Annotated in this window: 107 protein-coding genes and 1 pseudogene (1 of these 108 only partly in view); 50 read left to right on the forward strand and 58 right to left on the reverse strand. The window is 74.4% G+C overall.

Going from position 1 to position 110,580, the window contains the following annotated elements; all coding sequences use genetic code 11:
• Window positions 1-141, forward strand: a pseudogene (locus BMY40_RS27540) (trypsin-like serine protease); the annotation flags it as partial.
• 90 nt (window positions 142-231) lie between these two features.
• On the opposite strand, the gene BMY40_RS15745 reads toward BMY40_RS27540, so the two are convergent.
• Window positions 232-540: a 4a-hydroxytetrahydrobiopterin dehydratase gene (locus BMY40_RS15745; protein WP_093659973.1), complete on the reverse strand. Its 309-nt coding sequence runs from the start codon at window positions 538-540 to the stop codon at window positions 232-234.
• A 52-nt stretch (window positions 541-592) separates the two neighbouring features.
• Between BMY40_RS15745 and BMY40_RS15750 the strand changes: the two genes are divergently transcribed.
• Entirely contained in the window at window positions 593-1,438 is an 846-nt protein-coding gene (locus BMY40_RS15750) for a helix-turn-helix domain-containing protein (RefSeq protein WP_093659975.1), read from the forward strand.
• Between the two features lie 69 nt (window positions 1,439-1,507).
• Here BMY40_RS15750 and BMY40_RS15755 read toward each other — a convergent pair whose 3' ends face one another.
• Both BMY40_RS15755 and BMY40_RS15760 read right to left on the reverse strand, forming a co-directional pair.
• Entirely contained in the window at window positions 1,508-1,951 is a 444-nt protein-coding gene (locus BMY40_RS15755; RefSeq protein WP_093659977.1) for a hypothetical protein, read from the reverse strand.
• 252 nt (window positions 1,952-2,203) lie between these two features.
• On the reverse strand, window positions 2,204-4,282 hold the full coding sequence (locus BMY40_RS15760; RefSeq protein WP_245770138.1) for a phage holin family protein: 2,079 nt from the start codon (window positions 4,280-4,282) through the stop codon (window positions 2,204-2,206).
• Window positions 4,283-4,531: 249 nt separating this feature from the next.
• Between BMY40_RS15760 and BMY40_RS15765 the strand changes: the two genes are divergently transcribed.
• Entirely contained in the window at window positions 4,532-5,308 is a 777-nt protein-coding gene (locus BMY40_RS15765; protein ID WP_093660316.1) for an MBL fold metallo-hydrolase, read from the forward strand.
• Complete coding sequence (locus tag BMY40_RS15770; RefSeq protein WP_093659979.1) at window positions 5,308-5,940, forward strand: DedA family protein; 633 nt, start codon at window positions 5,308-5,310, stop codon at window positions 5,938-5,940. The genes BMY40_RS15765 and BMY40_RS15770 overlap by 1 nt, the downstream gene beginning before the upstream one ends.
• 37 nt (window positions 5,941-5,977) lie before the next feature.
• On the opposite strand, the gene BMY40_RS15775 is transcribed toward BMY40_RS15770, so the two are convergent.
• From BMY40_RS15775 to BMY40_RS15785, 3 genes are all read right to left on the reverse strand, one after another.
• Window positions 5,978-7,033, reverse strand: coding sequence for an MBL fold metallo-hydrolase (locus BMY40_RS15775; protein ID WP_093659981.1), 1,056 nt, complete (start codon window positions 7,031-7,033; stop codon window positions 5,978-5,980).
• A complete protein-coding gene (locus BMY40_RS15780; RefSeq protein ID WP_245770125.1) occupies window positions 7,030-8,442 on the reverse strand; it encodes a PLP-dependent aminotransferase family protein in 1,413 nt (470 codons plus the stop codon). Before BMY40_RS15780 ends, BMY40_RS15775 begins: the two co-directional genes overlap by 4 nt.
• Window positions 8,443-8,549: 107 nt before the next feature.
• Window positions 8,550-9,305: a GAF and ANTAR domain-containing protein gene (locus tag BMY40_RS15785; protein WP_245770126.1), complete on the reverse strand. Its 756-nt coding sequence runs from the start codon at window positions 9,303-9,305 to the stop codon at window positions 8,550-8,552.
• A 255-nt stretch (window positions 9,306-9,560) separates the two neighbouring features.
• On the opposite strand from BMY40_RS15785, the gene BMY40_RS15790 reads away from it, so the two are divergent.
• Window positions 9,561-10,721 (forward strand): PAS domain-containing protein, encoded by a 1,161-nt coding sequence (locus BMY40_RS15790; protein WP_093659985.1) that lies wholly within the window; start codon window positions 9,561-9,563, stop codon window positions 10,719-10,721.
• A gap of 132 nt (window positions 10,722-10,853) precedes the next feature.
• Here BMY40_RS15790 and BMY40_RS15795 read toward each other — a convergent pair whose 3' ends face one another.
• The gene (locus BMY40_RS15795) at window positions 10,854-11,723 is read right to left on the reverse strand and encodes a SigB/SigF/SigG family RNA polymerase sigma factor (RefSeq protein WP_093659987.1); all 870 of its coding nucleotides are present in this window, start codon (window positions 11,721-11,723) and stop codon (window positions 10,854-10,856) included.
• Window positions 11,724-11,960: 237 nt separating this feature from the next.
• Here BMY40_RS15795 and BMY40_RS15800 point away from each other — a divergent pair, with 237 nt between their 5' ends.
• Window positions 11,961-12,932 (forward strand): TIGR03557 family F420-dependent LLM class oxidoreductase, encoded by a 972-nt coding sequence (locus tag BMY40_RS15800; RefSeq protein ID WP_093659989.1) that lies wholly within the window; start codon window positions 11,961-11,963, stop codon window positions 12,930-12,932.
• Between the two features lie 151 nt (window positions 12,933-13,083).
• Here the strand turns inward: BMY40_RS15800 and BMY40_RS15805 are convergent, their stop codons facing one another.
• The 3 genes from BMY40_RS15805 to BMY40_RS15815 all read right to left on the reverse strand — a co-directional run bounded on the left by BMY40_RS15805 (window position 13,084) and on the right by BMY40_RS15815 (window position 14,496).
• Complete coding sequence (locus BMY40_RS15805) at window positions 13,084-13,602, reverse strand: ribonuclease FAU-1 family protein (RefSeq protein ID WP_093659991.1); 519 nt, start codon at window positions 13,600-13,602, stop codon at window positions 13,084-13,086.
• Window positions 13,603-13,677: 75 nt separating this feature from the next.
• Window positions 13,678-13,929 (reverse strand): hypothetical protein, encoded by a 252-nt coding sequence (locus tag BMY40_RS15810; RefSeq protein ID WP_093659993.1) that lies wholly within the window; start codon window positions 13,927-13,929, stop codon window positions 13,678-13,680.
• Window positions 13,930-14,232: 303 nt separating this feature from the next.
• Window positions 14,233-14,496 carry a DUF6158 family protein gene (locus BMY40_RS15815; RefSeq protein ID WP_093659995.1) on the reverse strand — a complete coding sequence of 88 codons (264 nt, stop codon included), beginning with the start codon at window positions 14,494-14,496 and terminating at the stop codon, window positions 14,233-14,235.
• A 216-nt stretch (window positions 14,497-14,712) separates the two neighbouring features.
• Here BMY40_RS15815 and BMY40_RS15820 point away from each other — a divergent pair, with 216 nt between their 5' ends.
• The 3 genes from BMY40_RS15820 to BMY40_RS15830 all read left to right on the forward strand — a co-directional run bounded on the left by BMY40_RS15820 (window position 14,713) and on the right by BMY40_RS15830 (window position 17,257).
• Window positions 14,713-15,912 carry a baeRF2 domain-containing protein gene (locus BMY40_RS15820; protein WP_093659997.1) on the forward strand — a complete coding sequence of 400 codons (1,200 nt, stop codon included), beginning with the start codon at window positions 14,713-14,715 and terminating at the stop codon, window positions 15,910-15,912.
• 92 nt (window positions 15,913-16,004) lie between these two features.
• Window positions 16,005-16,814, forward strand: coding sequence for a methyltransferase domain-containing protein (locus BMY40_RS15825; protein ID WP_093659999.1), 810 nt, complete (start codon window positions 16,005-16,007; stop codon window positions 16,812-16,814).
• Between the two features lie 98 nt (window positions 16,815-16,912).
• The gene (locus BMY40_RS15830; protein ID WP_093660001.1) at window positions 16,913-17,257 is read left to right on the forward strand and encodes a VOC family protein; all 345 of its coding nucleotides are present in this window, start codon (window positions 16,913-16,915) and stop codon (window positions 17,255-17,257) included.
• A gap of 135 nt (window positions 17,258-17,392) precedes the next feature.
• On the opposite strand, the gene BMY40_RS15835 is transcribed toward BMY40_RS15830, so the two are convergent.
• The 6 genes from BMY40_RS15835 to BMY40_RS15860 form a co-directional block, all read right to left on the reverse strand.
• The gene (locus BMY40_RS15835; protein ID WP_093660003.1) at window positions 17,393-18,316 is read right to left on the reverse strand and encodes an NADP-dependent oxidoreductase; all 924 of its coding nucleotides are present in this window, start codon (window positions 18,314-18,316) and stop codon (window positions 17,393-17,395) included.
• Between the two features lie 82 nt (window positions 18,317-18,398).
• Window positions 18,399-18,629 carry a DUF1049 domain-containing protein gene (locus BMY40_RS15840; RefSeq protein WP_093660005.1) on the reverse strand — a complete coding sequence of 77 codons (231 nt, stop codon included), beginning with the start codon at window positions 18,627-18,629 and terminating at the stop codon, window positions 18,399-18,401.
• Window positions 18,630-18,676: 47 nt separating this feature from the next.
• Window positions 18,677-19,321: a 4'-phosphopantetheinyl transferase family protein gene (locus tag BMY40_RS15845; RefSeq protein WP_245770127.1), complete on the reverse strand. Its 645-nt coding sequence runs from the start codon at window positions 19,319-19,321 to the stop codon at window positions 18,677-18,679.
• Between the two features lie 28 nt (window positions 19,322-19,349).
• Window positions 19,350-20,057, reverse strand: coding sequence for a class I SAM-dependent methyltransferase (locus tag BMY40_RS15850; protein ID WP_093660007.1), 708 nt, complete (start codon window positions 20,055-20,057; stop codon window positions 19,350-19,352).
• Between the two features lie 43 nt (window positions 20,058-20,100).
• Window positions 20,101-20,661, reverse strand: a complete 561-nt coding sequence (locus BMY40_RS15855) for a DUF6624 domain-containing protein (RefSeq protein ID WP_425443119.1) — start codon at window positions 20,659-20,661, stop codon at window positions 20,101-20,103.
• Between the two features lie 177 nt (window positions 20,662-20,838).
• Window positions 20,839-21,597: an SDR family NAD(P)-dependent oxidoreductase gene (locus BMY40_RS15860; RefSeq protein ID WP_093660009.1), complete on the reverse strand. Its 759-nt coding sequence runs from the start codon at window positions 21,595-21,597 to the stop codon at window positions 20,839-20,841.
• 134 nt (window positions 21,598-21,731) lie between these two features.
• Here BMY40_RS15860 and BMY40_RS15865 point away from each other — a divergent pair, with 134 nt between their 5' ends.
• Window positions 21,732-22,676 (forward strand): aminoglycoside phosphotransferase family protein, encoded by a 945-nt coding sequence (locus BMY40_RS15865; RefSeq protein WP_093660324.1) that lies wholly within the window; start codon window positions 21,732-21,734, stop codon window positions 22,674-22,676.
• A 50-nt stretch (window positions 22,677-22,726) separates the two neighbouring features.
• Here the strand turns inward: BMY40_RS15865 and BMY40_RS15870 are convergent, their stop codons facing one another.
• The 6 genes from BMY40_RS15870 to BMY40_RS15895 form a co-directional block, all read right to left on the reverse strand.
• Window positions 22,727-23,683, reverse strand: coding sequence for a S66 peptidase family protein (locus BMY40_RS15870; RefSeq protein WP_093660011.1), 957 nt, complete (start codon window positions 23,681-23,683; stop codon window positions 22,727-22,729).
• Window positions 23,680-25,704 (reverse strand): prolyl oligopeptidase family serine peptidase, encoded by a 2,025-nt coding sequence (locus tag BMY40_RS15875; RefSeq protein WP_093660013.1) that lies wholly within the window; start codon window positions 25,702-25,704, stop codon window positions 23,680-23,682. Before BMY40_RS15875 ends, BMY40_RS15870 begins: the two co-directional genes overlap by 4 nt.
• Before the next feature lie 97 nt (window positions 25,705-25,801).
• Complete coding sequence (locus BMY40_RS15880) at window positions 25,802-27,130, reverse strand: M20/M25/M40 family metallo-hydrolase (protein ID WP_093660015.1); 1,329 nt, start codon at window positions 27,128-27,130, stop codon at window positions 25,802-25,804.
• Window positions 27,123-27,959 (reverse strand): M55 family metallopeptidase, encoded by an 837-nt coding sequence (locus BMY40_RS15885; RefSeq protein WP_093660017.1) that lies wholly within the window; start codon window positions 27,957-27,959, stop codon window positions 27,123-27,125. The genes BMY40_RS15880 and BMY40_RS15885 overlap by 8 nt, the downstream gene beginning before the upstream one ends.
• 85 nt (window positions 27,960-28,044) lie before the next feature.
• Window positions 28,045-28,809 carry a class I SAM-dependent methyltransferase gene (locus BMY40_RS15890; RefSeq protein WP_245770128.1) on the reverse strand — a complete coding sequence of 255 codons (765 nt, stop codon included), beginning with the start codon at window positions 28,807-28,809 and terminating at the stop codon, window positions 28,045-28,047.
• A gap of 170 nt (window positions 28,810-28,979) precedes the next feature.
• Entirely contained in the window at window positions 28,980-29,444 is a 465-nt protein-coding gene (locus BMY40_RS15895; protein WP_093660019.1) for an SRPBCC family protein, read from the reverse strand.
• Window positions 29,445-29,638: 194 nt separating this feature from the next.
• On the opposite strand from BMY40_RS15895, the gene BMY40_RS15900 reads away from it, so the two are divergent.
• On the forward strand, window positions 29,639-30,673 hold the full coding sequence (locus tag BMY40_RS15900; protein WP_093660021.1) for an Rv2578c family radical SAM protein: 1,035 nt from the start codon (window positions 29,639-29,641) through the stop codon (window positions 30,671-30,673).
• On the opposite strand, the gene BMY40_RS28660 is transcribed toward BMY40_RS15900, so the two are convergent.
• A complete protein-coding gene (locus tag BMY40_RS28660) occupies window positions 30,660-30,884 on the reverse strand; it encodes an N-acetyltransferase (RefSeq protein ID WP_245770129.1) in 225 nt (74 codons plus the stop codon). The two genes, BMY40_RS15900 and BMY40_RS28660, sit on opposite strands and share 14 nt — an antisense overlap.
• A 513-nt stretch (window positions 30,885-31,397) precedes the next feature.
• On the opposite strand from BMY40_RS28660, the gene BMY40_RS15910 reads away from it, so the two are divergent.
• The gene (locus tag BMY40_RS15910; RefSeq protein ID WP_093660023.1) at window positions 31,398-31,637 is read left to right on the forward strand and encodes a hypothetical protein; all 240 of its coding nucleotides are present in this window, start codon (window positions 31,398-31,400) and stop codon (window positions 31,635-31,637) included.
• 415 nt (window positions 31,638-32,052) lie between these two features.
• Here the strand turns inward: BMY40_RS15910 and BMY40_RS15915 are convergent, their stop codons facing one another.
• Window positions 32,053-32,610 (reverse strand): HEAT repeat domain-containing protein, encoded by a 558-nt coding sequence (locus BMY40_RS15915; protein ID WP_245770140.1) that lies wholly within the window; start codon window positions 32,608-32,610, stop codon window positions 32,053-32,055.
• 351 nt (window positions 32,611-32,961) lie between these two features.
• Between BMY40_RS15915 and BMY40_RS15920 the strand changes: the two genes are divergently transcribed.
• The 9 genes from BMY40_RS15920 (at window position 32,962) to pssA (ending at window position 43,905) form a co-directional block, all read left to right on the forward strand.
• Window positions 32,962-34,746 (forward strand): 3-hydroxyacyl-CoA dehydrogenase family protein, encoded by a 1,785-nt coding sequence (locus tag BMY40_RS15920; RefSeq protein WP_093660027.1) that lies wholly within the window; start codon window positions 32,962-32,964, stop codon window positions 34,744-34,746.
• Between the two features lie 107 nt (window positions 34,747-34,853).
• Window positions 34,854-35,663, forward strand: a complete 810-nt coding sequence (locus BMY40_RS15925; protein WP_218158303.1) for a TetR family transcriptional regulator — start codon at window positions 34,854-34,856, stop codon at window positions 35,661-35,663.
• 372 nt (window positions 35,664-36,035) lie between these two features.
• On the forward strand, window positions 36,036-37,373 hold the full coding sequence (ccrA, locus tag BMY40_RS15930) for a crotonyl-CoA carboxylase/reductase (RefSeq protein WP_093660031.1): 1,338 nt from the start codon (window positions 36,036-36,038) through the stop codon (window positions 37,371-37,373).
• Between the two features lie 11 nt (window positions 37,374-37,384).
• The gene (locus BMY40_RS15935; RefSeq protein WP_093660033.1) at window positions 37,385-39,397 is read left to right on the forward strand and encodes a protein meaA; all 2,013 of its coding nucleotides are present in this window, start codon (window positions 37,385-37,387) and stop codon (window positions 39,395-39,397) included.
• Window positions 39,394-40,359, forward strand: coding sequence for an HpcH/HpaI aldolase/citrate lyase family protein (locus tag BMY40_RS15940; RefSeq protein WP_093660035.1), 966 nt, complete (start codon window positions 39,394-39,396; stop codon window positions 40,357-40,359). The genes BMY40_RS15935 and BMY40_RS15940 overlap by 4 nt, the downstream gene beginning before the upstream one ends.
• 133 nt (window positions 40,360-40,492) lie before the next feature.
• Window positions 40,493-41,026 carry a MaoC family dehydratase gene (locus tag BMY40_RS15945; protein ID WP_093660037.1) on the forward strand — a complete coding sequence of 178 codons (534 nt, stop codon included), beginning with the start codon at window positions 40,493-40,495 and terminating at the stop codon, window positions 41,024-41,026.
• A gap of 1 nt (window position 41,027) precedes the next feature.
• Window positions 41,028-42,233: an acyl-CoA dehydrogenase family protein gene (locus BMY40_RS15950; RefSeq protein ID WP_093660039.1), complete on the forward strand. Its 1,206-nt coding sequence runs from the start codon at window positions 41,028-41,030 to the stop codon at window positions 42,231-42,233.
• A 180-nt stretch (window positions 42,234-42,413) separates the two neighbouring features.
• Entirely contained in the window at window positions 42,414-43,061 is a 648-nt protein-coding gene (locus BMY40_RS15955; RefSeq protein ID WP_093660041.1) for a phosphatidylserine decarboxylase, read from the forward strand.
• Window positions 43,048-43,905 (forward strand): CDP-diacylglycerol--serine O-phosphatidyltransferase, encoded by an 858-nt coding sequence (gene pssA, locus BMY40_RS15960; RefSeq protein ID WP_177214024.1) that lies wholly within the window; start codon window positions 43,048-43,050, stop codon window positions 43,903-43,905. Before BMY40_RS15955 ends, pssA begins: the two co-directional genes overlap by 14 nt.
• 389 nt (window positions 43,906-44,294) lie before the next feature.
• On the opposite strand, the gene BMY40_RS15965 is transcribed toward pssA, so the two are convergent.
• From BMY40_RS15965 to BMY40_RS15990, 6 genes are all read right to left on the reverse strand, one after another.
• The gene (locus BMY40_RS15965; RefSeq protein ID WP_093660045.1) at window positions 44,295-45,584 is read right to left on the reverse strand and encodes an ABC transporter substrate-binding protein; all 1,290 of its coding nucleotides are present in this window, start codon (window positions 45,582-45,584) and stop codon (window positions 44,295-44,297) included.
• A complete protein-coding gene (locus BMY40_RS15970) occupies window positions 45,581-46,633 on the reverse strand; it encodes a branched-chain amino acid ABC transporter permease (protein ID WP_093660328.1) in 1,053 nt (350 codons plus the stop codon). The genes BMY40_RS15965 and BMY40_RS15970 overlap by 4 nt, the downstream gene beginning before the upstream one ends.
• Before the next feature lie 121 nt (window positions 46,634-46,754).
• The gene (locus BMY40_RS15975) at window positions 46,755-47,645 is read right to left on the reverse strand and encodes a branched-chain amino acid ABC transporter permease (RefSeq protein ID WP_093660047.1); all 891 of its coding nucleotides are present in this window, start codon (window positions 47,643-47,645) and stop codon (window positions 46,755-46,757) included.
• Window positions 47,642-48,400: an ABC transporter ATP-binding protein gene (locus BMY40_RS15980; RefSeq protein ID WP_342745076.1), complete on the reverse strand. Its 759-nt coding sequence runs from the start codon at window positions 48,398-48,400 to the stop codon at window positions 47,642-47,644. Before BMY40_RS15980 ends, BMY40_RS15975 begins: the two co-directional genes overlap by 4 nt.
• A gap of 80 nt (window positions 48,401-48,480) precedes the next feature.
• Window positions 48,481-49,317, reverse strand: coding sequence for an ABC transporter ATP-binding protein (locus BMY40_RS15985; protein WP_093660049.1), 837 nt, complete (start codon window positions 49,315-49,317; stop codon window positions 48,481-48,483).
• A gap of 274 nt (window positions 49,318-49,591) precedes the next feature.
• Window positions 49,592-50,740 (reverse strand): glycerate kinase, encoded by a 1,149-nt coding sequence (locus BMY40_RS15990; protein WP_245770130.1) that lies wholly within the window; start codon window positions 50,738-50,740, stop codon window positions 49,592-49,594.
• Window positions 50,741-50,891: 151 nt separating this feature from the next.
• On the opposite strand from BMY40_RS15990, the gene BMY40_RS15995 reads away from it, so the two are divergent.
• Window positions 50,892-52,607, forward strand: a complete 1,716-nt coding sequence (locus BMY40_RS15995) for a BCCT family transporter (RefSeq protein WP_093660053.1) — start codon at window positions 50,892-50,894, stop codon at window positions 52,605-52,607.
• Window positions 52,608-52,782: 175 nt separating this feature from the next.
• Here BMY40_RS15995 and BMY40_RS16000 read toward each other — a convergent pair whose 3' ends face one another.
• The 4 genes from BMY40_RS16000 to BMY40_RS16015 form a co-directional block, all read right to left on the reverse strand.
• Window positions 52,783-52,986: a type II toxin-antitoxin system VapB family antitoxin gene (locus BMY40_RS16000; RefSeq protein ID WP_093660055.1), complete on the reverse strand. Its 204-nt coding sequence runs from the start codon at window positions 52,984-52,986 to the stop codon at window positions 52,783-52,785.
• Window positions 52,987-53,049: 63 nt separating this feature from the next.
• Complete coding sequence (locus BMY40_RS16005; RefSeq protein ID WP_177214036.1) at window positions 53,050-54,465, reverse strand: phytoene desaturase family protein; 1,416 nt, start codon at window positions 54,463-54,465, stop codon at window positions 53,050-53,052.
• Window positions 54,466-54,510: 45 nt separating this feature from the next.
• The gene (locus tag BMY40_RS16010) at window positions 54,511-55,320 is read right to left on the reverse strand and encodes an inositol monophosphatase family protein (protein WP_093660059.1); all 810 of its coding nucleotides are present in this window, start codon (window positions 55,318-55,320) and stop codon (window positions 54,511-54,513) included.
• Between the two features lie 122 nt (window positions 55,321-55,442).
• The gene (locus BMY40_RS16015) at window positions 55,443-57,257 is read right to left on the reverse strand and encodes a gamma-glutamyltransferase family protein (RefSeq protein WP_093660061.1); all 1,815 of its coding nucleotides are present in this window, start codon (window positions 57,255-57,257) and stop codon (window positions 55,443-55,445) included.
• Between the two features lie 137 nt (window positions 57,258-57,394).
• On the opposite strand from BMY40_RS16015, the gene BMY40_RS16020 reads away from it, so the two are divergent.
• Window positions 57,395-58,192, forward strand: a complete 798-nt coding sequence (locus tag BMY40_RS16020) for an SIR2 family NAD-dependent protein deacylase (protein ID WP_093660063.1) — start codon at window positions 57,395-57,397, stop codon at window positions 58,190-58,192.
• A 57-nt stretch (window positions 58,193-58,249) separates the two neighbouring features.
• Here BMY40_RS16020 and BMY40_RS16025 read toward each other — a convergent pair whose 3' ends face one another.
• On the reverse strand, window positions 58,250-59,650 hold the full coding sequence (locus BMY40_RS16025; protein ID WP_245770131.1) for a hypothetical protein: 1,401 nt from the start codon (window positions 59,648-59,650) through the stop codon (window positions 58,250-58,252).
• A 133-nt stretch (window positions 59,651-59,783) separates the two neighbouring features.
• On the opposite strand from BMY40_RS16025, the gene BMY40_RS16030 reads away from it, so the two are divergent.
• Window positions 59,784-60,560 carry a hypothetical protein gene (locus BMY40_RS16030; RefSeq protein ID WP_093660067.1) on the forward strand — a complete coding sequence of 259 codons (777 nt, stop codon included), beginning with the start codon at window positions 59,784-59,786 and terminating at the stop codon, window positions 60,558-60,560.
• Between the two features lie 179 nt (window positions 60,561-60,739).
• Window positions 60,740-61,495 carry a GntR family transcriptional regulator gene (locus tag BMY40_RS16035; protein ID WP_093660069.1) on the forward strand — a complete coding sequence of 252 codons (756 nt, stop codon included), beginning with the start codon at window positions 60,740-60,742 and terminating at the stop codon, window positions 61,493-61,495.
• Between the two features lie 85 nt (window positions 61,496-61,580).
• Here BMY40_RS16035 and BMY40_RS16040 read toward each other — a convergent pair whose 3' ends face one another.
• The 5 genes from BMY40_RS16040 to BMY40_RS16060 form a co-directional block, all read right to left on the reverse strand.
• Complete coding sequence (locus tag BMY40_RS16040; RefSeq protein WP_093660071.1) at window positions 61,581-62,024, reverse strand: DUF6278 family protein; 444 nt, start codon at window positions 62,022-62,024, stop codon at window positions 61,581-61,583.
• Between the two features lie 56 nt (window positions 62,025-62,080).
• A complete protein-coding gene (locus tag BMY40_RS16045) occupies window positions 62,081-62,869 on the reverse strand; it encodes an exodeoxyribonuclease III (protein ID WP_093660073.1) in 789 nt (262 codons plus the stop codon).
• 85 nt (window positions 62,870-62,954) lie between these two features.
• The gene (locus BMY40_RS16050) at window positions 62,955-63,620 is read right to left on the reverse strand and encodes an MBL fold metallo-hydrolase (protein WP_093660075.1); all 666 of its coding nucleotides are present in this window, start codon (window positions 63,618-63,620) and stop codon (window positions 62,955-62,957) included.
• 93 nt (window positions 63,621-63,713) lie between these two features.
• Window positions 63,714-65,033 (reverse strand): bifunctional 3-oxoadipate enol-lactonase/4-carboxymuconolactone decarboxylase PcaDC, encoded by a 1,320-nt coding sequence (gene pcaDC / locus BMY40_RS16055; RefSeq protein ID WP_093660077.1) that lies wholly within the window; start codon window positions 65,031-65,033, stop codon window positions 63,714-63,716.
• Between the two features lie 135 nt (window positions 65,034-65,168).
• Complete coding sequence (locus tag BMY40_RS16060) at window positions 65,169-66,134, reverse strand: glycoside hydrolase family 6 protein (RefSeq protein ID WP_093660079.1); 966 nt, start codon at window positions 66,132-66,134, stop codon at window positions 65,169-65,171.
• A 417-nt stretch (window positions 66,135-66,551) separates the two neighbouring features.
• On the opposite strand from BMY40_RS16060, the gene BMY40_RS16065 reads away from it, so the two are divergent.
• Together BMY40_RS16065 and BMY40_RS16070 are read left to right on the forward strand one after the other, a co-directional pair.
• The gene (locus tag BMY40_RS16065; protein ID WP_093660081.1) at window positions 66,552-67,565 is read left to right on the forward strand and encodes a LacI family DNA-binding transcriptional regulator; all 1,014 of its coding nucleotides are present in this window, start codon (window positions 66,552-66,554) and stop codon (window positions 67,563-67,565) included.
• A 267-nt stretch (window positions 67,566-67,832) separates the two neighbouring features.
• Window positions 67,833-69,158, forward strand: coding sequence for a CE1 family esterase (locus BMY40_RS16070; protein ID WP_093660083.1), 1,326 nt, complete (start codon window positions 67,833-67,835; stop codon window positions 69,156-69,158).
• 108 nt (window positions 69,159-69,266) lie between these two features.
• Here BMY40_RS16070 and BMY40_RS16075 read toward each other — a convergent pair whose 3' ends face one another.
• The 7 genes from BMY40_RS16075 to BMY40_RS16105 all read right to left on the reverse strand — a co-directional run bounded on the left by BMY40_RS16075 (window position 69,267) and on the right by BMY40_RS16105 (window position 75,811).
• Window positions 69,267-69,812, reverse strand: coding sequence for a hypothetical protein (locus tag BMY40_RS16075; protein ID WP_245770132.1), 546 nt, complete (start codon window positions 69,810-69,812; stop codon window positions 69,267-69,269).
• Window positions 69,813-69,820: 8 nt separating this feature from the next.
• Window positions 69,821-71,002, reverse strand: coding sequence for an ROK family glucokinase (locus BMY40_RS16080; RefSeq protein ID WP_093660087.1), 1,182 nt, complete (start codon window positions 71,000-71,002; stop codon window positions 69,821-69,823).
• 16 nt (window positions 71,003-71,018) lie between these two features.
• On the reverse strand, window positions 71,019-71,885 hold the full coding sequence (locus tag BMY40_RS16085) for an ATP-binding cassette domain-containing protein (protein ID WP_093660089.1): 867 nt from the start codon (window positions 71,883-71,885) through the stop codon (window positions 71,019-71,021).
• Window positions 71,852-72,892 carry an ABC transporter permease gene (locus BMY40_RS16090; RefSeq protein WP_093660091.1) on the reverse strand — a complete coding sequence of 347 codons (1,041 nt, stop codon included), beginning with the start codon at window positions 72,890-72,892 and terminating at the stop codon, window positions 71,852-71,854. The genes BMY40_RS16085 and BMY40_RS16090 overlap by 34 nt, the downstream gene beginning before the upstream one ends.
• A complete protein-coding gene (locus BMY40_RS16095) occupies window positions 72,889-73,929 on the reverse strand; it encodes a sugar ABC transporter substrate-binding protein (protein ID WP_483883292.1) in 1,041 nt (346 codons plus the stop codon). Before BMY40_RS16095 ends, BMY40_RS16090 begins: the two co-directional genes overlap by 4 nt.
• A 246-nt stretch (window positions 73,930-74,175) precedes the next feature.
• Entirely contained in the window at window positions 74,176-75,378 is a 1,203-nt protein-coding gene (locus tag BMY40_RS16100; RefSeq protein ID WP_093660093.1) for a cytochrome P450 family protein, read from the reverse strand.
• Between the two features lie 118 nt (window positions 75,379-75,496).
• The gene (locus BMY40_RS16105) at window positions 75,497-75,811 is read right to left on the reverse strand and encodes a DUF5955 family protein (protein WP_093660095.1); all 315 of its coding nucleotides are present in this window, start codon (window positions 75,809-75,811) and stop codon (window positions 75,497-75,499) included.
• 403 nt (window positions 75,812-76,214) lie between these two features.
• Between BMY40_RS16105 and aceB the strand changes: the two genes are divergently transcribed.
• Window positions 76,215-77,852 (forward strand): malate synthase A, encoded by a 1,638-nt coding sequence (gene aceB / locus BMY40_RS16110; RefSeq protein ID WP_093660097.1) that lies wholly within the window; start codon window positions 76,215-76,217, stop codon window positions 77,850-77,852.
• 224 nt (window positions 77,853-78,076) lie between these two features.
• Window positions 78,077-78,817, forward strand: coding sequence for a hypothetical protein (locus BMY40_RS16115; protein ID WP_093660099.1), 741 nt, complete (start codon window positions 78,077-78,079; stop codon window positions 78,815-78,817).
• Window positions 78,818-78,859: 42 nt separating this feature from the next.
• On the opposite strand, the gene BMY40_RS16120 is transcribed toward BMY40_RS16115, so the two are convergent.
• Window positions 78,860-79,288 carry a VOC family protein gene (locus BMY40_RS16120; RefSeq protein WP_093660101.1) on the reverse strand — a complete coding sequence of 143 codons (429 nt, stop codon included), beginning with the start codon at window positions 79,286-79,288 and terminating at the stop codon, window positions 78,860-78,862.
• Between the two features lie 277 nt (window positions 79,289-79,565).
• Between BMY40_RS16120 and BMY40_RS16125 the strand changes: the two genes are divergently transcribed.
• On the forward strand, window positions 79,566-80,039 hold the full coding sequence (locus BMY40_RS16125) for a nuclear transport factor 2 family protein (protein ID WP_245770133.1): 474 nt from the start codon (window positions 79,566-79,568) through the stop codon (window positions 80,037-80,039).
• Between the two features lie 68 nt (window positions 80,040-80,107).
• Here the strand turns inward: BMY40_RS16125 and BMY40_RS16130 are convergent, their stop codons facing one another.
• Window positions 80,108-81,577, reverse strand: coding sequence for an NCS2 family permease (locus BMY40_RS16130; RefSeq protein WP_093660102.1), 1,470 nt, complete (start codon window positions 81,575-81,577; stop codon window positions 80,108-80,110).
• Window positions 81,578-81,942: 365 nt separating this feature from the next.
• Between BMY40_RS16130 and BMY40_RS16135 the strand changes: the two genes are divergently transcribed.
• The 5 genes from BMY40_RS16135 (at window position 81,943) to BMY40_RS16155 (ending at window position 87,293) form a co-directional block, all read left to right on the forward strand.
• Window positions 81,943-83,694, forward strand: coding sequence for a PucR family transcriptional regulator ligand-binding domain-containing protein (locus BMY40_RS16135; RefSeq protein ID WP_093660104.1), 1,752 nt, complete (start codon window positions 81,943-81,945; stop codon window positions 83,692-83,694).
• Window positions 83,695-83,778: 84 nt separating this feature from the next.
• Window positions 83,779-83,976 carry a DUF3099 domain-containing protein gene (locus BMY40_RS16140; protein ID WP_093660106.1) on the forward strand — a complete coding sequence of 66 codons (198 nt, stop codon included), beginning with the start codon at window positions 83,779-83,781 and terminating at the stop codon, window positions 83,974-83,976.
• A gap of 168 nt (window positions 83,977-84,144) precedes the next feature.
• Window positions 84,145-84,993, forward strand: coding sequence for a hypothetical protein (locus BMY40_RS16145; RefSeq protein WP_093660336.1), 849 nt, complete (start codon window positions 84,145-84,147; stop codon window positions 84,991-84,993).
• 101 nt (window positions 84,994-85,094) lie between these two features.
• Entirely contained in the window at window positions 85,095-85,952 is an 858-nt protein-coding gene (locus BMY40_RS16150; RefSeq protein ID WP_093660338.1) for a (2Fe-2S)-binding protein, read from the forward strand.
• Between the two features lie 306 nt (window positions 85,953-86,258).
• Entirely contained in the window at window positions 86,259-87,293 is a 1,035-nt protein-coding gene (locus tag BMY40_RS16155; RefSeq protein WP_093660108.1) for a DUF2637 domain-containing protein, read from the forward strand.
• 136 nt (window positions 87,294-87,429) lie between these two features.
• Here the strand turns inward: BMY40_RS16155 and BMY40_RS16160 are convergent, their stop codons facing one another.
• The gene (locus BMY40_RS16160; protein ID WP_093660110.1) at window positions 87,430-87,912 is read right to left on the reverse strand and encodes a methylated-DNA--[protein]-cysteine S-methyltransferase; all 483 of its coding nucleotides are present in this window, start codon (window positions 87,910-87,912) and stop codon (window positions 87,430-87,432) included.
• Window positions 87,909-89,408, reverse strand: a complete 1,500-nt coding sequence (locus BMY40_RS16165) for an AlkA N-terminal domain-containing protein (RefSeq protein ID WP_093660112.1) — start codon at window positions 89,406-89,408, stop codon at window positions 87,909-87,911. The genes BMY40_RS16160 and BMY40_RS16165 overlap by 4 nt, the downstream gene beginning before the upstream one ends.
• Window positions 89,409-89,548: 140 nt before the next feature.
• Between BMY40_RS16165 and BMY40_RS16170 the strand changes: the two genes are divergently transcribed.
• Both BMY40_RS16170 and BMY40_RS16175 read left to right on the forward strand, forming a co-directional pair.
• On the forward strand, window positions 89,549-90,130 hold the full coding sequence (locus BMY40_RS16170; protein ID WP_093660114.1) for a winged helix-turn-helix domain-containing protein: 582 nt from the start codon (window positions 89,549-89,551) through the stop codon (window positions 90,128-90,130).
• 42 nt (window positions 90,131-90,172) lie between these two features.
• A complete protein-coding gene (locus BMY40_RS16175) occupies window positions 90,173-90,391 on the forward strand; it encodes a hypothetical protein (protein WP_093660116.1) in 219 nt (72 codons plus the stop codon).
• A 255-nt stretch (window positions 90,392-90,646) separates the two neighbouring features.
• Here BMY40_RS16175 and BMY40_RS16180 read toward each other — a convergent pair whose 3' ends face one another.
• Complete coding sequence (locus BMY40_RS16180; protein ID WP_093660118.1) at window positions 90,647-91,237, reverse strand: hypothetical protein; 591 nt, start codon at window positions 91,235-91,237, stop codon at window positions 90,647-90,649.
• A gap of 69 nt (window positions 91,238-91,306) precedes the next feature.
• On the reverse strand, window positions 91,307-92,407 hold the full coding sequence (gene rsgA, locus BMY40_RS16185; RefSeq protein WP_093660120.1) for a ribosome small subunit-dependent GTPase A: 1,101 nt from the start codon (window positions 92,405-92,407) through the stop codon (window positions 91,307-91,309).
• A 452-nt stretch (window positions 92,408-92,859) separates the two neighbouring features.
• On the opposite strand from rsgA, the gene BMY40_RS16190 reads away from it, so the two are divergent.
• Window positions 92,860-93,261, forward strand: a complete 402-nt coding sequence (locus BMY40_RS16190) for an SPW repeat protein (RefSeq protein WP_245770134.1) — start codon at window positions 92,860-92,862, stop codon at window positions 93,259-93,261.
• 63 nt (window positions 93,262-93,324) lie between these two features.
• On the opposite strand, the gene BMY40_RS16195 is transcribed toward BMY40_RS16190, so the two are convergent.
• From BMY40_RS16195 to BMY40_RS16215, 5 genes are all read right to left on the reverse strand, one after another.
• Entirely contained in the window at window positions 93,325-94,458 is a 1,134-nt protein-coding gene (locus tag BMY40_RS16195; RefSeq protein ID WP_177214028.1) for a YihY/virulence factor BrkB family protein, read from the reverse strand.
• Between the two features lie 121 nt (window positions 94,459-94,579).
• Window positions 94,580-95,389: a pyruvate formate-lyase-activating protein gene (gene pflA, locus BMY40_RS16200; protein WP_093660123.1), complete on the reverse strand. Its 810-nt coding sequence runs from the start codon at window positions 95,387-95,389 to the stop codon at window positions 94,580-94,582.
• Complete coding sequence (gene pflB, locus BMY40_RS16205; protein WP_093660125.1) at window positions 95,389-97,665, reverse strand: formate C-acetyltransferase; 2,277 nt, start codon at window positions 97,663-97,665, stop codon at window positions 95,389-95,391. Before pflB ends, pflA begins: the two co-directional genes overlap by 1 nt.
• A 49-nt stretch (window positions 97,666-97,714) precedes the next feature.
• Complete coding sequence (gene adhE / locus BMY40_RS16210) at window positions 97,715-100,408, reverse strand: bifunctional acetaldehyde-CoA/alcohol dehydrogenase (RefSeq protein ID WP_093660127.1); 2,694 nt, start codon at window positions 100,406-100,408, stop codon at window positions 97,715-97,717.
• A 152-nt stretch (window positions 100,409-100,560) separates the two neighbouring features.
• Window positions 100,561-101,625: a carbohydrate kinase family protein gene (locus BMY40_RS16215; protein ID WP_093660342.1), complete on the reverse strand. Its 1,065-nt coding sequence runs from the start codon at window positions 101,623-101,625 to the stop codon at window positions 100,561-100,563.
• An 89-nt stretch (window positions 101,626-101,714) separates the two neighbouring features.
• On the opposite strand from BMY40_RS16215, the gene BMY40_RS16220 reads away from it, so the two are divergent.
• The 12 genes from BMY40_RS16220 to BMY40_RS16270 all read left to right on the forward strand — a co-directional run.
• Complete coding sequence (locus BMY40_RS16220; protein WP_093660129.1) at window positions 101,715-102,293, forward strand: GNAT family N-acetyltransferase; 579 nt, start codon at window positions 101,715-101,717, stop codon at window positions 102,291-102,293.
• A gap of 130 nt (window positions 102,294-102,423) precedes the next feature.
• On the forward strand, window positions 102,424-102,507 hold the full coding sequence (locus BMY40_RS29065; protein WP_309471194.1) for a putative leader peptide: 84 nt from the start codon (window positions 102,424-102,426) through the stop codon (window positions 102,505-102,507).
• Window positions 102,508-102,663: 156 nt separating this feature from the next.
• Window positions 102,664-104,361: a nitrite/sulfite reductase gene (locus tag BMY40_RS16225; RefSeq protein WP_093660131.1), complete on the forward strand. Its 1,698-nt coding sequence runs from the start codon at window positions 102,664-102,666 to the stop codon at window positions 104,359-104,361.
• 175 nt (window positions 104,362-104,536) lie between these two features.
• Window positions 104,537-104,722, forward strand: a complete 186-nt coding sequence (locus BMY40_RS16230) for a hypothetical protein (protein ID WP_093660134.1) — start codon at window positions 104,537-104,539, stop codon at window positions 104,720-104,722.
• On the forward strand, window positions 104,719-105,441 hold the full coding sequence (locus BMY40_RS16235) for a phosphoadenylyl-sulfate reductase (RefSeq protein WP_093660136.1): 723 nt from the start codon (window positions 104,719-104,721) through the stop codon (window positions 105,439-105,441). The genes BMY40_RS16230 and BMY40_RS16235 overlap by 4 nt, the downstream gene beginning before the upstream one ends.
• Window positions 105,442-105,488: 47 nt before the next feature.
• Complete coding sequence (gene cysC / locus BMY40_RS16240) at window positions 105,489-106,076, forward strand: adenylyl-sulfate kinase (RefSeq protein WP_093660138.1); 588 nt, start codon at window positions 105,489-105,491, stop codon at window positions 106,074-106,076.
• A complete protein-coding gene (cysD, locus tag BMY40_RS16245; protein WP_281250786.1) occupies window positions 106,073-107,077 on the forward strand; it encodes a sulfate adenylyltransferase subunit CysD in 1,005 nt (334 codons plus the stop codon). Before cysC ends, cysD begins: the two co-directional genes overlap by 4 nt.
• Before the next feature lie 3 nt (window positions 107,078-107,080).
• Complete coding sequence (locus tag BMY40_RS16250; RefSeq protein WP_093660140.1) at window positions 107,081-108,478, forward strand: sulfate adenylyltransferase subunit 1; 1,398 nt, start codon at window positions 107,081-107,083, stop codon at window positions 108,476-108,478.
• The gene (locus BMY40_RS16255; protein WP_093660142.1) at window positions 108,466-108,594 is read left to right on the forward strand and encodes a hypothetical protein; all 129 of its coding nucleotides are present in this window, start codon (window positions 108,466-108,468) and stop codon (window positions 108,592-108,594) included. Before BMY40_RS16250 ends, BMY40_RS16255 begins: the two co-directional genes overlap by 13 nt.
• Before the next feature lie 167 nt (window positions 108,595-108,761).
• Complete coding sequence (locus BMY40_RS16260) at window positions 108,762-109,580, forward strand: ABC transporter ATP-binding protein (protein WP_093660144.1); 819 nt, start codon at window positions 108,762-108,764, stop codon at window positions 109,578-109,580.
• The gene (locus BMY40_RS16265; protein ID WP_093660146.1) at window positions 109,567-110,541 is read left to right on the forward strand and encodes an ABC transporter permease; all 975 of its coding nucleotides are present in this window, start codon (window positions 109,567-109,569) and stop codon (window positions 110,539-110,541) included. Before BMY40_RS16260 ends, BMY40_RS16265 begins: the two co-directional genes overlap by 14 nt.
• An 8-nt stretch (window positions 110,542-110,549) precedes the next feature.
• Window positions 110,550-110,580, forward strand: partial view of a sirohydrochlorin chelatase gene (locus tag BMY40_RS16270; protein WP_093660148.1) — the 5' end (the start) only. 764 nt of this gene lie beyond the right edge of the window; only the first 31 of its 795 coding nucleotides appear in the window; it begins with the start codon at window positions 110,550-110,552; its stop codon lies beyond the right edge, outside the window.

Consider the following 110,580-nt stretch of genomic DNA (forward strand, 5'->3'; position numbering starts at 1 on the left):
CCCGGCGACTCCGGCGGCTCCTACATCTCCGGCAACCAGGCCCAGGGCGTCACCTCCGGCGGCTCCGGCAACTGCCGCACCGGCGGCACCACCTACCACCAGCCGGTCAACGAGATCCTGTCGGCCTACGGCCTCACCCTCAAGCGGTAACCCTCCGCCGCGAACGAACAGGCGGAGCCGCCGCCCGGCCGACCGGGCGGCGGCTCCCGCCGTACACGTACGGGCCGCGGGCTACGGGCGCGCGCCGTGCGACGGGGCGATCTCCTCGATCCGCCGCGCCAGGCGCACGTCCAGCTCCGTCACCCTCCCGCCCACACTGTGGGTGTTCACCGACACCCCCACCGCGTCATAGCCCAGCAGCAGATCCGCGTGGTGGTTCATCTCCTCCTGGATCTGCGCGACATGGAGCACCATCGCCGCGGCCGGGAAGTGCCCGGCGAAGGAGTACGTCCTCCTCAGCCGGTCCTCCTCGAACTCCCAGCCGGGCAGCTCCGCCAGCGCGGCGTCGATCTCCTGCGAGGTCAGCGGTCGGGGCGCCATGGCACGAATATCTCACTTCCCGTGGACGACCCTCCCAGCCTAGGGTCGCGGCATGGGATCCACTGCGGCCGACACGAGCACGGGGACGAACAGATCGGCGAACGGGGTGGGGCCCCTGCTGCGGCACTGGCGGGAGCGCGCCGGGCTCAGCCAGCTCGAACTGGCCCTGCGCGCCGACTCATCCGCCAGGCACATCAGCTTCGTCGAGACCGGACGCACCCGGCCCAGCCCCGAGATGGTGCTCCGGCTGGCCGAGCACCTCGGCGTCCCCGTGCGCGAGCGCAACGCGCTGCTGCTGGCCGCCGGACACGCCCCGCACTACCCCGAGACCCCCGTGGACGACCCCTCGCTGGCCGCCCTGCGCGAAGGCCTGGAGCGGATGCTGACGGCGTACGAGCCCTTCCCCGCCCTGGTGGTCGACGGCCGGTACGAGGTGGTGGCCGCCAACCGCGGTGTCGCCGCCCTGCTGGAGGGCGTGGCCGGACACCTCCTGCGCCCCCCGCTGAACGCCATGCGCCTGACCCTCCACCCCGAAGGCCTGGCCCCTCGCATCCGTAACCTCCCCCAGTGGCGCGGGCATCTGCTGGAGCAGATGCGGCGGCAGCTCGCACCGCTGCGGTCGGCGCCGCTGCGCGAGCTGTACGAGGAGGTCGCCGCCTATCCGCTGCCCGGGACGGGCACCGGGGGCACCGAAGGGCGCGGCGCCGAGGGCCCCTGCGCCCCGGGCCCCTTCGCCCTGCCGCTGGTGATCGGGCACCGGGGGCACGTCCTGTCGTTCTTCTCCACCATCACCACCTTCAACACGCCCATGGACGTGACCGTCTCCGAGCTGGCGATGGAGACCTTCGTCCCGGCCGACCCGGAGACGGCGGCCCTGCTGCCGGAGCTGCTCGGCTAGCCGTCCGGTCCGGGGGCCCGCAGGTCCGGTCGGGGCGGGTCGGCGCCGACCCGCCCCGACCGGTGCCGGTCATGACCGGCCGGGGCCGCGGAGCACCGCGCGGAGCGCCAGGTGCTGGGCCACCGCCAGGGCGGCGACCACCGCGGCCTGCAGCGGGATCCACACCCACCCCGCGGCGGACGGCTCCAGCACGCCGAGCACGAGGACGGCGGCGCCGGCCAGCGCCCACAGCAGGTTCCCCTCCACCACCACCCGCACCCAGGGCGCGGGCGGAACGGGGCGGCTCGCCAGGAGGCCGACCCCCGCGCCGTACAGCAGCAGGAATGCGCCGGTGCCCAGCAGCAGGCCGTCGTCCACTCCCAGCAGCCGTCCGAGGAGACCGGACAGAGCCAGGTAGGCGACGGCGTTGGTGGCGGTGACCGCCGCGTCCAGGGCGAGGAGCCGGCGCAGCAGGGGCAGCGCGGAGCGGGCGGGGCGGGTGGTGCCGAAGGTCTCGGGCGAGGTGGCGGACATGGCGGATCGACCTCCGTCGTCTCGGGGGGGGCGGTGCGGAACGCTCCGGCCGTACGCACGGGCCGGAGGCCGGGTTCCGGCCGGAGTGCGCCGGCCGGAACCCGGTGCCCCCACCCTGCCGCCGGCCCGCCCGGGTAATCGCGGATGCGGCTCCGCCTGGCCGGCCCTCCTCCCGCCGTGGCGCATTGGAAGTCGCTTGGCACATTTTTTCTCGGAAACGGCGGACTCGGCCGGACGACCGGGCCTGACGGGTCAGCGCAGGTGCGCGCGGGCCGGGACGAAGGGTGTGGTCACCGCCTGGGCGGCCTCCGCCTCGCGCAGCCAGCCGCGCAGCACCCGGTGGATCTGCTCGGCGCCGACCGGTTCGCCGTCCGCGTCCGGCGGGGACAGCAGGCGCGGGTAGAGCAGGAACGCCCGGGACTGCTCGCCTCCCAGGCCGCCGTGGGAACCGATCTGCTCCTCGAAGGCGTGGACGGCGCCGGTGGCCCGGTCGAGGGCCGAGTTGACCATGATGTCGGCGGCGTGCGGGAAGCGCGCGGTGCGCCGTACGAGTGCGGCGGCCCGCGGCCCGTAGGGCTCCAGGGGGTCGGCCCGGACGATCTCGCCGGTGTCCAGGCGGTGTTCGCTGTCGCCGGGGCCGAGCACCACCGGCCCGTGGCGCTCGGTGTCCACCAGCAGGAAGCCGATGCCGGGGTGGTTGGCGAGGGTGCGCAGCAGGGCGGGGTGGCGGCGGTCGATCTCCTCGCGGGTGGCCCTCCCGGGGATGCTCGGGAAGGAGATCAGCCCGAGGTTGCCCGAGCCGAGCACCACCGGGTCGGAGGTGGGGGCGGGCCAGTGCGGCTCGGCGCCGTGCCCGTCCTCGGGCCGGTGCAGGGCGGCGCGTGCGGCGGCGCGGGCCTCGGCGCCGCTGGCCGAGCGCCTGGCCCGCCGGGAGACCGGCAGCCCGCAGCCGGCGCGGACCAGGTCCTCCAGGGTCAGCCCGTAGTGGGAGGCGAAGGTCTCCCCCGGGCTCTGCCCGTGGTCGGACAGGAGCACCAGGCGGTAGGGCCGGGGGGCCTGGGCGGCGACCTTGGCGATCAGGCCGACGGACCGGTCCAGCCGCCGCAGCACCTGGTGGGTGTCGCGGCCGCGCGGCCCGGAGTGGTGGGCCACCTCGTCGTAGGCGACGAGGTCGGCGTAGACGGCGGTGCGCCCGTTGAGGATGTCGCCGAGGACGGAGGCGACCACCACGTCCCGCTGGACGACGGTGGCGAAGGCCCGGATGAACGGGTAGAGCCCGCCGCGCGGCACCCGCGGGCTGTCCCCGCGCAGCCTGGCGCGGGTGGACTGGGCGATCTCGCGGACCACCTCGGCGACGAAGGAGGCGGCCGTGCGGGTGGCGTTGGCCGGGTCGGAGAAGTACGCGAAGTACCCGGCGCGCGACCGGTTGTGCCGGCCGCGCCGGGCGGAGACGGAGAGCACCAGGGCGGCCTGGGCGGCTCCGCCGCTGAAGAGGTTGCCGCGGCTGGCGCCGTCGTGGGCGAGCAGTCCGGGCTCGCCGCTGTGTTCGGCGGCGCGGCGCTGGAGCCGGGCGGCGCTGGAGGGCCGGTTGCTGGTCACCACCTCGCCGGTCTCCTTCTCGTACCAGCGGAAGGCGGGCACGTCCTCGTTGGAGCCGTGCAGGATGCCGAGCTGGCTGGCGCCGGTCTGGCTGGACCAGTCGGTGTGCCAGGGGACGAGGCGGTGGGTGTCGCGGAGCATGGCGGCGATGCCCGGCATCAGCGGTTCGCCGCCGGCCGGGGCGGTGGTCGCGTCGCGCAGTACGTCATAGCCGATCCCGTCGAGCTGCAGGAAGACGGTGCCGGGGGTGGCCGGTATCAGCCTGCGTCCCGAGCGGCGCCAGCGGCGGTCGGCGAGCCGGGCCAGGCGCCGCCGGTAGGCCCGGTCGTCGCGGACGGCCAGGAAGGTGTTGGCCGCCGAGGAGGCGGCGGACATCGCGGCGGCGACGACCACGGCGGTCTGCGGGTCGGTCTCGCCCCGGTAGTCGGGCAGGAGGGCGAGCGCCAGCAGCAGCAGCGAGCCGTTGAGGAAGAACACCAGCAGGCCCAGCACCAGTGCGGGCACCAGCAGCAGGGCTCTGACCAGCAGGGGCCACACCAGGGCGCTGAGCAGGCCGAAGGCGCCGGCTCCGAGGGCGGCGGTGACCCCGATGCTGGTGGCGCTGTCGCCGTCGGCGGACTGGAGCCGGAAGTCGGGGAGCACGCCGGCCAGCACCAGCATGGTGAGGGTGCTCACCGCCCACACCACCAGGACGCGCAGCACCGCGCCGCCCGCCCTGCGCCAGGCCGCCATCCGCACGCCGTCCGCCTTTCCTCCTCCGGGGCCCGGGGCCGGCCCCCGCCGTCCGCCTTCTCCGCGCCGGGCACGTCCATGCGTCCGCGCGCCGGAAACCGCCGCACCCGGCCCGGCACGTCCCACTTTTCCACAGTGGCTCCCCCGGCCGGGGGCGTGCCCGGTCTCTGGCGGAGGCTCCCGGAAGCACGGGGGCGGGATGAGAGGATCGGTACGGGGGAAGGGGCGAGCGGACGGAAGGAGGGGCCGGTGCCTGCGGAGATCACCTGGTGGGGCCATGCCACGGCGACGGTGCGCGACTGCGGGGTGACGGTGCTCACCGACCCGGTGTTCGTCCGGCGGCTGGCCCATCTGCGCAGGCGGCGCGGGCAGCCGCCGCCGGAGTCGGCGGCGCGGGTGGATCTGGTGGTGGTCTCCCACCTGCACGCCGACCATCTGCACCTGCCCTCCCTCGCACGCCTGGCGCCCGGCACCCGTGTGGTGGTGCCGCGCGGCGCGCTCGCCTCGGTGGCGGGGTTGCGGCGGCTGGCGGGGCGGCTGCGGATCGAGGAGGTGGACGTGGGCGAGCGTGTGCGGGCCGGAGACGTGACCGTCCGCGCGGTGCCCGCGGAGCACGACGGGCGGCGGCTGCCCTACGGGCCGCACCTGGCGCCCGCCCTGGGCTATGTGGTCGAGGGGGAGTCCAGGACGTACTTCGCCGGGGACACCGGGCTGTTCGACTCCATGGCGGAGGAGGTCGGCGCGGTCGACGCGGCGCTGCTGCCGGTGGGCGGCTGGGGGCCGAAGCTGGGCGACGGGCACATGAACGCGCGCCGGGCCGCCGAGGCGCTGGCCCGGCTGGGTGCGCCGCTGGCGGTGCCGGTGCACTACGGGACGTACTGGCCGATCGGTCTGGACGCGGTCCGGCCGCACGAGTTCCACTCCCCCGGCGACGAGTTCGCGCGGCTGGCGGCGCGCTCGGCCCCCGCCGCGGCGGTGCACCCGCTGGGGCACGGCGAGAGCGTACGGCTGGAGGCGGCGGGGTGATGGAGGCGCTGCTCGGCGCGGTGCGGGAGATACCGGCGCAGGTGGCGCCCGGCGCGGTGGGCTACCCGTCGCTGTTCCTGCTGGTGGCGTTCGGCGCGCTGGTGCCGGTGGTGCCGACGGGGGCGCTGGTCAGCGCGGCGTCGGCGGTGGCGTTCCACCGCAGTCCTCCGGCCCTTCCGCTGCTGCTGGTGTTCGCCGTCGCGGCGCTGGCCGCGTTCCTGGGCGATCTGCTGCTGTACTGGCTCGGGCAGCGCGGCGGCCGTTCCAGGAGCGGGTCGCGCTGGCTGGAGCGGATGCGCGAGCGGGCCGAGCCGGACCGGCTGGAGACCGCGCGGCGGAAGCTGGACGAGCACGGCGTGACGGTGCTGGTCGTCTCCCGGCTGGTGCCGGCCGGGCGGATCCCGGTGATGGTGGCCTGCCTGCTGTCGCGGGTGCCGGTGCGGCGGTTCGTGCGCGGTGCCGCACCGGCCTGCCTGGTGTGGACGGCGACCTACCAGATGATCGGGATCCTGGGCGGTTCGCTGTTCCCCGAGCCGTGGCAGGGCGTGGCCGCGGCGGTCGGCCTGACGCTGATGGTCGGCGCGGTGCCCTCGGCGTGGCGGCGGCTGCGCCCGGTGCAGGTACCGCGGTAGGGCACGGGGGCCGGTGCGGGGGCCGGGGCCGGTCCGGTCAGTCCAGGATCCTGGAGGCCCCGACCGGCATGTCCCACAGGTCCTCGCGCGGGCGGCCCGCCGCGGCCCACGCGGCCCGTACCCGGCTCAGCGGCTCCAGCGGGGGCTCGGCCGAGAGCAGGAAGGTGGCCCAGTGCATGGGGGCCATACGGCGGGCACCGAGGTCCAGGCAGGCCTGTACGGCCTCCTCCGGGTCGGTGTGCACCGCGCGGAGCATCCGGCGCGGCGCGTAGGCGCCGATCGGCAGCAGGGCGAGGTCGATGCCGGGGTAGCGGTGGCCGATCTCGCCGAACCAGTGGCCGTACCCGGTGTCGCCGGCGAAGTGGATCCGCTGCCCGTGGCGGTCGGTGAGCACCCAGCCGCCCCACAGCGAGCGGCAGGTGTCGGTGAGGGTGCGCCGGGACCAGTGGTGGGCGGGGACGAAGTCGAAGCGGACGGTTCCGCCGCCCGGCGAGGGCAGTTCGGCCGCCTCCCACCAGTCCAGTTCGGTGACGCAGGTGAAGCGGCGCCTGCGGCACCAGGCGCCGAGCCCGGCGGGTACGAACAGCGGGGTGTCGCGCGGCAGGCGCCTGAGGGTGGGGGCGTCGAGGTGGTCGTAGTGGTTGTGGGAGATCACCACGGCGTCGACGCGCGGCAGGTCCTCCCAGGGGACTCCGACCGGGGTGACCCGCGCCGGGGTGCCCAGGATCCGGCGGGACCAGACGGGGTCGGTCAGTACGGTGAGGCCGCCGATGCGCACCACCCAGCTGGCGTGCCCGGCCCAGGTGACGGCGGCGGTGTCGGCGTCGACGGGCGGCAGGGGGGCCGGTTCGCAGGGCAGCAGGGGGATCTCGTTCAGCGTCGCGGGATCGGGGCGCGTGCTGCCCTCCCTGGCTATGCGGGACAGGGAGCGCAGGCCGGGCAGGGGTTCGGTGAGCCGGTCGGCGAAGGTGCCCGGCCAGGTGCGCCGCTCGCCCAGGGGGCGGGGCGCGGGCAGGACGGGGGGCCGCCGGGGGGAGCCGGCGGCGGGGGCGTCGAGGACGGCCTGGGCGGGCTTCTCCGTCTGTTCGGTCATGCGGGGCTCCCATCTGCGTCCGGGGACTTCACGGGGTGAGGAGCCGCCGGACCGCCGGCCGTCAGCTCCCGCAGGGCCGTCTCCAGCGACGCCCGCGCCCCCGCGGAGCCGTCGGCCGTCGTGCCGTCCGCCGACGCGTCGGTGGACGGCACGACGGTGGACGGCACGTCGGCGGACGGCACGTCGGTGGACAGCCGCACCCGCAGGGCGCGCGGGTCGTCGCCGAAGCGGTGGCCGCCCAGGGCGTACGGCCCCAGCCGCCGCACCAGTTCCGCCTCCAGCCGGAGGGCGTCCTCGATGCCGCGGGCGGCCAGCGCGGGGCGCAGCGCCTCGAAGTCGGGGTAGAGGTGGCGTCCGGCGTGCGGCGGCCGGCAGACCGCGCCGGCGGCGGTCAGGACCCGGTGGAGCGCGGCGGCGCGTGCGGCGTGGGCGCGGTTGCCGGCGGCGCGGTGCTCGCGCAGCGGCTCCGCCTCGCCCAGCGCCTCGGCGGCGGCGGTGGTGTCGCGGCCGCGGGGGCGTGCGCGCAGGGCGGTCAGGACGGCGCGGGTGCGCTCGCACAGCTCCCGCCCGCGCCCGGTGGCAGGCAGCCGGGCGACGCCCATGGCGGTGCCCGGCCGGAAGGCGTACTCCGGGTCGGCGCCGAGGTCGACGAGGACCACGACGCAGTCGTGGTCCCCGCCCTCGTCGGTGGCGCCGGGCGAGCGGCCGTACGCGCCCCGCACCCCGTGGGGGGCGTCGGCGCGGGCGCGGAGGGTGTGGGCGGCGTGGACGGTGTGGGCGTGGGTGCCGGCGCCGGTGTGACGGGCAGGCCGGTGCAGGATCTCGGCGGGGCTGACGATCACCGTGTCGTGGGGGTCGTGGGAGGTGTCGCGCCAGCTCTCGTCGCTGATGATCAGCAGGTCCTCCTGGACGGCCGCCTCGCACACCTCGTGCAGCAGCTCGGGCGGTGCGGCCGTCCCGGTCAGCCCGTCGGCCACGGACAGCAGCAGCGCCCGCGGGTCGCCGCCGGCCGCGCGGGCCCGGCCCACGGTCTCCAGCAGCGCGAAGGGGTCGGGCACCCCGCCGCACTCGGCCGGTACGGGTACGGGGTGCAGCGGCCGGCCCAGCAGCCGGGCCTGGTCGGCGTGCCAGGCCGGGCCCGGCCGGGGCAGCACCACTCCACCGCCGTCCTCCCTCCCTACGGTCTCGGGCTCGGGCCCGGCCGCGGCGAGCAGCGCCAGCAGGAGCAGGGGCGCGGTGGGGGCCACCACGACCTGTCCGGGCTCGGTGGGCAGGCCGCGCCGCCCCCAGTACCCGCAGGCCGCCTCGGCCACGGCGCCGTACGCGGCGGGGCCGTCCCCGGTGTCCCGGGCGCCGCGCGGGTCCGGTGCGGGCACGGCCGCCGGGCCGTCGGGTCGGGTCTGCTGCATCCGTGCCTCCGCCGTGTCCGGGGACGGCCCGCCGGCCGCCCCTGCCTGGTTCCGCTCCTGATTCCGCTCCCGGCCGTCGCTGCGCTCCGGCCCCGCCGCCGGGCGGGTCAGGGCCGCCGGGACCGCTCCCGGAATCGCCGGAGTTCCTGCTCCAGGCCGTGGCCCCGGGTGCGCACCAGGGCACCGGCCAGGTCGGAGAGCTTGCGGTTGGTGTGCTGCGAGATCCCGCGCAGCAGGGCGAACGCCTCCTCCGCGTCGCAGCCGAGCACGTACATCACGATTCCGCACGCCTGGTCGACGACGGGTCTGCTGCGCAGCGCGCCCCTGAGCTGTTCCGTCTCCACCAGCGCCGCACGGTGGCGGCGGTCGCGGGCCAGCCCGGTGGCGGCCAGGTCGCCCAGGAGTGCCGCCGGGCAGCGGACGGTCTCCTCCAGCGGGCGGGGCCGGAAGCCGTGGACGGTGACGGTGAGGGTGAGTCCGTCCCGGCGGTACGGCAGGGCGGCGCCGGAGCGCAGCCCCATCTCCAGCGCCCGGGCGCGGTAGCCGGGCCAGCGGTCGTCCAGCAGCAGGTCGTCGGAGCCGGCGGGGCGTCCGGTGCGCAGGGCCTGCGGCACGGGGCCGTCGCCGTCCTCCCACTGGACGGCGATGAGCGCGGACAGGTCCGGATGGGTGACGGCGGTGGTGCCCTCGGCCGGGTCGGAGCCGGTGTGGGCGGTGGCGGTGGCGCCGCAGCAGCCGGGGGTGGAGTGGACGACCTGCTCTGCCAGCCGGGCGAGGCTCCGGGCGGGCGAGGCGGCGTCGAGCTCCGGCTCCGGCCGGGTCGGAGCGGACTCGAACGGCATCGCATCGCATCGGTCCGGCATGGCGCTGTCCGGTCCTTTCCCTGTTCTCCGGCCGGTTCCGGCCGGTCCTCGAACGTCCGGTTCCGAGAGATCGGCTGCCCCGCACGACGACCGGGAAACGGCCGGCGCGACCGGCCGCCCCGGGCGGGCACGGGCCGCCCGGGATCACTCCCGCGCACCCTCTCCCACCACCATCATCCCAACAAAGAGTGATGAGTAATACTTTTTCCGTGCGACCGGCGAGACCTCCGGCTGCCCGCGGGTTACGTTGAGTACATGGCGCAGGCGGAGGAGTTCGGAACCGAGCTGGCGGACTTCCGCCGACGGGTGGAGGAACTGCGGTCGGCGCGTGCCCTGCCGGAGACCGACCGGCAGCCCGCCCTGGAGGCCGCCCTCCTGGAACTCCGGTACGCGGCCGAGGTGCTGTGGCCGCGCTGCGAGGAGCTGGCCGCCGAACGGGACCGCGGCGGCCGGGAGGAGCACCACGAACACCGGCTGCTGCGCACCCTCTTCCAGCGGCTGCCGGTGGCGGTGGCCCTGCTGGACCGGGACGCGGTGGTGCGGCGGTGCAACCCCGCCGCCGGGCAGCTGCTGGGAGTGCGTGCCGGGTACGCCACCGGGCGGGCGCTGACCGCTTCCCTGGCCCACGACTCCCGGGCGGCCTTCCGCTCCCAGGTGGCCGCCGTCGCCCGCGGCGAGGGCGACCGCGGCCTGACCGTCCGCCTGCCGGGCCATCAGCAGCGGGCCCGGCAGGGCGGCGGCACGCTGCGGGCCACCCTGACGGCGCTGCACCCCTCGCACGAGCCGGGCACGATCGTCCTCGCCGTCCTCCAGCCCGCCGGGCCCGGCGCCCAGGCGGGCGCGGGCCCCGCCGGGCCGCTCCCGGCCGCGGAGAGCCGGACGCCCCGCCCCGACCTGTCCGAGGCCGCCCGCGGCGCCGAACTGATGGACCTGCTGGACGAGACGACGACGGCGCTGCTCGCGGCGGACTCCCCCAAGGAGGTGCCGCAGCGGGTGGCGGAGGTGCTCTACGGCCGGTTCGCCGACTGGGTGGTCGTCGACGCCGCCGTACCCGGCGGCGCGCTGCGCCGGGCCGCCGTCCTGGCCCCGGCCGGACGGCTGCGCGACGCGGTCGCCGAGCAGGATCCGTCCTCCTGGCCGCCGGTGGTGGAGGCGGTGCGGCACGGCGGTACGTCGCTGCGGGTGCGTCCGGAGGATCCCGGGCTCCTGGGCCGGGACGCCGCCGGGACCCCCGTCCTGATACGGGCCGAGGTCGGCTCGCTGCTGTGCGTGCCGCTGTCCGACGGCGCGCAGGGCCCGGTGCTCGGCGCGCTGACGCTGCTGCGCACCGGTGGCCGCCGGACCTTCGGGCTGGCGGAGACCGGCGCCGTGGAGCGGATCGCACGGCACATCGCCCTGGCGCTGCGCGGTCTGTGAGGCGCTCCGCGAGCCGGCCACCGGACGCCGGGCGCGCCGGGCGCGCGTCCGCCGTACCCGCGCGGCTTGCGCGGGTACGGCGGACGCCGGAGGTGCGGAGGAGGGTTCTGCACCGGTCCGGCCGGCGGCGCGTCAGGCGGCCCGGGAGCCCGCGTAGGCGCGCTCGCGTTCGCGCTCCCTCTCCGGGGCGGCCTGCTCCCGCTCCAGATCCGCCTCGACCTCGGCGTGCAGGCGGTTGCAGGTGCGGCTGATCAGCCGGGAGACGTGCATCTGGGAGATGCCGAGCTGCTCGGCGATCCGGCTCTGGGTCATGTCGCAGAAGAAGCGCAGGTAGAGGATCTTGCGCTCGCGCTCGGGCAGGTTGCGCAGCCGGGGCTTGAGCGACTCGCGGTAGACGACGAGGTCGAAGCCGGGCTCGGCGCTGCCCAGGGTGTCCACCAGCGCGTAGCCGTCGTCGGCGCCGGGCAGCTCCGCGTCCAGGGAGAGGGTGCTGTAGCTCTCCAGGGCCTCGGAGCCGATGCGCACCTCCTCCTCCGTCAGGCCGCTGTGTTCCGCTATCTCCCTGACGCCGGGGGTGCGGCCGTCGAGGGAGTGGCTGAGCTGGCGGCTGGAGGCTCGTACGCGGTTGCGCAGCTCCTGCACCCGGCGAGGCACGTGCAGGCCCCACATGTGGTCGCGGAAGTGCCGCTTGATCTCGCCGACGATGGTCGGCACCGCGAAGCTCTCGAACGCGCTGCCGCGCGCCGGATCGTAGCGGGTGACCGCCTTCACCAGGCCGAGGGCGGCCACCTGCTCCAGGTCCTCCAGGGACTCGCCGCGGTTGCGGAAGTGCCGGGCGAGGCGCTCGGCCATCGGCATCCAGGCCCGCACGACCCGCTGCCGCAGCTCCTCTCGCTCCGGGCCGTCCGGAAGCTCGGCGATGCGCTGGAACTCGGCGGTGGTGTCAGGGGCGTCGTCGTGCGGGTGCCGCGCGTGCTTTGCTCGTGCTCGTACGGGGGTCATGTGCGGTCTCTCCCGAACTGTGGACTGTGGCTCTGTGGGGATTACCGCGGGACCGGGCACAGGGGGGACCGGGGCTGAAGCACCCGGGGCGGGGAATGTCACCGCTCCCGCGGATGTGCCTGCGGTCCGAAGCACGAGGGTTCGGATGCCCGGGGCCCACCCCTTCAAACGATGTTTTTCACACCGGCACCCGGTTACCCGGTGCCCGCACCGGCGCACCTGTGGAGGACCTCTTCGATGACCGAGTACGGCTACTTCCTGGCCTGCGAGGACCACGGACCGAACGAACTGGTGGAGCAGGCCCGAATGGCCGAGCAGGCGGGTTTCACCTCGCTGTGGATCTCCGACCACTACCACCCCTGGAACGGCGTCCAGGGGCACAGTCCGTTCGTGTGGTCCGTCATCGGCGCGATCTCCCGGGCCACCTCGCTGCCCGTCCAGACGGCGGTCACCTGCCCGACCGTGCGCCTCCACCCGGCGGTGGTCGCCCAGGCCGCCGCCACCAGCGCGGTGATGCTGGACGGCCGCTTCCGGCTGGGCGTGGGCACCGGCGAGGCGCTCAACGAGCACATCCTGGGCGACCGCTGGCCCCAGGCGTCGGTGCGGATGGAGATGCTGGAGGAGGCCATCGGCGTCATCCGGCGCCTGCTGACCGGCGAGGAGGTCAGCCACCACGGCAAGCACTACACCGTGGAGAACGCCCGGCTGTACGACGTGCCCGGCGAGCCGGTGCCGATCGACGTCTCCGGCTTCGGCCCGGCCGCCATCGAACTGGCCGGGCGGGTGGGCGACGGGTTCATCACCACCATGCCCGACGTGGAGGGCCTGGAGCGCTTCCGCCGCAGCGGCGGGGGCCGCGGCTCCGGGCAGGGCCCGGCCTTCGCGGGGACGAAGGTCTGCTACGGCACCGACCGCGACGAGGCCGTGCGCACCGTCCACCACCGCTGGCCCAACATGTTCCTGCCCGGCGAGCTGGGGCAGGTCCTGCCCACCCCCGCCCACTTCGAGCAGGCCTCGCAACTGGTGACCGAGGAGGTGGTGGCCGGCTCCGGACTGCCGTGCGGGGACGACCCCGACGAGCACGTACGCGCCCTGCGGGAGTTCGCCGACTCCGGGTTCGACGTGGTGCACGTCAACCAGATCGGCCCCGATCTGCGGGGCTTCTTCGACTTCTACCGGACCGACGTCCTGCCGCGGCTGAAGGACTGACCGGCCGCGGGCGGGGCCGGCCGCGACCACGGGGCGGGCCCATGGACGGGGGCGCGGAGAGGGTGCGGCTCTCCGCGCCCCCTTCGCCTGCCCGGGCCCGGACCGGGCCCCGGACGGAAGGCCGCTCCGGAAGCCCCTCCGAAGACCGGGGTCAGCCCAGCAGGGCGTCGAAACCGCCCTCGCGGACGAGCCGTTCGAGCTCGTCCAGCGCGCGGCGGGCCCTGCCGGCCGTCTCCGGGTCGCTCTCGGGCAGCCCGCTCTCGGCGAACTCGTCCTCGTCCAGGCGCAGCACGGCGGACCGGTCGGACGACACCCACAGGTCCAGCTCCAGGTCCCATGTGGTCAGCGTGGCCTCCGCGACGGCGGCGGGGCGGGTGACGTCGCAGTACCAGCCCTTGAGGGCGCCGTCCGGGCCGCGCACCTCCTTCACCGAGAACCAGCGGTCGCGCCAGTAGTGCTCGGTGAACACGTCGCCGCTCTCGAAGCGCACGAAGCCGAAGTCCCGCACCGGCGGGCCCGCCCAGGGCGCCCGCACGACGGCGTGGACGCCGTCGTCGCGCTCCACGGTCGCCGGGTAACGGACTTGCCGGCCCCGGGACTTGAGCAGGACGACGGTCACCGTGCCGCCCGGCGGCAGGGGGGGTCCGGGGTGGGGGCGCGGATCGCTCATGGGCCCACCCTCCCCGACGCGCGAACGGGGCGCACCCGGTTTTCGGGTGCGCCCCTCGTGTGGTTGCGCGGCGGGCTACCGCCCTTCGCCGGCCGCTCCCCCGCCGTCCGTCCCGTGCGCCTCCTCGTCCGCTTCCGGGCGGCTGCGGGGCCTGGTGCCGCCGACGGGCCCGGCGGGCGGGACCTTGGGCGGGGTCGCGGGCTGGTCCGGGGTCTCGCCGGGGATCAGGTCCGCGGCCGAGACGCGCTCCTCGCGCCCGCTGCCGCCGCGCGTACCGCGCTCGTCGCGCTCGTCTCGCTTGCCGTGCTCGTGCGCTTCGTCGCTCATGCGTTCCGCGTACCCGGGGGCGGCGGGCCCTAACAGCCTCGTCGGCGGCCACGGGTACCGCCCGGAAGAGGGCGGTACCCGGGTTCGGGAGCGGCTCCGGGCACGGTCCCTGACCTCCGTGCCCGGAGCCTTCTCACTCCCCCACAGGGCCGCTCGCTCGGCCGCGGTCCGGGTGCCCCCGCCCCCGGTGGGCAAACACCCGCTCACCCGGCCGTCACGGGGTCGCCACCATGCCGCCACCGCTCCACCGCCGTGCCGCCGCGCCACCACCGCCGCACCGGCCCGCTCCCGCCGGGGCGTTCCTCACTCGGTGCGCGCCCGGGCGCCCTCCCTCGTCCGGCCCGCCGAGACGGCCCGGTCGGGGTGGCGCCGCAGGTACTCGCCCTCCAGCTCGGCGGTGCGCCGGGTGTGCGCGGCGAGCGCGTCCGACGAGCCGTGCAGCAGGGTGTCGTGGCGGGTCCGGTGCAGGGACTCCAGTTCCTCGATCAGCGCGGTCTCGGACAGCTTCTCCGGGTCGACTCCCATGCCCATCGTTCGATCGCCTCCTTGGTCGGCGCTCTCCGTCATCGTCCTGTGTCTTTTGCACCGGTTCGGGTACCCGAAAACCGGCGATTCCAAGGAGGGAGCCAGTGACTCCGCTCCCCCGCCCGGAGGGGGAGCCTCCGACCCGAAGGCTGCGGTCCGGTCCGAACCGGTCCCTTGCGGGAGAAAAGGAAGTCACCACAAGCCAGGGAAGCGATTCCCCCACCGGCCGGAGCCGGTGGTCCCCTCGTTAGGAGACTGATGGAACTCGGATTCCTGAGCCCGATCTTCGACCGTCCCGGCCCCTGGGCCTCGGTCTACTTCGACACCTCGTGGACGACCGAGGACGCGGCCGCCCGCCACGAACTCGCCGCCCGCGAGGTCCACGATCTGCTCAAGAGCCAGGGGGCGGACGAGCGCACCCGCAAGGCGGTGTACGACGCCCTCCTGGCGCTGCCGCGCAGTTCGGCCTCGCCGGGGCGGGCGCTGTTCGCCACCGCGGGCGAGGTGGTGCTCGACCCGGCGCTGGCCCGGGCGCCCAGCGGCGGCCCGCACGCCACCTGGGGCCCGCTGCCGCACACCACGCCGCTGCTGGAGCTGATGGACACCGCCCCCACCTGCCTGCTGGCCCGCATCGACCGCACCGGTGCGGACCTGGAGCTGCTGGGTTCGTTCGGCAGGCGCGAGGCCGGCCAGATCCAGGGGGAGGACTGGCCGCTGCACCGCACCCCGAACGCCGACTGGTCCGAGCGGCGGTTCCAGAACTCGGTGGAGAACACCTGGGAGCACAACGCCGCCCTCATCGCCGAGAGTCTGAGGACGCGCCAGGCCGAGACGGGTGCGGAGGTGCTGGTCCTGGCCGGCGACACCCGCGAGTGCCACGCCGTGCACGACCGGCTGGCTCCGGAGTTCCGGGGTACGGCCGTCATCGCCGAGCACGGGGTGCGCGCCCCGGGCCGCAACGCGGCGGCCGGCGAGGAGAAGCTGGAGAAGGAGGTGGAGGCGGCCCGCGCCTCGTACGCGCACCGCCGCATCGCCGAGGCCATGGAGCGGTTCCAGGCCGGGCGGGTGCCGACCGACGACGGGAGGGTGGGCGCCGCCGAGGGGGTGCCCGCGCTGGTGGACGCCGCCCGCGAGCACCGCATCTCCGCCCTGCTGGTCCGCCCCGACGGGCCCGATCTGCACCGCGAGGTGTGGGTGGGCGACGAGCCCGACCAGGTGGCGGTGCGCCGCACCGACATGCAGTACCTGGGCGAGACCCGTCCCGTCAGCGCCCGCGCGGACGACGCGCTGCTGCGGTCGGCGGTGGCGACCGGCGCCGAGGTGATCTCCGTGGGGCCGCTCGCGGAGGAGCCCGGCACCCCCGAGGGGCTGCCGGTGGGCGGGCTCGGCGCGCTGCTGCGCTGGCCCTACGGCGGGCCTCCGGCGGAGGGCTCGACCGGCGGCTCGGCCCCGTCGTAGAGCACCGGGCGGCGGGCCCGCCCACACCGCCCCGGTTCCACATTCCGGAACGGTTCTGCTCGCATGGCAAGACGACGCGGTACGGTGCGCGCATGCCGAGACCGAACGTCGTGTACACCCACGGCCACCACGAGTCCGTCCTGCGCTCCCACCGGTGGCGCACCGCCGCCAACTCCGCCGCCTACCTCCTGCCCGCCCTGGCCCCGGGCCTGTCGGTGCTGGACGTGGGCTGCGGCCCGGGCACCGTCACCGCGGATCTGGCCGCCCTGGTCGCGCCCGGGGAGGTGGTGGGCGTGGACCGGGCCGAGGACGTACTGGCCGAGGCCCGGTCCACCGCCGCCGCCCGCGGCCTGGGAAACGTCCGCTTCGCGCGGGCGGACGTCCTCGCCCTGGACTTCCCCGACGACTCCTTCGACGTCGTCCACGCCCACCAGGTGCTCCAGCACGTCGGCGACCCGGTGGCGGCGCTGCGCGAGATGCGCCGGGTGTGCCGCCCGGGCGGAGTGGTCGCAGCCCGCGACGCCGACTACGCGTCGATGGCCTGGTACCCCCTGGTGCCCGGTCTGGACGACTGGCTCGGCCTGTACCGCCGGGTCGCCCGGGCGGGCGGCGGCGAGCCGGACGCGGGCCGCCGGCTGCTCTCCTGGGCCCGCGAGGCCGGCTTCACGGACGTCACCGCGGGCGCGGACGTCTGGTGCTTCGCCGCGGAGGCGGACCGCGCCTGGTGGAGCGGTCTGTGGGCGGAGCGCACCACCGGCTCCGCCTACGCCCGCCTCGCCGTCGAGGGCGGGCACACGGACCGGGCGGGGCTGGAGCGGATCGCCGCCGCCTGGCACGAGTGGGGCGGGCATCCCGGCGGATGGTTCTCGGTGCCGCACGGGGAGATCCTGTGCCGGGCCTGAGGCGGTCCTGACACGGACCCGGCGCGGCCCTGCGCCGGGACGGGATGCCCGGCGGGGCGCGCCTGACTCCGTACGCGCCCCCAACTAGGCTCCCCCGCATGGAGATTCTGGGTACTGCGCTGCGCGTGTGTGTCGACGACCTGGACGCGGCGGCGGGCGTGTACGAGCGGCTCACCGGTGCCGAGGCCATGCGGTTCGCGCAGGGCCCCGTCTCGGCGGCCGCGGTCGGCCCCTTCCTGCTGATGAGCGGCCCGCCCGGGCCGATGGAGGTCCTCAGCAAGGTCACCGCCACGCTGGCGGTGCGGGACGTGGAGGAGGCGGCGGCCGACCTCCGGGCCGTCGGCGCCGAGATCATCGCCGGCCCGCAGTCCACGCCCATCGGCCGGAACCTGGTGGCCCGCCACCCCGACGGCTCGGTCTTCGAGTACGTCGACCGCCGGTAGGCGGGCGGAGGGAAGAGCCCGCCGGTAGGCGGGCGGAGGGAAGAGCCCGCCGGTAGGCGGGCCGAGAGAGGCAGCCCGCCGGGGGCGGACGTGAGGGTGAGCCCGCCCCCGGCGGGCTCACCCCGGGAGGCCGCGTCAGGAGACGTCGATGACGACCTTCCCCCTGGTCCGCCCGGACTGGCTGAGCCGCCACGCCTCGGCGGTCTCGGCCAGCGGCACCGCACGGTCGACGCCGACCGTCAGCTTCCCGGCGTCGGCCAGGTCCGCCAGGGCGGCGAGGTCGGCCGGATCGGGCCTTACGAACAGGTAGTGGCCGCCCTTGGCCATCACCTCGGCGTCGACGATCGACAGCACCCGCGTGGAGTCCTTGAGCACCTGCTGCGACACGTCGATCGACTCGCCGCCGACGAAGTCGAAGGCCGCGTCCACACCGCCGGGCGCCAGCTCGCGCACCCGGTCGGCCAGCCCCTCGCCGTAGACGACCGGCTCGGCTCCCAGCTCCCGCAGGAAGTCGTGGTTGCGCTCGCTTGCCGTGCCGATGACCCGCGCACCCCACGCGGCCGCGATCTGCACCGCCAGCGAGCCGACGCCGCCGGCCGCGGCGTGGATCAGCACGGTGTCGCCCTCGCCCACGCCCAGCCGCTTCAGCGACTGGTACGCGGTGAGCCCGGCCAGCGGCAGCCCCGCCGCCTGCTGCCAGCTCAGCGCGGCGGGCTTGCGGGCCAGGGTGCGCACGGGCGCGGCGACCAGCTCGGCGTAGGTGCCGTTCTGCGCCCAGTCCTTGCGGACGTACCCGATCACCTCGTCGCCGGGGGCGAACTCCTTCGCGTCCGGGCCGGTCCGCTCCACCACGCCCGCCACGTCCCAGCCGGGCACCAGCGGGAAGTGGGCGTCGAGGACCGGGTCGAGGTAGCCCGCCCCGACCTTCCAGTCCACCGGGTTCACCCCGGCCGCCTTCACCCGTACCAGGATCGCGTCGGGCCCCACCTTGGGCTCGGGCAGGTCGGTGAGGGTCAGGTCGTCGGGTCCGCCGTACTCGTTCAAAACGATTGCCTTCATACCCCGCACAACTTCCCCGCCCGAGAAGATCATTCCCCCCGTCCGCCCGGCAGGCGCGCGAACGGCGGCACCGCGCCGTCCGCTATCTGCGCCGGACCAGGTACATCCCGGACAGCAGCCCGATCACACCGGGGATCAGCAGCGCCACCCACAGCGGCATGGTCACGATCGGGACCAGCAGCCTGACCTCGGTCCGCGCGGTGTTCTGGAAGACGAAGACCAGGGTGGCGGCCAGCAGCAGCAGTACCAGCACCTTGCCCGGGGTCAGAAAGCCGCGCGCGCCCCCGTCGCCCGTTCTCCTGTGTGTGCTCATGCCACCACCATGGGCGCGGTGGCCGCGGCCCGCCCGGCGGGCCGTCCCTACGGAGTGCTCTCCTCCCCCGTACGGGGGAGGGCGAGCGCCACGGCCGCCGCGTAGCCCTCGGGCGCGGCCACGTCCGTGAGCTCCCAGCCGGGGATCCCGGCAGGGGTCGCGAGGCTGCCGACGTAGGTGGTGCCCGGGTCCTCGCCCAGGCCGGCGCCGGTGCCCTTGAGGTACGCCTCCTTCCTCGTCCAGCAGCGGGCGAAGGCGGCCGGGCGGCCGGCCGGCGCCAGTCTGCCGATCTCGGCGCGCTCGCGCGGGTGGAGGGCGGAGACGGTCTCCGCGACGACAGCGGCCGTGGGGTACGCCTCCACGTCGGCGCCTACGGGAGCGCCGTCCAGGACGATCAGCACCACGTCGCCGGCGTGCGACAGCGAGAAGTGCACCGGGTTGCCGGGCACGGCCGGGCGGCCGTGCGGCCCGCCGCACAGCGGGCACGGCTCGCGGGTGAGGGGGACGGCGGCGGGGTCGGTGCCCAGGACCGCGGCCAGTTCCAGACGCAGGGCCGTGTGGGCGACCCGGTAGCGGTCACGGTCGGCCTCCCGGACGAACGCCGCGCAGCGGGCACGCTCCTCCTCGGACAGCACCGCCCCGTCGCGTACGCCGGCCGCGTGCTCGGACACGCGCAGTACGTGCAGCTTCAACCCGCCTCCTTGGGTGTCGCGCCGCCCGTCAGGGACGTCTGACGCAGGTGTAGGCGCCGAAGAGGCGCCTTTCGTACTCCGCCTCCACTATCTCGAACCCGGCGGCTTCCAGCATCGGTTCCAGCAGCCAGCGGAAGGTGCTGTACTCGGTGCGCAGGTGCTCGGCGTAGTCCCGGCGGGTGTAGCCGAGCGCGGGATCGCCGGCCGCGCCCGCCATCCACTCCTCCAGCACCTGCCCGGCCTCACCCGGCCGGAAGTCGAAGACGAGGTCGCGCAGGCGGAGCACACCGCCGGGCCGCAGTGCGCGGGCGATGCGGTCCAGCGCCAGTGCCTTGAAGAAGTCGGGCAGTTGGTGGAGGGCGTGCCGGGTGTGCACGGCGTCGGCGGGCGGCCCGGTGTGCTCGTAGGTGAGGAAGCCGGCCCGGACGCACTCCAGGTTCGCCGCCGCCTCCCGCCCGGCCCGCGCCCGCAGGTGGTCCAGCATCGCGGGCGAGACGTCCACGGCCACCACCCGGGTGAACTCACGGGCCGCGGCCAGCGCGAACCGCCCGGTCCCGGCGCCCAGATCGACCACGGTGGCGTCCCTCCCCACACCGTGGCGGCGCAGCGCGTCGATGTCCGGCGCCGGGTCGGGGTGCCCCTGCTTGCGGTCGAATCCGGCCACGAAGGCGGGGTCCAGATGCTCGGGACCGGCATGGGCGAGTTCGTCGATCATCCAGGGCTCGGTGGCGGTCATGGTCCGATCGTGGCATGCGGCGCGTACGGTCCGCCCCGGGTTTTCAGCGCGGCCCGCCGGGCGCGTGGCGGGCGGTGTGCTCGGCGAAGGGCGCGATGCCCACCTCGGCGCGCAGGGCGTCCACCCGGGCGGGGTCGGGGTCGGCGCACGGCCAGGGGACGGGGGCGCCGTCGCGCACGCCCGCGATCTGGGTGCCGTAGATCTGCGGGCGGCCCTCGTTGACCAGGACGCGGTCGCGGAGGAAGGCGAGGTGGCGCGGGCTCGCCCCGCCGTCGGCCACGGCCCGCTCCAGCAGGCTCAGCGCGCGGCGCTGGAGGCCGAGTTGGCGGTCGGCGTGCTGGGCGACGAGCCAGGCGCCGGTGGCGGCCTCCTCGCCGGCGCCCGCCGCGGTCGGCCAGCCGTACTCGTCCAGGATCCGCTCCAGGCGGTCGCCGTGCTCGGCGGTCAGTCTGCGCCAGGCGAGCTGCTCGGCGAAGTCGTCGCTGAGCCCCAGGTGCGCCGAGCCCGTCTGCTCCCGCTTCATCGCGCGCAGTTCGGCCGCCACGTCCTCCGGGATGCCGCCGGGCGCCGCCGCCCTGTCCCCCACGTTCCCCATGTCCCCCATGTCCTCGCTCTCCTTCCGCCGGGCCGGGCAGGTCGGCCCCGCCGGTGCCAACGGTAGGCGCGGCGGACGGCGGGAGGATCGTCCCGGAGAACGGTGACAGAGGGGGGCCCGAACGGCGAGAACGGACACACGCCCCCGGCCCCCATCTGTCCCGGCCCCTGCCGTCCGCCGCCCGGTTCAGGCGGTGAGGCCGCCGTCCACGGCGATGGAGGCACCGGTGATGTACCGGCCCTGGGCGCCGGCCAGATGCGCCACCGTCGCCGCGATCTCCTCGGGCCGCCCGTAGCGGCCCAGTGCCGTCAGCCCGCTCTGGTACTCCGCGCCCGGCCCGTCGGCGGGGTTCATCCCGGTGTCGATCGGGCCCGGGTGAACGAGGTTGGCCGTGATGCCGCGCGGGCCGAGTTCACGGGCCAGCGCCTTGGTCAGGCCGGTCAGCGCGGCCTTGCCGGTGGCGTAGAGAGAGGCGCCGGGGAAGGCGACGCGCTCTGCCACGCAGCTTCCGATGGTGATCATCCGCCCGCCCTCCCCCATGTGGGCGAGGGCGGCCTGGCAGGCCAGGAAGGGGGCTCGGACGTTGACGTACAGCGTCCGGTCGACGTCCTCGGCCGCGATCTCGCCGATCGGCCCGAGGACGCCGATCCCGGCGTTGTTCACCAGGATGTCGAGCCGCCCGAACTCCGCCGCGGCCGCGTCGACGGCGGCGCGTACGGCCGCCGGGTCGGCGCTGTCGGCGCGCACCACCAGGGCGCGGCGGCCGAGTCCCTTGATCTTCTCGGCCACCTGCAGCGCGCTCTCCTCGGAGTCCCGGTGGGTCAGCGCCACGTCGGCGCCGTCCCGGGCGAGCCGGAGCGCCACGGCCTCGCCGATGCCGCGGCTGCCGCCTGTCACCAGCGCCGCCCTGCCGTACAGATCGTTCATGTCTGCTGTGCCGGTCATGCCGGCCGTCTCCGTCGTTTTCGTGGACATGGATCGATCCTGGCGCGGCGCGGCCCGGGGGTCCGGCGGCATTCGGACGTCGCGTTCGGCGGCGGGGCGGCGGTGGGGACGGCGGCCCGCCTATGCTCGCCCCCATGACGCCCGCCGACCCGGTGCCGCCCGGCCTGCCCGTGGTGAGGACCGTCTCCGGTTACCCGGGCGGGCCCGAGTGGCTGGGTCGACTGCCCGACCTGATCGGGGAGTTGGCCGAGCGGTGGGAGCTGGTGCCCGGCGAGCCGTTCGCCGGGGGCAGCGTCTCGTGGGTGGCGCCGGTGCGGCGCGCGGACGGCTCCGACGCGGTGCTCAAGGTGAGCTGGCCGCACCGGGAGGCGGCCGGGGAGGGCGAGGCCCTGCGGCTGTGGGACGGTCGGGGCGCGGTGCGGCTGTACGAGCACGACGCCGGGCGGTACGCGCTGCTGCTGGAGCGCTGCGCACCGGGCACCGAACTGGGCCGGGCCGCGGAACTGCCCGCCGAGGAGCGGCTGCTGGCCGGGGCGGAGGTGCTGCGCGAGCTGTGGAGCACGCCCGTTCCGCCGGACGCGGGGCTGGAGACGGTGGCGGAGGTGACCGCCGGGTGGGCGGACCTGGCCGAGGGGCGGATGGCGCGGCTGCGGCCCGCCGGCTTCGATCCGGCCCTGGTGGCGCTGGGGGTGCGGCTGCTGCGCGAGCTGCCGGGGACGGCCGCCCGCGAGGCGGTGGTGCACGGCGACCTCAACCCCGGCAACGTCCTGTCCGCCGGACGGCGGCCCTGGCTGGCCGTCGACGCCAAGCCGATGACCGGCGATCCGCTGTACGACCCCTGGCCGCTGGTCGAGCAGATCGGCTACGCCTTCGGGCAGCCCGTCCCGCGTGACGTGGTCGCCGCGCGGTGCTCGCTGGTGGCCGGCGCGCTCGGCGAGGACGCGGGACGGCTGACGGCGTGGGCGGCGGCGCGACGCGTGGAGTCGGCGCTGTGGGCCGTGGCCGAGGGCGGCGACCTGGAGGCGGGCAAGGCGATGATGGCCCAGGTGCGCACCCTGGCGGATCTGGCGGGGCTTTGAGCCGCGGGACCCGGTGGGAGAGCGGGGCGCCGCTCGGACAGGGGCGCCGCTCAGACCAGAGCGGGCCCCTGGAGGGTGAGCGTGCGCGTGTCGGCGTCCAGGGTGGCACGGACCCCGAGCGGCAGGGTCAGGGTCGCCGGGCCGTGTCCGAAACCCAGCTCCTCCACCACCGGCACCCCCAGCGGGGCGAGCCGGTCCAGCAGCACCTCGCGGACCCTCTCGTACGGGCCGCAGTCGTGCCAGGAGCCGAGCACCACGCCCGCCACGCCGTCCAGTTCGCCGGAGCGCAGCAGATGGGTGAGGTGGCCGTCGAGGCGGTACGGCGGCTCGCCGACGTCCTCCAGCAGCAGGATGCCGCCGTCCGGGCGGGCGCGGTCCCGCCCCGGCACGCCGGTCTGGCCGGCCAGCAGCGACAGGCAGCCGCCGTAGGTGGTGCCGGACGCCCGGCCGGGCACCAGTGTGCGGGCGGCCGGGGAGGTGATCCGCGTGACCGTCTCCGGGGCGAAGAGGGTGGCGCGCAGATGCTCCTGGGTGGGGCCGTCCTTGAGGAAGGAGACGGTGGCGGGCATCGGGCCGTGCAGGGTGGCCAGGCCCAGCCGGGTCGCGAACGCCTCGTGCAGCACGGTCAGGTCGCTGTAGCCGACGAAGGGCTTGGGGCCGGCCGCGCGCATCGCGTCCCAGTCGGCCAGGTCCACCATCCGCTGGACGCCGTAGCCGCCGCGGGCGGCGAGGACGGCCGCGACGGACGGGTCGCACCAGGCCTCGGTCAGGTCGCGGGCGCGGTCGGCGTCGGTGCCGGCCAGGTGGTCCAGGCGCGGGTGGACGTCCAGGACGTGCGGCATGACCCGCGGGTCCAGGTCCCAGCCGCGCAGTACGTCCACCCCGGCGTCCAGCCGCTCGCGCTCCACCGGTCCGCTGGGCGCCACGATCGCCACCCGGTCGCCGGGGCGCAGCCGCCTGGGCCGGGTGAGGGCGGGGCGCGGTGGTGAGGGGGAGGGAGATGTCACGTGGTGAGCTCCAGCCTGGGGACGTCCGGTCGGTCGAAGCCGAAGACCTGCGCGTACAGGGAGAGTTCGGCCTCCACGGCCCGGGTGATGGTCTCCGCCCTGCGGAAGCCGTGGCTCTCGCCCTCGAAGGCGAGGTAGGCGTGCGGCACTCCGCGCCCGGCGACCTCGGCCAGGAAGCGGTCGCACTGGGCGGGCGGGCAGATCACGTCGTCCAGGCCCTGGAGCAGCAGGAAGGGGGCGGTGACGCGGTCGGCGTGGTGGACGGGCGAGCGGTCGCGGTAGCGCTCGGGGTGCTCCTCGGCGCGGCCGACGAGGGCGACCAGGTACTGCGACTCGAAGTCGTGCGTCTCGCCGGTCGCCCAGCCGGCCAGGTCGAGGATGGGGTAGCTGATGGTCCCGCAGGCGTACAGGCCCTCGGTCAGCGGCGAGGTGAGGGAGACGGCGGTGGTCCAGCCGCCCGCGCTGCCGCCGCGTATGGCCAGCCGGGCGGGGTCGGCGGTGCCCTCGGCGGCCAGGGCGCGGGCGACGGCGGCGCAGTCCTCGACGTCGACCACGCCCCAGCGCTCCCGCAGCCGGTCGCGGTAGGCGCGGCCGTAGCCCGCCGAGCCGCCGTAGTTCACCTCCGCCACGCCGATGCCGCGCGAGGTGAAGTAGGCGATCTCCAGGTCCAGCACGAGGGGCGCCCGTCCGGTGGGCCCGCCGTGGGCCCACACCACGTACGGCGGCAGCTCGCCGTCGGGGGCGCCGGCGGCGGGGTGGCGCGGGGGGTACAGGTGGGCGTGGATCTCGCGGCCGTCAGGGCCGGGGAAGACGCGCTCGGCGGGGTCGGGGTAGTAGGCCGGGTCGACCAGGTCGGTGTGGGCGGAGCCGACGACCAGGGTGTGGCCGGTGCGGGTGTCCAGCTCCACGACCTCGTAGGCGCTGCGCGGGCTCGCGGCGATGCCGATGACGCGGGTGCCCGCGGCGGCCAGGGCCGGGGCCCACTCCGTCCACGGGCCGGGGGCGTCGGCCAGTTCGCCGGTGGCCGGGTCCAGGACGCCCAGGCGCAGGGAGCCGCGGCCGTGCAGGACGGCGACCGTGCCGTCCTCCAGCGGCTGGAACCACTGGTGGCCGATCTTCCACAGCGGTCCGCCGAACTCCTCCTCGCGCGGGCACAGGGGGGTGGCCGCGCCCGCGGCGCCCGCCCCGTCGGCGGCAGCGGCGTCCAGTCGGTACAGGTTCCACCAGCCGCTCGCGTCGCCGCTGTACAGCAGCGAGCCGTCCGCCGCCCAGCCGACCTGCGCCACCGACTCCCGGACGCCGCCGGCGACGGCGCGGACGTCGTCGAAGGAGCCCTCGGCGGTGACGTCGGCGAGGCGGACGACCGTGCCGTCCCAGGGCATCCGGGGGTGGTCCCACACCAGCCACGCCGCCCGCCGCCCGTCCGGGGAGAGGCGGGGGCCGGTGGTGAAGCGGTCGGCGTCGCCGGTCAGTTCGCGGATCCGGGAGCGGTCGGAGGCCGCCGAGCCGTCCAGGGGCACGGCCGCGATCACCCGGCGCACGTCGGTGGGCCGCTGCCCGGTGAACTCCTCCAGCACGCACCACACCTCGCCCCGCTCCGGCAGCACCACCGGGTCGGCCCAGCGCAGGCCCTCGCCGACCGCCGAGACGGGGGTGAGGGGACGCGGCTCGGCTCGGGGGGCGTCCGGTTCGAAGGCGTACATCCGCTGGTCGGCGTGGTGGACGAAGACGACCAGCGGCCCGCCCTCCGCTCGCGCGGCCCCGGCCCAGGGGCGTCCGCCGTACTCGATCACCCGGCTGCGGACGTTCCACGGCTCGGGCAGCACCGACTCGGCGGGGCCGGATCCGTCCGGGCGCAGCCTCATCAGCGCACGCCGGCCGCCCTCGGCGGGGCGGGGCTCGGTCCACCACACCTCGGCACCGACGGTGCCCGCGTACTCGGGGTGGCCGTCGTGCGCGGCGACCAGGCGGGCGTCGATCGGGGACTCCCAGGTGCCGTACGGGGCGGTGGCGTACGTCATCGTGCGCGGCTCCTCGCGGGCTCGGCGGGTTGTTCGGGGAAGGCAGGGGGCGGTGGGGCGCCGGACGGCCGGGGGGCGGCCGGAGGCGGGCCCGAGCTCAGAGGGCGAACAGGGCGCGGTCCATGACCCGGACGCCGAAGTGGAGGGCGTCCACGGGGACGCGCTCGTCGACGCCGTGGAACATCGCCTGGTAGTTCAGCCCCTCGGGCAGCCTCAGCGGGGTGAAGCCGTAGCCCACGATGCCCAGCTCCGCGAACTGCTTGGCGTCGGTGCCGCCGGTCATGCAGAACGGGATGACGTGGGCGTCGGGGTCGAAGTGCTCCAGGGACTCGCGCAGCACGGCGAAGGTGCGCGAGTCGACCGGCGCCTGGAGGGCCGGGCCGCGGTGGTAGAACTTCCAGTCCACGTCCGGGCCGGTGAGCTCGTCGATGGTGGCGGTGAACTCCTCCTCGGTGCCGGGGAGCATCCGCCCGTCCACATGCGCCTCGGCGGTGCCGGGGATGACGTTGATCTTGTAACCGGCCTTGAGGCCGGTGGGGTTGGTGCTGTTGCGCACGGTGGCCTCGACCAGCTTGGCGGACGGGCCCAGCTTGGCCAGCAGGGCGTCCACGTCGAAGTCGGGGGCGTCGAAGTCGGGGGCGTCCAGCCCGTTGAGGCGGGACAGCTCGGTGAGGGCGGCGCGCACCGTCTTCGACAGCCGCACCGGCCAGTCGTGCTCGCCGATGCGGTGCACCGCGGCGGCCAGCCGGCTCACCGCGTTGGCGCGGTTGACCTTGGAGCCGTGCCCGGCCCGGCCGGTGGCGGTCAGCTCCATCCAGGCGGTGCCGCGCTCGCCCGCCGCGATCGGGTAGAGCTGCAGGCCGCCGCCGGCGTGGAAGGTGTAGGCGCCCGACTCGCTTATGCCCTCGGTGCAGCCCTCGAACAGCTCGGGGTGCTCGCGGGCGAGGAAGTCCGCGCCGTACTGGCCGGTGTCCTCCTCGTCGGCGGTGAAGGCGAGGACGATGTCGCGGCGGGGGCGCACCCCGGCCCTGGCCCAGGCGCGGACGACGGAGAGGACCATCGCGTCGGCGTTCTTCATGTCGACCGCGCCGCGGCCCCAGACCACGCCGTCGCGGACCTCGCCGGAGAAGGGGTGGACGGTCCAGTCGGCGGGCTCGGCGGGCACCACGTCCAGGTGGCCGTGGACGAGCAGCGCGTCGGCGGAGGGGTCGGTGCCCTCGATGCGGGCGACGACGTTGGTGCGGCCGCGGACCTTCTCCAGCACCACCGGCTCGATCCCGGCGTCGGACAGCTTCCCGGCGACGTACTCGGCGGCCTTCCGCTCGGTGCCGTCCCCGTTGCCGAGGTTGACGGAGTCGATGCGGATCAGCTCCGAGGTGAAGGCGACCGCCTCGTCGAGTGCCCGGTTGTCGATGCGCTCAGCCATACTGCTCCTCCACTGCGGCAGAGACGACGGTGGTGACCGCCTTGAAGGTGCGGATCCCCTCGTACATGGACGGCGATGTGTACGCCACCCGGCGCTCACCCGTCTGCTCCACACCGGGCACGACGGTGGCCGCGCCGGCCAGGTGCTCGGCGTCGAACTCGATCTCGACCGTGCGGGGCCGGGGCCCGGTGGGCTCGTGGCGCACCGCCAGGGCGACCGCCTCCTTCGCCGCCGCGCGGATGTCGGCGGCGGTGCGGGCGGGGGTGCGGCAGACGGCGGCGTAGCGGGAGACGTAGTCCTTGACGGCGACGCCGCGCGCGGCGGGGGCGTAGCCGCGGGCGTCGTCGCAGGTGCGGTCGTCGCCGGTGACCAGGACGACGGGGACGCCGTACTCGGCCACCACCGCGGCGTTCAGGCGGCCCTCGCTGGCCCGCTCGCCGTCCAGCCACACGCCGGTGAGGGAGTTGGCGAGGTAGGTGTGGGCCAGGACGCCCTCGGCTCCGGCGCCCGTGTGGTAGCCGACGAAGGCGATGCCGTCGACGTCGCCGTGCTGGACGCCCTCGACCATGCTGAGCGACTTGTGGCGGCCGGTGAGCATCTGGGCGCGGTCGTCCAGCTTCTCCAGCAGCAGGTTGCGCATGGTCCAGTGCGCCTCGTTGACCAGCACCTCGTCCGCGCCGCCGTCGAGGAAACCGGCGATCGCCGCGTTCACGTCGGAGGTGAACATCGGACGGCAGCGCTCCCACTGCGGGGTCCCCGGCAGGACGTCGGCGGGCCAGGTCACCCCCGTGGCGCCCTCCATGTCGGCGCTGATCAGGATCTTCGTCATGGAAGGCCACGTTACGCGCAGCCCCGGCGGCGTCCAAGACCAGGGTGGGCCGCCGGACCGGTGTCACCGGTCCGAACCTGTGGCGTCACTCGCCGCGGCCCACCACCAGCCAGTTCGACGGCAGGTCGAGGCGCGAGCCGTCGGGTTCGAAGTCGGTCGTGGACAGCGGGAGCGAGCCGCCGGCGAGCACCCGCAGCCCGGCCGCGACGAACGGCCCGGCGGGTTCCGCCGGTTCGGCCGGCTCCCCTGCGGGGCCCTGCGGGGCGCCCGGTCCGGTGTGGTCCCGGGGGGCGTTCGACATGTGCGGCAGGTCGGAGAGGCCGGGTGCGTCGAGGGGGCCGGGAAGCTCGGCGGGATGGGCGGCCCCCGCCCCCTGCGCCAGGGCCGCGCTGGCCTCGGGCGCGGCCTCCACCACGAAGGCTCGGCCGCGCTCCCCGACGAGCGCGGCGACGGACTCGGCGACACGGGCGCGGCCGGCGGGTCCGCTGCGCCGGAGGACGCCTCGCAGGTAGACGTTGGCGTCGCCCAGTTCGTCGTGCAGGCGCCGCATCGCGTCGGGGTCGGCGGCGTCGAGCTGCCGGAAGTCCGGGGCACTGCGGCCGCCCTCCCCCTCCCCCACCGCCGTCCGGGCGCGTTCCAGGACGGCGGCCGAGCGGTCGATCCCGACGCAGGGGCGGAAGCGGCCGGCCAGGAAGACCGTCTGGGCCCCGTTGCCGCAGTCGGCGTCGACCAGCGGCAGGTCCGGGGCGAAGTACTTCTCGAAGATCGGCATGTGTACAGCGGCCGTGATCGCGGGGTCGGTGCTCCAGATGCCCTGCGAGGATCCGCCGTCTTCGAGCGTGGCGTTCACGGGGTCTCTCCCTCGTCCGTCTGCGGGCCGCGGGGTCACGGCCGCCGGGAGAGCCCGCCTACCCCGTCCGGTGCGGTTCGTGCATCCGGGCGCGTCCGGTCCGGGCGGCGGGCGCGGGGAGGGCGCGTGCGCCGGGGTGCCGGCGGGGTGCGCGGGGGCGAGCGGGGTGGTCAGGCGCCCGTCCGGCCCTCGGTCTCGGTCTCGGCGGCGAGGTTGGCGAGCAGCTCGTCGTAGATGCGGGCGAGCCCCTTGGGCGCGAAGGCGCGTTCGAAGAAACCGCCGACGCCGCCCGCGCCCTTCCACGCGGTGGTGACGGTGACCCGCGAGGTGCCCTCGGCCGAGCCCGGGGTGACGGTCCAGGTGGTGACCATCGAGGAGTTGCGGTCGCGTTCGACCAGTTGCCCCTCCATGGGCTCGTCCACCTCCATCAGGCAGTCGCGCACCCGCTTGGAGGTCGCCTGGAGCTTCCAGTGGACGAGCGTGCCCTTGCCGTCGCCGCCCTCGCGCACCTCGTACTCGCCGAACTGCCCGGGCAGCAGCCTGCCGCGGGTGCCGCTGTAGTCGGCGAGCGCGTCGAACACGTCCTCCGGGCGGGCCGCGATCTCGCGCTGCGTGGTGGCCTCGACCTGCGCCATGGCTTCTCCCTGGTGGTTCCGGTGGGTCCTGCTGGTTCCGGTGGGTCCTGGCGGTCCTGGTGTCCCGGTGCTCCGCCGGCCGTCGCGGCGGCCGCTGACGCCAGCCAACCACCCGCGACGCGCCCGCCCAAATCGGGGTTACCACCGACGGGAACAGATGTTCTATTCTTGTGCGGGCGGAACGAGGAGGTCGCATGCGCTGGGACAATCTGCACCGGGACGGACCGGACGCGAGCGGCACGGCCGCCCTCTTCGGCCCGGACGTGGTCACGCGCACGGTCGACACCCCGGAGTTCGCGGGCATCACCTTCCACGAGGTACGGGCCCGTTCGATCATCAACCGGGTGCCGGGCGCCTCCCGGATGCCGTTCGAATGGACCGTCAACCCGTACCGCGGCTGCTCCCACGCCTGCGTGTACTGCTTCGCCCGCCGCAGCCACGGCTACCTGGACCTGGACACCGGGATCGGCTTCGACACCCAGATCGTGGTGAAGACCAACGCCGACCGGCTGCTGCGCCGGGAGCTGTCCTCCCCCCGCTGGCCGGGCCACCACATAGCCATGGGCACCAACGTCGACTGCTACCAGCGCGCCGAGGGCCGCTACCGGCTGATGCCCGGCATCCTGACCGCCCTGCGCGACCACGCCAACCCGTTCTCCATCCTCACCAAGGGGACCCTGATCCTGCGCGACCTGGACCTGCTGCGCTCGGCCGGCGCGGTGGCGGATGTGGGCGTCTCGGTGTCGGTGGCCTTCCTGGACGAGGAGCTGTGGCGCACGGTGGAGCCCGGCACCCCGGCCCCCGAGCGGCGCCTGGACGTGGTGCGCGCCCTCACCGACCACGGCATCGGCTGCGGCGTGCTGATGGCCCCGGTCATTCCGTTCCTCTCCGACGGCCCCGCCCAGCTCCGCGCGACGGTGCGGGCGATCGCGGCGGCGGGCGCGACCTCCGTCACGCCGCTGGCCCTGCACCTGCGGCCGGGCGCGCGCGAGTGGTTCACCGCCTGGCTGGCCCGGCACCACCCGGGCCTGGTGGGCCACTACGAGCGGCTGTACGCCGACGGCGCCTACGCCCCGAAGTGGTACCAGCGCCGAATCACCCGGCAGGTGCACGAGTTGGCGGAGGAGTACGGCATCGGGCCGTCCCGGCCGGGGGCGCACCGGGGCGTCGGCGCACCGCGGTGCGCCCCCGAGCCCGAAGCGGGCCCGACCCAGCTCACCCTGCTGTGAGGTCCGCCCCGCGCAGCCCGCGCGAGTAGCGCACCTCGGCCACGGGCGTCCCTCCCGCGTCGAAGAGCGACCTCGCCCCGTCCGGGGCGAAGCCCGCCGCCTCGTAGAAGCGGCGGGCCCGTGCGTTGCCCTCCGCCACCCACAGCCGGAGCCGGCGCGTCCGGCGCGCCTCCGCCGTCTCCGCGGACGCCGCCGCCGTCCCCCCCGGCACGGCCCGAGGGCCGCCCAGCCGGTGATGCGGCCGCCGCCGTCCACCGCGACCAGGTCGGTGACCGTCTCGCGTGTCGCGGCGAAGTCCGCCCGGCGCCGGGCGGCGTACGCGGCGGCGTCCATCCCCTCCAGGTACTCACGGGGCATCAGATGGCGGTACGCGTACCGCCAGCCCCGCACCCGCAGGGCCGCCACCGCCTCCAGATCCGCCTCGGCCGCCTCCCGCACGCACACGGGTCCCCCTCCGCTCACCGGCGCTCCCTCACTTCCCGTCCCACTGCCCCGTTCGGACGCCTCCACCGGGGTGCGAGGAGTCGGTGCAACCCTCCCCCTGCGTTAGAGTAAAGCCGCTCGCCGACATGGTCGGCCTGCTTCCACGCCACCTCCGGGGCCACCGCTCCGTCGTCGTCCGGAGCCTCGGGGGTGGCCCGCCCCCCAACCACACCGCAGACACCGGAAGACCCGCGGTCCGCCGCCACCGTACGGCGGTCCCGCCGGGGGAAAGGCATCAGGGATGGCCGTCTTCAAGCTGCAACTCACGGATGGCCGGGAGAGACTGGTCGAGGCCGGGCGCGCCGGGCGCACCGCCGACGGCCAGATCGTCATCGAGGACACCGACGCCCTGGGCGTGTGGGACTGCCTGGAGGAGTATCCGGCCGACCGCGTGAGGGCGGTGTGGCGGCGCGGCCCCGCCGAGAGCGGCATCTACACCTGGATTCCGCAGCCCTCCGAGGGGAGTTGGTGGAGCTACTGAGGGCCTCCCCGGCCCGCGCTCCGGCCCGGGCCGCGGGGCCGGGTGCCCGGAGCACACCGCGCACCCGTCTCCACCTCCGCCTCCGCCTTCGAAGCGGCATCTCCTAAACCTTCTGTGGCGCACTTCACAAGGCGCGACACGGAAACGGCCTGCGTTTCACAGCCCGAAGGCCGTGCCATCCCTTACGCCGGGGAAGGGTTCCGCCGCTCCGGAAAGACCCCGGGGCACGGCGGGGAGCGGCCGGGAGCGATGCCGCGCATCCGCCCCGTCCGGGGCCGGTGCCGGCCCCGGCTCCCCGGACCCCGCCCCGACGCCATCGGCCCGCGCCCCCTCGGACGCGCGGCCCGCGGCCACCGCGGCCCTCCTCGCCCCGGCGGCACGAGCCGGCACCGGCCCGGCGCCGGACCCGCCGCGGTCAGAGCCTGCGCAGCGCCTCGTCGGCCGCCGCGCGCAACTCCTCGCGCTCCCGGGCGGCCAGCAGCACCAGCCTGGCCCGCGGGTCGCCCAGCGCTCCGAGCCCCTCCACGCAGGCGCGGGCCACCTGCCAGTGGTGGACGGGGCCGGCCAGCAGCCGGTCCAGGACGCGGATCAGGGTCGGCGCGGACTGCGGCGCGCGCAGGGCGGCCAGCAGCCGTACGGGGTGCAACGCGTAGGAGGTGCGCAGCTCGTTGGTCGCCAGCGCCGCCGCGGCGCGGGCGGTACGCGGGTCGCCCAGGCGCAGCAGGGCGCGGGCCGCGGCGGCGCAGCGGGCCGGGTCGCGGTGGTTGAGCAGGAACACCAGCGTCTCGAAGGCCCGGGAGTCCCCGGCCCGGCCCAGGGTGCAGGCGGCCAGCTCCCGGGCCCACAAGGGGCGGGCGGGGGCGGTGAGTTCGGCTGCCAGCGCGTCACGGGCGGCGGCCGTGTCCCGCCGGGCCAGGGCGAGCAGCCGCCCGTACTCCTCCGGATCCGCCTCGGCCCGCAGCCGATCCACCATTTCGCGGTCCACCGTGCCCGCCCTGCCCACCGGCACGTCACCTCCCTGTGGTATGTGCCACATTCCTGGAAGCGGTCTACCCTCTGGCATTCGGGTTACCCGCAGGTTAGCCTGCTCATCGGAGCGGTACCCCCGCTCAGTCGGACGGCCTGGTGACGCAGCCGTCCGGTGTGCAGTCGGTTCAGCACGCGTATACGCAGGTCGAGCACGGCCCCGGGACAGGGCCGCTCTCGCTCGTTCCACGCCTGTGTACGACGCGGGCCCGGCGCTCTCGCGCGCCCTCGCCCGCCCCTCTCCCCTCCTTCTCCCTCTCAGTCGTCACCGTCTCTTCCTCTTCTCTGGAGTCCCGTGATGGACCGTCCCACCCTCACCACTGTCGCCGTGGTCGGCCTCGGCACCATGGGCACCGGCATCGCCGAGGTCCTGGCCCGCGCCGGCCGCGAGGTCATCGGCATCGACACCGACGAGAACGCCGCCCGCCGGGCAGTCGCCGCGCTGGAGGCGTCCACCGCCCGCGCCGTGGAGCGCGAGCGGATCACCGAGCAGGAGCGGCGCGACGCCCTCGCCCGCTTCCGCACCTTCTGCGACCTCCAGGCCGCGGCCGAGGCCGATCTGGTCATCGAGGTGGTGCCGGAGGACTACGGGCTCAAGCAGCGCGTCATCAACGACCTGGACGGCATCGTCAAGCCGGCGGCCGTCATCGCCACCGGCACCAACGCCCTGTCGGTCACCCGGCTCGCGGCCGACTCCGCACACCCCGAGCGCGTGCTGGGGATGCACTTCTTCAACCCCGCGCCCGCGATGAAGCTGGTGGAGATCGTCTCCTGCGTGCTCACCTCCCCCGAGGCGGTCGCCGCGGTCACCGATCTCGCCGTCGACCTGGGCAAGGAGCCGATCCCGGTCGGCGACCGGCCCGGCTTCGTCGCCGACGGGCTGCTGTTCGGCTACCTCAACCAGGCCGCGGCGATGTACGAGTCGAAGTACGCCACCCGCGAGGACATCGACGCCGCGATGCGACTGGGCTGCGGTCTGCCGATGGGCCCGCTGGCCCTGCTGGACCTGATCGGCATCGACACCGCCCGCACCGTGCTGGAGGCGATGTACGCCGAGTCCCGCGACCGGCTGCACGCCCCCGCCCCGATCCTGGGCCAGCTCAGCGCCGCCGGTCTGACGGGCCGCAAGGCCGGGCGCGGCTTCTACACCTACGAGGCGCCGGGTTCGGCGACGGTGGTGCCGGACGCGCTCACCCCGCGCGAGGGCGAACTGCGGGGCACCCCGCGCCAGGTGCGCTCCGTCGGCGTGGCGGGCTCGGGGACCATGGCCAGCGGCATCGCCGAGGTGTTCGCCAAGGCCGGCTACGACGTGGTGCTGGTCGCGCGCAGCGACGAGAAGGCCGGGACGGCCAGGGACCGGATCGCCTCCTCGCTGGAGCGGTCGGTGAAGAAGGGCCGGATGAGCGCCGAGGCCCGCGACGAGACGCTCGCCAGGATCACCCCGGCCGGCTCGCTGTCCGCGCTGGCGGAGGTGGACCTGGCGGTCGAGGCGGTGGCCGAGGACCTGGAGGTCAAGAAGGGCCTGTTCGCGACGTTGGACGAGGTGTGCAAGCCGGGCGCGGTGCTGGCCACCACCACCTCCTCGCTGCCGGTGGTCGCCTGCGCCCGCGCGACCTCGCGCCCGCAGGACGTGATCGGCATGCACTTCTTCAACCCCGCGCCCGCGATGAAGCTGGTGGAGGTGGTGAGCACCGTCCTGACCGGCGACGACGTCCACGCCACCGTGCGCGAGGTGTGCGCGAGGATCCGCAAGCACCCGGTGGACTGCGGCGACCGCGCGGGCTTCATCGTCAACGCGCTGCTGTTCCCGTACCTGAACAACGCGATCAAGATGGTGCAGGAGCACTACGCCGACATGGACGCCGTCGACGCGGCCATGAAGCTCGGCGGCGGCTACCCGATGGGCCCGTTCGAGCTGCTGGACGTGGTCGGCCTGGACGTCTCCCTGGCGATCGAGAAGGTGCTGCACGAGGAGTTCCGCGAGCCGGGCCTGGCCCCGGCTCCGCTGCTGGAGCACCTGGTCGCGGCGGGTTGCCTGGGCCGCAAGAGCGGACGCGGCTTCCGCGAGTACGCGAGGCGGTGAGCCCGGCGAACCCGGCGTTCCCGCCCCGGGCGGACTCCGGGTGGGGTGGGCTGCTGGACCCCGGCGGCCCACCCGCCGGCGGCGGTGTGCCGTGTAACGTTCCACACATGTCGCAGTCCGTACGGTCCGCCCGCCCCAACGTGCCCAGCCAGCGCCTGAAGATGCGCCGTGAGCTGGCCGCCGCCGCGATGGAGCTCTTCGCCACGAAGGGCTACGAGGAGACGACGGTCGACGAGATCGCGGCCGCGGCCGGGGTGGCCCGGCGCACCTTCTTCCGGCACTTCCGCTCCAAGGAAGAGGCGATCTTCCCGGATCACGACGACACCCTGGAGCGCGCCAAGGCGGTGCTGGACGCGGCGCCCGCGCACGAGAACCCGCTGGACACCGTGTGCCGTGGCATCAAGGAGGTCATGAGGATGTACGCGGCCTCCCCGGCGGTGTCGGTGGAGCGCTACCGGCTCACGCGTGAGGTGCCCACGCTGCGGGAGCGGGAGATCGCGTCCGTGGCCCGCTACGAGCGGCTGTTCACCCGGTATCTGCTGGGCCACTTCGACGAGTCCGCCGTGGCCCACCGGGACGGCGACGAGGACGGCCTCGACGAGCCGCTGCTGGCCGAGGTCGCGGCGTCGGCGGTGGTCACCGCGCACAACCACGTGCTGCGGCGCTGGCTGCGCGCGGGCGGCCAGGGCGATGTGGAGGCCCAGCTGGACCGGGCCTTCGCCACCGTGCGGCGGACCTTCGGTACCGGCTTCGTCGCCAGCCGGGCGGCGGCCGACCGGCCGGCCGCGGCCGCCGGGGCGAGCGGAGCCAACGGTGCGGCCGGCCGGGAGGGCGGGGTGCTGGTGACGGTGGCGCGCACCGACGCCCCGCTGGACCAGGTGATGCGCACGATCGAGGAGGCCCTGCGGCAGGGCTGAGCACCGCGGCGGGCACCTGGGGAACGAACCGGGAACCGCGCAACCGCACAGAGGGAAACGGCCGCCTCCTTCCGGGAGGCGGCCGTTTCCGTGCGCACCCCGCTCATGCGTGCACACCTGGTGACAACTGAGAGAAATTCTTGGCACGCAGTGTCTTGTGCACTGGCACGCAGTGCCATAACGTGAGCGGTGTCCGGGCACTGTCCCCGCGGTCACTGCCGTGCGTCCGGACGCCTGCGTCACAGGCACCTTCAGCGCTACCGCGCCGAGCCGCAGCACCACCGCCGAACCGACGGCACCAGCAGCTCACACAAGACCGAAGAAGACCCCAGCGACCCCTCAAGCGTCCCCGAACGCTCGCCGGAGGCCACAGTGAAGGAAATCCTGGACGCGATCCTCGCGTCGGACAGCAAGCCCGCCGACTTCGCCAACCTGGCGCTGCCCGAGTCCTACCGCGCGGTGACCGTGCACAAGGACGAGGCCGACATGTTCGAGGGCCTGCCCACCCGGGAGAAGGACCCGCGCAAGTCCCTGCACCTGGACGAGGTGCCCCTGCCGGAGCTGGGCCCCGGCGAAGCCCTGGTGGCGGTCATGGCCTCCTCGGTGAACTACAACTCGGTGTGGACCTCGATCTTCGAGCCGGTGTCGACCTTCGGCTTCCTGGAGCGCTACGGGCGCACCTCGGAGCTGGCCAAGCGCCACGACCTGCCGTACCACATCATCGGCTCCGACCTGGCGGGCGTGGTGCTGCGCACCGGCCCCGGCGTCAACGCCTGGCAGCCCGGCGACGAGGTCGTCGCCCACTGCCTGTCGGTGGAGCTGGAGAACGCCGACGGCCACAACGACACCATGCTCGACCCCGAGCAGCGCATCTGGGGCTTCGAGACCAACTTCGGCGGCCTGGCCGAGATCGCGCTGGTGAAGTCCAACCAGCTCATGCCCAAGCCCGCCCACCTGTCCTGGGAGGAGGCCGCCGCGCCGGGCCTGGTGAACTCCACCGCCTACCGGCAGCTGGTCTCCCGCAACGGCGCCGGCATGAAGCAGGGCGACAACGTGCTGATCTGGGGCGCCTCAGGCGGCCTGGGCTCCTACGCCACCCAGATGGCCCTGGCCGGCGGCGCCAACCCCATCTGCGTGGTCTCCTCCCCGCAGAAGGCCGACATCTGCCGCTCCATGGGCGCCGAGGCGATCATCGACCGCAACGCCGAGGGCTACCGGTTCTGGAAGGACGAGAACACCCAGGACCCCAAGGAGTGGAAGCGCTTCGGCAAGCGCATCCGCGAGCTGACCGGCGGCGAGGACGTGGACATCGTCTTCGAGCACCCCGGGCGCGAGACCTTCGGCGCGTCCGTCTACGTCACCCGCAAGGGCGGCACCATCACCACCTGCGCCTCCACCTCCGGCTACATGCACAGCTACGACAACCGCTACCTGTGGATGAGCCTCAAGCGCATCATCGGCTCCCACTTCGCCAACTACCGCGAGGCGTGGGAGGCCAACCGCCTGATCGCCAAGGGGAAGATCCACCCCACGCTGTCGAAGACGTACTCCCTGGAGGAGACCGGCCAGGCCGCCCACGACGTGCACCGCAACGCCCACCAGGGCAAGGTCGGCGTGCTGTGCCTGGCCCCGCGCGAGGGCATGGGCGTGCGCGACGCGGAGATGCGGGCCAAGCACATCGACGCCATCAACCGCTTCCGGAACGTGTAGAGGGCACCCCCATGGCTGAGCGCCAGAAAGACCGTCCGTGGCTGATGCGGACGTACGCCGGGCACTCCACGGCCGAGGCGTCCAACGAGCTGTACCGGCGCAACCTCGCCAAGGGGCAGACCGGCCTGTCGGTCGCCTTCGACCTGCCCACCCAGACCGGCTACGACCCCGACCACGTCCTCGCCCGCGGCGAGGTCGGCCGGGTCGGGGTCCCGGTCTGCCACCTCGGTGACATGCGCCGGCTGTTCCAGGACATCCCCCTGGAGCGGATGAACACCTCGATGACCATCAACGCCACCGCCATGTGGCTGCTGGCGCTGTACCAGGTGGTCGCCGAGGAGCAGGGCGCGGACATCTCCGGGCTGTCGGGCACGACGCAGAACGACATCGTCAAGGAGTACCTCTCGCGCGGGACGCACGTCTTCCCGCCGGGCCCCTCCCTGCGTCTGACCACCGACACGATCGCCTACACCGTGGCGCACATGCCCAAGTGGAACCCGATCAACATCTGCAGCTACCACCTGCAGGAGGCCGGGGCCACACCGGTGCAGGAGATCGCCTACGCGATGTCCACCGCCATCGCGGTGCTGGACGCGGTGCGCGACTCCGGGCAGGTTCCCGCCGAGCGGATGGGCGACGTCGTCGGGCGCATCTCCTTCTTCGTCAACGCGGGCGTCCGCTTCGTCGAGGAGATGTGCAAGATGCGGGCCTTCACCCGCATCTGGGACCGGATCACCCGCGAGCGGTACGGGATCGAGGACCCCAGGCACCGCCGCTTCCGCTACGGCGTCCAGGTCAACTCCCTGGGGCTGACCGAGGCGCAGCCGGAGAACAACGTCCAGCGCATCGTGCTGGAGATGCTGGCGGTCACCCTCTCCAAGGACGCCCGCGCCCGCGCCGTGCAGCTGCCCGCCTGGAACGAGGCGCTCGGCCTGCCCAGGCCCTGGGACCAGCAGTGGTCGCTGCGCATCCAGCAGGTCCTCGCCCACGAGAGCGACCTGCTGGAGTACGACGACCTGTTCGCCGGGTCGCACGTGGTCGAGGCCAGGACCGCCGAACTGGCCGAGGGCGCCCTCGCCGAGATCGAGCGCATCCAGGAGATGGGCGGCGCGATGGCGGCGGTGGAGTCCGGCTACCTCAAGGCGCAGCTGGTCGCCTCGCACGCCGAGCGCCGGGCCCGCATCGAGTCCGGCGAGGAGAAGATCGTCGGGGTCAACTGCTTCGAGTCCACCGAGCCCAACCCGCTCACCGCCGACCTGGACACGGCCATCATGACCGTGGACCCGGCGGTGGAGCGCAGCGTCGTCACCGCCCTCCAGCGGTGGCGCGACGAGCGGGACGAGGCCCGCGCCCACCGGGCGCTCGCCGAGCTGAAGCGGGCCGCGGCGGGCAGGGACAACCTGATGCCGGCCACCCTCGAGTGCGCCCGGGCCGGGGTGACCACCGGTGAGTGGGCCTGGGCCCTGCGCGACGTCTTCGGCGAGTACCGGGCCCCCACCGGCGTGAGCTCCGCGCCGGTGGCGGCCCCCGCCGAGGAGGGCTCGCGGCTGGCCGAGGTGCGCCGGAAGGTGGAGGCCACCGCCTCCGAGCTGGGCTGCGGCAAGCTGCGCCTGCTGGTGGGCAAGCCCGGTCTGGACGGGCACAGCAACGGGGCCGAGCAGATCGCCGTACGGGCCCGCGACGCGGGCTTCGAGGTGGTCTACCAGGGCATCCGGCTGACCCCCGAGCAGATCGTCTCGGCGGCCGTCGCCGAGGACGTGCACTGCGTGGGGCTGTCGATCCTCTCCGGCTCGCACGCCGAGCTGGTGCCCGACGTGCTGGACCGGCTGCACCGGGCCGGCGTCGACGACGTTCCGGTCATCGTCGGCGGCATCATCCCGCGCGCGGACGCCGACGCACTGCGCGCCGCCGGGGTGGCGGCGGTCTTCACCCCGAAGGACTTCGGCATCACGGAGATCATCGGCCGTATCGTCGACGAGATCCGCACCGCGAACAAGCTCGACCCCCTGGAGGTCCCCGCATGACCACGCCCGTCAACCGGCTGCGTCCCCGCCGCTCCTGCCTCGCGGTGCCGGGCAGCAACCCCCGCTTCCTGGAGAAGGCCCAGGGGCTGGCCGCCGACCAGGTCTTCCTGGACCTGGAGGACGCCTGCGCCCCGCTGGCCAAGCCCGAGGCCCGGCACACCATCGTGAAGTTCCTCAACGAGGGCGACTGGACGGGCAAGACCCGGGTGGTGCGCGTCAACGACTGGACCACCCACTGGACGTACCGCGACGTGATCACGGTCGTCGAGGGCGCGGGCCAGAACCTGGACTGCATCATGCTGCCGAAGGTGCAGGACGCCGCCCAGGTCAGGGCGCTGGACATGCTGCTGACGCAGATCGAGACCACCATGGGCTTCGAGGTCGGCCGCATCGGCATCGAGGCGCAGATCGAGAACGCCAAGGGCCTGGTGAACGTCGACGAGATCGCCGCCGCCTCGCCCCGGCTGGAGACCATCATCTTCGGCCCGGCCGACTTCATGGCCTCCATCAACATGAAGTCCCTGGTCGTGGGCGAGCAGCCGCCCGGCTACCCGGCCGACGCCTACCACTACATCCTGATGCGGATCCTGATGGCCGCTCGCACCCACAACCTGCAGGCCATCGACGGCCCCTACCTGCAGATCAAGAACGTGGACGGCTTCCGGGCCGTCGCCGAGCGCGCCGCCGCCCTCGGCTTCGACGGCAAGTGGGTGCTGCACCCCGGCCAGGTCGAGGCGGCCAACGAGGTCTTCTCCCCCTCCCAGGAGGACTACGACCACGCGGAGCTGATCCTGGACGCCTACGAGTACTTCACCTCCGAGGCGGGCGGCAAGAAGGGCTCGGCGATGCTCGGCGACGAGATGATCGACGAGGCCAGCCGCAAGATGGCCCTGGTCATCGCGGGCAAGGGCCGGGCCGCCGGCATGGAGCGGACCTCGAAGTTCGAGCCGCCGGCCGCCTGAGTCCCACCACCGCGGGCCGCTCCGGCTCCCCGCCCCTCCTTCGCTCCCCCTCCACGGGGCGGAGGGGGAGGCCGGGGAGGGGGGCGGCCCGGTCCGGTACCCGTTCGTCCACCACACCACGGAGAGTCACACCATGCAGTTCGGCCGCACCTACGAGGAGTTCGAGGTCGGGGACGTCTACCGGCACTGGCCCGGCAAGACGGTCACGGAGTACGACGACCACCTGTTCTGCCTGCTGACCATGAACCACCACCCGCTCCACATGGACACCAACTACGCCGAGAAGACGACGGACTTCGGCAGGAACGTGGTGGTCGGCAACTACATCTACTCGCTGCTGCTGGGCATGTCCGTGCCGGACGTCTCCGGCAAGGCGATCGCCAACCTGGAGATCGAGTCGCTGCGGCACGTGGCGCCCACCTTCCACGGCGACACCATCTACGGCGAGACCACCGTCCTGGACAAGACGCCGTCGCGCTCGAAGTCCGACCGCGGCATCGTCCACGTCGAGACCAAGGGCTACAAGCAGGACGGCACCCTGGTGTGCGTCTTCCGCCGCAAGGTGATGGTGCCCACCGCCGAGTACATCGAGGCGCGCGGAGGTGAGCAGCCCGGCCGCCCCGAGCTGCGCACGGACGGGCGGGACTCCGGAAAGGGAGGCAAGTGACATGGGACGCCTGGCGCAGACCGAGGGCCTGACGGACATCCAGCGGGAGATCGTCTCCACCGTCCGCGACTTCGTCGACAAGGAGATCATCCCGGTCGCCACCGAGCTGGAGCACCGGGACGAGTACCCGACCCAGATCGTGGAGGGCCTGAAGGAACTGGGGATCTTCGGTCTGATGATCCCGGAGGAGTACGGCGGTCTCGGGGAGTCGCTGCTCACCTACGCGCTGTGCGTGGAGGAGATCGCCCGCGGCTGGATGAGCGTGTCCGGCATCATCAACACCCACTTCATCGTCGCGTACATGCTTAAGCAGCACGGCACCGACGAGCAGAAGGAGTACTTCCTGCCGAGGATGGCGGCCGGCGATGTCCGCGGCGCCTTCTCGATGTCCGAGCCGGGCCTGGGCTCGGACGTGTCGGCCATCACCACCAAGGGCGTGCGCGACGGCGACGAGTACGTCCTGACCGGCCAGAAGATGTGGCTGACCAACGGCGGCACCTCCTCGCTGGTGGCGGTGCTGTGCCGCACCGACGAGGGCCACCCCGAGGGCACCGCCCCGCACAGGTCGATGACCACCTTCCTGGTCGAGAAGGAGCCGGGCTTCGGCGAGGTCAAGCCGGGTCTGACGATCCCCGGCAAGATCGACAAGATGGGCTACAAGGGCGTCGACACCACCGAGCTGATCCTGGACGGCCTGCGCGTCCCGGAGAACCGGGTCCTGGGGGGCAGGACCGGCCGCGGCTTCTACCAGATGATGGACGGTGTCGAGGTCGGCCGGGTCAACGTGGCCGCGCGCGGCTGCGGCGTGGCCCAGCGCGCCTTCGAGCTGGGGGTCTCCTACGCCCAGCAGCGGCACACCTTCGGCAAGCCGATCGCCCAGCACCAGGCAATTCAGTTCAAGTTGGCCGAAATGGCCACCAAGGTGGAGGCGGCGCACGCCCTGATGGTCGGCGCCGCACGGAAGAAGGACTCCGGGCAGCGCAACGACCTGGAGGCGGGGATGGCCAAATACCTCGCCTCGGAGTACTGCAAGGAGGTCGTGGAGGACGCGTTCCGCATCCACGGCGGTTACGGTTTCTCCAAGGAGTACGAGATCGAACGGCTGTACCGTGAGGCCCCGATGCTCCTGATCGGCGAGGGCACCGCCGAGATCCAGAAGATGATCGTGGGACGCCGACTCCTGGAGGAGTACAAGATCCAGGGGTAGAATGCCTTATTCGGGGTGTTTTCCCTCCAAAGGGACAACACCCCGAACCAAGGCCTTCCGGGTAGCCCACGGTCCCGACAGGTGCTCTGGCTTGCCCAGTTGCCACCGGTAACCGATAGCATCCCGGGAAAGCCGCCGTCCCCCGTGTTTACGCGGCACCCTCCGCTACGAAGGTCATCCATGCCCCACAGCCCATCCTCTGCACAACGCGGCCGTATCCGTCTCGCGCGCGGAGCATCGCCGTGGCTCCTCCCGACCGTCGCCACCGCAGCCCTCAGCCTGGTCCGCGCCAGGCGCTCGAGAGGCGCAGCGGCGGCGGCAGTGCCCGCCACCGCCCTGGCGGCGGGCATGCTGTGGTTCTTCCGCGACCCCGAGCGAGAGATCGCCCAGGGCCGCGTCATCTCCCCGGCCGACGGCGTGGTGCAGAGCATCATGCCGTGGAAGGACGGGCGCACCCGCGTCGCGATCTTCATGAGCCCGTTGAACGTCCACGTCAACCGCGCCCCGCTGGCGGGCACGGTGACGTCCGTCGAGCACGTGCCCGGCGGCTTCGTTCCGGCGTTCAACAAGGAGAGCGAGAACAACGAGCGGGTCGTCTGGCACTTCGACACCGAGCTGGGCGACATCGAGATGGTCCAGATCGCCGGCGCCGTGGCCCGGCGGATCGTGCCGTACGTCGAGCAGGGCGCCAAGGTCGAGCAGGGTGAGCGGATCGGTCTGATCCGCTTCGGCTCCCGCGTCGACCTCTACCTCCCGGAGGGCGTCGAGGTCGCCGTCGAGGTCGGCCAGCCCACGACCGCGGGGGTGACTCGCCTTGACCGTGACTGACCCCAAGACCCAGTGGGTCCCCGAGGCCGGTCCGGAGGACGACGGCGACGAGATGGGCGACATGCCGCTGTCCATGCGGCTGTCGATAGCCGACGCGCTCACCCTGGGCAACGCCACCTGCGGCTTCCTGGCGGTGTACTTCACCACCACCGGCGTCCTGATCCCGCACCTGACGGGCAACGGCGACGGCGGCATGGCCCGGCACAGCGCCGCGACCGCCGTGATGCTGATGCTGCTGGCCTCGGTCTTCGACCTCTTCGACGGACTCGTGGCACGCAAGCTGCGCAGCTCGGCGATGGGCGCGGAGCTGGACAACCTCTCCGACCTGATCAGCTTCGGGCTGGCTCCCGCGTACTTCGTGCTGGTCTGGGGGATGGTGGCCAACGACGCGCACCAGGGCGTCTCGGCGCTCGCCGGGATCGTGGTGCTGCTGGCGGTGGTGCTGCGGCTCGCCAGGTTCTCCTGCGTCACCCTGCCCAACGGGGTGTTCCAGGGCATGCCCAGCCCCTTCGGGGCGCTGACGGTCGTCTCTATCGTCCTGCTGGAGCTGCCGTTCGTCCCGACGCTGCTGGCCATCGTCGGTGTGGCCTGGCTGATGGTGAGCCGGGTGGAGTACCCCAAGCCGCGCGGGCTGCTGGCCGTGGCGATGCTCGGCTGGATCGTGCTGAGCATGGGCCTGCTGACGGCCTGGGCGTTCGACGCCCCGGGCGGTGAGCTGCTGCTGCAGACCGGCTGTGCGCTGCAGCTGGTGCTGGGCGCGGTGATCCCGCTGTTCGCCACCGCGCGCCGGGTCAACACCTTCCGCGACAACCGCCGCGAGGCACGGGCGGCGGCCCAGCCCTAACCGCCGGCAGCGGCGGCGCAGGCCGGTTCATACCTCGGGCGCCGGACGGATTCCATGGAATCCGTCCGGCGCCCGGTGTTTTCCCGCCTTCTCCTCCTGTTCCGCGCCTTCCCGGCCCGCGCCGGAATACACCAGCGGATTTGCCGGGAGACACCGGCGGGCCGTGCCGGGGTTCCGGCGCGGCCCGCCGGAAGGGGTACGGAGCCCCGGGGGCGCTCCGGGCAGGGCGCGGGCACGGTGCCGGCGGGCGGGCGAGCGTTCCACGGTGCGGGCGGCCCCGCGCCGTGGAACGCCGCGGGGCCCGGGCTCGTACGAGCCCGGGCCCCGCGTCCGCACCGTCCGGCCGCCGCCCCCGTCACGGCGGGCACGGACGCCTGGTCAGCGCGCGGTCACTTCTCGAAGGAGAACGCCTGGGCGTTCTTCGAGGCCTCCGCCTCGCGGTACACCTTCAGTCCGCCCTCGGTCTTCCCGTCCGGCTTGAGGATGAAGCTCTCCCGCGTCGAGGGCAGCCCGGGGTCGGAGAAGTCGTGCCGGATGCCGAAGCCCCCGTCGTGGTCCTCCATGGACGTCAGCGCCTTGACCACGCCCTCCCGGGTGAGGTCCTTGTCGTCGCACGCCTGCTTCAGCGCCGCGCCGAAGACGGAGGCGGCGCTCCAGCCCGCGGCCACGCCGTTGTCGAGGATGTCGTCGGGGTAGGCCTCGGCGTACTTACGGGCCAGCCTGGCCGGCTCCGGCTCCTCCGATCCGATGGGCAGGGTCGAGGCGGCCACGTAGTAGTCCTTCTGCAGGACCGGACCGGCCTGGGTCTTCAGCAGCTGCGGCGCGAACGCCGAGTTGTTGCCGATGATCGGCACGTTCAGGCCGGCGGCCGCCGACACACCGACCAGGGAGGCCGCCTGGCGCGGCCCGGCGCTGATCACGATGGCCTTCACACCGGCCTTCTTGAACGCCGCCACCTGCGCGGACATGTCCTCGTCGGTCGGCTTGATCTTCTGCTCCACCAGGGTCAGCCCGGCCTTCTGGGCCGCGTGCTCGGCGCCCTTCAGGGCGTTCTCGCCGTAGTCGCCCTCGAAGTAGACGTGGCCGATCGTGTCGCCCTCGGCGATCTTCCCCTCCTTCAGCAGGAAGTCGATGGCGTTGACCGTCTCCACGTCGTAGGTGGCGCCGATGACCCGGATGTACTCGCTGCCCAGCAGGTCGGCGGACCAGGCCTGCGGCAGCACCAGCACCTTGTGCTGGCCGTCGATCCGCTCCTTGACCGCGCTGACGAACGGCGAGCCGAGGAACTGCACGAAGCCCACCACCTTGGGCTGCAGCTCGGTGTAGGCGGGGATCGCCTTGCCCGCGTCGTAGCCGTGGTCGCGGACGGTCAGCTCCAGTTTCCGCCCGCAGATCCCGCCGTCGGAGTTGATCTGGTCGATGTAGAGCTGCTGCGCCTGGGTGACGCTCTTGCCCAGGGAGGCGTAGACACCGGTCATGTCGGTGAGGGCGCCGATCCGGATGGTCTCGTCCGTCACGCCCTTGTCGGTCCGCACGCCGTCGGCGCCGGTGCCGGCGCCGCCGGAGTCCCCGCCGCCCGCCTTGGAACTGCATCCCGTGGCGATGAGGGCGAGGGCGGTCGCGGCGACCACCGCGGCGGCGCGTGCCGTGTGCTTCTTCTGCGTCTTCACAGTCTTCATGCCTCGTCTTTCTGAGTGTGACCGCGGCGGGCGGCGAGCCGCACCAGGCCGCCCGGCAGGAACAGCACGATCGCCACGATCGCGGCGCCGTACAGGTAGCGGGACATCTCTCCCGGTGCGACCCCGCCCGTTCCGGGGGCGGAGACCAGGGGCAGGGCCTCGCTGTAGCGGGTGAGGATCTGGGGCAGCAGGGTGACGAACACCGCCCCGGTGACGGCTCCGGAGACCGAGCCCAGACCGCCGATGACGATCATGGCCAGGTACTCCAGGGCCAGGACGATGCCGAAGTACTCGGGCACGGTCTGCTGGAAGACCAGCGCCAGCAGCACGCCGGCCAGGCCCGCGTACATCGAGGACAGGACGAACACCCCCGCCCGCTGGCGGGCCACCGGCACGCCCATCACCCCGGCCGCGATCCGGTGGTCGCGGATGGCGTTCAGCGCCCGGCCCGGGCGGTCGCGCAGCACCCCGTGCGCGAAGAAGGCGCACACCGCCAGCAGTACCAGCCCGGCGTACCAGAGCTTCTCCATCGACTGGAACGGCACGGCGGCGACCACGGTCTCGGTGTCGTCGAAGGTGAGGCCGAACAGCGACAGCGGCGGGACGGGGCGGCCGTTGTAACCGCCCGTCAGATCGTGGGCGTTGAGCAGCACGTGCTGGCCGATGAAGACCAGTGCCAGGGTGGCGATGCCCAGGTACGCGCCCCGCAGCCGTCCGGCGATCGGGCTGAACAGCCCGCCCGCCAGACCGGCCAGGGCCACCGCGCCGGTCACCGCCAGCCAGCCGGGCAGGCCCAGGCCGGTCAGCTCCCCGTCGCGTCCGCCGGCCAGCACGCAGTAGCCGTACGCGCCGACGGCGAGGAAGAAGGAGTGGCCCAGGGAGAGCTGTCCGGTGGCGCCGGTCAGCAGATTCAGCCCGATCGCGCCGATGGCGGCGGCCATGGCCAGCAGTCCGGCCTGGAGCCAGAAGCGGTCGAGGTAGAAGGGCAGGGCGAGCAGCAGCAGGCCCCCCGCGGCCGCCGTGTACGCGGTGGCGCGGCGCGGCGGCAGGACACGGGCGCGTGCCCGGCGGCCGTGCCGCCCGCCGGTGGAGCCGGCGGTGGACGAGGGGGCCTCGGAGGCCGCGGGCCCGGCGGGGGCGGGGGCGGCGGAGACGGAGGTCTCGGCGGGCTCAGACACGGGACAGCTCCCTCGTTCCGAACAGACCCGCCGGGCGCACCAGCAGGACCAGGAGCATCACCAGATAGGGGGCGAGGTCGCCGATGCCCCGGCCCAGGAAGGTCAGGTCGCTCTGGTAGCCGGCGGCCATGGACTGGGTGACTCCGATGATCAGCCCGCCGGCCAGGGCTCCGGTGGTGGAGTCCAGTCCGCCCAGGATCGCGGCGGGGAAGGCCTTGAGCGCCACCAGGGAGGTGCCGCGCTCCAGGCCGGGGGTGGGGAAGACGGTCAGGAACAGGGCGGCGACCGTGGCCAGCCCGCCCGCCACCGCCCAGGCCGAGGAGGACACCCGTCCCAGCCGGATGCCCATCAGCGCCGCTGTCTCGGGGTGCTCGGCCACCGCTCTCATCGCCACGCCCCAGGAGGTGAAGCGGAAGGCCAGCAGGAAGGCGCCGATGATGAGGGTGGCGGTGACGAAGGCGGCCACCCGGGTCTGCGGGATGCTGACCGCTCCGAGGGTGAGCACCTCGTCGCCCCACGGGTCGCCCATGGGCAGGACGCGGGCGCCGATCTGCCGGGTCAGCTCGGTGACCAGCACGATGTCGACGCCGATGGTGACGATGGCCAGCACGCTGTGGTCGTGTCCGCGGTAGCGGCGGATCACCAGGAACTCCACCAGCGCGCCCACCGCCGCCGCGCCCGCGACGCCCACCAGCAGGGCCGCCCAGAACCCGATGTCGTCCCGGAGCACGGCGGTCAGGTAGCCGCCGGCCAGCAGCAGGGAGGCGTGGGCGAAGTTCACCACCTCGGTCGCCTTGAAGATGATCACGAAGCCGAGGGCGATCAGCGCGTAGACCGAGCCGATGGACAGCCCGCTCAGCAGCAGTTCGACGAAGGTCGTCATGCGCTCGCCGCCTCCTGCCCCAGATAGGCGCGGACGACCGCGGGGTCGCGCTGGACCTCGTCGGGTGTGCCGTCGGCGATCCTGCGGCCGAAGTCGAGTACGGTCACCGCGTCGGCGAGCCGCATCACCATTCCCATGTCGTGCTCCACCAGGACGATCGAGATGCCGAGCCCCTCGCGCACGCCCGCGATCAGGGACGCGGTGCGGCGGCGCTCGTCGGCGGTCATGCCGGCCACGGGCTCGTCCAGGAGCAGCAGCCGGGGTTCCATGCACAGCGCGCGGCCGAGTTCGACGAGTTTCTGCAGCCCGTACGGCAGCGAGCCGGCCGGCTGGTCCAGATAGGGCTCCAGACCGGTGAACTCGGCGATCTCCCGCACCCGTTCGCGGTGCCGGGCCGCCTCGCGCGCGGCCCGCGGCAGGCGGAGCCCGGCGGCCAGGTAGCCGGTGCGGGTCAGCCGGTGGCGGCCGAGCATCAGGCTGTCGGCGACCGTGGTGTACGGGGAGAGCGCGATGTTCTGGAAGGTGCGGGCCACACCGAGGGAGGCGATCGCGTGCGGCGCCAGCCCGGTCAGCTCCTCGTCGCCGAAGCGGACGCTGCCGGACGTGGCGCGGTAGACGCCGGACAGGACGTTGAAGGTGGTGGACTTCCCCGCGCCGTTGGGGCCGATGACCGCGTGGACGCTGCCCGGCTCGACGGTGAAGGAGACCGCGTCCAGCGCGGTGAGCCCGGCGAAGCGCACGGTGAGGTCGTTCACCCGCAGCGCGGGGACGTCTGCTCCGGCCGGTGCCGTTTCCGGTGCCGGTCCCGATGCCGGCGCCGGGGTGCCGGGGGCCGTCACGCCGACCACCTGCGCAGGGGCGCGGCCGGGTGCGGGGCTCCCTCGGAGACGCCCTCGGCGCCGGCGCCCTCCGGGGCGCCGGGGTGCCCGGGGTCGTCGGTGATGCCCAGGTAGCGGCGGCGCACCTCGTCGGAGGCGGCGAGTTCGTCCGCGTCCCCCGCCAGGACCACCTCCCCGACCTCCAGGACGACCGCGGAGGAGGCCAGCCGCAGCGCGATCGCCGCGTTCTGCTCGACCAGCAGCACCGAGGTGCCCTGGGCGTTGATCTCCCGTACGGTCTCGGCGATCCGGTCGGCCATCAGGGGGGCGAGGCCGAGGGAGGGCTCGTCCAGGAGCAGCAGTTTCGGACGGGCCATCAGGGCACGGCCCATGGCGAGCATCTGCTGCTCGCCGCCGGAGAGCAGTCCGGCCCGCTGGTGCGCCCGCTGCGCCAGCACCGGGAACAGTTCGTGGACCCGCGCCTGCGCCTCGGCGGCCGCCCGGCGGCCGCCGGCCGCGCCGAGCGCACCGGCGCGGAGGTTGTCGGCCACGGTCATCCGGGCGAACACCTGCCGCCCCTCGGGCACCTGCACGACTCCGGCGGCCACCACCTGGGCGGGGGTGAGGCCGTCCAGCCGCCGTCCGGCGAAGGAGACCGTGCCGGAGCCGATCGTCCCGCCGTGGAAGCGCAGGGTGCGCGAGACGGCGCGGAGCAGGGTGGTCTTGCCGGCGCCGTTGCCGCCGAGGACGGCGACCACCGCGCCCTCGGGTACATCAACGGAGACCGAGTTCAGCGCCCGTACCGGGCCGTAGCCCACGGACACCCCCCGGACCTCCAGCGAAGCGGCCGTCATCGGCCCTCCTCTTCTTCCGTCCTGTCCCCCGGTGGGCTCCACCGGGATCACGGCGCTCACCCCAGCACCGGCCGCGAAGGGCCGTCCACGGCCGGTGGGCGAATCGCTGCCGGTGACCAGAGGTGCGTGGGCCCGGCTGTGCACGGGCACAGCGGACCCGCGGCCTCCGCTCCCGGGCGGACGGCGCGGTGTCGCGGAAGGGGGCGGGAGGGAGGCTGCGCCGGACAGGCCGAAGGCCCGGACCGCGCGGTGCGGTCCGGGCCTTCGGGGCAGGTCACAGGCGGTCGGCCGCCAGCCGCTCGGCCGCCCGCTCCAGCAGCGGCCCGGCCTGCGCCATGCAGACGGCCGGGTCCGGTTCGAGGTCGGTCAGCGCGTACGCCGCCTCGATCCCGGCGGCCCGCAGCTCGTCCTCGCCGATGGCCAGGCGCCCGCACACCGCGACCACGGGCCGGCCCGCCCGGCGGGCGGCGGCGGCCACCCCGGCGGGTGCCTTGCCGCGCAGGGTCTGGGCGTCCAGCGAGCCCTCGCCGGTGATCACCAGATCGGCGCGTTCCAGGGCGCCGGCGAAGCCCAGCACCTCCAGCAGCACCTCGATGCCGGGCCGGAAGGAGGCGTCGAGCGCGGCCAGTGCGGCGTAGCCGACGCCGCCGGCCGCGCCCGCGCCGGGCCGCCGGGCCAGGTGCGCGGCGCGCGGGCCGAGGACCGTCTCCAGCACGCGGGCGTAGTGGGCGAGCGCGGCGTCCAGGGCCTCCACGTCCGCTTCCCGCGCTCCCTTCTGGGGTCCGTAGACGGCCGCGGCTCCGTGGGGACCGGTGAGCGGGTTGTCGACATCGCCGGCCAGGATGATCTCGATGTCCCTCAGCCTCGGGTCCAGTCCCGACAGATCGGCCGTCGCCAGGTGGCGCAGCGGTCCGCCGCCGGGCTGCAGGGGCCTGCCGCCGGCGTCGAGGAAGCGGGCGCCGAGCGCGGTGAGCATGCCCGCGCCGCCGTCGGTGGTGGCGGAGCCGCCCACCCCGAGGATGACGGTGCGCGCTCCGGCCTCCAGCGCCGCGAGCAGCACCTCGCCGGTGCCGTAGGTGGTGGCCGACAGCGGGGCGAAGACGCCCTCGGGCATCTTCTGGAGGCCGGAGGCCTGGGCCATCTCCACCACGGCGGTGTCGCCGCGCAGCGCGTAGGAGGCGGTGACCGCCTTGCCCAGCGGCCCGGTCACCGCCGTCCGGCGCAGCGCGAACCCTGCGGCGGCCGCCGCGTCGACGGTGCCGTCGCCGCCGTCGGCGACGGGCAGCGCCTCGATCGCGGTGCCGGGGCGGGCCCGGCGGATCCCGGCCGCGGTGTGCTCGGCCACCTGGGCGGCGGTGAGCGACCCCTTGAACTTGTCCGCGGCGATCAGCACGCGGCCTGTCTCGGTGTGTGTCGTTTCCACGCGGTCTCTCTTGTGTCTCGAACAGGCTGTCGCGCCGTCTAGACCCTACCGATGGCGGGCATGCGGGACCACGGCGCACCGTCGGGCGTCCCCTCGCCCGCACGGCGCGTCCGTGCATGGAACCGTATGAACCATTTCATAGTTGGGTGATATGAGCACCGATGTGAGCAAACCGCCCCGAGAACCCGCCCCGGAGACGGCCCGCGAGGACCCTCCCCCGGACACCGGGATGATCGCCATCGGGGTGACGGCCGTGCTGGTCGTGGTGGCCTGGGCGGCCATCGGCACGGACGGTTTCTCCTCCGTCTCCACGACCGCGCTGAACTGGGTGCTGGGAAACTTCGGCTGGCTGTTCACCCTGGCCGCCAACCTCTTCCTGGTCCTGTGCGTGGTGATCGCGGTCAGCCGCTTCGGCCGGATCAGGCTCGGGAGGGACTCCGACGAGCCGGAGTTCTCCAACCTGGCGTGGATCGCGATGATGTTTAGCGCCGGCATGGGCATCGGCCTGATGTTCTACGGCGTCGGCGAGCCGCTGACGTACTACGTCGACCCGCCGCCCTTCGGCGACGTCCAGGGCGGCAGCGGCGCCGCCGAGCGCACCGCGCTGGAGTACTCCTTCTTCCACTGGACGCTGCACCCCTGGGCCATCTACGGCGTGGCCGGCCTCGCCCTGGCCTACGTCACCTTCCGCAAGGGCCGCGGCAACCGCATCAGTTCGGTCTTCGTCCCGCTGCTGGGCGAGCGCCGCGCGAACGGCTGGCCCGGCCGGGTCATCGACCTGCTGGCCGTCTTCGCCACGGTCTTCGGCACCGCCACCAGTCTGGGCCTGGGGGCCCTGCAGGTGGCCAAGGGCCTGAACCTGACGGTCGGCTGGGAGGACACCCGGGAACTGGAACTGCTGGTCATCCTGGTGCTGTCGGCCGCGTTCGTGGTCTCGGCGTTCTCCGGGCTGCACCGGGGCATCAAGTGGCTCAGCAGCATGAACGTGGTGCTCGCCGCCGCGCTGATGGGCTTCGTCTTCCTGCTGGGCCCGACCGTGTTCATCCTCGACGCGATCCCGGCCGGAGTCGGCGCCTACCTCCAGGACCTCCTGGTGCTCTCCAGCCGGACCGGTGCGTTCGGCAACAAGGACTGGCTGGGCACCTGGACGATCTTCTACTGGGCGTGGTGGCTGTCGTGGGCCCCGTTCGTGGGCACCTTCATCGCCCGCATCTCCCGCGGCCGCACCATCCGCGAGTTCCTGACCGGCGTCCTGCTGGTGCCCAGCGGCGCCACGGTCGTCTGGTTCTGCGTGATGGGCGGCAGCGCCATGCGGCTGGACGACACCGGCGAGGCCGACCTGGCCGGAAGGCTGGAGGAGGGCGTGGAGGCGTCGCTGTTCGGCCTGCTGGAGGCCCTGCCGCTGGGCACGGTCACCTCGGTGATCGCGATGATCCTGGTGATGACCTACTTCATCACCAGCGCCGACTCCGCCTCCCTGGTGATGGGCTCGCTGACCTCCCGCGGCGCGCTGCACCCGCGCGAGTGGCTGGTCGTCGTCTGGGGTGTGCTGATGGCCTCGGTGGCCGCCGTGCTGCTGCTGGCGGGCGGCCTGGACGGGCTGAAGACCGGGACGATCCTGGTGGCGCTGCCCTTCGTGCTGGTGATGCTGGCGCTGTGCTGGTCGCTGGTGAAGGAGCTGCGCGAGGACCCGGGCGCCGGGCCGCCCCGCCACCATCCGCTGCACGGGGCGCGCGAGGCCATCCGGGCGATGGTCGGCGAGGCCGTCAGCGAGCAGCGCAGCGCCCGCCGCCATCCGCGGCTGCGGCGGGCGGCCGAGGGCGGCAAGGCGTCGGCGCGGGACGGGGAGGACCCGCAGGGTTCCTGACGTTCCTCACGGCCCGCCCCGGAGCAGGCCGGCGTGCCCCCGCCTCCGGCCGGGCGGCGCGCCGGCCTCGGCGGGCGGAAGCGCTCGCGGCGGGCCTGCTGCGCCCCGGCCGCGGCGGGCGCTTCGGGGCGTTCCCGGCGGGAAGGCCCCGTGCGGCGGCGGCCCGCCCCGGGCTTCAGCCCTCCTGGATCCTGGGCGTCGTGTCGATCTCCCGCAGCCGGACCTCCGCCTCCTCGCCCGTGCGCGTCTCGGTGCGGTGGCCGCGTGCGACGTAGTCGCGCACGACCGCCTCGATCGCGTCGCGGGGGTTGCCGATCCCGCTCAGCACCATGACCTCGACGACCAGTTCGGTGTCGAGTGCGATCTCCGTCTTCGCCATGGCGGCACTCTAGCCCCCGCCCGCCCCGGCGGGGAGCCCGTCGCACGGGCCTGCGGCGGCGCGCTACGCGCGCTGCCGCAGGCGGCGCCAGACCGCCTTCGCCGCGTTGTGGCCGGACATGCCGTGGACGCCCGGGCCCGGCCAGGTGGCCGACGAGCACAGGAAGACGGCCGGGTGGGCGGTGGCGTACGGGACGCGGGCGAGCCCCGGGCGCAGCAGGGTCTGCAGCCCGGTGAAGGCGCCGCAGGCGATGTCGCCGCCGACGTAGTTGGCGTTGCGGGTGGCCAGCTCCGGCGGGCCCGCCGTGGCGCGGGCCAGCACCCGGTCGCGGAAGCCGGGCGCGAGGCGCTCGATCTGCCGCTCGACCGCCTCGGTGGCGTCCCCGCTCCAGCCGCGCGGCACATGGCCGTACGCCCAGAACACGTGCTTGCCCTCCGGCGCCCGGCCCGGGTCCACCAGGCTGGGCTGGGCGGTGATCAGGAACGGCGTCCGGGGCTGGACGCCCTCGGTGGAGGCGGCGCGCAGCGCGGCGGCGATCTCGCCGCTGGAGGGGCCGATGTGCACGGTCCCGGCCCGGCGGGCGGCCCCGGAGGTCCACGGGACCGGCCCGTCCAGGGCGTAGTCGATCTTGAAGACGCCGGCCCCGTACCGGAAGCGCCGGTAGGCGTCGCCCAGTCCGGCGATCCGCGCCAGCGCGGTGGGCGAGGTGTCGAAGACGTAGGCGCGGGCGGGCGGCAGTTCGTCCAGCCGCCGCACCTCCACCCCGGTGTGGATCTCGCCCCCCAGGTCGCGCAGGTAGGCGGCGAGCGCGTCGGACAGGGACTGGGAGCCGCCGCGCGGCATCGGCCAGCCGACCTCGTGCGCGGCCAGCGCGAAGACCAGGGCGATGCCGCCGGTGGCGGGCGAGGTGGTCGGGCCGATGGCGTGGGCGGCCAGCCCGAACATCAGCGCACGGGCCCTGTCGTCGTGGAAGCGGCGCGCCAGCCAGTCCACCGGCTGCAGCCCCAGCAGCCCGAAGCGGGCCAGCGTGACCGGGTCGCGCGGCAGCCCGTCCCACGGCACCTTGAAAAAGTCGCCGACCAGGGTCTTCCAGCGCCCCAGGAACGGCGCCACCAGCCGGCGGTACGTCCCCGCGTCGCGCGGCCCGAACGAGGCGGCCGTCTCGGCCGGCGAGCGGGCCAGCACCCCGGCCGTGCCGTCGGGGAAGGGGTGGGCCAGGGGCAGCTCGGGGTGGAGCCACTCGAGGCCGTACCGCTCGGTGAGCGGCATCGCGGAGAAGGCGGGCGAGCCGACACCCAGCGGATGTACGGCCGAGCAGGGGTCGTGCCGGAAGCCGGGCAGCGTCAGCTCCTCGGTGCGCGCCCCTCCCCCGACCGACTCCATCGCCTCGAACAGTTCGACGGAGAAGCCCCGCCGGGCCAGTTCCACCGCGGCGGTCAGCCCGTTCGGACCGGCTCCCACCACGACCACGTCCCGCATCGACGCCACGTCGGATTCTCCCCTCGGCGCTGAGGTCTGACCGGCTCAGGCCAGCAGGGAGAGGATACGACGCACCGTCAGGGCGTCCCGGGCCGCCGTGAAGGGCAGCGCGTTGCCGCCCGCCAGGCGGAACGGCTTCCCCTCCAGCGTGGCGTGGCCGCCGCCAGCCTCGGCCACCAGCAGCAGCCCGGCGGCGTGGTCCCAGGCGTTCTCCCAGGTGAAGGCCACCGCGTCGAGCGCGCCGCGCGCCACGTTCAGATACTCCAGGCCCGCCGAGCCGCACGGCCGGGGCCTGATCCCCTGGGTGTGCAGGCCCTCCAGGGTGCGCTTCTGCGCGTCGGTGGTGAAGTCCGGGTGCGAGTGGGCGACTTCCAAGGGCGCGTCCGGCACGGGGCTGCCGGAGCGGATCTCCTCGCCGTTGAGGCGCGCGCCCTCGCCGCGCAGGGCGACGGCCAGCTCCTCGCGCGCGGGCGCGTACGTCCAGGAGGCCAGCAGCTCGTCACCGCGGGCGAGGGCCACCAGGGTGCAGAAGCCGGGGTCGCCGTGGACGAACTGGCGGGTGCCGTCCACCGGGTCCACGATCCACACCGGCGCCTCGCCGCCCAGCGCTCGGTAGACCGCCGGGTTGTCGTGCACCGCCTCCTCGCCGACGACCACCGAGCCGGGCAGCAGCGCGGTCAGGGCCCCGGTCAGGTGCTCCTCGGCGCGCCGGTCGGCGATGGTCACCAGATCGTGCGGGCCGCTCTTCTCGGTCACCTCGTGAGCGGCCAGCTGCCGCCAGCGCGGCATGATCTCGGCGGCCGCGGCCTTGCGCACGGCCTCCTCGACCCCTGTCAGCAGTTCGTCGTCGATCATCACTCCATGGAAACACGCCACCGGGGGTTCCCGCCGGACGGCGGATGGCCGCGGGGTGAACGGATCCCCCGGTCCGCCCGCCCGTCCGCCGCCGTCTCTGCCGCCGCCACCGCCGGAGGCCGTCAGCGGCCCACCGCGTAGCCCTGCATGCCGCGCGGGTTGGCCGCCGCCGACAGCACGCCCGTCTCCGGGTCGCGGGCGACCGCGCACAGCCGCCCCTCCGTCCAGGGGCCGCCGACGGTCACCAGATGCCCGCGCCGCCTCAGCTCGCGGACGGCCTCCTCCCCGGCGCGGGACTCCACCGTGACGGCGCCCGGCCGCATGGCGCGCGGCCAGAACGAGCCGGGGAAGCCCTCGTGGTGCCAGTTCGGTGCGTCGATCGCGCCCTGGAGGTCGTATCCGCCGCGCACCGGCTCCCGCAGGGCGACGGCGAGGAGGAAGTGGGTCTGCCACTGGTCCTGCTGGTCCCCGCCGGGCGTGCCGAAGGCGAGGACCGGCTCCCCGCCGCGCAGCGCGAGCGAGGGGGTGAGGGTGGTGCGCGGGCGGCGGCCGGGGGTGAGGGTGTTGGGCAGCCCGGGCTCCAGCCAGGCCATCTGGAGCCGGGTGCCGAGCGGGAAGCCGAGGGCGGGCACGACGGGGTTGGACTGGAGCCAGCCGCCGCTGGGCGTGGCGCTGACCATGTTGCCCCAGCGGTCCACCACGTCCAGGTGGCAGGTGTCGCCGGCCGTCGCGCCGTCGCGGGCCACGGTGGGCTCGCCGGTGCCCGCCGCCCGGTCCCCGGCCCGTGCGGCGGCCTCGGCGGCTTCGGTGGCGTGGGCGCCGAGCCGGGGGGCGCGCCCGCCGGGGCTGCCGGGGCGCAGCTCGTGGGAGGCGCTCTCGCCGATGAGGGCCCGGCGCCGCGCGGTGTAGGCGTCGGAGAGCAGGTCCTCGACCGGTACGGTGTCGGCCCCCTGCGCGTCGCCGTACCAGGCCTCGCGGTCGGCGAAGGCGAGCTTGCTCGCCTCTATCAGGGTGTGGAGGTACTCCCCCGTGCCGTACTCCGGGCCGCTTCCGGGCAGGTCCGCCAGGAGGGCGAGCTGCTGGAGCAGCACCGGGCCCTGCGACCAGGGGCCGGCCTTGCAGACCGTCCAGCCGTTCCAGTCGTAGGTGACGGGCTCCTCGTAGGAGGCGGACCAGGAGGCCATGTCGTCGCCGGTGAGGGTGCCGGCGTGGCGCTCGCCGGAGGTGTCCATGGCGGGGCGGGCGGCGAAGTCGGAGAGCGCCTCGGCCACGAAGCCCTCGCGCCACACCCGCCGCGCGGCCTCTATGCGCCCCTCGCGTCCTCTCCCGGCCGCCTCCGCCTCGGCCAGCAGCCGCCGCCAGGTGGCGGCGAGGACGGGGTTGCGCAGCAGCGCGCCGGGCGCCGGGGAGCGCCCGGCGGGCAGATACAGCTCGGCGGAGGTCGTCCACTCCGTCTCGAACAGTTCGCGCACCCGCTCCACCGTCGCCCCGATCCCCGGTACGGCCGGGTGGCCGTGCTCGGCATAGCCGATGGCGTACTTCAGCACGTCCGCGGGCTCCCGGGTCCCGTGGTCGCGCAGCAGCGTCATCCAGGCGTCGAACGCGCCGGGGACGGCGGCGGCCAGCGGGCCGGTGCCGGGCACCAGCTCCAGGCCGAGCGAGGTGTAGTGCTCCACCGTCGCGCCGCGCGGCGCGGGTCCCTGCCCGCACAGCACCCGTACCGGGCCTCCGGCGGGCGCCAGGATGACCGGCACCTCCCCGGCGGGGCCGTTGAGGTGCGGTTCGACGACCTGGAGGACGAAGCCCGCCGCGACGGCCGCGTCGAAGGCGTTGCCGCCGTCCTCCAGCACCGCCATGGCGGAGGCGGAGGCCAGCCAGTGGGTACTGGAGACCATGCCGAAGGTGCCCTGAAGGGTCGGACGGGTGGTGAAGGTCATCGGCTCGGCTCCCGGGGCAGGCGGTCGGCGGGTGGGCACGGTCCGCGGGCGCGGCGTGTCCGGGCGCAGTGTGCCACCACCGCAGCCGGACGGAAACGCGGTCGAGGTCCGGGGCCCGGCTGCGTAGGCTCGAAGCCATGAGCACGCAGGGCAGGCGGAGCGCACAGCGCTCCGACGGGAAGGCCGGGGACGGGAAGACCGGGGCGGGCCGGAGGCCGCTGGTGGCCATCCTCAGCGGCGCGGGGATCTCCACCGACTCCGGGATCCCCGACTACCGCGGCCCGAACGGCGTGTGGCGCAAGGATCCCGAGGCGGAGAAGCTCGTCACCTACGAGCACTACGTCAACGACCCGGAGATCCGCCGCCGCTCCTGGCGGATGCGGCTGGACGGCCCGGCGCTGCGGGCCAGGCCGAACGCCGCGCACGAGGCCGTGGTGCGGCTGGAGCGCTCCGGGGTGCCGGTGCGGGTGATCACCCAGAACGTGGACGGGCTGCACCAGATGGCCGGGATGCCCGAGCGCAAGGTACTGGAGCTGCACGGGACCGCGCGGGCCGTGGTGTGCACCGGGTGCCGTGCCCGTTCGGAGATGGAGCGGGCGCTGGAGCGGGTGCGGGCCGGGGTCGCGGACCCCGAGTGCCTGCGGTGCGGCGGCATCCTGAAGTCGGCCACCGTGATGTTCGGCGAGGCGCTGGATCCGCAGGTGCTGGGCGAGGCACTGGCCATCGCCAGGGCGTGCGAGGTGTTCGTCGCGGTCGGTACCAGCCTGCAGGTGCAGCCGGCCGCCTCGCTGGCCGGGATCGCCGCCGAGCACGGTGCGCGGCTGGTGATCGTCAACGCCGAGCCCACGCCGTACGACCCGCTGGCCGAGCGGGTGGTGCGCGAGCCGATCGGACGGGCGCTGCCGGCCCTGCTGGAGGAGCTGGCGGCGGGCTGAGGTCCCCGGCACGGCCGCGCCGGGCGTCCCGGACGCCGGCGGGCTCGGCCGGGGCGGTCACCGGCCCGCGACGGGGCGTCCCCGGGCCAGCACCCCCTCGATGTCCCTGCGGCGGCGGTCGGAGACCCGTGCCGCGGCCGCCAGCAGCAGGGGCGTCAGGGCGGCCGGGTCGGCCGCCACGGCCTCGGCCGCCTCCTCCGGGCGCCGGGCCCGGACCACCGCCGACAGCAGTTCGACGGCCCCGGAGCCGAGGCCCGCCCCGTGCAGGGCGAGCGCGGCTGCGGCAACCTCCGCCGCCGGGCGCGCGGCCGCCTGCCGCAGCAGCCGTCCGCAGTCCCCGGCGCGGCCCGCGGCGGCGAGCGCTCCGGCGGCCTCGGCCAGGGGGCCGGGCGGCAGGCACGCGGCCTCCCACAGCAGGTCCGCGACATCGGCGTCCATACCGGCCTGCTCCAGACGTTCGACCAGCACCGGCAGAAGGGGGGCGGGACGGCCCGCGGCCTCGCACAGCAGGGCGTGGGCCTCCCCGGTGCGGCCCCGGGCGCGCAGCCCGGCCAGCCGGGCGACGGTCTCGTCGCACTCCCTCCGGGCGCGGGCCGCCCGGGCCGCGGCCTCGGCCGGGTCCTTCGGCCGGGCCGTCCTCTCGTCCCCCTCGTCCCCCGCCCCGGCGAACCGGGCCCCGCGCGGGGCGGGTACGGCCGAGGCGGGTACGGGGCCGGCCGGTGCGGCGGCCGGGTCGGCCCGCGCCCCGGTCTCCAGCCCGGCGAACCGGGCCCCGCGCGGCCGGGCGCGCACGGGGCCGGACGGCGGCGGGGGCGAGGGGAGGCGGCCGGATCCGAGGCCGTGCTCGGGGCCGTGCTCGGGCTCGTGGCCCGGATCGGCCCCGGTACGGGCCACCAGGGCGGCCAGGCGCTCGCGCAGTTCCCGGCAGCGGGCCGTGGCGCGGGCCCGGTCGTCGCGTGCCCAGGCGAGGTCGGCGGCCAGGCGGCCGGCGCCGGCCGGGTGGCCGCCCGCCACCAGCGCGCGGGCCAGGGCCTGTTCGCGGTGGGCCGCGTGCCGCTGCTCGCGCAGCGTCCGCGCCAGCACGTCCCGCAGTTCGGCGGCCCGCCGCCGCGGGTCGCCAGCCGCCTCGTCGCAGGCGGTGAGCGACGCCAGGTACAGCGTCCTCAGCCATGCGGCCCGGGGGCGGGCCCGTCGGGGGCCCCGGCGCACGGTGAGGTCGTCCAGCAGGGAGGCGACCACGTCCCACGGCGGGATCCGGCGGCCCGCCAGGCAGGCGGCCAGCCCCTCGGGGTCACGCCGGGCGAAGACCCCGTACCATCCGGCGGCCGGGTCGAGTTCGGCGGCGAGCGCGGTGAGCGCGGCCGCGAACTCGGCGGCCTCGGGCACGTCCGGACCACCGGGTACGTCGAGGCCGGCAGCGGCCCGGTGGATGCTGCCGGTCGGTTGCGGCACTGGCATGGGGCCATGGCACACCGGCCGTGTTTCGCCGGCCGTCACCGCCGTGCTACGAACAGTTTTCGCACCTTCCCCGCCTCCCACTTCCTTGTCATGTTTCGGACAGAGAGGGCATCCGGCGATACGCTTCCGCCCCATGGACGACAACCTGCGCGACATCGTGCTGGGCGTGCTCGCGGCCGGCATCACCACATCGCTCGGCTGGTTCGGCCGCACCTACCTGTGGCGCCGGAGACTCCGCCGCAAACAGCGCTTCTTCGGGCTGCCGGAGCACTCCGAGTGCCTGCTGGTGGTCGGCCGCAAGGCGGCCACCGGGGAAGGCGCCGTCTCCCGCGACGATGTGTTCGCCCTGCTGGAACTGTCCGCCCTGATCAAGGACTGCGGCGCGAACGCGCAGGTGCTGTCGCACGAGAACGCCCGCCAGGGCTTCGGCGAGCGGACCGAGTTCTGCGTCGGAGGCCCCGCGTCGAACCGCCGGACGGCGGCCCATCTCCACTCCCTGCTGCCGGGGGTCCGGATCGACACCACCCCCGAGCCGGGCCCGGACCAGGCCTCGTTCACCATCGGCGGCGAGCGCTACCGGATGGAGCGGGGATCGGTGGAGTACGTCCTGCTCGCCCGGCTCACCGCGGGCGAGGGCTCCCATCCGGTGTTCGTCTTCTGCGGCCAGCGGGCCGTCACCAACCAGGCCGCCGCCCGCCACCTCGCCCGCCACCACGTCCGGCTGGCGCGCAGGTACGGCACCGACGGCGACTTCTGCCTGCTGCTGAAGGTGGTCAACTCCCAGGCGTACGGACCCGATGTCGTCGAACTGGTCGCGGACGTCACCCAGGCCGCCACCACCGCGCCGTCCGCGCCCGTGCCCCCGCCCGCCCGCCGCCAGCACCGGGCGCGCAGCCGGACCGAGGGCTGATCCGGTCAAGCACCTCAATGCGCAAGGAGTTTGCAGAACCGGGTACCGATGTCGCCGAGGTGTTCCCGATGATGTTGCCCACGACGCCTCATGCGGCGGAGGCCCTCCTCCTACCCTGTTGACCCAGGTACGGAGACGTTCCCACCCCCCGCAGGCGGCAGCACGGAGAGGAGTCCCGGATGGGCGACAGCAGACCGGTCTACCAGCGGATCGCCGACGATCTGCGGCAGCAGATCGACGAGGGGGTCCTGGCCGTGGGCTCCCGCATCCCCTCGCGTTCGGAGCTGAAGCGCACCTACGCCGCCAGCGACCAGACCGTGGACCGGGCGGTGCGCGTGCTGAAGGCCGCCGGCTACGCGGAGGGGCAGTTCGGGCGGGGAGTGTTCGTCACCGACCGCAGCCCCGTCGGCAGCCTGCTGCGCACCGGCGAGGCGGTGGATTCCCCGTTCGCGGCCCGGCTGCTGGCCGGTTCCTCGGCCGCTCCCCCGCTGCTGTGGGAGGCCACCTCCACCGCCACCGGGGCCCCGCCGCGGATAGCCGAGCGGCTGGGGATCGGCGCGGGCGACCGGGTGATGTGCACGCGGTACGAGTACCTCGCCGACCGGCGCCCGCTCCAGCTCGCCACCAGCTGGGAGCCGCTGGCGCTCACCGAGGGCACCGAGGTGGTCTTCCCCGAGCGCGGCCCGTACGCCCGGCGCGGAGTACGCGAGCGGTTCGCGGCCATCGGCCTCCCCGTGGTGAAGGCCACCGAGCTGGTCGGCTCGCGGTCGGCCACCAGCACGGAGTCGCAGGCCCTGGGCTGCTCGCCCGGGCAGTGCGTGACGGTCATCGAGCGCACCCACCACACGGCGGACGGCCAAGTCGTGGAGACCTCCGACATCGTGTTGCGCGCGGACCGGTGGCGGCTGGAGTACCACATCGCCTTCCCCGGCTGACGGACCGGCCGCGACCGGGGCCCCGGACCGGCCGCGCCTCGCCCGGCCTCCGCCCCCCACCGCCGCCGATCCGCCCGCCGCCCGCTCACGCCTCGGAGACCTCCGCGTACACCTGCGACAGCTCCGGTGCGCCGTCGAGGGCCCAGTCCAGGCCCGCCCCGACCACGTCGATCTCCCGGCCGGAGGCCAGGCGCACCACCGGCCGTCCGCTCGGCCACACCTGCCACACCGCGCCCGGCACCGTGCGGACGACGACGGTGCCCAGGTACAGGCCCGCGTCGTTGCCCAGCCGGGCGAGCGCCTCGGGGCCGTCGTCGCGCCAGCGCGGCAGGAGCTGGTCGAGGGCCGCCAGGGACTCGGGGGTGTCCGCCAGATCGATCCCCGCCGACTCGGCTTGCCTGCGCAGCAGTTCGCACTCGGACAGCAGCTGCGCCACTCCCTCGGCGTCGTGGGGGGCGGCTTCCATCACCGCCGTCCCCCGGGACCCGCCGTGCCTCTTGCGCCAGTTGTCCAGGAAGGGGATGTTCATACGCCTCAGCGTGACATCACCGGCGCGGCGAACGGCACAAGGCACGCGGGCGGAGCTCACACCTCCAGGTCGACGACGACCGGTGCGTGGTCGGACGCGCCCTTGCCCTTGCGCTCCTCGCGGTCGACGTAGGCGTCCTTCACCGCCGCCTCGAAGGCCGGGTTGCCGTAGACCAGGTCGATGCGCATGCCCTTGTTCTTGGGGAAGCCCAGCTGGCGGTAGTCCCAGTAGGTGTAGGGGCGGTCGTACTTCAGCGGGCGCGGCACGACGTCGGCCAGGCCCGCCGCGCGCAGTCCGGCCAGCGCCTCGCGCTCGGCCGGGGTGACGTGCGTGGCTCCCTCGAAGACGGCGGGGTCGTAGACGTCCTCGTCGGTCGGCGCGACGTTGTAGTCGCCGAGGATGGCGAAGGGCCGTCCTCCCGCCTCCCCCTCCGTCTCCCGTACCGCCAGCTCCCGCAGCGCGGCGAACCAGCGGAGCTTGTACTCGAAGTGCGGATGGCCCACCTCGCGGCCGTTGGGCACGTACACCGACCACACCCGCACTCCGCCGCAGGTGGCGCCCGCCGCGCGGGGCTCGGTGGCGCCCTCGTAGTCGGGCCCCGCGGGCAGGCCGATCACCGGGTCCTCCAGGCCCACCCGGGACAGCACCGCCACCCCGTTCCACCGGCCCGAGGCGTTGACCGCGGCCTCGTAGCCCAGCTCGCGCAGCGGCCCGGCCGGGAACGCCTCCGCCGTGCACTTCAGCTCCTGCAGGCACAGCACGTCCGTGCCGCTGCTCTCCAGCCAGGCCAGCAGCCGCTCGAGCCGCGAGGTGATCGAGTTGACGTTCCAGGTGGCGATACGCATGGCAGCGAATCTACCGCCCGGCGCCGACAGCCGGCGGGCGGCGGGCGGCAGCCGGCTGCCGGCGGGGCGCTCCTTCCGGTGGGGCTCAGCCCTCCCGCAGCGCGACGCTCTGCCCGGGCTCCAGCCGGGTGTGCTCCGCGCCGGCGGTGCCGGGGCCGTTCGGCCCGAGGAGCCGGCCGTAGACCAGGTGCCCGAAGTCCGACAGCAGCCCGTCGTGGACGTCGTAGGCCACGCGCGGCCGTACCTCGCGCACGTAGTCGACGACCTCGGCGACCTTGCTCCAGGGCGCGTGCACCGGCAGCAGCAGGGTGTCCACCGGGCGGCCGGGGACGGTCAGGGCGTCGCCGGGGTGGAAGACGGTGCCGGCCCCGGCCGCGGTGACGGCGTAGCCGACGTTGGTGACGCGCGGGATGTCGGGGTGGATGACGGCGTGCAGCTCGCCGTGCGCCTCCACCTCGAAGCCGGCGGCGGTGAAGGCGTCCCCGTCGCCGACGGTGTGGACCCGCCCGGGGAAGGCGGCCGAGATCCGCTCGGCGACGCTGCGCAGCGTCCAGATCTCCGCGGCCGGGTTCGCCTCCAGCGCGGCGCGCAGCCGGCTCTCGTCGAAGTGGTCGGGGTGCTCGTGGGTGACCAGGATCGCGTCCGCGCCGACGGCGGCGTCCGCCTCGCTGAAGCCGCCGGGGTCGATGACGAGCGTGCGTCCTTCGCGGTGCAGGGCGACGCAGGCGTGGCCCTTCTTGGTGAGCTCCATGGGGCCATTGTGCTCTCCGCGGCGCCTGTGCCGCCGGTGCGCCGGTGCCGTCCCGCCGTGCGGGCCGCGCCGCGCCCGCCGGTGCCGACCGCGTCAGTCGCGGGGGGCGGTCTCCTCCGCTATGACGCGCCGGGCGACGGCGAACGCGGCGCCGGCTGCGGGCATCCCGCAGTAGACGGCCGTGTGCAGCAGGACCTCCTTGATCTCCTGCGGGGTGAGCCCGTTGCGCAGCGCGGCGCGGGTGTGGGAGGCCAGCTCCTCCAGGTGCCCGCCGGCGGTGAGCGCGGTGAGGGTGACCACCGAGCGGGTGCGGCGGTCGATGCCGGTGCGGGCCCACACCTCGCCCCAGGCGTAGCGGGTCAGGAGGTCCTGGAAGTCGCCGGTGAAGTCGTCGGTCTCCTCGGCCACGCGGTCGACGTGGGCGTCGCCGAGCACGTCGCGGCGGAGCCTCAGGCCGGTGTCGTACGCGGCGCCGGGGTGGTGCCGGTGCTGCTCGCCGGCGGTCAGGGCGGCGACCGCGGCGCCGGCGGGCAGGGCGTCCGGCGCGCGGCCCGTGCCGGCGGCGGGCGCCTGGGCGGGGACCGGGACGGCCACCGGGGCGTCCCGCCGGCCGGCGGGGAGGGCGGCCGAGAAGTGCCCGGCCAGCAGCTCGGTGACCTCGCCCGGCCGTTCCACGGGGGCCATGTGGCAGGCGTCGGGGACGAGGGCGAGCCGGGCGTCGGGGATGCCCGCGACCAGGGCGCGGGCGTCCGCGGGCGGGGTGACCCGGTCCTCGGCCCCGGCGACGACCAGGGTGGGCACGCCGATGCGGGCCAGTTCCTGGCGTATGTCGAAGGAGACCAGCGCCTCGCAGGCGGCTATGTAGCAGCCGGGGTCGGTGGTGCGGACCATCTGGACGGCCCACTCGACGATGGCGGGCTGCGCGGCGGCGAAGGCGGGCGTGAACCAGCGCTCGGGGGTGGAGCGGGCTATGGGGTCCAGCCCGTTGGTGCGCACCACCACACCGCGCTGCCGCCAGGTGTCGGGGGTGGCGTAGCGCGGGGCGGAGGAGATCAGCGCCAGGGAGGTGAGCCGGCCGGGCGCGTCCAGCGCGATCCGGGCGCCCACGGCGCCGCCCAGGGAGCAGCCCGCGTAGGCGAAGCGGTCGGCGCCGGCGGCGTCGGCGGTGGCCAGCAGCCGGGCGGCGAGGTCGCCGACGGAGGTGGCGGGGTGGGCGGGGGCGCCGCCGTGGCCGGGCAGGTCGTAGCGGAGCACCCGCCAGTGGCGGCTGAGTTCGGGGACCTGGCGGTCCCACATGTGCCATGTGGTGCCGAGCGCGGGTCCCAGGATCAGGACCGGGGCGTGTTCCGGCCCGTCGACGCGGTACTGCAGGGTCTTGACTTCCGTCTCGCTCACCCGTTCACATTCCCACATCTCACAATCTTCACAGGCGGGGGGTGGGCGGGGCGGAAGGGTTTCCGGCCGGTGGGACGAGCCGGCGGCGGGCGCGGGAGGCGGTCGGTGCCCGTGGCCCGGGAGCGGGGACGGGCCGGGCCACGGGGTCAGGGGTCAGTAGCCGTAGATCATCTTGTAGGCGACCTCGGGGAGGAACTGGCCGGCCGAGGAGCCGGCTCCGACGCCGCAGTTGCCGTCGGACTCGCCCGGGACCTTGATCCACAGCAGCATCTCGGCGCCGCCGCCCAGCTGGGTGGGGGTGCCGATGCGGCGGCCTGCGGGGTTGCACCACTGGCCGTTGGAGCCGTTGCCGTTGCGGCTGGTGTCCACGGCGAACGGCTTGGTGTAGCCGTAGCGGGCCCTCAGTTCGTTGTTGACGGCGTTGCCGTAGGCGGTGTTCTCGGCCGTGGTGAAGTAGTTGGAGACGTTGAGCGAGAAGCCGTGGGCCTGCCGGAGGCCGGCTTCGTGCAGGCGCTGGGCCATGGTGGCCGGGGCGGTCCAGCCCGGGTTGCCGGCGTCGAGGTAGACCCAGGTATTGGGGGCCTGGCGGTTGAACTCGTTGAGGGCCCCGGTGAGCATGCGCTCGCGCTCGTCGATCTGGGCCTGCGTCATGCAGCCGTAGTCCCCGAGCGAGTCGGGTTCGAGGATCACGACAGCCGGGCGGTTGCCGATTCCGCCGGCGAACTGCGCGATCCAGTTCGCGTAGGCGGACGGCGAGGAGGCTCCGCCCGCGGAGTGCCCGCCGCAGTAGTCGCGGTTGTAGATGTTGTAGGCGACGAGCAGGGGCAGTTTGTCCGCGCGGTCCGCCGCCCCCGCGTATGCGCCCGTGGCGGCGTTGACGTCACCGCTCCACGAGCCGAACCAGCGGGCCGTCGGGGTGTTGGCGATGGAGGCGTTGATCGCGGACGCCCGGCCGTCGCCGGGGTTGGCGGCGACCCACCGCTTCGCGCTGGAGTCGGGGTCCACGTAGAACCCGTTGGTCATGGTGGTGGGGTCGGCGGCGTGGGCGGACGGTGCGACGGCGAGCGCCAGCGGCAGGGCGAGGAGCGCTGCTGTGAGGGCACGGATGCTGCGGCGCATGACGGTACCTCGGTTTCCTGGTGGGGGGTGCGTCGTGCGCCCTCGTTCCGGGCGTGCGACGCGCTGAAGGAGGTGCGGTGGTACGCCTCCCCCGCCGGAGACGGACTCTCCGGCGGGGAGAACACGCGCAAGGGACCGGCGGGGGTCGCTGGGACCGCTCCCACTGGAAGCGGTCCCAGCCGCCGAGATCCCTGGGGTGTGACAGGTATCGTGTGTTCGTGCTCGCCGGGCTGTCAAGTGTGCGGGCAAGCACCGCCGTTCACGCGGCGGAGTAACGTGCCCCGAGGCTGGAAGCGCTTCCAGTACCTACGGCCGGGGCCTTCGCCTCCTGTCCGCCCTGCCCGCCGGGCGGGTGGCAGCCGCGCGGGCGGGGATGAGACGCTTCCCGTCCGGTCGGCAGGGGGAGGCCCGAGGTCCATGGCAGAGGATGCGCCGCGTCGGCGGTCGACACTCGACGAGGTGGCCGAACTCGCGGGCGTGTCCCGTTCCGTGGCCTCCCGCGCCCTCAACAACGCGCCGCACGTCAGCCGCGCCAAACGCGAGGCGGTCGAGCGGGCCGTCCGGCGACTCGGTTACGTGCCCGACACGACCGCCCGGGCGCTGGCCACCCGCCAGACGGGGGTGGCCGCCCTGGTCGTCTCGGGAGAGGACCCGTCGATCTTCGCGGATCCGTTCTTCGCCCAGGTGATCGTGGGGGCGTCGGGCGCCCTGGAGGAGGCCGACCTGCACCTGATGCTGTGCCTGGCCGCCTCCGACCGGGGCCGCAAGCGGGTGGAGGAACTCCTTCGGTCCAAGGGCGCCGACGGCGTGATGCTGATGGCGCTGCGCGAGGACGATCCGCTGATCCGTACGGCCGAGGAGGCGGCGATGCCCGTCGTGTTCGGGGGGCGCCCGATCGGTCCGGCTCCCCGGTGGTACGTGGACGTCGACAACGTCGGCGGGGCCCGCGAGGCGACCGAGTACCTGGTCTCGCGCGGCCGGACCCGGGTGGCCGCGATCTGCGGGCGGCTGGACACCGAGGCCGGGCGTGCCCGGTACCGCGGCTACCGGGACGCCGTGCTGGCGGCCGGCCTCGATCCGTTCCCGCCGTACGAGGGGGACTTCACCGAGCCCAGCGGGGCCGCCGCCATGGCCTCGCTGCTGGCGGACCGCCCCGAGGTGGACGGGGTGTTCGCCGCCAACGACAACATGGGGGCGGGGGCACTGCGCACACTGCGCGAGGCCGGGCGGGCGGTCCCCGGCGACGTCGCCGTGGTCGGTTTCGACGACCTGACCGTCGCCCGGATCGCCGACCCGCCGCTCACCACCGTCCGGCAGCCCATACAGGCCCTCGGGCGGGAGATGGCTCGCATGCTCATCGCCCTCGTCAACGGGCAGGACCCCACCCCGCTGCTCCTGCCGACCCGGCTGGTCGTCCGCGCCAGCGCCTGACGCCCGGACCCGTCGGCCGGCGCCGCGGGCGAGGCGGCCGGATGGCCGGGCTCCCCGGATGCGCGCACCTTCGCCCCCCGGAGGGGAGCCGGTTCCGCGGGCGGTGTTGACACGACCGGCCGCCTCTCTGGTATCCGTGGCATTCCAGCATCCCGAACTGCATTCGATATTCCGAACATTGAAGGTGATCCCTCGGAAGCGGAACGAGGAGCCCCAGGTGTCCGGACGATCACCGGGGTGGACCCACATGTGGAGAGGAGTCCCACGATGACAAGGACGGCAAGGGCGAGATCCCTCTTATGGCCGGCCCTCGCCGCGGTGCTGCTGGTCCTGGGCACGGGCGGCACCGCGCTGGGCCACGGTGACGCGAGTACCCTGCTCACGGCCCCCCGCACCGGTGCCGCCCCCGCCGCCGGCGCCGATGCCGCCGCGAGCCCCGGATGCGGCAAGGCCCCCACCCTGACGAGCGGTACCCACACGATCCAGAGCGGCGGCAGGAACCGGAGCTTCATCCTGCGGGTCCCCGGCGGCTACGACCGCGACCGCCCCTACCGGCTGGTCTTCGGGTTCCACTGGCTGGGCGGCACCTCCACCGACGTGGCCACCGGCCGCACCGTGGACACGGGCACCTGGGCCTACTACGGGCTCCAGCGGCTGGCGAACGAGAGCGCCGTCTTCGTCGCGCCCCAGGGCCTCGACAACGGCTGGGCCAACACCGGCGGGAGGGACACCGCCTTCGTCGACGACATGATCCGGCTGATCGAGGCGGACCTGTGCGTCGACCAGGAGCAGCGCTTCGCCCTGGGATTCAGCTACGGGGGCGCCATGTCGTACTCGCTCGCGTGTTCCCGCGCGACGGTCTTCCGGGCGGTCGCGGTCCAGAGCGCCGGGGTGCTCAGCGGGTGCGACGACGGCACCAGGCCCATCGCCTACTTCGGAGTGCACGGCCTCAGGGACAGCGTCCTCGGCATCTCCGGCGGCCGGGCGATGCGGGACAGGTTCGTCGGGAACAACGGCTGCACCCCCCAGAACCCGCCGGAGCCGGCCCGGGGCAGCCTGACGCACCGGATCACCGCCTACTCGGGCTGCTCGGCCGGGCACCCGGTCGTCTGGGCCGCGTTCGACGAAGGGCACATCGCCGCCCCGCAGGACGGGGCCCCGGGTGACAGCGGCTCCAGGACCTGGCTGCCGGCGGAGATATGGAAGTTCTTCACCCAGTTCCAGAGCTCCGACCCGGGCCCGGACCCCGAGCCGGAGCCGGCGACCTGCCGGGTCACCGCCACCGTCAACGCCTGGAACACCGGCCTGACCTCGAACATCACCATCACCAACACCGGCACCGCCGCGATCGGGGGCTGGTCCCTCGCGTTCACCCTGCCCGGCGGCCAGACCATCACCTCCGGCTGGAACGCGGACTACTCCCCCGCCTCCGGCCGGGTGACGGCCAGGAACGTCTCCCACAACGCCACCATCGCCCCGGGCGCGTCGGTCGGCATCGGCTTCCAGGCCACACACACCGGCGACACCGCCCCGCCGGCCTCCTACGCCCTCAACGGCACCGCCTGCGCCGTCGCGGGCGGTCCGCGGAACTGACCGGACGGTCCGGCCCCGCGGTGAGGCCCCGCCGGAGCGCTCCGGCGGGGCCTCACCGCTCCGCCCGCTCCCGCACGGTCCCCCCGGACCGGTCGGCGGCCGGTTCCGTCAGAACTCGACCGTGGAGACCGCGTAGACCCGCAGCCGGTCCTCACTGGTGACATCCACGGTGACCGCCAGGTCGGGCCGCTCGCCGGGCCGCTCGACCCTGATGCCCGCGTAGCGGCGGCCCGGGGCGTCCAGATCCCAGCCCACCGTCTGCGCCTGCCGCCCGGTGACCCCCGGGGCGCCCTCCCGCAGGGCACCCGGATCCCCACCGGCCTCCTCCACGAACCTCTCCAGACCCCGCCGGGAGGTGCGGAACTGCACGTAGAAGGTGCTGCGCTGCCAGCTGTTGGCCTCGTAGTGCGCCACATAGGTGGACCCGCCGGGCACGGGTACCTCGTAGATGCGGCTCTCCAGCTTGCTGGGCCACTGCCACACCAGGCCGGTGGCGGCGGCGGCGCGCTGCTTGTCCTTACCGCTGTCACGGCTCTGATAGGCGGAGAGCACCAGATAGCCGGCGGGCACGGCGATCAGCAGCACCACCACGACCGCGGCCAGCCAGCGATGCCTGGGCCGGTGCGGCGGAGTGCCGGGCTGCGGCAGAGACACCAGAGTGGTCAACGGCCCGCCCCCCAACCACGCGACGGCAACAAACCGACCCCGGCGCGCTCGTACCGCTCCACCCGGCGGCGGTTGGCGCGGCGGAAGCGGCGGGCGACCAGCCGGGCGAGGTCGGCGGCGCCGACCATGCCGGCCTCCGGGCCGAGCTCGGCGCGCACGACACGGGCCTCGGGACGGTAGCCGCGGCCGGTGAGGTGGCGGCGGAAGGCGTCCCGGGCGGGGCCGATCAGCAGTTCGTCGGCGGCGCTGACCCCGCCGCCGACGACGAAGCAGGAGGGGTCCAGCGCGGCGGCCAGGTTGGCGATGCCGACGCCGAGCCACTCGCCGATCTCCTGGAGGAGCTCGGTGCACATCGCGTCGCCCTCGCGGGCCAGTTCGGTGATCAGCGGCCCGGTGATGTCGCGGACGTTGCCGCCGACGCGGTCGATGATCCCGTACGCGACCGGCGACTCGGCCGCCGCCAGCTCGCGGGCCTCGCGGACCAGGGCGTTGCCGGAGCTGTACTGCTCCCAGCAGCCGCGGTTGCCGCAGGGGCAGCGGTGGCCGCCGGGCACGACCTGCATGTGGCCGAACTCCCCGGCCACGCCGTACCTGCCCCGCTTGACCTGGCCGTCCTCGAGTATGGCGCCGCCGATGCCGGTGCCGAGGGTGATCATGACGAGGTGGTCCTCGCCGCGGCCGGCGCCGAAGCGCCACTCGCCCCAGGCGGCGGTGTTGGCGTCGTTGTCGACCATGACGGGCACGGCCAGGCGGGCGGTCAGCGCGTCGCGCAGCGGCTCGTCGCGCCAGGCCAGGTGGGGGGCGAACAGCACCCGGGAGCGGTCGGCGTCCACCCAGCCGGCCGCCCCGATGCCGACGGCGTGCACGTCGTGGCGGTCGGAGAGGTCCAGGACCAGCTCGGCGATGGTGTCCTCGACCACCTTCGGGCTCTTGGACTTGTCGGGGGTCTCCGCCCGGACCTTCTCCAGGATGCGGCCGTCGGCGTCGACGACGCCCGCCATCACCTTGGTGCCGCCGATGTCGATGCCCACCGTGGGCACGCGCGGCGCGGAGACGTACGAACGCCGTTCGCGCATGGCCACGGTCCTGAACACCGTCGCTCTGGCGGTCGCCCTGGCGGTCGTTCCGGCGGTCGTTCCGGCAGAGCCGCGGTGCACCCGGTCACGGTACGTACTCATCACCGTCGATTGTGCCCTACGAAGCCCGGCGGCCCGGCTCCGAGGGACGGGTGCGCGCCAGTTCGTGGCCGAGCTCGTCCAGCTCGCTGCCGCCCGCCATCTGGCGGGTCAGCTCGTCCAGGCCGATCTCCTCGCGGGCGTGGCTGCCTGCCATGGAGCCGCGCTTGAGCAGTACGAACCGGTCGCCGACCAGATGGGCGTGGTGGGGGTTGTGGGTGACCAGCACGACGCCCAGCCCCTCGTCGCGGGCGGCGGCGACGTAGCGCAGGACCACCCCGGCCTGTTTGACGCCCAGGGCCGCGGTCGGCTCGTCCAGGACGACCACCCGGGCGCCGAAGTGGACGGCGCGGGCGATGGCGACCGACTGCCGCTCGCCGCCGGAGAGGGTGCCGATGGGCTGGTCCACGTCGCGCAGGTCGATGCCCATGCGCAGCAGGGCCTCACGGGTGGTGCGGCGCATGGCGGCGGCGTCCAGGCGGCGCAGGGGGCCGCGTCCGGTGACGGGCTCGGAGCCGAGGAAGAAGTTGCGCCACACCGGCATCAGCGGGACGACCGCCAGGTCCTGGTAGACGGTGGCGATGCCGCGGTCGAGGGCTTCGCGGGGCGAGGTGAGGCGGACCTCCTCGCCGTCGATGCGGAAGGCGCCGGCGTCGTGCCGGTGCAGCCCGGAGATGATCTTGATGAGGGTAGACTTGCCGGCCCCGTTGTCGCCGAGCACGCAGGTGATCTCACCGGGGCGGACCGCCAGCGACACGCCCTCCAGCGCGGTCACGTTGCCGTAGCGCTTGCCGACGCCCTCCAGCTCCACCAGTGCCGCGGGGGAGCCGGCCGGCGCCGTGGGTGACTCGTTCACGAGGATGCCTCCGCCCGCCTTCGGATCCATGCGTTGAGCAGTGTGGCGAGCAGCAGCATCGCCCCGAGGAAGAACTTGAACCAGTTGGGGTCCCACTGCGCGTAGACGATGCCCTTGCTGGTCATGCCGAAGATCAGGGCGCCGACGGCGGCGCCGGCCGCCGAGCCGTAGCCGCCGGTGAGCAGGCAGCCGCCGATGACGGCCGCGGCGATGTAGATCAGCTCGTTGCCCACACCCTCGCTGGACTGCACCACGTCGTAGCTGAACAGCAGGTGCTGGCCGGAGATCCAGGCGGCCAGGGCCACGCCCGCGTACAGGCCGATCCTGGTGCGGTCGACGGGGACACCGACCGCGCGGGCGGCCTCCGCGTTGCCGCCGACGGCGAAGACCCAGTTGCCCGCCCTGGTCCGCAGCAGGATCCAGGTGGCCGCGGCGACCAGCGCGAGCCACCAGACGATGGTGATCCTCAGTTGGAAGCCGCCGACGGTCAGTTCGGAGGCGAAGACCGCGCGGGCGGAGGCGAAGCCCTCCATGTCGCCGATCGCCTTGGTGGAGACCGTGCCGCCGATCAGCTTGGTGAGGCCGAGGTTGAGGCCGGTGAGCATCAGGAAGGTGCCCAGGGTGATGATGAAGCTCGGCAGGCGGGTGCGGGTGAGCGTCCAGCCGTTGAAGAAGCCGATCGCGAGGGTGACCAGCAGGGACACCGCGACGCCGACCCACACGTTCGCCGTCATCTGGTAGCTGAACATCGACGACACCAGCGCCGAGCTGGTGACCATCACGCCCGCCGACAGGTCGAACTCCCCGCCGATCATCAGCAGGGCCACCGGCACCGCCATGATGCCGATGGTGGAGGAGGCGTACAGGACGGTGCCCAGGCCGGCGGGGCGCAGGAAGTCGTCGGCGGCGACGGCGAAGAAGACCAGGACGGCCACGGCCCCGACCACCGCGCCCAGCTCGGGGCGGGCCAGCAGGCGCCGTACCACCGGTCCGCGTGCGGCGGCGTCCTCCGCCAGGGCCGCGGGGGTGGCGGTCACCGGGTGCCCCGCTCGGTGTACTTCTCCAGGTCGGCGGCGTCGTCCCGGGTCACCAGCTGCGGGCCGGTGAGGACCGGCCGTCCGCCGCCGAGCATGTTGCCGTTGTAGCGGTGCAGCCACAGCAGGTCGACGGCCTCGTAGCCCTGGAGGTAGGGCTGCTGGTCGACGGCGAAGCCGATCGTGCCGTCCCACAGGCCTTCCGCGACCCGGGCGTTGAGGTCGAAGGTGTTGACCTCCGCGTCGCTGCCCGCCTGCTTCACGGCCTTGGCGGCGGTGGCGGCGAAGGGGGCGCCGAGGGTGACGACGGTGTCCACGTCCCGGTCGGACTGGAGCTCGGCCTCGACGGAGGACTCCACGGAGGGCATGTTGGTGCCGTCCACGTAGAGGTTCTCCACCTTGCCGTCGAAGGCCTTGCGCACTCCGGCGCAGCGCTCCTCGTGGCCGACGTTGCCCTGCTCGTGGACGACGCACAGGGCCTTGGCGTGGCCGCGCTCGTTCAGCTCACGGCCGACCGCCTCCCCGGCGACGGACTCGTCCTGGCCGATGTGGGCGAGGGCGCCGAGGCCGGCGGACTCGTCCTGGCCGGAGTTGATCGTGACCACCGGTATCCCGGCCTTCACCGCCTTGCGCACCACCGCCTCCATCGCCTCGGGCTTGGCGAGGGTGACGATCAGCCCGTCCACCTTCTGGTCGATGGCGGTCTGGACGAGCTGGGCCTGGCGGCCGGCCTCCTTGTCGTGGGAGTAGAGGAACTCCACGTTGTCCTTGACGGCCGCCTGCTCGGCGCCGCTGCGGACGATGTCCCAGTAGGTGTCGCCGTCTCCCGAGTGGGTGACCATCGCGAACGTCCAGCGCGGGGTGTCCACCGCCGCGCGGCCCCCGGCGCGCTCGCGCTCCTCCTCGGCCCGCTTCCCGCCGGTGCTGCTGCATCCGGCCAGGGCGAGCGCGAGGACCGCCGCCAGCACCGCGCCCTTCGTCCGTATGCCGGCCCGTATGCCGGTCCGTACGCCCCTGCGTACCCCTCCTGCCGTGGTCACGCGGTTTCCGCCCTCTCGCTGCGTGGGTGCCGGCCTGGCGGCCGGTTCCGTGCCGTGCGGGGCGCGGGCGGTGCCCGGCCCCGGCCGCACAAGTATCCGTCACCGCAGCTCGCGGGGGGAGCGGGGGTGCCGGGGAGGACCCGTGGAGGTGTCCGCGGAGGGCGGGACGGAGGCCGGCGGGGGGCGGGAGGGGGCAAGGGAGGGGCGGACCGGCGGGAGCGTCGGGCGGTGTCCCGGAACGGTGCCTCAGAAGCGCACCGGCAGGCGGTGCGGGCCGCGGATGAGCATGCCCTGCCGCCAGGAGACGGCCGCGGGGTGGATGTCGAGGGCCAGGTCCGGGCAGTGCTCCAGCAGCGCGCGGACGGCGACGCGGCCCTCCAGCCGGGCCAGCGGGGCGCCCAGGCAGTGGTGGATGCCGTGCCCGAAGGCGAGGTGGCCCCGGGACCCGCGGCGGATGTCGAAGCGGCCGGGCTCCTCGAAGCGCCCCGGGTCGCGGTTGGCGTCGGCGAGGGCCGCCAGCACCAGCTCCCCGCCGCCGGGGATCACCGTCCCGCCGATCTCGACGGGCTCGGTGGTGAAGCGGTAGGTGGGCGTCTCGACCGGGCCGTCGTAGCGCAGCATCTCCTCGACCGCGCCCTCGGTCAGGGAGGGGTCCGAGCGCAGCAGCGCGAGCTGGTCGGGGTGGGTGAGCAGGGCGAAGGTGCCGTTCGCGATCAGGTTGACGGTGGTCTCGTGGCCCGCGATGAGCAGCAGCCAGGCCATGCCGAGCAGCTCCTCGGCGGACAGCCGGTCGCCGTCCTCGTCGGCGGTGTGCAGCAGGGCGCTCAGCAGGTCCTCGCCCGGCTGCCGCCGCTTCTCCTCCAACAGCCCGGTGAGGTAGGCGGTGACGGCCTCGTTCGCGGCCCGCTTCTCCTCGAAGCCCGCGTCCCCGACGACGGTGGCCGACCAGGCGCGGAACGCCTCCCGGTCCAGGAACGGCACGCCCAGCAGCTCGCAGATGACCGTGATGGGCAGTGGGAAGGCGTAGGCGTCCACCAGGTCGGCCCGCCGGTCGGGCTCCTTCAGCATCGCCTCCAGCAGCCCGTCGGCAATCTCCCGCACCCTCGGCTCCAGGGACGCCACGCGCCGCGCGGTGAACTCGCGGGCGACGAGCCTGCGCAGCCTGGTGTGGTCCGGCGGGTCGGTGCTGAGCATGCTGACCCCGGCCGCCGGAGGGCCCACCGGCAGGGCGGGCGAGGCGTTGCTCCAGTGCTTGGACAGGCGCGGGTCGGCGAGGACGGCCCGCGCCTCCTCGTATCCGACGACCAGCCACGCCTCGGCACCCTCGGGCATCCGCACCCGGTGCACCGGGCCGCGGGCCCGCAGCCCGGCGTAGACGGGGTAGGGGTCGCGGACGAAGTCCTCGCCCAGGGCCACCAGGTCGACCGGCGCCCGCTCGTCCGTGCTCATCCGCGCCTCCCCCTGTGTGGCCCTCCGCCGCCGATGATGCCAGCGGGAGGTCCCGCGGCGGCATCGTTATCCGGCCAGGCGTACCGGCAACCGCAGGTGGGCCGAAACGGGCCGCCCTTCAGGACGTCGGCCCGCCGAACAGCTCGACGGCCTTGCGCACCTCCGCCAGCGCCTCGGCCAGCGCGCTCACCGAGCCGATCGCCCCCGCGATCAGCAGCAGCGAGTGGCGCAGCCGGACGACCTCGGGAGCGCCCGCGCGGAGCGCGGCCTCCACGGCGGCCAGTTCGTCCTCGGCTATCTGCCGGTCCGCCAACTGTGCGCGGTAACCGGCGAGTTCACGGTGCAGCCGGGCCACGGCCCGGTGCAGTGCGATGACCCGCGGGTCGTCCTGTCCGTGGACGACCGCCCGGCGCCCTACCGCTTCCTTCCGCAACGCAGCTCCCCCCACACGGATGCTGTGTTCCTCGTCGTCTGTCGTCGTGCTCCGTCGTGCTCCGTCTTCCCGTTCCCGGTTCTCCGCGGCGCTGTCGTTCCGTTCGGCCGCCGCTCCCCAGCCGTACGGGCTCCCGGCCCGGCCCCTCCCGGGGCCGTGCGGCCGGGGAGGGGTGCGCACAGTAAACGCCACTCTCCGCACATCGCGCTACACGGAGGGCGAGACCCGGGGCATGGTTCAGGCCACCGGGACCGGTCGGCCCGGCGGACGGACGGCGGGCGGCGGACGGTCCCGGGGCCCGGCGGACCGCAGGCCCCGACGATGGGCAGACTGGTCCGCGGCGGCGGAACGTGCCGGTGGCAGCGGCCCCTGCCCGCCGCCCCGACGAAGGAGTGACACGCCCATGTCCGCAGCAGCGCCGCCCCCGCCCGCCGTCGTCACCGGCGCCGACCCCGCCCGGACGCCCGACGAGCACCGGGGGCGTCACGGAGAGGTCCTCACCGATGCCGCCCTCGCCTTCCTCGGCGAGCTGCACCATCGGTTCACCCCGCGCCGCGACGAACTGCTGGCCCGCCGGGCCGAGCGCCGCGCCGAGATCGCCCGCAACGGCACCCTGGACTTCCCGCCCTCCACCGCCCACGTCCGCGAGGGCGACTGGCGGGTGGCGCCGGCCCCCGAGGCGCTCCGGGACCGCCGGGTGGAGATCACCGGCCCGGTCGACCGCAGGATGACGGTCAACGCCCTCAACTCCGGCGCCCGCGTCTGGCTCGCCGACTTCGAGGACGCCTCCGCCCCCACCTGGGGGAACGTGGTCGGCGGCCAGATCAACCTGATGGACGCCCACCGCCGCCGCATCGACTTCACCGCGCCCGGGGGCAGGCGCTACGAGCTGCGGCCCGACGGGGAGACGGCCACCGTCGTGGTACGGCCGCGCGGCTGGCACCTGGACGAGCGCCACCTGCGGGTCGGCGACCGCGCCGTGCCCGGCGCGCTGGTCGACTTCGGCCTGTACTTCTTCCACAACGCCCGTCTGCTGCTGGAGACGGGCCGGGGCCCGTACTTCTACCTGCCCAAGCTGGAGTCGCACCTGGAGGCGCGGCTGTGGAACGACGTCTTCGTCTTCGCCCAGGACCACTGCGGCATCCCGCGGGGCTCCGTCCGCGCCACCGTGCTGATCGAGACGATCACCGCCGCGTTCGAGATGGAGGAGATCCTCTACGAGCTGCGCGACCACGCCTCCGGCCTCAACGCGGGCCGCTGGGACTACCTGTTCTCCATCGTGAAGAACTTCCGGGACGCCGGTGAGCGGTTCGTGCTGCCCGACCGCAACGCGGTGACCATGACCGCGCCCTTCATGCGCGCCTACACCGAGCTGCTGGTGCGCACCTGCCACAAGCGCGGGGCACACGCCATCGGCGGCATGTCCGCCTTCATCCCCGACCGGCGCGACCCGCGGGCCAACGAGCGGGCCTTCGCCAGGGTCAGGGCCGACAAGGACCGCGAGGCAGGGGACGGTTTCGACGGCTCCTGGGTGGCCCATCCCGACCTGGTGCCCGTCGCGCAGGCGTCCTTCGACGCGGTGCTCGGCACCCGGCCGCACCAGAAGGAGCGGCTGCGCGAGGACGTGCGCGTCACCGCGGCCGACCTGCTCGCCGTCGACTCCCTGGAGGCCAGGCCCACCCGCGAGGGGCTGGTGGGCGCCGTCCGGGTCGGCATCCGCTACATCGAGGCGTGGCTGCGGGGCCAGGGCGCCGTGGCGATCTTCGGACTGATGGAGGACGCCGCGACCGCCGAGATCTCGCGGTCGCAGATCTGGCAGTGGGTCGACGCCGGCGTGGTGCTGGACACCGGGGAGAAGGTCACCCCCGAACTGGTGCGCTCGCTGGCCGCCGACGACCTGGCGGACATCCGCGCCGAACTGGGCGAGGAGGCGTACGCGGCGGGCAGGTGGCGGCAGGCGCACGACCTGCTGCTGCGGGTGGCGCTGGACGAGGACTACGTGGAGTTCCTGACCCTGCCGGCGTACGAGCTGCTGGACTGAGCGGTGCCGGGCGACGGGCCGCGGGCCGCGGGCTGCGGGCTGCGGGCTGCGGGCTGCGGGCTGCGGGCTGCCGGGGGAATATGACCGGAAGTCACCCCTCCGCTCCGCCGCCGGGTGACACGGCCGCGCGAAACCCGTTCCCGGCGGCCGGCGCATCGGGGACGATGAGCGCGCGAAGCCCCCGTTCCCGTGGCCTTCGGCCCGATCCTCCGCCTGGAGCCGAGATGGCAGAGACCGTGCCTGTGCGGTGCCCCCAGTGCCGCCGTGAGCACCTCTACACCGTGCCTTCCTACCCGTGCCGCTGCGGCGCCCCGGTGGCACCCGAGCTGCTGCGCGGCGGGATTCCCGTACGGGTGCGGCACCGCGTGTGGGCCGACTCCTGGCTGACGCTGCGCTGCGCGGCCTGCGGACGGCACGACGAGTGGCCGCGGCCGGAGCTGGGCTGCCCGTGCGGCGCGCTGCTGCGGCCTCCCCTCGCCCAGCCCTCCGACCAGTCCTCCGGGGCCGCCTGCCCGTCCTCCGTGCCGGCGGGCGGGCAGGCGGCGGACGCGCCCCGGCCGGCCGCGGTCCGCGAGCGGCCCGACTTCCAGCCGGTCGCCATCCGCACCGCCCGGGACGCGGTGACGGCCGCCGCGCTCTATCTGGACTGGCTGGGCTTCGAGCGGGTGCGTCCCGTGATCGGGGCCCATCCGGCCTCGGGCGTCGATCTGCGCGGGCCCGACGTCCTGGCCGGGGTCGATCCCACCACCTCGCCGACCGGGCCGGAGGCCGTCGAGACGCTGTGGCTGCACGGTCTCAACGAGTCGGCGGTGGCCGTCTGCTTCTCCCTGGCGGGTTACACCCGCGAGGCGCTCGGCCGCGCGGAAAGCCTGGGCCTCCCGCTCTTCACGCTGGATCTGGCGGGCACCCCGCAGCCGGTCAACGAGGCGGCGCACGCGCTGCTCGGCGCCGGCGGCCCGCGCTGACCCCGCGTTCCCCGACGGGGCCGCCCGCCGGGGGGCGCGGGGTCAGTCGCCGGTGAAGAGGCAGAACACGTGCCCGACCGGGTCGGTGTAGACCCGTACGTCGTCCTGGGGCTGGAAGCCGGCGAGGGTGGCACCGGCCGCGACGGCGTGCTCGTGGGCGGCTTCCAGGTCGTCGACCTCGAAGTCCAGGTGGAGCATCATCTGCTGGCGGTCGTTCCTGCCCGGCCAGGTGGGCGGCCGGTACTCCGGCTCGGTCTGGAAGGAGAGCTTGGTGCTGCCCGGGCCCTTCAGGCTCACCCAGTCGGATTCGTCCTCGACGGTCTCCCAGCCCAGGAGCCGCCGGTAGAAGGCGGCGAGGGCGCGGGGGTCGGGCGCGTCCAGGACGACGCCGGACAGAGCCCTGGGGACGCCGTCCTTCCGGGCCGGCTCGTGCGGGCGCTGCGGTAACCGGCCGTGCTGGATCTCGCTCATGCCGCCTCCGTGGAGAAGTGGGCCTCGATCGGAGGGACGGATGCCCGCGCCGGCCGCTGCCCACTCGCGCCGGCCCGTGTGCCGTGCCCGGCGCGCGGAGGGTCCGCAGCCGGTGGGAGGTGGCGGCCGGCGGGGACGGGGCCCGCGGGGGTGCGTGAGATGCACGGGCGCACGGGGTGCACGGAGAATCTCCTAATCAAGTTTGACTAGCAAAACACCCGGGCATTACCCTCCTCACCCTCCTCTGCAACTAGTCAAGTTTGATGAATGGAGAGCCTTGCTGCAGAACACCGAGACCGCCGCGGCCCTGACCGGCTACACCCCGACCGAGGAGGACCTGCGGAGCCTGGAGGAGTGGTTCGCCGCCTACGACGGACTCGCCTCCTCGCCCACCCCGGAGAACATCGAGCACATGGCCGACATGGCCGTCTTCCCGCTCAACCTGGTGACCGACGGCTCCGACGGCGACGGCCGGACAGCCCAGTGGGACCGGCAGCGGTACACCGGGACGATGAACGCGGTGATGGGCGGCGGAGGGGACGGGGAGGTCCGCTTCGAGTCGGCGCGCACCCCGTTCTTCCTCTCCCCCTGCCTCGCCGTGGTGTTCACCGACTCGGTGATGACGGCGGCCGGCGGTGAGGAGCACCGCACGCGCTATGCCGACATCCTGGTGCGCCGGGGCGGTGTCTGGCGCTTCCAGACGATGGTCCAGGGCGGCTGGGCCGAGATGCTGGAGGAGCGGCGGGACTGACCGCGCTCCCCTCTGTGCCGGTGCCGGGCCGAGCCGGATGCTCCGGTCCGGCACCGGCACCGGCCGGCTCATCCCTCCGCCCCCGTGCCGCCCACCGCGAAGTGGACGAGGAAGACCGCCGTCAGCAGCCACATCAGCAGCCCCGGTTCACGCCAGCGCCCCACCGCCGCCCGCACGGCGGTGTAGGCGATGACGCCCGCGCCGATGCCGGTGGTGATGGAGTAGGTGAAGGGCATCAGGACGACGGTGAGGAAGACCGGGATCGCCGTGGTGCGGTCGGTCCAGTCCACGTACCGGGAGTTCTGCATCATCATCGCGCCGATGACGACCAGCGCGGCGGAGGCCACCTGACCGGGCACGATCAGCGCCAGCGGCGTGAACAGCAGCGCCGCCGCGAACAGCAGCCCGGTGACGACGGCGGACAGCCCCGTACGGGCGCCCTCGCCCACACCCGTGGCCGACTCGATGAACACCGTCTGGCCCGACGCGCTCGCCACTCCGCCGACCACCCCGCCCGCGCCGTCCACCAGCAGCGCCCGGCCCAGCCCCGGCATCCGCTCCTGCTCGTCGGTGAGCCCCGCCTCGTGGCCGACGGCGATGATGGTGGCCATCGCGTCGAAGAACCCGGCCAGCACCAGAGTGAAGACGATCATGGTGAAGCCGGTGACGCCCAGGCCCGCCAGGCCGCCGATCTCCACGTTCCCCAGCAGGCCGAAGTCGGGGGCGGAGACCAGCCGTTCGGGGAGCTCGGGAACGGCGCCGCCCCACTCCTCGCCGCCGATGCCGAGGGCGGCGGTGGCGGCCATCGAGACGGCGGTGCCGGCGGCGATGCCGATGAGGAGGGCGCCGGGCACCCCGCGGGCCAGCAGCATGAAGATCAGCAGCAGGGTGACGCAGAAGGCCAGCACCGGCCAGCCGGTCAGCCGGCCGCCCTGGCCGAGGGTGACCGGGGAGCCCGGCTCGCCCAGGCCCACGAAGCCCGCGTTGACCAGGCCGACCATCGCGATGAACAGGCCGATGCCGATGGTGATGGCGTGCTTGAGCGCCGTCGGGATCGCGTTCATGATCCGCTCGCGCATCCCGGTGACCACCAGCAGGATGATCACCGAGCCGTAGATCACGCACATCCCCATCGCCTGCGGCCAGCTCACCTCGGGGGCGACCTGGGTGGCCAGTACGCCCGAGACGCCCAGCCCGGCGGCCAGGGCCAGCGGAGCACGGCCGACCAGGCCCATGGCGACGGTGGTGACGGCCGCGGCCAGCGCGGTCGCGGTGATCACCTCGGCGGGGTCGAGCCGGTTCCCGTAGCGGTCGGGGACGGACAGCAGCACGGGGTTGAGCAGCAGGATGTACGCCATCGCCATGAAGGTGGTGACGCCGCCGCGCACCTCCCGCGCGACCGTGGAGCCGCGGCGGGAGATGTGGAACCAGCGGTCGACGGGCGACCCCCCGGAAGGCGTGGGGCCGACCTCCCGGGGGTCCTCGGGGGGTTCCGGCTTCCCAAGGCGTCCGGGCTCGCCGGGGTCCTCCGGGCTCACGGGCCGCTCAGGCGCCCGGCGCCGGCGGCGAGCGCCGCCTCCCGGTCGGCGGGGCACGGGAAGTCCATGGCGTCGGCTCTTCTCGGTCGGTCGCGGGACTCCCCCACCGCCGGCCCGCGGCGGGATCCGGTGCCGGGCGGGCGGCGGCGGGGGATCGGGCGGCTACCCCCGTACTACACCGCGCGCCTGCGGCGCACCGGCCCGTCACCCAGCCGGTGCGGTCACCGGAGGCGCGAAGCACCCGTACGGCCCACGACCGGTTCTTGTAGATTCGAACGAAGGCCCGTCGGGGCCGGGGTGCCGTACGCGCGCCCCACACGAGCGGTACGGCACGAGCGGTACGGAAAGATCGGCGGACGACGACGATGCGGTTGCGCGCACTCCTGGACAGCCCCTCCCTGGGGCTGCGGCTCCTGAGCGGCGAGGAGGGGCTCGACCGGCCGGTGCGGGGCGTGATGACCACCGACCTGCGCGACCCGAGCCGATATCTGTCGGGCGGCGAGCTGGTCCTGACGGGACTGGCCTGGCGGCGCGGGCCCGAGGACTCCGAGCCGTTCGTCCGCATCCTCGCCGCCGCGGGCGTGGCCGCACTGGCGGCGGGCGAGGCGGAGTTGGGCCCGGTGCCCGCGGACCTGGTGGCGGCCTGCGCGCGGCACCGGATGCCGCTGTTCTCGGTGGACGAGAAGGTCGCCTTCGCCACCGTCACCGAGCACGTGGTGCGGCAGGTCTCCGGCGAGCGGGCCGGCGACCTGGCCGCCGTGGTGGAGCGGCACCGGCGGCTGATGTCCCCGGGCCCGGCGGGCGGCGGCCCGGACGTGGTGCTGGACCTGCTGGGCTCCGACCTGGACCTGCGGGCGTGGGTGCTCTCCCCCACCGGCCGCCCGGTCGCCGGGGCCGGCGCGGACCGGCTGCCGGCCTCCGTCCGCACCCTCCTGGCGGGCGAGCACCTGGCGGCGGTACGGGCGGGGCGCCCGGGCCCGCACCGAGCCGTGGCGGGCGAGACGGTGTACTCGCTGTTCCCGGTGGGCGGCCCGCCGGCCGGTACGGAGGGGACCGACCGCCGGGAGGCGGTGCTGTCGGCGCTTTCGGGCTGGCTGCTGGCGGTGGAGGCCGACGCGGACGAGTGGCCGGCCGAGCGGCTGGACCTGCTGCACGGCGTCACCCGGCTGGTCTGGGCCGAGCGCGAACGGCGGGACGCCGCCCGCTCGGTGGGGCGCCGCCTGGCCCGGGAGGTGCTGGAGCTGCTCCGCGCCGGCGCGCCGTCGGCCGAGGTCGCCGCCCGGCTGCGGGTGACGGCCGCCGCGCTGCTGCCCGGGGCCGGGACCGCGCCCCTGTGGCAGGTGGTCGTCGCACGGCTGGACTGGGAGGGCGGCCCGGGCCTGCCCGAGGACGAGCGGGCCCGGGCCGCCGGGGCCCTGCTGGAGGAGGCGCTGGCGGGCCCGGACGGCGGCAGGGACACGGCGGACGGGGTCGCGGTGGTGCCCGCCGGCGGGGAGGCCGTCGCGCTCGTCCCGCTCTCCGCGGCTCCCGGGCAGGAGACCGCCGAGGAGAAGACCGGGGAGAAGGCCGCCGGCGAGGAAGCCGCCGGGCCGCCCGCCGGGGCCGAGGGCGCGTTCGCCGCCACCGCTCTGCTCGACTGCCTGCGGGCCCCGCTGGAGCGCGGTCTGGACGGCCTCGGCGGGCCCGGCGGACGGCTGACCCTGGGGGTCAGCGCCGCCGTCCACTCCCCCGAGGGCCTGCGCGGGGCCCTGGAGGAGGCCCGCCACGCCCGGCGCGTGGCCGCCGCCCGGCCGGGGCGGGTCTGCGCGGCCGGGCACGAGGAGCTGGCCTCGCACGTCCTGCTGCTGCCCTTCGTGCCCGACGACGTGCGCCGCGCCTTCACCGCCCGGCTGCTGGACCCGCTGTACGAGTACGACCGGCGCCACCGCGCCGAGCTGGTGCCCACCCTGGAGGCGTTCCTCGCCTCCGACGGCTCCTGGACGCGCTGCGCCGCCCACCTCCATCTGCACGTCAACACCCTGCGCTACCGGGTGGGCCGCATCGAGCGGCTCACCGGCCGCGACCTGTCCCGGCTGGAGGACAAGGTGGACTTCTTCCTGGCCCTGCGCATGCGCTGAGGCCCCTGCCCGGCCCCCGCCGCCCACCCGCCCGGCCGCCCGCTCCCGCCCCGCCCGCGGCGGGACCCGTCCTACGCTGGAAGGGTGTACGGCCGCAGGCGGCGCCGCTACTTCGCGCTGATGGGCCTGTGCCTGGCCCTCTTCGTCGGTGCGTGGGCCTTCGTGCGCCTGTGGTCGGTCCCGCTGGCGATCGCGATGTGCCTGGTGGCCATGGTCATCCCGCCGGTCGCGGCGGTCGTCGCCAACCGGCGCGAGCCGGACGACCGCTGGTGGGACGAATGACTCCGGCAGTCGGCCGAGCATGCCGTCCGGGGCGTGTCAAGAGCTGACCAAGATTGTGAAACCGTTCACACTTACCCCTTGGCGGGGCCCCGGTGTTCGTGCTGGGATTCGCTCACATCCGGCTCGACGGCGCGCTTGGTTGGGGAGGGCACTGTGGCGGAGACCGCCATGTCACGTTCGGTACGGCTGGAGGGTGCGGGATCGGGCGCCGGGTCGGGCGCGGATGCGGAGGGCGGTCCGCTCGACCACGCGGTGTGGCGGCTGAGGTCGCGCGGCTGCTGGGAGGACGCGGCGGCCCTGCTGGAGCCGGGAGTGGCGCGGGAGGACGCCGGGGCCGCGCTGCGGCGGGCGGGGCTGCTGGTGGAGCGCTGCATGTTCACCGCCGACGGCTGGGAGCGCGCCGAGGACGCGCTTCGGGTGGCCGAGGCCCTGGCCGCGACGGACGAGGAGCGGGGCGCGGCCGCCTGCGAGCGCGGCCATCTGGCCTACGCCGCGACGGTGCTGGCCGTACGCGACCGGGCCGACGAGGCGCGTGCCGCGCTGGGGCGGGCCGCCGCGCTGCTGCCGCCCGACTCCCCCCGGCGGGCGATGCTGGACTTCCGGCGCGGTCTGATGACCGAGCACTTCGGCGACAGTCCCCAGGCGGCGCGGGCGGCGTACCGCCGGGCGCACGCCGCCGCCACCGCCCAGGAGGACGCGCTGCTGTGCTCCTTCACCTGGCGGCACCTGGCCGGGCTGGCCCTGCGCGGCGGGGAGCTCGCCGAGGCGCGGCACGGCTTCGCCGAGTCGCTGCGGCTGCGCGAGGAGCTGGGTTACCTGGTGGGCATGGCGCCGGCCCTGGTGGCCCTGGCGGACGTCCAGCCGGAGCCGGAGGCGGAGCGGCTGCGGGCCGAGGCGCGGCGGCTGTTCCGCCTGCTGGGCGGGGTGCCGAGCTGGCTGGCCGACCGGCTGGCGGAGGAGGGCGGGGAGCCGTCCCCGGGGCCGGATCCGGCCCCGGCGGGGGACTCGGCGGAGTGACGCGCGCCACTCGTACGGGCGGGCGCTGCCCGGCACCGATCGCGTGAGCTAAGGTAAGCCTTACCTGTTATAGCCGTCGATTCGGTGGTACCCGCATGGCCATGTGCACCCTCGCCCCCGCTCCCGAGGCGCCCACCGCGCCTTCGCCGCTGGCCGCGGCCTACGACCGCCTGGCCGAGGTCCTCCCCAGTCTGCGGGTCACCGAGGTGCGGGAGACCGGCGACCTGCCGCGCGGCGGCGGCTGGGTGCGGTCGGCGGAGCTGGCCGAGGGCGGCGCCGTCCTGGACGCCTTCCTGGCCTGGGACGACGAGCAGGTGCGGCGCGACTACGGGAAGCAGGCCCGGCCCGACGTGGTCGCCGGCTTCGGTCTGCACCGCTACGCCTGGTCGGCCTGCCTGCTGGTGACCCTTCCCTGGTTCCTGCACCGCCGGGTGCCGCGCGTCCCGGTGGACTCGGTGGCCTACGACCGGGCCTCGGGCCGGCTGGCGGTGCGCGCCGGGGAGTTCTCCTGCCTGCCCGGCGATCCGGCCGCCGCCCTGCCCGGGGCCCGGGTCGTCCACGGCGAGGAGGCGCTGCGCGCGGCCGTGCGGGAGGCGGTGGCCGAGCACCTCGGTCCCGTCCTGGAGGCGTTCGGGCCGCGGATGCGCCGCGGGCCGCGCGCGCTGTGGGGCATGGCGACGGACGAGATCACCGAGGGCCTGTGGTACGTCGGCCATCTGCTGGGCGAGGAGCGGCGCGCGATGGCCGAGGCTGAGCTGCTGCTGCCGGGCTCGGTCGCCCCGTTCCCGCGGGGCGCCGCCTTCCGGGAGCTGTCCGGGCCGGACGGCGAGAGGTACCCCACCCGGGACCGGGCGAGCTGCTGCATGTTCTACACGCTGCGCCCGCAGGACACCTGCGTCACCTGTCCGCGCACCTGCGACGCCGACCGGGTGGAGCGGCTGAGCGCGGCGCGCGCCTGATCCGCCGCCCGCCCGCCCCCGGCCGGGGCGGAGCGGGGCCTTCGCATGGGCTGAGCGGGGGCGAACGGGCCGGGCCGGCCGGGCAGGACGAACTTCCCCGAAGGTTCGATCGTCTGACCGGTTATCGGCGGTGATTGCGGCTCGCTACACTCCTGTTCGCACGTTCTGGCCACCATCGGCGGTTTTCAGGCTCAAAGGGCCTGCCACACAATCTTTTTTCCGCCAGGATGCTGCGGGTCAACGAAGCCAACGCGAGCACGGCGGGGCCGTCTTCACGGCATGCCGCCAGGCAAGGGACACCCCCGGATGAGACTGACGGACATATCGATGAACTGGGTGCTGGCGGGTGCCGTACTGCTCGTCGGCGCCCTGGTCGCGGTCATGTTGATGGGCCGTGGAAAAGGCCGCCACAGGACCGAGGAAGACCAGAACGCGGACTCCTGGGAGCGGATGGAGGAGCGACGCCGCCGCAAGGAGACGGTCTACGCCATCGCCTCCTACGTCCTGCTCTTCTGCTGCGCCGGCGTCGCCGCCGCGCTCTCCTTCCACGGCCTGGTCGGCTTCGGACGGGAGAACCTGGGACTGTCGGGGGGCTGGGAGTTCCTGGTCCCCTTCGGCCTGGACGGCGCCGCGATGTTCTCCGCCGTCATCGCCGTGCGCGAGGCCAGCCACGGTGACGCCTCCCTCGGCTCACGGCTGCTGGTGTGGCTCTTCGCGGGCGCCGCGGCGTGGTTCAACTGGGTGCACGCCCCGCGCGGCGACGAGCACGCCGGCGCCCCGCAGTTCTTCGCGGGCATGTCGATCGCGGCGGCCATCCTCTTCGACCGGGCGCTCAAGCAGACCCGGCGCGCCGCCCTGCGCGAGCAGGGCCTGGTGCCGCGTCCGCTGCCGCAGATCCGGGTGGTGCGCTGGCTGCGCGCGCCGCGCGAGACCTACGCCGCCTGGTCGCTGATGCTGCTGGAGGGCGTGCGGACGCTGGACGAGGCGGTCGACGAGGTCCGCGAGGACCGCCGCCGCAAGGAGGAGGAGCGCGCCCGCAAGCGCGAGCAGCGGAAGCTGGAGCGGGCCCGGCTGCGGGCGATCAGCCGGCTGGGCCGCGGCGCCGACGCACAGCAGGTGGAGCTGGAGGTCAGCGCGGGCTCGCCGCAGCCGGCCCGGCCGCGCGCCGCGCTCCGGGCCGCCTCGGACGACGCCGGCGGCGGCGCGCTGGGCGCGGACGGGCTGCGCAAGGTGGAACCGCCCCGCCCGGCGGACCCGTTCGGCTCCGACGAGAGCCTGACCAGTCCCCGGCTGGACTCGCTGGAGGCCAAACTCGCCGCCATAGAGAAGCAGTTCGGCTGATCCTCACGGTTCTCCCCGCGGCCGCCGCGGTCGGTGCCCACCGACCGCGGCGGCCGTACCGTTTCACCGGCGCTCACCGGCGGCTCACAGCACGCAGGGCCGCGGCACTGCGGCTCGCAGCGCCCTCACGACGCCCTCACAGCACCCCTTCGAGGGTGAGCAGCAGCTTCTTGCGCTCCAGCCCGCCCGCGTACCCCGTCAGCGATCCGCTCGCGCCGATGACGCGGTGGCAGGGGCGCACCACCGTCAGCGGGTTGGCGCCGACCGCTCCCCCGACGGCCCGCACCGAGCGCGGCTCCAGGCCCGCCATGGCGGCCAGTTCGCCGTAGGTGACGGTGGCGCCGTAGGGGATGCGCTCCAGGGCGGCCCAGACCCGCTCGCGGAAATCCGACCCCGTGGTGGCCAGGTCGAGGTCGAACTCCTTCAGCTCCCCGGCGAAGTAGGCGTCGAACTGCCGCACCACGTCGGCGAAGGCCGCGTCGTCGCGCCGCCAGCCGGGCAGCACGCGGGCGCCGCCCTTCTGGCCGGGCACGCTGACCGAGGCCAGTGCGCCGGGCTCGGGCCCGGCGATCAGCAGCTCGCCCAGCGGGCTGGGGCAGGTGGTGTAGAGGGTGCTCATCGCTTCTCCGCGGTCTCGGTTCCGGATGGGGTGAGGGTGGCGTTCCACAGGTGGTGCAGGGCGTAGGAGCGCCAGGGCCGCCAGCGCTCGGCGTCCCGTGCGCGGGCCCCGATCCGCTCCAGCCCGTGCCGCACCCCCGCGTCGCCGGACAGGAAGACGTCGGGGTCGCCCAGTGCGCGCATCCGGACGTAGCCGGCCGTCCACGGGCCGACGCCGGGCAGGGCCAGCAGGGCCCGTTCGGCCTCGTCCCGGTCGGCGCCGGGATCGAGGACGAGGGCGCCGTCGGCGAGGGCGGCAGCGACGGCGCGCACCGCGCGGCGGCGGGAGTCGGGCATCCGCAGTTCGTCCAGGGGCGCCCCGGCGAGGGTCCCGGGATCGGGGAAGAGGTGGGTGAGACAGCCGTCGGGGGCGGGCAGCGGCTTGCCGTACGCCGCCACGAGCACGCCCGTCAGCGTACGGGCCGCGCCCACGGTGACCTGCTGGCCGAGCACGGCGCGCACCGCCGCCTCGTGCGGGTCGGACGCACCCGGCGAGCGCAGCCCCGGCAGCCGGTGGACCAGGGGCCCGATCAGCGGGTCGCAGCCCAGGCGGTCGGCGACGGCGTACGGGTCGGCGTCCAGGTCGAACAGCCGCCGCATCCGCTGCACGGCGGTGGTCAGGTCCCGCAGGTCGGTCAGGTGCAGCCGGCACGGCAGCCAGCCGCCCGGGCCGCCGCCCGTTCCCTCCGCCCTCTCGCGGACCTCCGCGACGCCGTGGCCGTGGGGCAGGGTGAGGGTGCGCCGGTAGGTGCGGTCACCGGCCTCCCCGGTGACCTCCTCGATGCCGGGGACGGCCCGCCGCCGGAGGAAGCCGAAGATCTCGGCGGCGGCGTACGGGCCCCGGTGGGCGAGCCGAAGCGCCACTCCCCCGCCCTCGGCAGCCGCCCGGGCCGCCTCCCTGGCGCGGCCGCGGGCGCGCAGTTCGCGCGGGGTGCAGGCGTGGGCCTCGCGGATCGTGTCGTTGAACTGCCGCACGCTGGTGAAGCCGGAGGCGAAGGCGATCTCGGTGACCGGCAGCGCGGTGGTCTGGAGCAGCACCCTGGCGGTGTGCGTCCGCTGGGCGCGGGCCAGGGCGACGGGGCCGGCGCCGAGGTCTGCGGTGAGCCGGCGGTGTATCTGGCGGACGCTGTAGCCCAGCCTGCGGGCGAGCCCCTCGACACCCTCGCGGTCCACGACCCCGTCGGCGATCATCCGCATCGCACGGCCGGTGAGGTCGGCCCGCGCGTTCCACTCGGCCGAACCCGGCACGGCGTCGGGCCGGCAGCGGCGGCAGGCCCGCAGGCCCGCCCGCTGGGCGGCGGCGGCCGAGGGGAAGAACCGCACGTTGCCCCGTTTGGGGGTGACCGCCGGGCAGCTTGGGCGGCAGTAGATGCCGGTGGTGAGCACACCGGTGAAGAACACGCCGTCGAACCGCTCGTCGCGGCTGCGGACCGCCTCGTACCTGGCCTCGTCGTCCATCACGCGATCCAGTGTGCGCCGCGCGGCGGGCCGCCACTGGCGGAAATCGGACGCGGTGGTGACGGTCCGCCCGCTCCTTCCGGAGGAACCATTACAAAGAAGGCGTTGCAAAGGTTCTTTTGCATTGCTACGGTCACCGTATGACGGACGCCCGGCGCCCCATCCGCTCGCTCGACCCGCGCTCCCTGCGCGCTCTCGCCCACCCCCTGCGCATCCGCATCCTCGACGCCCTGCACGAGTACGGCCCCGCCACCGCGTCCCGGCTGGCCGACCGGCTCGACGAGTCCAGCGGGGCGACCAGCTACCACCTGCGGCAGCTCGCCGCACACGATTTCGTCGAGGAGGACACCGCGCGCGGCACCGCGCGTGAGCGCTGGTGGCGGGCCACGCAACGGGGCACGCGGCTGGACGACATCGGGGGGATCGACCGGCACCCCGACCCCGAGGTGCGGGGCGCGCTGTCCCTTCTCATGCACGAGACCGCCACCCGCCACGCCCGCGATCTGAACACCTGGCTCGGCACGATGCGGGACTGGCCCGAGGAGTGGCGCGAGGCATCCGACCTCAGCAGTTTCACCCTGCGGCTCACCCCCGAGCTGGCGGGCGAACTCAACACCAGGCTCCACGAACTGGTCGAGAGCTACCGGGAGAAGGCCGCCGGCGACGAGCGGGCCGAGCGCGTCCGCGTCCATCTGCACTCCTTCCCCCGCGCCGAGGACTGACCGAATCCGCCGGCCGTGCCGGCCCGAACCCCGGAGGCATCCGTGCACCCTCCGCACCCCGAGATCCGCCTCCGCCTCGCCCGGGACCACGCCGCCGCGTTACGGCGCGAGGCGGACGACCGGCGCCTGGCGCGCTCCGCCCGGCGTACGGCGCCGCCTCCTCGCAGGGTCGGCGCGGTACGCCGCCGGGTCGGCTGGGCCCTGGTGGAGGCGGGGCTGCGCCTGGCCCTGTCGGGCCGGAGCGCGACGACGGCGCCGTGACCGCCGGACGCCCGTGCCCGCGCCGGGGTCGTTCCGCCGCCGCTCCGTGCCGGGGTGCGGTGCTTCCGGCGCCCGCACGCCCTGACGGCGCTCGGCGGTCCGCCGCACGCCCCCGGCGAGAGCGCGCAAACCCTTCCGCCCGACGCTGGAGCAGCAGGCCGGGACGACGTCGGCACGGGCACGGGCCTCCCCGGCGGGGTCGCACGCGGCGCCCGGACGCCGGGCACGGCGGCCGGTACGCGGCCGTCGGCGCCGTCAGTGCTCCGGAAGCCTCTGGAGCAGCCCCCAGGTGAACTCGGCGATCACCCCGTGCCGCTCCCCCGCGCGGTCCGGGGCGGTGAAGGCCAGCCGCCACCGGGTGGGCGCCGAGCCCTCCATCGGGCGGGCGGGCGCGAAGGCGCGGGCGACCTCGTCCACCGTGCACGTCCACGGCAGCAGGTCCTCCACCGTGCGCAGCTCGGGGCCGGGTGCCCCCGGAGCGCGCACCAGCCATTCGTTCCACACCGCACCGCCCGGCGCGGTCAGCACCTCCAGGCGCAGATCCGGCCAGAGCGGCACCGGCCAGCGCAGCGCCCGGCAGTCCAGGTCGCCGACGCGGCGCGGCTCGTCCGCCTCCGGTTCGCCGAGCGCCGAGCGGTACCGGCTCGCCGCGCCCCGGGAGCGCGGCGAGCGGCCGGCGGCCTGCCAGCGGCGGTTGGCCTCGCGCATCTCGGCCCGGTCGGCGCCCAGTTCGCGCAGCGCGTCGAGCACCAGCTCCGGCTGGAAGTCGGCCATCCGGCGCAGCAGGACGAGCTGGAACCGCCGGGGGCCGAACGGCTGGTCGGGGGCGTCGTTCCGGTTGGGCACGGGACGACGTTAGCAACCGGCACCGCCGTCCCGTGCCCGTCCCGCACCCCCGTGCCCGTCCGGTGCGGGTCAGCGCGGGCCGCGTTTGCGCTCCGCCGCATGGCGGCCCAGCGCCTGCTTGCGCTTCCAGTCGCGCCGCAGCTCCGCCCGCAGCCGGGCGTCGGTGCGGGCCTCGAGGTACCGGTTCTCGCGCAGCAGCTTGCGGTAGCTGTCCAGCCGGCGCGGCGGCAGGGTGCCGTCCTCGGCGGCGGCCAGTACGGCGCAGCCCGGCTCGGTGGTGTGCGCGCAGTCGTGGAAGCGGCAGGCACGCGCCAGTTCCTCGATGTCCGCGAAGGCCCGGCCGACGCCCTCCCCGGCGTCCCACAGCCCGACGCCGCGCAGCCCCGGGGTGTCGATGACGACCCCGCCGCCGGGCAGCGCGAACAGCTCGCGGGTGACCGTGGTGTGGCGGCCCTTGCCGTCGCCCGCGCGGGTCTCGCGCACCTCCAGCACCTCCTGCCCGATCAGCGCGTTGACCAGGGTGGACTTGCCCGCCCCGGACTGCCCCAGCACCACGGCCGTGCCGCCGCCGAGCACGGCCGCGAGCACGTCCAGCCCCTCGCCGGTGACGGCGCTGACGGACAGCACCGTCACGCCGGGCGCCGCGGCCTCGGCGTCGGCGGCGGCGTGGGCGGCGTCCGGGGCCAGATCGGTCTTGGTGAGGACGACCAGCGGCCGGGCGCCGCTCTCCCAGGCCAGTGCGAGGAACCGCTCCAGCCTTCCGGGATCGAGCGGGACGGCCAGCGAGACGGCGACGACGGCGTGGTCGACGTTGGCGGCCAGCACCTGCCCCTCGGAGCGCTTGGAGGAGGTGGAGCGTACGAAGGCGGTACGGCGGGGCAGCAGGACCCGGACCGTCCACGGCGTCCGGCGCCCGTCGGGTTCGAGGGCGGCCCAGTCGCCGGTGCAGACGGTGAGCAGCGGGTCCGGGGAGGTGACGGGCGCGGTGTCGGCCCGTACGTGGCCGTCGGCGGTCACGGCGTCGCACCGCCCGCGGTCCACGCGGACCACGCGGGCGGGGGTCAGGCCCCGGAGCCCGTACGGAGCGAAGGCCTCGGCGGTGTGCTCGTCCCAGCCGTAGCGGGCGAGCGGGTGTGCGGAGTGGTGTGCGGATACGTCGAGACGACTCAACGCGGATGGCCCTTCGGGAAGGGCGGCCCCGGCGCGGTGGCCCGAAGGACGGGCCGGACGTGGTCAGCCGGAGGCCGCGGAGGTGGAACGGACTGGCTCGTTGCCGCGGGCTGCGCCCACGGCGGCGGCGTTGGCGGCCATGGACCCCACCTCCCGTTCCCGAATCGTCGACGGCTTCTCCGGGGCCGTGTCCTCAACCCTTTTCAGGGCCTCTCGGGCCTCGCGCCGCCGACCCTAGGACGCCGGAGGGCTCGCGCGCCACCGGTTTTCCCGGGCCCCTCCCGCTCCGGGCGGAGGCGTCGCGGACCGCGGGCAACGCGGGCACTCCCCCAGGGAGACGCAACGGGTCATTTGGTGGAAAATTAGAGCACAAGGGTGAAAGTGTCCCAGAGGAGGTGGCTCAAATGGCCACACCGACGTCACGCATCGAGGAACACCCTGACCTCATAGGGATGCGTGCACGCTACGCGGAGGCCTCGGCGTCGCCGACGGCGCAGGGAATGGAGGCGCTGACCGTGCTGGCCGGCGTCTTCCTGCTGGCCTCGCCATGGATCGTCGGGTTCAGCCAGTTCAACTCGCTGACCGTCAACAACTTCGTCACCGGCATCGCGCTCGCCGTGATCGGCCTGGCGCTCGCCGTGGCCTTCGAGCGGGCCTACGGCCTGAGCATGGCCGTGTGCGCGATCGGTGCCTGGACGGTGATATCCCCCTGGCTGGTGGCGGGCAACGTCGACACCGCCAGGACGATCCTCACCAATGTGATCACCGGAGGAATCGTCTTCCTCCTCGGCCTGGCACTGGTGGCCCTCGGCAGGAGGAGCGGCAAGGGGAGCCGTGCGCACAAGAGGGGGTGACCCGACTCGGGACCGCTGACGCACGGCGGGCCCGGGGCGCCGCGCGGCGCCCCGGGCCCGCCGTCAGTCCTGGCGGCGGCGGGAGCGCAGCCGGGAGCGTATGTCGGAAGGCGGCAGGAACTTCGTCCAGCGCTCGGGGAACTCCGCCGGCGGTTCGACGGGCTCCCCGTCGTCCCCGCCGCCCTCGGCCCCCCGCATCGCGCGCCGCGCCGCCGCCGCGGCGACGACCTCGGCGGCGGCCTGCTCGCGGGCCCGCTCGCTGGCACGGCGGGCGGCGGCGGTGGTGACCGAGGGCCACACATGGTCGATGGCGGCGTTGACGGCCGCGCCCACCAGGACCGCGAAGGCCGAGACGCCGATCCACAGCAGCACGGCCACGGGCGCGGCCAGCGACCCGTACAGCGACGGCCCGTCCACCGTCCGCGTGAGGTACAGGCGCAGCAGGAAACTGCCCGCGATCCACATCAGCAGGGCGACCAGCGCGCCGGGGACGTCCTCCACCCAGGGTGAGCGGACCGGTACCGAGACGTGGTAGAGCGTGGTGAGGAAGGCGATCGAGACGACCACCACCACGGGCCAGTAGAAGGCCTCGACCAGCAGCTCCAGTTGCGGCACCCAGCCGACCACCGCGTCCGGCCCGACGATCAGCAGCGGCAGGGCGACCGCGCCCAGCGGCAGCGCGACCAGGTACAGCCCGAAGGCCAGCAGCCGGGTGGCGACGATGCCGCGGTGGCCGTCGAGGCCGTACATGACGGTGATGGTGTCTATGAAGACGTTCATCGTGCGCGAGCCGGACCACAGCGCCAGCGCGAAGCCGAAGGAGATCACGTCGGGCCGTCCGCCCTCGATCACGTCGTCGATCAGCGGTTCGGCGATCTGGCTGACGCCCCGGTCGGACAGGACGGTGGCGGAGGCGTTCAGGATGTTGGCGCGGACGCTGTCGATGGTGTCGGTGCCGATCCAGGCGTCGAGGTAGCCGAGCAGCCCGATCAGACCCAGCAGCAGCGGCGGCAGCGACAGCAGGGTGAAGAAGGCCGCCTCGGCGGCCAGCCCCAGGATCCGGTACTCCATCGCGGAGTTGACGGTGTCCTTCAGCAGCAGCCACGCGAGCTTCCGCTTGGGGACGTTGCGGTACAGGGCGCGTGCCCTGCGCAGCGGGTTCGAGGGCTGCTTCGGGGAGGAGGGGGCCGGTTGCACGTCCTTAACGTATCCGGCCCGGCGATCTCGGCTCACACCGTGGCCCGCGGGATGGCCTGCCGGTTTCCCCGCGGGCCGCGGGGTTCGCACACCGGTGCGGACGAGCGCGCCGGCACGGGGCTCACACCGCGTACAGGCCGTGGGCGGCGAAGACCTCCCGGGCACCGGCCACCTGCTCCGGGGTGGGCACGGGGGTTCCGGCCAGGGGGAAGGTGCGGCCGACCGCCTCCCACTTGGCGGCGCCCAGCTTGTGGAAGGGCAGCACGTCGACGCGGGAGACGTTGCCGAGGGAGGCCGCGAAGGCGGCGACGCCCTCGATGTTGTCGGGCCCGTCGGTCAGGCCGGGGACCAGCACGAACCGCACCCACACCTCTTTGCCCAGCAGCGCCAGCCGGCGGGCGAAGGCCACCGTGGGGGCGATCTCGCCGCGGCCCCCGGTGACCTTCCGGTACAGCCCCGGCTCCCAGGACTTGATGTCCAGCAGCACCAGATCGGTGTCGGCCAGCAGCGCGTCGGAGGCGCGGGCTCCGAGGAATCCGGAGGTGTCCAGGGCGGTGTGCAGGCCCAGCTCGTGCCTGAAGCGGTGCAGCAGTTCCCCGGCGAAGACCGGCTGGAGCAGCGGTTCGCCGCCGCTGAGGGTGGCGCCGCCGCCCGCCGCCCGGATGAAGGCGGTGTACTTCGCCGCCTCGGCGACGAGCTCGTCGGCGGTGGTGCGGCGGCCGTTGCGCAGCCGCCAGGTGTCGGGGTTGTGGCAGTACAGGCAGGCCAGCGGGCAGCCGGCGAGGAAGGCGGTGAAGCGGGTGCCGGGGCCGTCCACGCCGGTGGACAGGTCCCAGGAGTGCACCGATCCGGTGACCGGGCGGCGGGTGGCCGCCCCGGCGGGGGTGGCGGCCCCCGCCGGCGCGGCCGCCCCGCGCATCAGGCGGTCCATCACAGCGCTCCGTGGAAGGTGCGGGCGATGACGTCGAGCTGCTGCTCGCGGGTGAGCTTGACGAAGTTCACCGCGTAGCCGCTGACGCGGACGGTGAGCTGCGGGTACTTCTCCGGGTGCTCCATGGCGTCCACCAGCGTCTTCTGGTCCAGGACGTTGACGTTCATGTGGAAGCCCCCGGCGGCGGTGTAGCCGTCCAGCACCCCGGCGAGGTTCCCGGCGCGCTCGGCCGGGGTGCGGCCCAGGGCGTCGGGGGTGATGGTGTTGGTCAGCGAGATGCCGTCCTCGGCGTCGTCGTAGTCCAGCTTGGCCACCGACAGGGCCGAGGCGATGTAGCCGTGGCGGTCGCGGCCGTTCATCGGGTTGGCCCCGGGGGCGAAGGGCGTGCCGGCGCGGCGGCCGTCGGGGGTGTTTCCGGTCTTCTTGCCGTAGACGACGTTGGAGGTGATGGTGAGCACCGACTGGGTGTGGACCGCGCCCCGGTAGGTGGGGTGGCGGCGCACCTTCTCCATGAAGCCGTGCACCAGCCCGCGGGCGATCTCGTCGGCCCGGTCGTCGTTGTTGCCGTACGCCGGGTAGTCGCCCTCGACCTCGTAGTCGACGGCCAGCCCGGTGGCGTCGCGGATCACCCGCACCCGTGCGTACTTGATCGCCGAGAGCGAGTCGGCGGCGACCGACAGCCCGGCGATGCCGCAGGCCATGGTCCGCAGCACCTCGCGGTCGTGCAGGGCCATCTCCAGCCGCTCGTACGCGTACCTGTCGTGCATGTAGTGGATGACGTTGAGGGCGTGGACGTAGGTCCTGGCCAGCCACTCCAGCATCGCGTCGTAGCGTTCGGCGACGGTGGCGTAGTCCAGGTACTCGCCCTCGATCGGGCGGAACCCGTGCACGACCTGCTCGCCGGTCATCTCGTCGCGGCCGCCGTTGACGGCGTAGAGCAGGGCCTTGGCGACGTTGACGCGCGCCCCGAAGAACTGCATCTGCCGACCCATGGCCATCGCGGAGACGCAGCAGGCGATGGCGGTGTCGTCGCCGTACTTGGGGCGCATCAGCTCGTCGGACTCGAACTGCAGGGCGCTGGTGTCCACGGCGGTCCTCGCCGCGAACTCCTTGAAGCCCCTGGGCAGCACCTGCGACCAGAAGACCGTCAGGTTGGGCTCCGGCGCGGGGCCGAGGTTGTACAGGGTCTGCAGGGCGCGGAAGGCGGTGCGGGTGACCAGCGGGCGGCCGTCCTCGCCGATCCCGGCCAGCGACCAGGTCACCCAGGTGGGGTCGCCGGAGTAGAGCTGGTCGTACTCGGGGGTGCGCAGGAAGCGGACGATGCGGAGCTTGATCACGAAGTCGTCGATCAGCTCCTGGGCCCCGCTCTCGGTCAGCAGCCCGCGGTCGATGTCGCGCTGGAGGTAGACGTCGAGGAAGGCGTCGATGCGGCCGATGGACATGGCCGCGCCGTTCTGCTCCTTCACGGCGGCCAGGTAGGCGAAGTACAGCCACTGGACGGCCTCGCGTCCGGTGGCGGCCGGGCGGGAGACGTCGTAGCCGTAGGAGGCGGCCATCTCCTTCAGCTCGCGCAGCGCCCGGATCTGCTCGGCGTTCTCCTCGCGGTCGCGGATGACGTCCTCGGTGGGCCAGCCGTCGTCCAGCAGCGCCCGGTCGGCCTGCTTGTCGGCGATCAGCCGGTCCGCGCCGTACAGGGCGACGCGGCGGTAGTCGCCGATGATGCGGCCGCGGCCGTAGGCGTCGGGCAGGCCGGTGATGATGCCGGCCGAGCGGCAGGCCCGGATCTCGGGGGTGTAGGCGTCGAAGACGCCGTCGTTGTGGGTCTTGCGGTAGGTGGTGAAGATCTTCTTCACCTCCGGGTCGGGCTCGTGGCCGTAGGCCTTCAGGGCCGCCTCGACCATCCGCCAGCCCCCGATCGGCATGATCGCCCGCTTGAGGGGGGCGTCGGTCTGCAGGCCGACGATCAGGTCGAGGTCCTCGTCGACGTAGCCGGGCCCGAAGGCGGTGATGGTGGAGGGGGTCGCGGTGTCCACGTCGTACACGCCGCGCTCGCGCTCGGCGGGGAACATCGCCAGCAGCTTGTTCCACACGGCGGTGGTGCGGTGGGTGGGGCCGGCGAGGAAGGAGCCGTCGCCCTCGTAGGGGGTGTAGTTGTGCTGGACGAAGTCGCGGACGTCGATCGCGTCCCGCCACAGGCCGCCCTTGAAGCCCTGCCAGGCGCCGGTGCCGGTGCGGTCCGGCGAGTGGGGGGTCTGCGGCTGCGGGATGGTGGTCATGGCTGGTCTCCCTTGGGGTTCTGCCGTGCGGGGCGGTCGGGGGCTGCGCTCATGCCGTGGCGGCGTGGCCGTAGTAGGCCTGGCGCATCAGCGCCTGCATCTCGTCGAGCATCGGCATCCGGGGGTTGGCGGGGGCGCACTGGTCGGCGTAGGCGTTGCGGGCCTGCTCGGGCAGGGCGGCGAGGAACTCCTTCTCGTCCACGCCCGCCTCCCGGAAGGAGGCCGGGACACCGCACCGGGCGCGCAGCTCCTCCACGGCGCGGGCGTAGGACTCCACGCCCTCCTCGGGGGTGGCGGCCGGCAGGCCGAGCGTCCTGGCGATCTCCTGGAAGCGCTCGTGGGCCCGGTAGGTCTCGTACTTGGGCCAGCCGGTCAGCTTGGTGGGGATGCGGCCGTTGTGGCGGATGACGTGCGGCAGCAGCAGCGCGTTGGTCCGGCCGTGGGTGATGTGGAAGGTGTTGCCGAGGGTGTGGGACATGGCGTGCACCAGGCCGAGGAAGGCGTTGGCGAAGGCCATGCCGGCGATGGTGGAGGCGTTGTGCATCCGCTCGCGGGCCCTGGGGTCCTCGGGGCCGTGGGTGACGCAGCGCTCCAGGTTCTCGAAGATCAGCCGGATGGCCTGCAGGCACAGCCCGTCGGTGTAGTCGTTGGCGTAGACCGACACGTACGCCTCGGTGGCGTGGGTGAGGGCGTCGAAGCCGGAGTCGGCGGTGACGGCGGGCGGCAGGGTGGCGGTCAGGACCGGGTCGACGATGGCGACGTCGGGGGTGAGGGCGTAGTCGGCCAGCGGGTACTTGCGGGCGGCGGCCGGGTCGGAGATGACGGCGAAGGGGGTGACCTCGGCGCCGGTGCCGGAGGTGGTCGGGACCGCGATCAGCCTCGCCCTCTCCCCCAGCGGCGGGAAGGTGAAGGCGCGCTTGCGGATGTCGGAGAACTTCTCCTTGGTGTCGGCGAAGGCGATCTCGGGGTGCTCGTACATCAGCCACATCACCTTGGCGGCGTCGATGGGCGAGCCGCCGCCGAGGGCGACGATGGTGTCGGGCTCGAACTCGCGCATCTTCGCGGCGCCGCGCTCGACGGTGGCCAGCTCCGGGTTGGGCTCGACGTCGTCGATGATCTGGAGGTTCACCGGCTCGCGGCGGGAGCGCAGGATGTCCTTGACGCGGGTGAGGTAGCCCAGGCGGTCCATGGTGCGGTCGGTGACGACGGTGACGCGCCGCATGCCGCGCATGTCGCCGAGGTAGCGCAGGGAGTGGCGCTCGAAGTAGATCTTCGGCGGGACCTTGAACCACTGCATGTTGGTGTTGCGCCGCCCGATGCGCTTGATGTTGAGCAGGTCGACGGCGGTGACGTTGCCGGAGACCGAGTTGTGGCCGTAGGAGCCGCAGCCCAGGGTCATCGAGGGCAGGAAGGAGTTGTAGACGTCTCCGATGCCGCCGAGGCTGGAGGGCGCGTTGGCGATGATGCGCACGGCCTTGACGCGGCGGCCGAACTCCTCGGTCAGCTCCCCGTCGTCGGCGTGGATCACCGCGCTGTGGCCCAGGCCGTCGAACTCGACCATCCGCGCGGCCAGTTCGATGCCCTGCTCGGTGGTCTCGGCGCGCAGCAGGGCCAGTACCGGGGAGAGCTTCTCGCGGCTGAGCGGCTCGGCGGGGCCGACGGCCGCGATCTCGGCGAGGATGACGGAGGTGTCCTCGGGGACGGTGAAGCCCGCCTGCCCGGCGATCCAGTGCGGCGGCCGGCCGACGGCGTCGGCGTTCAGCTTCGCCCCGGCGCAGTTGACGCTCCGGGCGGTGGTGCCGAACAGGAACCGCTCCAGCTTCTCCTTCTCCTCGGCGGTGGCCAGATGGGCGTGGAGCTTGCGGAACTCCGCGACGGCCTGCTCGTAGACCTCGGCGTCCAGGACGGCGGCCTGCTCGGACGCGCAGATCATGCCGTTGTCGAAGGCCTTGGACAGGACGATGTCGTGCACCGCGCGGGGGACGTCGGCGGTGCGGTGGACGTAGGCGGGGACGTTGCCCGCGCCGACGCCGAGGGCCGGCTTGCCGCACGAGTAGGCGGCCCGGACCATGGCGTTGCCGCCGGTGGCCAGGATGGTGGAGACGTCCGCGTGGTTCATCAGCAGGCGGGTGGCCTCCATCGACGGCTCCTCGATCCACTGCACGCAGTGCTCGGGGGCGCCCGCCTCCACGGCCGCCTCCCGTACGATCCGGGCCGCCTCGGCGCTGCACCGCTGGGCCGAGGGGTGGAAGGCGAAGACGATCGGGTTGCGGGTCTTGAGCGCGATCAGCGCCTTGAAGATCGTGGTGGAGGTGGGGTTGGTCACCGGGGTCATGGCGCACACCACGCCGACGGGCTCGGCGATCTCGGTGATCCCGTTCAGCTCGTCGCGGCGGACGACGCCGACCGTCTTCAGCCCCTGCATCGAGTGGGTGACGTGCTCGCAGGCGAAGAGGTTCTTCATCGCCTTGTCCTCGAACACCCCCCGGCCGGTCTCGGCGACGGCCTGCTCGGCCAGCTCGCAGTGGTTCGCCAGGGCCGCCAGGGAGGCCTTCCGCACGATGTGGTCGACCTGCTCCTGGGTGAAGGAGGCGTACTCCTCCAGGGACTTGACGGCGTGTGCGACCAGGGTGTCGACGGCGTGCCGGGCGGTCTCGGCGCGCTCGGCGTCCGCCGGAGCGGCGGGACGTGCGGCAGGACGCGCTGCGGAGCGTGCGGCGGGACGTGCGGTGGCTTCTGCCATGGGGATCACCTCTGGATGGGGGCCTCGGTGACTCCATTGCACGCCGCCGGGGGCCTCCGGCGCAGTCGCCGAAGGGACCCCGCCCGGCGGCCGAAGGTCCCGCCCCGGCAGGGGGTGCGGGCCGAAGGTCCCGGTACCGGCCGGTAGGGCGCTCACCTGGGCGTATGGCGGCCCATCCGATGCGCCCGGGGCGGGTTGGCGCCCCGTACCGCACAGGTCGCGGCGGCGACGGCGGCACCGGTGGCCAGGGCCTGTTCCAGGACGCCGGCGGTCAGCCCGTCCAGGCGCCCGCCGAGGGCCCCGGCACTGTGGAGGGAGTGCAGCAGGCCGCCCGTGAAGGCGTCGCCCGCGCCGACGGTGTCCACCACGGCGGTGGGCGGGGCGGGCACCCTCAGCCGTACGCGCTCCGCGCCGCTCGCGCCGCCCGCGCCCTCCAGCGAGGCGTACGCGCCCGCCGCTCCGAGCGTGACGACCACCAGGGCCGCGCCGTGGCCGTGGAGGACGCCGGCGGCCTCCTCCACGCCGGCGCCGGGCAGGAGGTGACCGAGGTCGTCGTCGGACAGCCGCAGGATGTCGGCCGCGGCGCACCAGCGCGGCAGCCGCTCGCGGTAGACGGCCGGCTCCACCAGCAGCGGCCGGACGTTGGGGTCGACGGAGACGGTGGCCCGCCCTCGCACCCTCTCCAGCAGCCGTTCCACCGCCTCGCCGCCCGGCGGCCGCACCAGTGCCAGCGATCCGGTGTGCACACAGGCCGCGGGGCCGGACGCGGCCGCCGCCAGCTCGCCGTCCGTCCACTGCCAGTCGGCGGTGCCCTCGGCGTGGAAGGAGTACTCGGCGCGGCCGGCGGCGTCGACGTCGGCGACGGCCAGGGTGCTGGGCTCGGCCGCCTCGACCACCGCGCCGAGGTCCACGCCGGAGGCGGCCAGGTGCTCGCGGAAGAGGCGGCCGAAGACGTCCCGCGACAGCCTGCCCAGGAAGCGGGTGGGGGTACCGAGCCGGGCGAGTGCCACGGCGGTGTTGGCGGGTCCGCCTCCGGGCAGGACCTCCAGCCCGATCGACGGGGCGGACGGCCGTGCCCCGCCGCCGGGCGGCGGGACGGTGAAGGCGTCGGCCACGCACTCGCCGAGCACGACGACGGGCGGCGCGGCGACGGGGGCGACGGACTCGGGGGCGGTGGGTTCGGGGGCGCCGCCGGGGCGGCTGCTGGTCGCGGGCATGGGTGGCATTCTGGTACGGCGCGGCGGCCGGGAGGCGGTCCGCGGGGCCGCCTCCCGGCCGCCGGCGCCGTCGTGCTTCACTGCCCGGCATGAGCACCACCGTCGCCGTCACCACCTGGTCACTGGAGCAGACCTCCCCCTCCGACCTCTCCCCCGCCCACGTTCCGGACAGCGGGTCCGGCATCCGGATCGTCCGGGCGGAGGTGCCCAGCCCGGAGTTCAGCCGCTTCCTCTACACCGCCGTCGGCGGGGACGTCACCTGGACGGACCGGCTGGAGTGGACGTACGCGCGGTGGCGGGAGTTCCTGGAGCGCCCCGGCGTGGAGACCTGGGTGGCGTACGAGCACGGGACCCCGGCCGGGTACATCGAGCTGGAACCGCAGCCCGGGGGGACGGTGGAGATCACCTACTTCGGTCTGATCGCCGCCTTCCGCGGCCGGCGCATCGGCGGGCACCTGCTGTCCTGCGGGACCGCGCGCGCCTGGGACCTGGCGGAGCGCTGGCCGGAGCGGGAGCCCACCCGGCGGGTGTGGGTGCACACCTGCAGCAAGGACGGCCCCCATGCGCTGGCGAACTACCGGCGGCGCGGCTTCCGCCTGTTCGACACCAGGACGGAGGACGAACCGGACGTTCCCGCTCCCGGCCCCTGGCCGGGAGCGGGGGTGTGAGCCCCGCCGGGGCCCCCGCGGCTCCGGCGAACCCGTGACCGATATCACTGCGTCTCGCAGAGCGGGACACCTTTGTCCGAACTGTGGATAACGGTGGACTGCCGCGAGATGCTCATGCCACGCTTCTGCCATGTCTCGAGCTGGAATTGCCTTGGTGAGTCGGCGGCACGTCGACCTCGGCCGCATGTCCAGCGCCATCTGTCCGGCGGGCTGACAGTCCCAGCACCGCCGCACATCCGCCGCCCCCGTCGTCGCGGGCAGGCGGCTCCACTTCCCGTTTTCCGTACGGATCCGCGCACGTCAGCGCGCCCGGACGGATTCGGGCCGCTTCCCGCGCAGCCGAGTCCAGCAGAAGGACGAACACACCGCCATGGCCGACACCCCCAAGCCAGCCAGCGCTGCCCCGACCCGCCGCAAGGCCGGCCGCCACCGCGGCGAGGGCCAGTGGGCCGCCGGGCACTTCACCCCGCTGAACGCCAACGAGCAGTTCAAGAAGGACGATGACGGTCTCAATGTGCGGACACGCATTGAGACGATCTACGCCCACCGCGGGTTCGACTCCATCGACCCCAGCGACCTGCGCGGCCGGATGCGCTGGTGGGGCCTTTACACCCAGCGCAGGCCCGGGATCGACGGCGGCAAGACCGCCGTCCTGGCCCCGGAGGAGCTGGACGACGAGTACTTCATGATGCGCGTGCGCATCGACGGCGGGCGGCTGACCACCGAGCAGCTGCGCGTCATCGGCGAGATCTCCCAGGAGTTCGCCCGCGGCACCGCCGACATCACCGACCGGCAGAACATCCAGCTCCACTGGGTCCGCATCGAGGACGTCCCCGAGATCTGGCGCCGCCTGGAGGCCGTGGGGCTGTCCACCACCGAGGCCTGCGGCGACACCCCGCGCGCCTTCCTGGGCTCGCCGGTCGCCGGGATCGCCGCCGACGAGATCATCGACGGCACGCCCGCGCTGGAGGAGGCCAAGCGCCGCATCGTCGGCAACCCGGCGTTCTCCAACCTCCCCCGCAAGTTCAAGACGGCCATCTCCGGCTCCCCCCTGCTGGACGTGGCGCACGAGATCAACGACGTGTCCTTCGTCGGCGTGCGCCACCCCGAGCTCGGCCCCGGCTTCGACGTGTGGGTGGGCGGCGGCCTGTCCACCAACCCCAAGCTCGGCGTCCGGCTGGGCGCCTGGGTTCCGCTGGAGGACGTGGTGGACGTCCTGGAGGGCGTCGTCTCGATCTTCCGCGACTACGGCTACCGCCGGCTGCGCAACCGCGCCCGTCTGAAGTTCCTCGTCGCCGACTGGGGCGCGGAGAAGTTCCGTCAGGTGCTGGAGGACGAGTACCTGGGGCGGAAACTGGCCGACGGCCCCGGCCCCGAGGCCCCCGCCCGGCTGTGGCGCGATCACGTCGGTGTGCACCGCCAGAAGGACGGCCGCTACTACGTCGGCTTCGCCCCCCGCGTCGGCCGCGTCGACGGTGCCACCCTCACCAAGATCGCCGAGCTGGCCGAGGGCCACGGCTCGGGCCGGGTGCGCACCACCGTCGAGCAGAAGATGATCATTCTCGACGTGGCCGAGGACCGGGTGGACTCCCTGGTGGAGGGCCTGGAGTCGCTGGACCTGACGACGCGTCCGTCGGTCTTCCGGCGCGGCACCATGGCCTGCACCGGCATCGAGTTCTGCAAGCTGGCCATCGTCGAGACCAAGGGCCGCGGCTCCACCCTCATCGACGAACTGGAGCGCCGCCTGCCGGAGTTCGACGAGCCGGTCACCATCAACATCAACGGCTGCCCCAACGCCTGCGCCCGCATCCAGGTCGCCGACATCGGGCTCAAGGGCCAGCTCGTCACCGACGCGGACGGCAACCAGGTCGAGGGCTACCAGGTCCACCTCGGCGGCGCGCTGGGGCTGGACCCCGGTTTCGGCCGCAAGGTGCGCGGCCTGAAGGTCACCGCGGCCGAGCTGCCCGACTACGTCGAGCGCCTCCTGACCCGCTACCGCGAGGAGCGGCAGGACGGCGAGCGCTTCGCCCAGTGGGCGGCGCGGGCCGACGAGGGAGCCCTGAAGTGAGCGGCGCACACGCGGCCACCACCCCGCACGCCACCACAGGCCCGCACCGCCGCCGCGCGGGCGGAGAAGCGAACAGGGAGGCCGTGAGCGGCGCACACGCGGCCACCACCCCGCAGCCGACCACGAAACCCGTAACCGACCGCCGCGCGGGCGGAGAAGCTCACAAGGAGGCACCGTGAGCGAACGCGCCGCGCCGTTCTACTGCCCGTACTGCGGAGACGAGGACCTGCGGCCGTCCGAGGACGGTCACGGCGCGTGGGAGTGCGCCTCCTGCAACCGCGCCTTCAGGCTCTCGTTCCTCGGACTGCTGGCCGACGGCCTGCGGCGGTCCGGTTCCACCGAGGGAGACAGCACACGATGAACGCCGCCGAGGACCGGCACGACCTGCGGGCGGACGCCGACGAGTTGCGGCGGCTCGCCGAGAAGGCGGGCCGCGAACTGGAGGACGCCCCGGCACTGGAGATCCTGCGCTGGGCCGTCGGCACCTTCGGCCCGCGCTTCTGCGTGACCTCCTCCATGGAGGACGCCGTCGTCGCGCATCTGGCCTCGCGCGTGGCGCCCGGTGTGGACGTGGTGTTCCTCGACACCGGCTACCACTTCCCGGAGACCATCGGCACCCGGGACGCGGTGGCCGCGGTGATGGACGTCAACGTCATCACGCTCACCCCGCGGCAGACCGTGGCCGAGCAGGACGCCGAGTACGGGCCGCGCCTGCACGACCGCGACCCCGACCTGTGCTGCGCGCTGCGCAAGGTCAGGCCGCTGGAGGAGGGCCTGCGCGGGTACGACGCCTGGGCCACCGGGCTGCGCCGCGACGAGTCCCCGACCCGGGCGGGGACTCCGGTCGTCGGCTGGGACGAGAGGCGGGGCAAGGTCAAGGTCTCGCCCATCGCACGCTGGACGCAGGGCGACGTGGACGCCTACGTTGCCGAGCACGGTGTCCTCACCAACCCTCTGCTGATGGACGGTTACCCCTCCATCGGGTGCGCGCCCTGCACTCGGCGGGTGCTGGAGGGCGAGGACGCCCGCTCCGGCCGCTGGGCCGGACGCGGCAAGACCGAGTGCGGACTGCATGGCTGATGGCGAACCCGAAGGCCGTACGGGCCCAGACAGTTGAGGAGCGTCAGATGAGCGGGGCGACCGCTTCCGGCACGGACAGAACCGGCAGTACCGACGGCACCGGCACCGGAGCCACGATCTGGCTCACCGGCCTGCCCAGCGCGGGCAAGACCACGATCGCCCACGCGCTGGCCGGGCGGCTGCGCGACGAGGGGCACCGGGTGGAGGTGCTGGACGGCGACGAGATCAGGGAGTTCCTCTCCGCCGGTCTGGGCTTCTCCCGCGAGGACCGCCACACCAACGTGCAGCGGATCGGCTTCATCGCCGAACTGCTCGCCTCCAACGGGGTCAAGGCCCTGGTCCCGGTGATCGCGCCGTACGCCGACAGCCGCGAGGCTGTCCGCAAGCGCCACCAGGCGGAGGGCACGGCCTATCTGGAGGTGCACGTGGCCACGCCCGTGGAGGTGTGCTCCGAGCGCGATGTGAAGGGGCTGTACGCCAGGCAGGCCGCGGGAGAGCTCTCCGGACTGACCGGGGTGGACGACCCGTACGAGGCGCCGGCCGATCCGGATCTGCGGATCGAGGCGCACACCGAGCCGGTGGACGACTCCGCCGCCCGGCTGTACGCACTGCTCGCCGAGAGGGGACTGGCGTGACGACCTCGACGGAACCGACCACCGGGCCCGCGGCCGCGCCGGACCGGACCGCCGGGGGCCCCGGCGCCTCCGGGACCTCCCAGGCCTCCGAGAACTCCGGTGCGGCGTACGCGCTGAGCCATCTGGACGCGCTGGAGTCTGAGGCGGTGCACATCTTCCGCGAGGTGGCGGGCGAGTTCGAGCGGCCGGTGATCCTCTTCTCCGGCGGCAAGGACTCCATCGTGATGCTGCACCTGGCGCTGAAGGCCTTCGCCCCGGCGCCGGTGCCCTTCGCGCTGCTGCACGTGGACACCGGCCACAACTTTCCCGAGGTCCTCGACTACCGCGACCGGGTGGTGGCCGAGCACCGGCTGCGCCTGCACGTCGCCTCGGTGCAGGAGTTCATCGACCGCGGCGAACTGCGCGAGCGCCCGGACGGCACCCGCAACCCGCTGCAGACCGTGCCGCTGCTGCACGCCATCGAGACGAACCGCTTCGACGCGGTCTTCGGCGGCGGGCGGCGGGACGAGGAGAAGGCCCGCGCCAAGGAGCGGGTGTTCTCCCTGCGCGACGAGTTCGGCGGCTGGGACCCGCGCCGCCAGCGCCCCGAGCTGTGGCAGCTCTACAACGGCCGCCACGCGCCGGGCGAGCACGTGCGCGTCTTCCCGCTGTCCAACTGGACCGAGCTGGACGTGTGGCAGTACATCGCCCGGGAGAAGATCGAGCTGCCCGCCATCTACTACGCCCACACCCGCGAGGTCTTCAAGCGCAACGGCATGTGGCTGGCGCCGGGCGGGTGGGGCGGCCCGAAGGACGGCGAGACGGTCCAGGAGCGCCAGGTGCGCTACCGCACCGTCGGCGACATGTCCTGTACCGGGGCGGTGGACTCCGACGCCACCACCATCGAGCAGGTCATAGCGGAGATCGCGGCCTCCCGGCTGACCGAGCGGGGCGCGACCCGGGCCGACGACAAGCTGTCGGAGGCCGCCATGGAGGACCGCAAGCGCGAAGGGTACTTCTGACCGATGACCACCGCTGCCACCACTTCCACAGCCGGTGCCGGCACCGGCGCCGCCGACGAGGCCGCCGGCCGGCTGCTGCAGGACACCTCGCTGCTGCGTTTCGCCACCGCCGGGTCGGTGGACGACGGCAAGTCCACCCTGGTCGGACGGCTGCTGCACGACTCCAAGTCCGTCCTGGCCGACCAGCTGGAGGCCGTCGAGCACGCCTCCCGCAGCCGCGGCGCCGCCGGCCCCGACCTGGCGCTGCTGACCGACGGGCTGCGCGCCGAGCGCGAGCAGGGCATCACCATCGACGTGGCCTACCGCTACTTCGCCACGCCGCGGCGCCGGTTCATCCTGGCCGACACCCCCGGCCATGTGCAGTACACCCGCAACATGGTCACCGGCGCCTCCACCGCCGAGCTGGCCATCATCCTGGTCGACGCCCGCAACGGCGTGGTCGAGCAGACCCGCCGCCACGCCGCGGTCGCCGCCCTGCTGCGCGTCCCCCACGTGGTGCTGGCCGTCAACAAGATGGACCTGGTCGGCTACTCCGAGCCCGTCTTCGCACAGATCGCCGAGCAGTTCACCGCCTACGCCGCCTCGCTCGGCGTGCCGGAGATCACCGCCGTGCCCATCTCGGCGCTGGTCGGCGACAACGTGGTCACCCCGTCCGAGCACATGGACTGGTACAGCGGCCCCACCGTCCTGGAGCACCTGGAGACCGTCGAGGTCGACCACGACCCGGCCGGGGACGTGGCCCGCTTCCCCGTCCAGTACGTCATCCGCCCGCAGACCGCCGAGCACCCCGACTACCGCGGCTACGCCGGCCAGATCGCCTCCGGCGTGCTGCGCGTGGGCCAGCCGGTGACGGTGCTGCCCTCGGGCCGCACCTCGGTGATCGAGGGCATCGATCTGCTCGGCCAGTCGGTCCGGCAGGCCTGGGCCCCGCAGTCGGTCACCGTCCGCCTGGCGGACGACCTCGACGTCTCCCGCGGCGACCTGATCGTCCCGGCCGACGACGCCCCGGCCACCGGTCAGGACGTCACCGCCACCGTCTGCCACCTGCACGACACCCCGCTGCGGGTGGGGCAGCGGGTGCTGCTCAAGCACACCACCCGCACGGTCAAGGCGATCGTCAAGGAGATCCCCTCCCGGCTGACCCTGGACGACCTCTCGCCCCACCCCGAGCCGGGCGAACTGGTGGCCAACGACATCGGCCGGGTGCGCATCCGCACCGCCGAACCGCTGCCGCTGGACCCCTACGCCCTCTCCCGCCGCACCGGCTCGTTCCTGCTGATCGACCCGGCCGACGGCTCCACCCTCACCGCCGGCATGTCCGGCGACGCCTTCACCGGGGCCGCCGGGGCGGTACGGGCCGCCGCGGGCGACACCGCACAGGAGGACGGATGGGACTTCTGAGCGCGGCGGGCGCCGCCGTGCACGACGCCTTCTCCACCTTCGACCACACCGGCGGCCGGATCGGCAGCGGTGTCCGGGGCAGCGGGCAGGGCGGACTGGCGGGATGCCGCCGGTGACGCCCGACGCCCGGCCGCGCCACCCGCAGGTCCGGCACCTCCAGCACGACCCGCGCCTCCGGGACGCCCCATATGTCCCCCAAGCGCGGCACGTCCCCGCCGCACACGCCGGCTCTCCCCCGCCGTAGCCGCCCGAACAGGGTGGCGAACCACGAGAGGACCCCGCTGTGTCCACCGAACTCGCCACCCCCGCCCCGGCGCCGTCCGTCACCGGTGCCGGGGCCGGGCAGGCCCGCCCGTACGCGGTGCGGCTCGACCGCGTCTCGAAGTCCTTCGGCTCCTCCCCCCGTGCCCGCCAGCAGGTGCTGGACGGCATCGGCCTGACGGTGGCGCCCGGGGAGTTCGTCTGCCTGCTGGGCGCCTCCGGCTGCGGCAAGTCCACGCTCCTCAACCTGGTGGCCGGACTGGACCACCCGACCTCCGGCGAGGTGCGGGTGCCGCACGGCCGGCCCGCGCTGATGTTCCAGGACCACGCGCTCTTCCCCTGGCTGAGCGCCGGCCGCAACGTGGAGCTGGCCCTGAAGCTGGCCGGGGTCCCCCGGGCCGAGCGGCGCGGCCGGGCCGAGGAGCTGCTGCGGCTGGTGCGGCTGCCGGACGCGTACGGCAAGCGGGTCCACCAGCTCTCCGGCGGGATGCGGCAGCGCGTGGCGCTGGCCCGCTCGCTGGCCCAGGGCAGCCGGGTGCTGCTGATGGACGAGCCCTTCGCCGCGCTGGACGCCATCACCCGCGACCTGCTCCACGAGGAGCTGACCCGGGTGTGGCGCGAGCGGGAGCTGACGGTGCTGTTCGTCACCCACAACGTGCGCGAGGCGGTACGGCTCGGCCAGCGGGTCGTGCTGCTGTCCTCGCGCCCGGGGCGCGTGGCGCGCGAGTGGGACGTGGACCTCCCCTACCCCCGCCGTATCGAGGACTCCGGAGTCACCTCCCTCGCCCGGGAGATCACCGGCCATCTGCACGAGGAGATCGTCCGACATGCCCGCCACTGACACCGAGGACTCCCGGCGGGGTCCCCGGCACGAGCCCTCCGGGTTCCCCGAGCCCCCCGGGCAGGACATCGGCCGGACCGCGGGCCGGACCGCGGGCGGCGCGGGCGGTCCCGACGACTCCGACGAGATGGCGTCCGGCCTGGACGCCCTGGAGTCCCCCGTGTCCGCGACCGCCGCCACCTCGCGGCGGCTGCTGGCCAAGGCCGCGCCGCCGCTGGCGGCCGTCGCCCTGGTGCTGGCCCTGTGGCAGACGGCGTACGCGCTGAACTGGTCGGCGACGCTGCCCTCCCCCGCCGCCGTGTGGGGCGAGCTGGCCGGCGCCTGGTCGGACGGCACCCTGCTGCCCGCCCTCGGCCACAGCCTGCTGCGCTGCCTGGTCGGCTTCGCCGCCTCCGCGGCCATCGGCGTCCCCCTGGGGCTGCTGCTCACCCGGATGGCGCCGCTGCGCACGGTCCTGGGTCCCATCCTGTCCGCCGTGCAGTCGCTGCCGGCCGCCGCACTGGTGCCGGTGGCGGTGATCGCGCTGGGCAACTCCGAGAGCGCGGTGTACGCCGTGGTGCTGCTCGGCGCGGTGCCCTCCATCGCCGTCGGGGTCACCACCGCCGTCGACCAGATACCGCCGCTGCTGCTGCGGGCCGGCCGGTCGATGGGCGCCGGCGGGCTGCGCGGCGCCGTCCACATTCTCGTCCCCGCCGCGCTGCCCGGCTTCGTGGCGGCGCTGCGGCAGGGCTGGACCTTCGGCTGGCGCGCCCTGATGACGGCCGAGCTGATCACCGCCACCCCGCTGCCCGGCATCGGCCGGATGCTGGACGCGGGCCGGCAGGGCGGTGAGCTGAGCCTGGTGCTGGCCTCGGTGGTGCTGATCCTGGCGGTCGGCGTGCTGGTGGAGTCGGCGCTGTTCTCGCCGGTGGAGCGCCGCGTGCTGCGCAGCCGCGGCCTGGCGTCGGCGGCCGGGCGGTGAGCCGGCCCGTGCGCGCCCTCCACGTCCCGGCCCCCTGCG

The organism is Streptomyces radiopugnans, assembly GCF_900110735.1.
Lineage (GTDB): Bacteria > Actinomycetota > Actinomycetes > Streptomycetales > Streptomycetaceae > Streptomyces > Streptomyces radiopugnans.

Coding starts and splice junctions, on each gene's coding strand:
- BMY40_RS15745 (WP_093659973.1), bottom strand. CDS start 540: ATGGCGCCCCGACCGCTGACCTCGCAGGAGATCGACGCCGCGCTGGCG.
- BMY40_RS15750 (WP_093659975.1), top strand. CDS start 593: ATGGGATCCACTGCGGCCGACACGAGCACGGGGACGAACAGATCGGCG.
- BMY40_RS15755 (WP_093659977.1), bottom strand. CDS start 1,951: ATGTCCGCCACCTCGCCCGAGACCTTCGGCACCACCCGCCCCGCCCGC.
- BMY40_RS15760 (WP_245770138.1), bottom strand. CDS start 4,282: ATGGCGGCCTGGCGCAGGGCGGGCGGCGCGGTGCTGCGCGTCCTGGTG.
- BMY40_RS15770 (WP_093659979.1), top strand. CDS start 5,308: ATGGAGGCGCTGCTCGGCGCGGTGCGGGAGATACCGGCGCAGGTGGCG.
- BMY40_RS15775 (WP_093659981.1), bottom strand. CDS start 7,033: ATGACCGAACAGACGGAGAAGCCCGCCCAGGCCGTCCTCGACGCCCCC.
- BMY40_RS15780 (WP_245770125.1), bottom strand. CDS start 8,442: ATGCAGCAGACCCGACCCGACGGCCCGGCGGCCGTGCCCGCACCGGAC.
- BMY40_RS15785 (WP_245770126.1), bottom strand. CDS start 9,305: ATGCCGGACCGATGCGATGCGATGCCGTTCGAGTCCGCTCCGACCCGG.
- BMY40_RS15790 (WP_093659985.1), top strand. CDS start 9,561: ATGGCGCAGGCGGAGGAGTTCGGAACCGAGCTGGCGGACTTCCGCCGA.
- BMY40_RS15795 (WP_093659987.1), bottom strand. CDS start 11,723: ATGACCCCCGTACGAGCACGAGCAAAGCACGCGCGGCACCCGCACGAC.
- BMY40_RS15800 (WP_093659989.1), top strand. CDS start 11,961: ATGACCGAGTACGGCTACTTCCTGGCCTGCGAGGACCACGGACCGAAC.
- BMY40_RS15805 (WP_093659991.1), bottom strand. CDS start 13,602: ATGAGCGATCCGCGCCCCCACCCCGGACCCCCCCTGCCGCCGGGCGGC.
- BMY40_RS15810 (WP_093659993.1), bottom strand. CDS start 13,929: ATGAGCGACGAAGCGCACGAGCACGGCAAGCGAGACGAGCGCGACGAG.
- BMY40_RS15815 (WP_093659995.1), bottom strand. CDS start 14,496: ATGACGGAGAGCGCCGACCAAGGAGGCGATCGAACGATGGGCATGGGA.
- BMY40_RS15820 (WP_093659997.1), top strand. CDS start 14,713: ATGGAACTCGGATTCCTGAGCCCGATCTTCGACCGTCCCGGCCCCTGG.
- BMY40_RS15825 (WP_093659999.1), top strand. CDS start 16,005: ATGCCGAGACCGAACGTCGTGTACACCCACGGCCACCACGAGTCCGTC.
- BMY40_RS15830 (WP_093660001.1), top strand. CDS start 16,913: ATGGAGATTCTGGGTACTGCGCTGCGCGTGTGTGTCGACGACCTGGAC.
- BMY40_RS15835 (WP_093660003.1), bottom strand. CDS start 18,316: ATGAAGGCAATCGTTTTGAACGAGTACGGCGGACCCGACGACCTGACC.
- BMY40_RS15840 (WP_093660005.1), bottom strand. CDS start 18,629: ATGAGCACACACAGGAGAACGGGCGACGGGGGCGCGCGCGGCTTTCTG.
- BMY40_RS15850 (WP_093660007.1), bottom strand. CDS start 20,057: ATGACCGCCACCGAGCCCTGGATGATCGACGAACTCGCCCATGCCGGT.
- BMY40_RS15855 (WP_425443119.1), bottom strand. CDS start 20,661: ATGGGGGACATGGGGAACGTGGGGGACAGGGCGGCGGCGCCCGGCGGC.
- BMY40_RS15860 (WP_093660009.1), bottom strand. CDS start 21,597: ATGACCGGCACAGCAGACATGAACGATCTGTACGGCAGGGCGGCGCTG.
- BMY40_RS15865 (WP_093660324.1), top strand. CDS start 21,732: ATGACGCCCGCCGACCCGGTGCCGCCCGGCCTGCCCGTGGTGAGGACC.
- BMY40_RS15875 (WP_093660013.1), bottom strand. CDS start 25,704: ATGACGTACGCCACCGCCCCGTACGGCACCTGGGAGTCCCCGATCGAC.
- BMY40_RS15880 (WP_093660015.1), bottom strand. CDS start 27,130: ATGGCTGAGCGCATCGACAACCGGGCACTCGACGAGGCGGTCGCCTTC.
- BMY40_RS15885 (WP_093660017.1), bottom strand. CDS start 27,959: ATGACGAAGATCCTGATCAGCGCCGACATGGAGGGCGCCACGGGGGTG.
- BMY40_RS15895 (WP_093660019.1), bottom strand. CDS start 29,444: ATGGCGCAGGTCGAGGCCACCACGCAGCGCGAGATCGCGGCCCGCCCG.
- BMY40_RS15900 (WP_093660021.1), top strand. CDS start 29,639: ATGCGCTGGGACAATCTGCACCGGGACGGACCGGACGCGAGCGGCACG.
- BMY40_RS15910 (WP_093660023.1), top strand. CDS start 31,398: ATGGCCGTCTTCAAGCTGCAACTCACGGATGGCCGGGAGAGACTGGTC.
- BMY40_RS15915 (WP_245770140.1), bottom strand. CDS start 32,610: ATGGTGGATCGGCTGCGGGCCGAGGCGGATCCGGAGGAGTACGGGCGG.
- BMY40_RS15920 (WP_093660027.1), top strand. CDS start 32,962: ATGGACCGTCCCACCCTCACCACTGTCGCCGTGGTCGGCCTCGGCACC.
- BMY40_RS15925 (WP_218158303.1), top strand. CDS start 34,854: ATGTCGCAGTCCGTACGGTCCGCCCGCCCCAACGTGCCCAGCCAGCGC.
- BMY40_RS15935 (WP_093660033.1), top strand. CDS start 37,385: ATGGCTGAGCGCCAGAAAGACCGTCCGTGGCTGATGCGGACGTACGCC.
- BMY40_RS15940 (WP_093660035.1), top strand. CDS start 39,394: ATGACCACGCCCGTCAACCGGCTGCGTCCCCGCCGCTCCTGCCTCGCG.
- BMY40_RS15945 (WP_093660037.1), top strand. CDS start 40,493: ATGCAGTTCGGCCGCACCTACGAGGAGTTCGAGGTCGGGGACGTCTAC.
- BMY40_RS15950 (WP_093660039.1), top strand. CDS start 41,028: ATGGGACGCCTGGCGCAGACCGAGGGCCTGACGGACATCCAGCGGGAG.
- BMY40_RS15955 (WP_093660041.1), top strand. CDS start 42,414: ATGCCCCACAGCCCATCCTCTGCACAACGCGGCCGTATCCGTCTCGCG.
- BMY40_RS15965 (WP_093660045.1), bottom strand. CDS start 45,584: ATGAAGACTGTGAAGACGCAGAAGAAGCACACGGCACGCGCCGCCGCG.
- BMY40_RS15975 (WP_093660047.1), bottom strand. CDS start 47,645: ATGACGACCTTCGTCGAACTGCTGCTGAGCGGGCTGTCCATCGGCTCG.
- BMY40_RS15985 (WP_093660049.1), bottom strand. CDS start 49,317: ATGACGGCCGCTTCGCTGGAGGTCCGGGGGGTGTCCGTGGGCTACGGC.
- BMY40_RS15995 (WP_093660053.1), top strand. CDS start 50,892: ATGAGCACCGATGTGAGCAAACCGCCCCGAGAACCCGCCCCGGAGACG.
- BMY40_RS16000 (WP_093660055.1), bottom strand. CDS start 52,986: ATGGCGAAGACGGAGATCGCACTCGACACCGAACTGGTCGTCGAGGTC.
- BMY40_RS16005 (WP_177214036.1), bottom strand. CDS start 54,465: ATGCGGGACGTGGTCGTGGTGGGAGCCGGTCCGAACGGGCTGACCGCC.
- BMY40_RS16010 (WP_093660059.1), bottom strand. CDS start 55,320: ATGATCGACGACGAACTGCTGACAGGGGTCGAGGAGGCCGTGCGCAAG.
- BMY40_RS16015 (WP_093660061.1), bottom strand. CDS start 57,257: ATGACCTTCACCACCCGTCCGACCCTTCAGGGCACCTTCGGCATGGTC.
- BMY40_RS16020 (WP_093660063.1), top strand. CDS start 57,395: ATGAGCACGCAGGGCAGGCGGAGCGCACAGCGCTCCGACGGGAAGGCC.
- BMY40_RS16025 (WP_245770131.1), bottom strand. CDS start 59,650: ATGCCAGTGCCGCAACCGACCGGCAGCATCCACCGGGCCGCTGCCGGC.
- BMY40_RS16030 (WP_093660067.1), top strand. CDS start 59,784: ATGGACGACAACCTGCGCGACATCGTGCTGGGCGTGCTCGCGGCCGGC.
- BMY40_RS16035 (WP_093660069.1), top strand. CDS start 60,740: ATGGGCGACAGCAGACCGGTCTACCAGCGGATCGCCGACGATCTGCGG.
- BMY40_RS16040 (WP_093660071.1), bottom strand. CDS start 62,024: ATGAACATCCCCTTCCTGGACAACTGGCGCAAGAGGCACGGCGGGTCC.
- BMY40_RS16045 (WP_093660073.1), bottom strand. CDS start 62,869: ATGCGTATCGCCACCTGGAACGTCAACTCGATCACCTCGCGGCTCGAG.
- BMY40_RS16050 (WP_093660075.1), bottom strand. CDS start 63,620: ATGGAGCTCACCAAGAAGGGCCACGCCTGCGTCGCCCTGCACCGCGAA.
- pcaDC (WP_093660077.1), bottom strand. CDS start 65,033: ATGTGGGAATGTGAACGGGTGAGCGAGACGGAAGTCAAGACCCTGCAG.
- BMY40_RS16060 (WP_093660079.1), bottom strand. CDS start 66,134: ATGCGCCGCAGCATCCGTGCCCTCACAGCAGCGCTCCTCGCCCTGCCG.
- BMY40_RS16065 (WP_093660081.1), top strand. CDS start 66,552: ATGGCAGAGGATGCGCCGCGTCGGCGGTCGACACTCGACGAGGTGGCC.
- BMY40_RS16070 (WP_093660083.1), top strand. CDS start 67,833: ATGACAAGGACGGCAAGGGCGAGATCCCTCTTATGGCCGGCCCTCGCC.
- BMY40_RS16080 (WP_093660087.1), bottom strand. CDS start 71,002: ATGAGTACGTACCGTGACCGGGTGCACCGCGGCTCTGCCGGAACGACC.
- BMY40_RS16085 (WP_093660089.1), bottom strand. CDS start 71,885: ATGGATCCGAAGGCGGGCGGAGGCATCCTCGTGAACGAGTCACCCACG.
- BMY40_RS16100 (WP_093660093.1), bottom strand. CDS start 75,378: ATGAGCACGGACGAGCGGGCGCCGGTCGACCTGGTGGCCCTGGGCGAG.
- aceB (WP_093660097.1), top strand. CDS start 76,215: ATGTCCGCAGCAGCGCCGCCCCCGCCCGCCGTCGTCACCGGCGCCGAC.
- BMY40_RS16115 (WP_093660099.1), top strand. CDS start 78,077: ATGGCAGAGACCGTGCCTGTGCGGTGCCCCCAGTGCCGCCGTGAGCAC.
- BMY40_RS16120 (WP_093660101.1), bottom strand. CDS start 79,288: ATGAGCGAGATCCAGCACGGCCGGTTACCGCAGCGCCCGCACGAGCCG.
- BMY40_RS16135 (WP_093660104.1), top strand. CDS start 81,943: ATGCGGTTGCGCGCACTCCTGGACAGCCCCTCCCTGGGGCTGCGGCTC.
- BMY40_RS16145 (WP_093660336.1), top strand. CDS start 84,145: ATGTCACGTTCGGTACGGCTGGAGGGTGCGGGATCGGGCGCCGGGTCG.
- BMY40_RS16150 (WP_093660338.1), top strand. CDS start 85,095: ATGTGCACCCTCGCCCCCGCTCCCGAGGCGCCCACCGCGCCTTCGCCG.
- BMY40_RS16155 (WP_093660108.1), top strand. CDS start 86,259: ATGAGACTGACGGACATATCGATGAACTGGGTGCTGGCGGGTGCCGTA.
- BMY40_RS16160 (WP_093660110.1), bottom strand. CDS start 87,912: ATGAGCACCCTCTACACCACCTGCCCCAGCCCGCTGGGCGAGCTGCTG.
- BMY40_RS16165 (WP_093660112.1), bottom strand. CDS start 89,408: ATGGACGACGAGGCCAGGTACGAGGCGGTCCGCAGCCGCGACGAGCGG.
- BMY40_RS16170 (WP_093660114.1), top strand. CDS start 89,549: ATGACGGACGCCCGGCGCCCCATCCGCTCGCTCGACCCGCGCTCCCTG.
- BMY40_RS16190 (WP_245770134.1), top strand. CDS start 92,860: ATGCGTGCACGCTACGCGGAGGCCTCGGCGTCGCCGACGGCGCAGGGA.
- pflA (WP_093660123.1), bottom strand. CDS start 95,389: ATGGACCGCCTGATGCGCGGGGCGGCCGCGCCGGCGGGGGCCGCCACC.
- pflB (WP_093660125.1), bottom strand. CDS start 97,665: ATGACCACCATCCCGCAGCCGCAGACCCCCCACTCGCCGGACCGCACC.
- adhE (WP_093660127.1), bottom strand. CDS start 100,408: ATGGCAGAAGCCACCGCACGTCCCGCCGCACGCTCCGCAGCGCGTCCT.
- BMY40_RS16215 (WP_093660342.1), bottom strand. CDS start 101,625: ATGCCCGCGACCAGCAGCCGCCCCGGCGGCGCCCCCGAACCCACCGCC.
- BMY40_RS16220 (WP_093660129.1), top strand. CDS start 101,715: ATGAGCACCACCGTCGCCGTCACCACCTGGTCACTGGAGCAGACCTCC.
- BMY40_RS29065 (WP_309471194.1), top strand. CDS start 102,424: ATGTCTCGAGCTGGAATTGCCTTGGTGAGTCGGCGGCACGTCGACCTC.
- BMY40_RS16225 (WP_093660131.1), top strand. CDS start 102,664: ATGGCCGACACCCCCAAGCCAGCCAGCGCTGCCCCGACCCGCCGCAAG.
- BMY40_RS16235 (WP_093660136.1), top strand. CDS start 104,719: ATGAACGCCGCCGAGGACCGGCACGACCTGCGGGCGGACGCCGACGAG.
- cysC (WP_093660138.1), top strand. CDS start 105,489: ATGAGCGGGGCGACCGCTTCCGGCACGGACAGAACCGGCAGTACCGAC.
- BMY40_RS16250 (WP_093660140.1), top strand. CDS start 107,081: ATGACCACCGCTGCCACCACTTCCACAGCCGGTGCCGGCACCGGCGCC.
- BMY40_RS16255 (WP_093660142.1), top strand. CDS start 108,466: ATGGGACTTCTGAGCGCGGCGGGCGCCGCCGTGCACGACGCCTTCTCC.
- BMY40_RS16265 (WP_093660146.1), top strand. CDS start 109,567: ATGCCCGCCACTGACACCGAGGACTCCCGGCGGGGTCCCCGGCACGAG.